This window comes from Arthrobacter sp. UNCCL28 (assembly GCF_900102805.1).
Taxonomy (GTDB): domain Bacteria; phylum Actinomycetota; class Actinomycetes; order Actinomycetales; family Micrococcaceae; genus Arthrobacter; species Arthrobacter nicotinovorans_A.
This window is the reverse complement of sequence record NZ_FMWE01000010.1, coordinates 1-112,493: the sequence shown is the minus strand read 5'-3', so window position 1 is coordinate 112,493 and position 112,493 is coordinate 1. Positions and strand designations below refer to the sequence as shown.

General features: G+C 62.1%; 108 protein-coding genes, 7 tRNA genes, 1 other RNA gene, 2 pseudogenes and 1 riboswitch (1 of these 119 running past the window's edge). Of the genes and pseudogenes, 80 read left to right on the top strand and 38 right to left on the bottom strand.

Features of this window, described 5'->3' with window-relative positions; genetic code table 11:
* From BLQ01_RS20300 to BLQ01_RS20280, 5 genes are all read left to right on the top strand, one after another.
* Positions 1-620, top strand: partial view of an NAD-dependent protein deacetylase gene (locus tag BLQ01_RS20300; RefSeq protein WP_091553990.1) — the 3' portion only. 337 nt of this gene lie to the left of the window's left edge; only the last 620 of its 957 coding nucleotides appear in the window; the start codon falls outside the window, past its left edge; the stop codon is at positions 618-620.
* Positions 621-675: 55 nt separating this feature from the next.
* Positions 676-751 (top strand) — tRNA-Val (locus tag BLQ01_RS20295).
* Between the two features lie 116 nt (positions 752-867).
* On the top strand, positions 868-1,158 hold the full coding sequence (locus tag BLQ01_RS20290) for a hypothetical protein (RefSeq protein WP_035761159.1): 291 nt from the start codon (positions 868-870) through the stop codon (positions 1,156-1,158).
* A 232-nt stretch (positions 1,159-1,390) separates the two neighbouring features.
* Positions 1,391-2,185: an IclR family transcriptional regulator gene (locus tag BLQ01_RS20285; RefSeq protein WP_091553987.1), complete on the top strand. Its 795-nt coding sequence runs from the start codon at positions 1,391-1,393 to the stop codon at positions 2,183-2,185.
* 175 nt (positions 2,186-2,360) lie between these two features.
* The gene (locus BLQ01_RS20280; RefSeq protein ID WP_035761160.1) at positions 2,361-3,719 is read left to right on the top strand and encodes an MFS transporter; all 1,359 of its coding nucleotides are present in this window, start codon (positions 2,361-2,363) and stop codon (positions 3,717-3,719) included.
* A gap of 109 nt (positions 3,720-3,828) precedes the next feature.
* Here the strand turns inward: BLQ01_RS20280 and BLQ01_RS20275 are convergent, their stop codons facing one another.
* Positions 3,829-4,332 (bottom strand): hypothetical protein, encoded by a 504-nt coding sequence (locus tag BLQ01_RS20275; protein WP_091553986.1) that lies wholly within the window; start codon positions 4,330-4,332, stop codon positions 3,829-3,831.
* A 99-nt stretch (positions 4,333-4,431) separates the two neighbouring features.
* Positions 4,432-5,499, bottom strand: a complete 1,068-nt coding sequence (locus tag BLQ01_RS20270) for a D-2-hydroxyacid dehydrogenase (RefSeq protein ID WP_091553982.1) — start codon at positions 5,497-5,499, stop codon at positions 4,432-4,434.
* Positions 5,500-5,569: 70 nt separating this feature from the next.
* Between BLQ01_RS20270 and BLQ01_RS20265 the strand changes: the two genes are divergently transcribed.
* The 3 genes from BLQ01_RS20265 to BLQ01_RS20255 are packed head-to-tail and all read left to right on the top strand — an operon-like array spanning position 5,570 to position 8,330.
* Positions 5,570-6,481, top strand: a complete 912-nt coding sequence (locus BLQ01_RS20265) for an NAD(P)-dependent oxidoreductase (RefSeq protein WP_091553980.1) — start codon at positions 5,570-5,572, stop codon at positions 6,479-6,481.
* A 32-nt stretch (positions 6,482-6,513) separates the two neighbouring features.
* The gene (locus tag BLQ01_RS20260) at positions 6,514-7,284 is read left to right on the top strand and encodes an SDR family oxidoreductase (RefSeq protein WP_026542356.1); all 771 of its coding nucleotides are present in this window, start codon (positions 6,514-6,516) and stop codon (positions 7,282-7,284) included.
* On the top strand, positions 7,284-8,330 hold the full coding sequence (locus BLQ01_RS20255) for an L-idonate 5-dehydrogenase (RefSeq protein ID WP_026542357.1): 1,047 nt from the start codon (positions 7,284-7,286) through the stop codon (positions 8,328-8,330). Before BLQ01_RS20260 ends, BLQ01_RS20255 begins: the two co-directional genes overlap by 1 nt.
* 3 nt (positions 8,331-8,333) lie before the next feature.
* Here the strand turns inward: BLQ01_RS20255 and BLQ01_RS20250 are convergent, their stop codons facing one another.
* On the bottom strand, positions 8,334-9,062 hold the full coding sequence (locus BLQ01_RS20250; protein ID WP_026548227.1) for a FadR/GntR family transcriptional regulator: 729 nt from the start codon (positions 9,060-9,062) through the stop codon (positions 8,334-8,336).
* Positions 9,063-9,316: 254 nt separating this feature from the next.
* On the opposite strand from BLQ01_RS20250, the gene gndA reads away from it, so the two are divergent.
* On the top strand, positions 9,317-10,753 hold the full coding sequence (gene gndA / locus BLQ01_RS20245) for an NADP-dependent phosphogluconate dehydrogenase (protein WP_014922062.1): 1,437 nt from the start codon (positions 9,317-9,319) through the stop codon (positions 10,751-10,753).
* A gap of 122 nt (positions 10,754-10,875) precedes the next feature.
* Positions 10,876-11,718, top strand: a complete 843-nt coding sequence (locus BLQ01_RS20240; protein WP_091553978.1) for an oxidoreductase — start codon at positions 10,876-10,878, stop codon at positions 11,716-11,718.
* Here BLQ01_RS20240 and epsC read toward each other — a convergent pair.
* The 3 genes from epsC to msrA form a co-directional block, all read right to left on the bottom strand.
* Positions 11,715-12,299, bottom strand: a complete 585-nt coding sequence (epsC, locus tag BLQ01_RS20235; RefSeq protein ID WP_026542360.1) for a serine O-acetyltransferase EpsC — start codon at positions 12,297-12,299, stop codon at positions 11,715-11,717. The two genes, BLQ01_RS20240 and epsC, sit on opposite strands and share 4 nt — an antisense overlap.
* A gap of 41 nt (positions 12,300-12,340) precedes the next feature.
* Positions 12,341-13,276: a cysteine synthase A gene (gene cysK, locus BLQ01_RS20230; RefSeq protein ID WP_024817121.1), complete on the bottom strand. Its 936-nt coding sequence runs from the start codon at positions 13,274-13,276 to the stop codon at positions 12,341-12,343.
* Between the two features lie 66 nt (positions 13,277-13,342).
* A complete protein-coding gene (gene msrA / locus BLQ01_RS20225) occupies positions 13,343-13,867 on the bottom strand; it encodes a peptide-methionine (S)-S-oxide reductase MsrA (RefSeq protein WP_026542361.1) in 525 nt (174 codons plus the stop codon).
* A 135-nt stretch (positions 13,868-14,002) separates the two neighbouring features.
* On the opposite strand from msrA, the gene BLQ01_RS20220 reads away from it, so the two are divergent.
* Complete coding sequence (locus tag BLQ01_RS20220; RefSeq protein ID WP_091553975.1) at positions 14,003-14,932, top strand: Nif3-like dinuclear metal center hexameric protein; 930 nt, start codon at positions 14,003-14,005, stop codon at positions 14,930-14,932.
* 90 nt (positions 14,933-15,022) lie between these two features.
* Positions 15,023-15,760 (top strand): zinc ribbon domain-containing protein, encoded by a 738-nt coding sequence (locus BLQ01_RS20215; RefSeq protein ID WP_091553973.1) that lies wholly within the window; start codon positions 15,023-15,025, stop codon positions 15,758-15,760.
* 31 nt (positions 15,761-15,791) lie between these two features.
* Here the strand turns inward: BLQ01_RS20215 and yaaA are convergent, their stop codons facing one another.
* Complete coding sequence (yaaA, locus tag BLQ01_RS20210; RefSeq protein ID WP_091553971.1) at positions 15,792-16,553, bottom strand: YaaA family protein; 762 nt, start codon at positions 16,551-16,553, stop codon at positions 15,792-15,794.
* 58 nt (positions 16,554-16,611) lie between these two features.
* Here yaaA and rnpB point away from each other — a divergent pair.
* The 4 genes from rnpB (at position 16,612) to BLQ01_RS20190 (ending at position 19,956) form a co-directional block, all read left to right on the top strand.
* Positions 16,612-17,003, top strand: an RNA gene (gene rnpB / locus BLQ01_RS20205) — RNase P RNA component class A.
* 263 nt (positions 17,004-17,266) lie between these two features.
* Entirely contained in the window at positions 17,267-18,754 is a 1,488-nt protein-coding gene (locus BLQ01_RS20200) for a glyceraldehyde-3-phosphate dehydrogenase (RefSeq protein ID WP_091553968.1), read from the top strand.
* 74 nt (positions 18,755-18,828) lie between these two features.
* Positions 18,829-19,038: a hypothetical protein gene (locus BLQ01_RS20195; RefSeq protein ID WP_026542367.1), complete on the top strand. Its 210-nt coding sequence runs from the start codon at positions 18,829-18,831 to the stop codon at positions 19,036-19,038.
* Positions 19,039-19,155: 117 nt separating this feature from the next.
* A complete protein-coding gene (locus BLQ01_RS20190) occupies positions 19,156-19,956 on the top strand; it encodes an HNH endonuclease family protein (protein WP_091553965.1) in 801 nt (266 codons plus the stop codon).
* Here BLQ01_RS20190 and BLQ01_RS20185 read toward each other — a convergent pair.
* From BLQ01_RS20185 to orn, 4 genes are all read right to left on the bottom strand, one after another.
* The gene (locus BLQ01_RS20185) at positions 19,941-20,780 is read right to left on the bottom strand and encodes an acyltransferase domain-containing protein (protein ID WP_091553962.1); all 840 of its coding nucleotides are present in this window, start codon (positions 20,778-20,780) and stop codon (positions 19,941-19,943) included. The genes BLQ01_RS20190 and BLQ01_RS20185 overlap by 16 nt on opposite strands.
* Before the next feature lie 3 nt (positions 20,781-20,783).
* Positions 20,784-21,356 (bottom strand): peptide deformylase, encoded by a 573-nt coding sequence (def, locus tag BLQ01_RS20180; RefSeq protein ID WP_091553960.1) that lies wholly within the window; start codon positions 21,354-21,356, stop codon positions 20,784-20,786.
* 124 nt (positions 21,357-21,480) lie between these two features.
* Positions 21,481-21,556 (bottom strand) — tRNA-His (locus BLQ01_RS20175).
* A gap of 132 nt (positions 21,557-21,688) precedes the next feature.
* A complete protein-coding gene (orn, locus tag BLQ01_RS20170) occupies positions 21,689-22,324 on the bottom strand; it encodes an oligoribonuclease (protein ID WP_091553958.1) in 636 nt (211 codons plus the stop codon).
* 147 nt (positions 22,325-22,471) lie between these two features.
* Between orn and mptB the strand changes: the two genes are divergently transcribed.
* A complete protein-coding gene (mptB, locus tag BLQ01_RS20165; RefSeq protein WP_026542372.1) occupies positions 22,472-24,025 on the top strand; it encodes a polyprenol phosphomannose-dependent alpha 1,6 mannosyltransferase MptB in 1,554 nt (517 codons plus the stop codon).
* A 25-nt stretch (positions 24,026-24,050) separates the two neighbouring features.
* On the opposite strand, the gene BLQ01_RS20160 is transcribed toward mptB, so the two are convergent.
* Complete coding sequence (locus BLQ01_RS20160; RefSeq protein WP_091553956.1) at positions 24,051-24,734, bottom strand: DNA alkylation repair protein; 684 nt, start codon at positions 24,732-24,734, stop codon at positions 24,051-24,053.
* A 150-nt stretch (positions 24,735-24,884) separates the two neighbouring features.
* Here BLQ01_RS20160 and map point away from each other — a divergent pair, with 150 nt between their 5' ends.
* Positions 24,885-25,652: a type I methionyl aminopeptidase gene (gene map / locus BLQ01_RS20155; protein ID WP_091553953.1), complete on the top strand. Its 768-nt coding sequence runs from the start codon at positions 24,885-24,887 to the stop codon at positions 25,650-25,652.
* Between the two features lie 144 nt (positions 25,653-25,796).
* Here the strand turns inward: map and BLQ01_RS20150 are convergent, their stop codons facing one another.
* Positions 25,797-26,396 carry a single-stranded DNA-binding protein gene (locus BLQ01_RS20150; RefSeq protein WP_091553951.1) on the bottom strand — a complete coding sequence of 200 codons (600 nt, stop codon included), beginning with the start codon at positions 26,394-26,396 and terminating at the stop codon, positions 25,797-25,799.
* Positions 26,397-26,616: 220 nt separating this feature from the next.
* Here BLQ01_RS20150 and BLQ01_RS20145 point away from each other — a divergent pair.
* A tRNA-Arg gene (locus BLQ01_RS20145) sits at positions 26,617-26,692 on the top strand.
* Between the two features lie 39 nt (positions 26,693-26,731).
* Here BLQ01_RS20145 and BLQ01_RS20140 read toward each other — a convergent pair.
* Both BLQ01_RS20140 and BLQ01_RS20135 read right to left on the bottom strand, forming a co-directional pair.
* Positions 26,732-27,169, bottom strand: a complete 438-nt coding sequence (locus BLQ01_RS20140) for an SRPBCC family protein (RefSeq protein ID WP_091553949.1) — start codon at positions 27,167-27,169, stop codon at positions 26,732-26,734.
* Positions 27,170-27,259: 90 nt separating this feature from the next.
* Complete coding sequence (locus BLQ01_RS20135) at positions 27,260-27,493, bottom strand: hypothetical protein (RefSeq protein ID WP_139183522.1); 234 nt, start codon at positions 27,491-27,493, stop codon at positions 27,260-27,262.
* On the opposite strand from BLQ01_RS20135, the gene BLQ01_RS20130 reads away from it, so the two are divergent.
* On the top strand, positions 27,483-27,752 hold the full coding sequence (locus tag BLQ01_RS20130) for a DUF6993 domain-containing protein (RefSeq protein ID WP_026542377.1): 270 nt from the start codon (positions 27,483-27,485) through the stop codon (positions 27,750-27,752). The genes BLQ01_RS20135 and BLQ01_RS20130 overlap by 11 nt on opposite strands.
* A 56-nt stretch (positions 27,753-27,808) precedes the next feature.
* A complete protein-coding gene (ettA, locus tag BLQ01_RS20125) occupies positions 27,809-29,491 on the top strand; it encodes an energy-dependent translational throttle protein EttA (protein WP_026542378.1) in 1,683 nt (560 codons plus the stop codon).
* A gap of 108 nt (positions 29,492-29,599) precedes the next feature.
* Here ettA and BLQ01_RS20120 read toward each other — a convergent pair whose 3' ends face one another.
* Positions 29,600-30,505 (bottom strand): acyl-CoA thioesterase, encoded by a 906-nt coding sequence (locus tag BLQ01_RS20120; RefSeq protein ID WP_026542379.1) that lies wholly within the window; start codon positions 30,503-30,505, stop codon positions 29,600-29,602.
* A 63-nt stretch (positions 30,506-30,568) separates the two neighbouring features.
* Between BLQ01_RS20120 and BLQ01_RS20115 the strand changes: the two genes are divergently transcribed.
* Entirely contained in the window at positions 30,569-31,240 is a 672-nt protein-coding gene (locus BLQ01_RS20115) for a DUF8185 domain-containing protein (protein ID WP_091553942.1), read from the top strand.
* A gap of 3 nt (positions 31,241-31,243) precedes the next feature.
* Here the strand turns inward: BLQ01_RS20115 and BLQ01_RS20110 are convergent, their stop codons facing one another.
* Together BLQ01_RS20110 and BLQ01_RS20105 are read right to left on the bottom strand one after the other, a co-directional pair.
* Complete coding sequence (locus BLQ01_RS20110) at positions 31,244-31,720, bottom strand: globin (protein WP_026542381.1); 477 nt, start codon at positions 31,718-31,720, stop codon at positions 31,244-31,246.
* Complete coding sequence (locus BLQ01_RS20105) at positions 31,713-32,411, bottom strand: mechanosensitive ion channel family protein (protein ID WP_026542382.1); 699 nt, start codon at positions 32,409-32,411, stop codon at positions 31,713-31,715. The genes BLQ01_RS20110 and BLQ01_RS20105 overlap by 8 nt, the downstream gene beginning before the upstream one ends.
* Before the next feature lie 87 nt (positions 32,412-32,498).
* Here BLQ01_RS20105 and BLQ01_RS20100 point away from each other — a divergent pair, with 87 nt between their 5' ends.
* Positions 32,499-33,539, top strand: a complete 1,041-nt coding sequence (locus tag BLQ01_RS20100; protein WP_091553939.1) for a Rossmann-fold NAD(P)-binding domain-containing protein — start codon at positions 32,499-32,501, stop codon at positions 33,537-33,539.
* On the opposite strand, the gene BLQ01_RS20095 is transcribed toward BLQ01_RS20100, so the two are convergent.
* Both BLQ01_RS20095 and pepN read right to left on the bottom strand, forming a co-directional pair.
* The gene (locus tag BLQ01_RS20095) at positions 33,536-34,015 is read right to left on the bottom strand and encodes an OsmC family protein (protein ID WP_026542384.1); all 480 of its coding nucleotides are present in this window, start codon (positions 34,013-34,015) and stop codon (positions 33,536-33,538) included. The two genes, BLQ01_RS20100 and BLQ01_RS20095, sit on opposite strands and share 4 nt — an antisense overlap.
* A gap of 57 nt (positions 34,016-34,072) precedes the next feature.
* Positions 34,073-36,634 (bottom strand): aminopeptidase N, encoded by a 2,562-nt coding sequence (pepN, locus tag BLQ01_RS20090; protein WP_091553938.1) that lies wholly within the window; start codon positions 36,632-36,634, stop codon positions 34,073-34,075.
* A 134-nt stretch (positions 36,635-36,768) separates the two neighbouring features.
* Here pepN and BLQ01_RS20085 point away from each other — a divergent pair, with 134 nt between their 5' ends.
* From BLQ01_RS20085 to BLQ01_RS20075, 3 genes are all read left to right on the top strand, one after another.
* On the top strand, positions 36,769-37,773 hold the full coding sequence (locus BLQ01_RS20085) for a hypothetical protein (RefSeq protein WP_091553936.1): 1,005 nt from the start codon (positions 36,769-36,771) through the stop codon (positions 37,771-37,773).
* Positions 37,774-37,852: 79 nt separating this feature from the next.
* Positions 37,853-38,335, top strand: coding sequence for a ribose-5-phosphate isomerase (locus tag BLQ01_RS20080; RefSeq protein WP_026542387.1), 483 nt, complete (start codon positions 37,853-37,855; stop codon positions 38,333-38,335).
* Positions 38,335-39,222 (top strand): Fpg/Nei family DNA glycosylase, encoded by an 888-nt coding sequence (locus BLQ01_RS20075; protein ID WP_091553934.1) that lies wholly within the window; start codon positions 38,335-38,337, stop codon positions 39,220-39,222. The genes BLQ01_RS20080 and BLQ01_RS20075 overlap by 1 nt, the downstream gene beginning before the upstream one ends.
* Positions 39,223-39,333: 111 nt before the next feature.
* On the opposite strand, the gene BLQ01_RS20070 is transcribed toward BLQ01_RS20075, so the two are convergent.
* A tRNA-Gly gene (locus BLQ01_RS20070) sits at positions 39,334-39,407 on the bottom strand.
* A gap of 128 nt (positions 39,408-39,535) precedes the next feature.
* Between BLQ01_RS20070 and BLQ01_RS20065 the strand changes: the two genes are divergently transcribed.
* From BLQ01_RS20065 to BLQ01_RS20040, 6 genes are all read left to right on the top strand, one after another.
* Positions 39,536-39,610 (top strand) — tRNA-Pro (locus BLQ01_RS20065).
* A 69-nt stretch (positions 39,611-39,679) separates the two neighbouring features.
* Complete coding sequence (gene tig, locus BLQ01_RS20060) at positions 39,680-41,062, top strand: trigger factor (RefSeq protein WP_091553931.1); 1,383 nt, start codon at positions 39,680-39,682, stop codon at positions 41,060-41,062.
* Positions 41,063-41,300: 238 nt separating this feature from the next.
* Positions 41,301-41,924 (top strand): ATP-dependent Clp protease proteolytic subunit, encoded by a 624-nt coding sequence (locus BLQ01_RS20055; RefSeq protein WP_026542390.1) that lies wholly within the window; start codon positions 41,301-41,303, stop codon positions 41,922-41,924.
* A 39-nt stretch (positions 41,925-41,963) separates the two neighbouring features.
* Entirely contained in the window at positions 41,964-42,623 is a 660-nt protein-coding gene (locus tag BLQ01_RS20050) for an ATP-dependent Clp protease proteolytic subunit (protein ID WP_026542391.1), read from the top strand.
* Positions 42,624-42,805: 182 nt separating this feature from the next.
* A complete protein-coding gene (gene clpX, locus BLQ01_RS20045) occupies positions 42,806-44,095 on the top strand; it encodes an ATP-dependent Clp protease ATP-binding subunit ClpX (protein WP_026542392.1) in 1,290 nt (429 codons plus the stop codon).
* 46 nt (positions 44,096-44,141) lie between these two features.
* Positions 44,142-44,801, top strand: a complete 660-nt coding sequence (locus tag BLQ01_RS20040; protein WP_091553928.1) for a mycothiol-dependent nitroreductase Rv2466c family protein — start codon at positions 44,142-44,144, stop codon at positions 44,799-44,801.
* 35 nt (positions 44,802-44,836) lie between these two features.
* Here BLQ01_RS20040 and BLQ01_RS20035 read toward each other — a convergent pair whose 3' ends face one another.
* On the bottom strand, positions 44,837-45,712 hold the full coding sequence (locus BLQ01_RS20035) for an Fpg/Nei family DNA glycosylase (RefSeq protein ID WP_091553926.1): 876 nt from the start codon (positions 45,710-45,712) through the stop codon (positions 44,837-44,839).
* A gap of 362 nt (positions 45,713-46,074) precedes the next feature.
* Positions 46,075-48,696 carry a valine--tRNA ligase gene (gene valS / locus BLQ01_RS20030; RefSeq protein ID WP_091553924.1) on the bottom strand — a complete coding sequence of 874 codons (2,622 nt, stop codon included), beginning with the start codon at positions 48,694-48,696 and terminating at the stop codon, positions 46,075-46,077.
* Between the two features lie 71 nt (positions 48,697-48,767).
* Here valS and BLQ01_RS20025 point away from each other — a divergent pair, with 71 nt between their 5' ends.
* The gene (locus BLQ01_RS20025) at positions 48,768-49,559 is read left to right on the top strand and encodes an SDR family oxidoreductase (RefSeq protein ID WP_026548206.1); all 792 of its coding nucleotides are present in this window, start codon (positions 48,768-48,770) and stop codon (positions 49,557-49,559) included.
* Here BLQ01_RS20025 and BLQ01_RS20020 read toward each other — a convergent pair.
* A complete protein-coding gene (locus BLQ01_RS20020) occupies positions 49,556-50,599 on the bottom strand; it encodes an endonuclease/exonuclease/phosphatase family protein (protein ID WP_091553921.1) in 1,044 nt (347 codons plus the stop codon). The two genes, BLQ01_RS20025 and BLQ01_RS20020, sit on opposite strands and share 4 nt — an antisense overlap.
* Positions 50,600-50,928: 329 nt before the next feature.
* Between BLQ01_RS20020 and ileS the strand changes: the two genes are divergently transcribed.
* The 4 genes from ileS to ndk are packed head-to-tail and all read left to right on the top strand — an operon-like array spanning position 50,929 to position 56,531.
* Positions 50,929-54,237, top strand: a complete 3,309-nt coding sequence (gene ileS, locus BLQ01_RS20015) for an isoleucine--tRNA ligase (RefSeq protein WP_091553919.1) — start codon at positions 50,929-50,931, stop codon at positions 54,235-54,237.
* Positions 54,238-54,240: 3 nt separating this feature from the next.
* Positions 54,241-55,602, top strand: a complete 1,362-nt coding sequence (locus BLQ01_RS20010; protein ID WP_091553916.1) for a bifunctional folylpolyglutamate synthase/dihydrofolate synthase — start codon at positions 54,241-54,243, stop codon at positions 55,600-55,602.
* Between the two features lie 2 nt (positions 55,603-55,604).
* Positions 55,605-56,057 carry a DUF4233 domain-containing protein gene (locus tag BLQ01_RS20005; protein ID WP_026542400.1) on the top strand — a complete coding sequence of 151 codons (453 nt, stop codon included), beginning with the start codon at positions 55,605-55,607 and terminating at the stop codon, positions 56,055-56,057.
* A 54-nt stretch (positions 56,058-56,111) separates the two neighbouring features.
* A complete protein-coding gene (gene ndk / locus BLQ01_RS20000) occupies positions 56,112-56,531 on the top strand; it encodes a nucleoside-diphosphate kinase (protein ID WP_026542401.1) in 420 nt (139 codons plus the stop codon).
* 80 nt (positions 56,532-56,611) lie between these two features.
* On the opposite strand, the gene BLQ01_RS19995 is transcribed toward ndk, so the two are convergent.
* Positions 56,612-57,292 carry a vitamin K epoxide reductase family protein gene (locus BLQ01_RS19995; RefSeq protein WP_091553914.1) on the bottom strand — a complete coding sequence of 227 codons (681 nt, stop codon included), beginning with the start codon at positions 57,290-57,292 and terminating at the stop codon, positions 56,612-56,614.
* A 485-nt stretch (positions 57,293-57,777) separates the two neighbouring features.
* Here BLQ01_RS19995 and BLQ01_RS19985 point away from each other — a divergent pair, with 485 nt between their 5' ends.
* The 12 genes from BLQ01_RS19985 (at position 57,778) to BLQ01_RS19930 (ending at position 71,354) form a co-directional block, all read left to right on the top strand.
* Positions 57,778-61,002, top strand: coding sequence for an Rne/Rng family ribonuclease (locus BLQ01_RS19985; RefSeq protein ID WP_254779549.1), 3,225 nt, complete (start codon positions 57,778-57,780; stop codon positions 61,000-61,002).
* 137 nt (positions 61,003-61,139) lie between these two features.
* Positions 61,140-61,238: riboswitch (TPP riboswitch) on the top strand.
* Positions 61,229-62,746, top strand: a complete 1,518-nt coding sequence (gene thiD, locus BLQ01_RS19980; protein WP_091553908.1) for a bifunctional hydroxymethylpyrimidine kinase/phosphomethylpyrimidine kinase — start codon at positions 61,229-61,231, stop codon at positions 62,744-62,746. (Overlaps the previous riboswitch by 10 nt.)
* A gap of 378 nt (positions 62,747-63,124) precedes the next feature.
* Positions 63,125-63,433, top strand: coding sequence for a 50S ribosomal protein L21 (gene rplU, locus BLQ01_RS19975; protein ID WP_018777818.1), 309 nt, complete (start codon positions 63,125-63,127; stop codon positions 63,431-63,433).
* A 62-nt stretch (positions 63,434-63,495) separates the two neighbouring features.
* The gene (rpmA, locus tag BLQ01_RS19970; RefSeq protein WP_003803426.1) at positions 63,496-63,759 is read left to right on the top strand and encodes a 50S ribosomal protein L27; all 264 of its coding nucleotides are present in this window, start codon (positions 63,496-63,498) and stop codon (positions 63,757-63,759) included.
* A 155-nt stretch (positions 63,760-63,914) separates the two neighbouring features.
* Positions 63,915-65,501 (top strand): GTPase ObgE, encoded by a 1,587-nt coding sequence (gene obgE, locus BLQ01_RS19965; RefSeq protein WP_026548199.1) that lies wholly within the window; start codon positions 63,915-63,917, stop codon positions 65,499-65,501.
* Positions 65,491-66,672, top strand: coding sequence for a glutamate 5-kinase (gene proB, locus BLQ01_RS19960; protein WP_026542407.1), 1,182 nt, complete (start codon positions 65,491-65,493; stop codon positions 66,670-66,672). The genes obgE and proB overlap by 11 nt, the downstream gene beginning before the upstream one ends.
* Positions 66,669-68,033 (top strand): glutamate-5-semialdehyde dehydrogenase, encoded by a 1,365-nt coding sequence (locus BLQ01_RS19955; protein WP_091553905.1) that lies wholly within the window; start codon positions 66,669-66,671, stop codon positions 68,031-68,033. The genes proB and BLQ01_RS19955 overlap by 4 nt, the downstream gene beginning before the upstream one ends.
* 82 nt (positions 68,034-68,115) lie before the next feature.
* The gene (locus BLQ01_RS19950) at positions 68,116-68,358 is read left to right on the top strand and encodes a hypothetical protein (RefSeq protein ID WP_026542409.1); all 243 of its coding nucleotides are present in this window, start codon (positions 68,116-68,118) and stop codon (positions 68,356-68,358) included.
* Positions 68,359-68,404: 46 nt separating this feature from the next.
* A complete protein-coding gene (gene nadD, locus BLQ01_RS19945; RefSeq protein WP_272944994.1) occupies positions 68,405-69,037 on the top strand; it encodes a nicotinate-nucleotide adenylyltransferase in 633 nt (210 codons plus the stop codon).
* A 340-nt stretch (positions 69,038-69,377) separates the two neighbouring features.
* Positions 69,378-70,700 (top strand): hypothetical protein, encoded by a 1,323-nt coding sequence (locus BLQ01_RS19940; protein ID WP_254779552.1) that lies wholly within the window; start codon positions 69,378-69,380, stop codon positions 70,698-70,700.
* A gap of 58 nt (positions 70,701-70,758) precedes the next feature.
* The gene (gene rsfS / locus BLQ01_RS19935) at positions 70,759-71,163 is read left to right on the top strand and encodes a ribosome silencing factor (protein ID WP_091553904.1); all 405 of its coding nucleotides are present in this window, start codon (positions 70,759-70,761) and stop codon (positions 71,161-71,163) included.
* Positions 71,164-71,278: 115 nt separating this feature from the next.
* A tRNA-Ala gene (locus BLQ01_RS19930) sits at positions 71,279-71,354 on the top strand.
* Positions 71,355-71,501: 147 nt separating this feature from the next.
* On the opposite strand, the gene BLQ01_RS19925 is transcribed toward BLQ01_RS19930, so the two are convergent.
* Complete coding sequence (locus BLQ01_RS19925; protein ID WP_091553901.1) at positions 71,502-72,092, bottom strand: ScbR family autoregulator-binding transcription factor; 591 nt, start codon at positions 72,090-72,092, stop codon at positions 71,502-71,504.
* Positions 72,093-72,481: 389 nt separating this feature from the next.
* Between BLQ01_RS19925 and BLQ01_RS19920 the strand changes: the two genes are divergently transcribed.
* Positions 72,482-72,554: transfer RNA gene (locus BLQ01_RS19920), tRNA-Ala, on the top strand.
* 62 nt (positions 72,555-72,616) lie between these two features.
* Here BLQ01_RS19920 and BLQ01_RS19915 read toward each other — a convergent pair.
* Positions 72,617-72,994, bottom strand: coding sequence for a cupin domain-containing protein (locus tag BLQ01_RS19915; RefSeq protein WP_026548197.1), 378 nt, complete (start codon positions 72,992-72,994; stop codon positions 72,617-72,619).
* Positions 72,995-73,181: 187 nt separating this feature from the next.
* On the opposite strand from BLQ01_RS19915, the gene BLQ01_RS19910 reads away from it, so the two are divergent.
* From BLQ01_RS19910 to BLQ01_RS19890, 5 genes are all read left to right on the top strand, one after another.
* Positions 73,182-74,327, top strand: coding sequence for a class I SAM-dependent methyltransferase (locus BLQ01_RS19910; protein WP_254779548.1), 1,146 nt, complete (start codon positions 73,182-73,184; stop codon positions 74,325-74,327).
* Between the two features lie 224 nt (positions 74,328-74,551).
* Positions 74,552-75,751, top strand: a complete 1,200-nt coding sequence (locus BLQ01_RS19905; RefSeq protein ID WP_254779547.1) for an ROK family protein — start codon at positions 74,552-74,554, stop codon at positions 75,749-75,751.
* 88 nt (positions 75,752-75,839) lie between these two features.
* The gene (locus BLQ01_RS19900; RefSeq protein WP_254779546.1) at positions 75,840-77,168 is read left to right on the top strand and encodes an extracellular solute-binding protein; all 1,329 of its coding nucleotides are present in this window, start codon (positions 75,840-75,842) and stop codon (positions 77,166-77,168) included.
* On the top strand, positions 77,165-78,034 hold the full coding sequence (locus BLQ01_RS19895) for a carbohydrate ABC transporter permease (RefSeq protein ID WP_091553897.1): 870 nt from the start codon (positions 77,165-77,167) through the stop codon (positions 78,032-78,034). The genes BLQ01_RS19900 and BLQ01_RS19895 overlap by 4 nt, the downstream gene beginning before the upstream one ends.
* Positions 78,031-78,909 (top strand): carbohydrate ABC transporter permease, encoded by an 879-nt coding sequence (locus BLQ01_RS19890; RefSeq protein ID WP_091553894.1) that lies wholly within the window; start codon positions 78,031-78,033, stop codon positions 78,907-78,909. Before BLQ01_RS19895 ends, BLQ01_RS19890 begins: the two co-directional genes overlap by 4 nt.
* A 38-nt stretch (positions 78,910-78,947) precedes the next feature.
* Here the strand turns inward: BLQ01_RS19890 and BLQ01_RS19885 are convergent, their stop codons facing one another.
* Positions 78,948-79,151 carry a hypothetical protein gene (locus BLQ01_RS19885; protein ID WP_223943218.1) on the bottom strand — a complete coding sequence of 68 codons (204 nt, stop codon included), beginning with the start codon at positions 79,149-79,151 and terminating at the stop codon, positions 78,948-78,950.
* 177 nt (positions 79,152-79,328) lie between these two features.
* On the opposite strand from BLQ01_RS19885, the gene BLQ01_RS19880 reads away from it, so the two are divergent.
* The 6 genes from BLQ01_RS19880 to BLQ01_RS19855 are packed head-to-tail and all read left to right on the top strand — an operon-like array spanning position 79,329 to position 84,399.
* Positions 79,329-80,336 carry an AAA family ATPase gene (locus tag BLQ01_RS19880; RefSeq protein ID WP_026542420.1) on the top strand — a complete coding sequence of 336 codons (1,008 nt, stop codon included), beginning with the start codon at positions 79,329-79,331 and terminating at the stop codon, positions 80,334-80,336.
* Between the two features lie 12 nt (positions 80,337-80,348).
* A complete protein-coding gene (locus BLQ01_RS19875) occupies positions 80,349-81,278 on the top strand; it encodes a DUF58 domain-containing protein (protein WP_091553892.1) in 930 nt (309 codons plus the stop codon).
* The gene (locus BLQ01_RS19870) at positions 81,268-81,729 is read left to right on the top strand and encodes a hypothetical protein (protein WP_091553994.1); all 462 of its coding nucleotides are present in this window, start codon (positions 81,268-81,270) and stop codon (positions 81,727-81,729) included. The genes BLQ01_RS19875 and BLQ01_RS19870 overlap by 11 nt, the downstream gene beginning before the upstream one ends.
* Complete coding sequence (locus tag BLQ01_RS19865; RefSeq protein WP_091553889.1) at positions 81,720-82,700, top strand: vWA domain-containing protein; 981 nt, start codon at positions 81,720-81,722, stop codon at positions 82,698-82,700. The genes BLQ01_RS19870 and BLQ01_RS19865 overlap by 10 nt, the downstream gene beginning before the upstream one ends.
* Positions 82,697-83,701: a vWA domain-containing protein gene (locus BLQ01_RS19860; protein ID WP_091553887.1), complete on the top strand. Its 1,005-nt coding sequence runs from the start codon at positions 82,697-82,699 to the stop codon at positions 83,699-83,701. Before BLQ01_RS19865 ends, BLQ01_RS19860 begins: the two co-directional genes overlap by 4 nt.
* Complete coding sequence (locus BLQ01_RS19855; RefSeq protein WP_091553884.1) at positions 83,698-84,399, top strand: hypothetical protein; 702 nt, start codon at positions 83,698-83,700, stop codon at positions 84,397-84,399. Before BLQ01_RS19860 ends, BLQ01_RS19855 begins: the two co-directional genes overlap by 4 nt.
* A gap of 98 nt (positions 84,400-84,497) precedes the next feature.
* Here BLQ01_RS19855 and BLQ01_RS19850 read toward each other — a convergent pair whose 3' ends face one another.
* Entirely contained in the window at positions 84,498-85,001 is a 504-nt protein-coding gene (locus tag BLQ01_RS19850; protein WP_026542426.1) for a DUF2004 domain-containing protein, read from the bottom strand.
* 50 nt (positions 85,002-85,051) lie between these two features.
* Positions 85,052-86,017 carry a LysR family transcriptional regulator gene (locus BLQ01_RS19845; RefSeq protein ID WP_026542427.1) on the bottom strand — a complete coding sequence of 322 codons (966 nt, stop codon included), beginning with the start codon at positions 86,015-86,017 and terminating at the stop codon, positions 85,052-85,054.
* 396 nt (positions 86,018-86,413) lie between these two features.
* Here BLQ01_RS19845 and nrdH point away from each other — a divergent pair, with 396 nt between their 5' ends.
* The 4 genes from nrdH to nrdF all read left to right on the top strand — a co-directional run bounded on the left by nrdH (position 86,414) and on the right by nrdF (position 90,441).
* Entirely contained in the window at positions 86,414-86,656 is a 243-nt protein-coding gene (nrdH, locus tag BLQ01_RS19840; RefSeq protein WP_011775022.1) for a glutaredoxin-like protein NrdH, read from the top strand.
* A 63-nt stretch (positions 86,657-86,719) separates the two neighbouring features.
* The gene (gene nrdI / locus BLQ01_RS19835) at positions 86,720-87,190 is read left to right on the top strand and encodes a class Ib ribonucleoside-diphosphate reductase assembly flavoprotein NrdI (RefSeq protein ID WP_091553881.1); all 471 of its coding nucleotides are present in this window, start codon (positions 86,720-86,722) and stop codon (positions 87,188-87,190) included.
* Positions 87,191-87,201: 11 nt separating this feature from the next.
* Complete coding sequence (gene nrdE / locus BLQ01_RS19830) at positions 87,202-89,343, top strand: class 1b ribonucleoside-diphosphate reductase subunit alpha (RefSeq protein ID WP_272944995.1); 2,142 nt, start codon at positions 87,202-87,204, stop codon at positions 89,341-89,343.
* 123 nt (positions 89,344-89,466) lie between these two features.
* Complete coding sequence (gene nrdF, locus BLQ01_RS19825) at positions 89,467-90,441, top strand: class 1b ribonucleoside-diphosphate reductase subunit beta (protein WP_011775019.1); 975 nt, start codon at positions 89,467-89,469, stop codon at positions 90,439-90,441.
* Positions 90,442-90,508: 67 nt separating this feature from the next.
* On the opposite strand, the pseudogene BLQ01_RS19820 reads toward nrdF, so the two are convergent.
* Positions 90,509-91,920 (bottom strand): annotated as a pseudogene (locus BLQ01_RS19820) (DUF222 domain-containing protein).
* Positions 91,921-92,302: 382 nt separating this feature from the next.
* On the opposite strand from BLQ01_RS19820, the gene BLQ01_RS19815 reads away from it, so the two are divergent.
* Together BLQ01_RS19815 and BLQ01_RS22740 are read left to right on the top strand one after the other, a co-directional pair.
* On the top strand, positions 92,303-92,767 hold the full coding sequence (locus BLQ01_RS19815; protein WP_254779545.1) for a dienelactone hydrolase family protein: 465 nt from the start codon (positions 92,303-92,305) through the stop codon (positions 92,765-92,767).
* The gene (locus BLQ01_RS22740) at positions 92,764-92,895 is read left to right on the top strand and encodes a dienelactone hydrolase family protein (RefSeq protein ID WP_254779544.1); all 132 of its coding nucleotides are present in this window, start codon (positions 92,764-92,766) and stop codon (positions 92,893-92,895) included. Before BLQ01_RS19815 ends, BLQ01_RS22740 begins: the two co-directional genes overlap by 4 nt.
* 18 nt (positions 92,896-92,913) lie before the next feature.
* Here the strand turns inward: BLQ01_RS22740 and BLQ01_RS19810 are convergent, their stop codons facing one another.
* Positions 92,914-94,002, bottom strand: a complete 1,089-nt coding sequence (locus BLQ01_RS19810; RefSeq protein WP_035761166.1) for a PDDEXK nuclease domain-containing protein — start codon at positions 94,000-94,002, stop codon at positions 92,914-92,916.
* A 60-nt stretch (positions 94,003-94,062) separates the two neighbouring features.
* Here BLQ01_RS19810 and BLQ01_RS19805 point away from each other — a divergent pair, with 60 nt between their 5' ends.
* Both BLQ01_RS19805 and BLQ01_RS19800 read left to right on the top strand, forming a co-directional pair.
* A complete protein-coding gene (locus BLQ01_RS19805) occupies positions 94,063-94,557 on the top strand; it encodes a DNA alkylation repair protein (protein ID WP_091553878.1) in 495 nt (164 codons plus the stop codon).
* 67 nt (positions 94,558-94,624) lie between these two features.
* Complete coding sequence (locus BLQ01_RS19800; protein ID WP_091553876.1) at positions 94,625-96,139, top strand: FAD-dependent oxidoreductase; 1,515 nt, start codon at positions 94,625-94,627, stop codon at positions 96,137-96,139.
* Here BLQ01_RS19800 and BLQ01_RS19795 read toward each other — a convergent pair.
* Positions 96,136-97,128, bottom strand: a complete 993-nt coding sequence (locus BLQ01_RS19795; protein ID WP_091553873.1) for a hypothetical protein — start codon at positions 97,126-97,128, stop codon at positions 96,136-96,138. The two genes, BLQ01_RS19800 and BLQ01_RS19795, sit on opposite strands and share 4 nt — an antisense overlap.
* Positions 97,129-97,263: 135 nt before the next feature.
* Between BLQ01_RS19795 and BLQ01_RS19790 the strand changes: the two genes are divergently transcribed.
* From BLQ01_RS19790 to BLQ01_RS19780, 3 genes are read left to right on the top strand one after another with little or no spacing between them, the layout of a single operon-like run.
* Positions 97,264-97,752, top strand: a complete 489-nt coding sequence (locus tag BLQ01_RS19790; protein WP_091553871.1) for a DedA family protein — start codon at positions 97,264-97,266, stop codon at positions 97,750-97,752.
* A gap of 31 nt (positions 97,753-97,783) precedes the next feature.
* Complete coding sequence (locus tag BLQ01_RS19785; protein ID WP_091553868.1) at positions 97,784-98,587, top strand: thioesterase family protein; 804 nt, start codon at positions 97,784-97,786, stop codon at positions 98,585-98,587.
* Positions 98,587-99,336: a lipoate--protein ligase family protein gene (locus BLQ01_RS19780; protein WP_026548180.1), complete on the top strand. Its 750-nt coding sequence runs from the start codon at positions 98,587-98,589 to the stop codon at positions 99,334-99,336. Before BLQ01_RS19785 ends, BLQ01_RS19780 begins: the two co-directional genes overlap by 1 nt.
* Positions 99,337-99,385: 49 nt before the next feature.
* Here BLQ01_RS19780 and BLQ01_RS19775 read toward each other — a convergent pair whose 3' ends face one another.
* The 3 genes from BLQ01_RS19775 to BLQ01_RS19765 form a co-directional block, all read right to left on the bottom strand.
* A complete protein-coding gene (locus tag BLQ01_RS19775) occupies positions 99,386-100,018 on the bottom strand; it encodes an MBL fold metallo-hydrolase (RefSeq protein WP_091553865.1) in 633 nt (210 codons plus the stop codon).
* A complete protein-coding gene (locus BLQ01_RS19770; protein WP_026542440.1) occupies positions 100,015-101,100 on the bottom strand; it encodes an S-(hydroxymethyl)mycothiol dehydrogenase in 1,086 nt (361 codons plus the stop codon). The genes BLQ01_RS19775 and BLQ01_RS19770 overlap by 4 nt, the downstream gene beginning before the upstream one ends.
* A gap of 149 nt (positions 101,101-101,249) precedes the next feature.
* Positions 101,250-101,510 (bottom strand): mycoredoxin, encoded by a 261-nt coding sequence (locus BLQ01_RS19765; protein ID WP_026542441.1) that lies wholly within the window; start codon positions 101,508-101,510, stop codon positions 101,250-101,252.
* Between the two features lie 150 nt (positions 101,511-101,660).
* Here BLQ01_RS19765 and BLQ01_RS19760 point away from each other — a divergent pair, with 150 nt between their 5' ends.
* Complete coding sequence (locus BLQ01_RS19760) at positions 101,661-102,425, top strand: SOS response-associated peptidase (protein ID WP_175493503.1); 765 nt, start codon at positions 101,661-101,663, stop codon at positions 102,423-102,425.
* Positions 102,426-102,427: 2 nt separating this feature from the next.
* Here BLQ01_RS19760 and BLQ01_RS19755 read toward each other — a convergent pair whose 3' ends face one another.
* Together BLQ01_RS19755 and BLQ01_RS19750 are read right to left on the bottom strand one after the other, a co-directional pair.
* Entirely contained in the window at positions 102,428-102,817 is a 390-nt protein-coding gene (locus tag BLQ01_RS19755) for a hypothetical protein (RefSeq protein ID WP_026548177.1), read from the bottom strand.
* Positions 102,818-102,863: 46 nt separating this feature from the next.
* Positions 102,864-103,400 (bottom strand): TetR/AcrR family transcriptional regulator, encoded by a 537-nt coding sequence (locus BLQ01_RS19750; protein WP_026548176.1) that lies wholly within the window; start codon positions 103,398-103,400, stop codon positions 102,864-102,866.
* 52 nt (positions 103,401-103,452) lie between these two features.
* On the opposite strand from BLQ01_RS19750, the gene BLQ01_RS19745 reads away from it, so the two are divergent.
* The 7 genes and pseudogenes from BLQ01_RS19745 to BLQ01_RS19715 form a co-directional block, all read left to right on the top strand.
* Positions 103,453-104,514, top strand: coding sequence for an FAD-dependent monooxygenase (locus BLQ01_RS19745; protein WP_091553858.1), 1,062 nt, complete (start codon positions 103,453-103,455; stop codon positions 104,512-104,514).
* An 82-nt stretch (positions 104,515-104,596) separates the two neighbouring features.
* Positions 104,597-104,941: a DUF6504 family protein gene (locus BLQ01_RS19740; protein WP_091553855.1), complete on the top strand. Its 345-nt coding sequence runs from the start codon at positions 104,597-104,599 to the stop codon at positions 104,939-104,941.
* Between the two features lie 4 nt (positions 104,942-104,945).
* Positions 104,946-108,446: a DNA polymerase III subunit alpha gene (locus BLQ01_RS19735; RefSeq protein WP_091553852.1), complete on the top strand. Its 3,501-nt coding sequence runs from the start codon at positions 104,946-104,948 to the stop codon at positions 108,444-108,446.
* A gap of 142 nt (positions 108,447-108,588) precedes the next feature.
* Complete coding sequence (thrS, locus tag BLQ01_RS19730; protein ID WP_026542448.1) at positions 108,589-110,598, top strand: threonine--tRNA ligase; 2,010 nt, start codon at positions 108,589-108,591, stop codon at positions 110,596-110,598.
* A gap of 19 nt (positions 110,599-110,617) precedes the next feature.
* Positions 110,618-111,211: an HIT family protein gene (locus tag BLQ01_RS19725; RefSeq protein WP_026542449.1), complete on the top strand. Its 594-nt coding sequence runs from the start codon at positions 110,618-110,620 to the stop codon at positions 111,209-111,211.
* Positions 111,201-111,836, top strand: a complete 636-nt coding sequence (pgsA, locus tag BLQ01_RS19720) for a phosphatidylinositol phosphate synthase (protein WP_026542450.1) — start codon at positions 111,201-111,203, stop codon at positions 111,834-111,836. The genes BLQ01_RS19725 and pgsA overlap by 11 nt, the downstream gene beginning before the upstream one ends.
* A gap of 325 nt (positions 111,837-112,161) precedes the next feature.
* Positions 112,162-112,493 (top strand): annotated as a pseudogene (locus BLQ01_RS19715) (pyridoxal 5'-phosphate synthase lyase subunit PdxS); the annotation flags it as partial.

The following is a 112,493-nucleotide window of genomic DNA, read 5'->3' as shown; positions in this document are numbered from 1 at the left end:
TGGAGCGCAGGGGTCTGATGACCGGCCTCATTACCCAAAACGTGGACAGGCTTCACGAGGACGCGGGCAGCGTCAACGTGGTGGATTTGCACGGCCGTTTTGATCAGGTGATTTGTTTGGAGAACGGGCACACCTTCAGCAGGGGGCTCATTGCAGCCATCCTGGAGGAGATTAATCCCGGGTTCCTTGAGGCCGCGATGGAGTCCGGGCTCGTGGAAATGGCCCCGGATGCTGATGCCACAGTTGAGGATCCGGAGCTGATCACGTCATTTGTCATGGCTGTCTGCCCCCGGTGCGGGGGGACGCTCAAGCCAGATTTCGTCTATTTTGGCGAAAACGTGCCCAAGGACCGGGTGGAGCGTGCCTATGCCATGGTGGATCAAGCTGAGGCGCTCCTCGTGGCGGGATCATCACTGACGGTCCAGAGCGGGTTGCGCTTTGTGCGCCATGCAGCAAAGGCCGGGAAACCTGTGCTCATCATCAACCGCGGAACCACCCGGGGCGATGACTTCGCCACGATGAAACTCGAGCTTGGAGTCAGCGGGGCCTTGGACTATCTGGCCCGGAACCTGCCTGACCTTCCCAGCGGGAATTCGCCGATTGGCATTTCTCCCAATTGATCATGTAGAGTCATTGTTCGTTGGTTGAAGCGCTAAGGCACTGAAGCCGCAAGATGGGTCTTTAGCTCAGCTGGTAGAGCGCCACGTTTACACCGTGGATGTCATCGGTTCGATCCCGGTAGGACCCACCAAGTAAAACCCCGTCAATCCAGGCCTTGCGGCTGGGATTGGCGGGGTTTTTGTATTCCCGGGCCACAGTGGCCCGTCCATGGACATAATGTCAGGGCCCGCTCTTAGTGTCCTCTCCATGGAGCACGTGTATATCCGCAGCAGCGCGCAAGGAACACCGGTTGTGGTCGTCAGGGGAAGCCGGGAGTGGCAGATCGTCGTGGAGCCCGTGCGTTGGTTTGAGCGCATTCCCTGGTGGGAGCAATCACGGCGGATGCCGAGGGGACAAGGCCGCGTGGATGTGGAGGTCTGGCAAGTCCAGGTCCGTTTGGGAAACAATGTGCGGTCCGGCATCGCTACATGGGAACTGGTGCGGGACGGTGCAGGTGGGGGCTGGAGCCTCCGGGGCGAAGAAGTGGCCGCGGCCTAGCTTTCCGCGGGGAAATGGATGAGCTCTCCACCACGACTATTGGGGGATGCCGCGGTGGAGAGCTCGAAAATGAATATACAGCGAACTTTTGGGTTTGAAAAGCCGGGCATGGCCATCTGCCCGGCCCCGCAGCTGATCGTACGTGAAGAGGCCGATTCTGCCACGGCCCTGCCACTATGATGGGAAGTGTTCAGCTGATTGAACGTAATGAGAGTTCTGACGAAGGAGAATCATGGCAGATTCCCGCACCACCCGTTCTGAAGGGCTGGGCGCTTCGTCGCCGGCGCCGGCCGTGACCCGCGCAGCCGCAGTGCTTGACGCTCTGGCGGGATCTTCATCAGGGCGGCTGACGCTGAGCGACCTTTCCCGTGAACTCGGCATCCCCAAATCATCCACGTCCAATCTCTTGCTGGCATTGGAGGAAGCCCGCCTGATCACCCGCCAGGGCGGAGACTTTGCCTTGGGGCGGAAGCTGGTGGAGCTCGGGGCGGCCTACCTTAGCCGCCTCGATGAAGTTCAGGAGTTCTACAAGTATTGTGAGCAGGCTCCGACGCTTTCCGGTGAGACGGTGCGCATCGCCATGCTCGACGGCGACCACGTGATCTACCTGGCCCGGTACGAGGGGCATCCGGCAGTGAGGCTGACGTCCAATATCGGGGACAAGATGCCTGTGTCCCTGTGCAGTGTAGGAAAAGCCCTCCTGGCACAACTGCATGACCACGATATTGAGTCCTTGTTCCCTGATGGCATGGAACTTCCGGTGATGACCCCAAATTCACTGCGCACCGCTGAAGAGCTCAAATCACAGATAGCCGACATCCGGAAGCAGGGATTCGCGTTCGAAGACGAAGAGTCCACAGTAGGCGTGGTTTGCCTGGCAGTGCCCGTACCAACGCACGGTGCCCACGGCCCAAGCCTGGGGTTGTCGGTAACTGCCCTGAAGGCGACCTATTCCCAGGAGCAAGGGGCATTGATGGTTAAAGAGCTCAAGGAGTTGGCCCGCTCGCTGGGCAATCCCATGGGGTAGCGGCTGGTCAATCAACTCACTCAACTCAAGCACTCAATCAACTCCATCAGATTAAATCTGATTACAACCTTGGCAGTTGGTTCAACAAGCTGTACGCTGTTCATCATAGTGATCTTGGCGGTGATGCCATCACTATCTCGCCGGGCCAACGGGGGCCTGGGGTGATTTTGAGGGAGTGCTTGTGATAACTCGTACTAATGCACAGATTGCAGCTGAGGCTGACGATGCTGTGGTTGCGCCGGAACAGCTGCGCCGGGCTACCTTGGCCAGTTCAGTTGGTTCAGCCTTGGAGTACTACGACTTCTACATTTATGGTCTGGCTTCCGCGCTGATTTTTGGCCCATTGTTCTTTTCGCCTCTCGGCCCGGACGGTGCTTTGATCGCCTCCTTCGCCACATATGGTGTCGGTTTCGCCGCCCGCCCCTTTGGTGGGTTGATCTTTGGCTACATCGGGGACCGGTTCGGCCGGAAGATGGTTCTGATCCTGACCATCGCTTTGATGGGTACAGCAAGCTTCGCCATTGGGTTGCTTCCCACCTTCGAGCAGGCCGGAATGCTCGGCGCTGTGCTGCTGGTGACGTTGCGGATCATCCAGGGACTCGGTGCCGGCGCCGAGCAGGCAGGCGCCACCACGCTGATCTCCGAGGTAGCTCCGCGTCGTCGTCGTGGGTTCTTCGCCTCGTTGCCATTCGTTGGCATCCAGTTGGGAACCCTTCTGGGCGCGGGGACGTTTGCCTTGATCGCCATGGCTGACAAGGAAGTCCTGCAGGGTTGGCTGTGGCGCGTACCGTTCCTGGCAAGCTTCATCCTGATTGCTGTGGCCATCTTCATCCGCCTCAAGCTCAAGGAGACTCCTGCCTTCCAGGAGTTGGAAAAGCACAAGAACGTGGTCAAGAACCCGATCGGTGCGCTGTGGAAGCACTCCAAGAAGAATGTGCTCCTGGGCATTGGGCTCCGTATGGGAGAAAACGGCAACTCGTCCATCTACTCGGCGTTGCTGGTGTCATTCATGAGCATGCCCGCCGGTGTCTTTGCCGGAAACAACTCGATTGGTCCTGTGGGCCTGTTGATCGCCGCAGGCTTTGCTGCAGTCCTGGTGGTGACGTTCGGTGCACTGTCCGATAAGTACGGCCGTGTCCCGGTGTACCGTTACGGCGCACTTTTCCAGGCAATCATTGCTGTTCCTGCCTTCTACTTGGTCACTTTGGGCAACGTCACACTCGTATGGGTTGTCATGGCTGTGGGCATCGCTATCGGTGTCCAGTCAATGCTGGGCCCCCAGTGTGCGCTGCTCCCGGAACTGTTCGGCTCCCAGTACCGCTTTACCGGTGTGGCAATGAGCCGCGAGATCTCAGCCGTGCTGGCTGGTGGCCTCGCACCACTGCTGGGTGCGCTGATGTTGGCAGCGACCAACCACTCATGGCTGGTGTTGGCTATCTACTCACTGGTCCTGGCGCTCATTTCCTTCGTCACCACGTTCTTCACCCCGGAGACGGCGGGCCGCGACCTCGTCAGCACGGAAGACGCCAAGTAGCGTCCCGGCACAACTGCGTCCGGCACAACTGCGTCCGGCACGACAAGCAGCGCGGCACCCTCCACTCGGAGAGTGCCGCGCTGTTGTCGTCGAGGATGCCTTCAACGTCCTATTCCGGTTCGGCCCGCGTCGGCCTGAACACCTTGCCCGAAAGGGGAGCGGTGGCAAACCATCCCGTACCCTCACCGGGCGGGCGGGCGGCAAGGGCCCGGAAGGCTCCCTCCTTCCCTGCCTGTGCCGCAGCTGCAAGGGCGTCGAAGGCAGCAACGGCGGTGGCGTTGGGCGCCTTCGTCCCATGGAATCGGCGTGCCTGCGCGTTTTCCCCGTAGGGCTTGAATTCAACTTCGTAGCCGTCGCCTAGTTCGTCCGCCACCCGCTGGGCCAGGCGCTGACCTTCTACGGGGTACTTGGCAGCTCTTTCCGTTGACTTCCAGTTGAAGTCCCGAGTCAAGGAATCGTAGTAGAACTGTTCCCAGTCCCGGAGTTCATGCACCAGTTCCTCCGATAACCCGGTGAGGGAGTACTCGATGGGAACATCAAGCCAGAGCACCGTATCCCCGTAGTCCGGAAAGAGGCGCACCACAGTGCGTTGCGGGATCTCCGAGGCGTTCATGTGGCGATGCTACGCCGTCCGATACAACAAAGGCACGGCCAAAACTGCTATGGCCGTGCCTTTGCACTGAATTTCTGTAAGCCCGCGGGCGGACCGGGATTAGTAGAAGTGGATGGGGTCCACCAGGTGGGGCAGTTCGCCGCCGGCCAGGAAGGTACGAAGGTTGTTGCAGAACCGTTCCGCGATGAGGCGGTTCTCGGCGGCGCTCAGGGCGGAAGTGTGCGGGGACACCAGGACCTTGGGGTGGCTCCACAGGGGACTGTCCTGGGGGAGTGGTTCGACGGCAAAGACGTCCAGGCAGGCATAGGAAACCTGTCCGTTGTCCAGTGCTTCAAGCAGGGCGTCCTCGTCCACCACCGTTCCGCGACCCACATTGACGAATACTGTTCCGGGCTTCATGGCGTTGAAGATGTCGTTATTGAACAGCTTCTCCGTGTAGGGGGTGCCGGGAAGGGTGTTCACCACAGCATCGGCGTCGGCGAGCAATCCGGGCAGGCCGTCGTTATCGGTGACCTCATCAATGCCCTCGATGGCCCCGACGTTGCGTTTGGTGCCGCTGACCTTCATCCCGAGGGCGCGCGCAATCCGTGCTGTTTCCATCCCGATTTCGCCCAGGCCGGCAATGACCAGTTTGGAGCCATTGGCCAACTTGGTGGGGGTGCGCAGCTCGGGCCAGGATTTGGCTGCCTGGTCCTGTGTCATCTCTGCGCTGCGCTTGAAACCGCTGAGGATGCCGAACGCGGAGAACTCGGCCAACGGAAGTGCATGGACTCCGGCTGAGGTGGTGACGTGGAACTTCTGCAGGGTTTCGGTATCCAGGCCTGAAGCCTTGACCGCTCCACCGGCTCCTGCGGCCATGGCGTGGATCCACGCCAGGTGCGGGTTCTCCACAGCGATGCGCGCCAGGCCGGCGGGGCTTTCGTTGGGGAAGCCGTAAAGAACCTGGGCCCGGTTCAGCATGGCCCAGTAGCGTTGATCCTGCTCGGGCGTCCGCTTGAAAGCGGGGTCGCCGGCATGATCGGCCGGGAAGCGCTCCGGGGGGAGCAGTTCGGGATCGTAGAGAACTGTTACGGAGGGATCTACAGCGCGGATCAGCTCTACGTGCTCTGCTTCGAGCGGCACAGCGATGGCGATGGTAAGTTCATCAGTCGTCATAGTGTTCATCATACTGAATGGCGGCTAGGATATTGAACAGTTTCCTGAAGATGAACCACAAAGAAGTGAGGTGTTACCTGCAGTGACCAGCAAACGTGTGGGCTTCGTGGGCCTGGGACTCATGGGAGCGCCCATGGCCGCCAACATCGCCCAAGCCGGATGGAACATCACCGCCTGGAACCGCTCTCCGGCCGCCTTTGACAACCTCCCCAACGTTGGGCGGGCGGAAAGCGTTGCTGCACTGCGCGATGAAGAGGCGATGATCTTCATGCTTCCCGACCTTCCCTTCATCGAAGAAGCCGCTGCGGACCTGCTTGAATCATGGCGGAACGAACCGCCCAAGCCGGGTACCGCCGTCGTCATCATGAGCAGCGTCTCGCCAACAGGGGTCCAGCAGTTCGGGGAGGCCGTACACCAGGCAAGCCACGGCAACGCGGCAGTGGTGGACGCCCCGGTCAGTGGCGGTACGGCTGGTGCGGAAAGCGGAACCCTGGCCATCATGGTGGGCGGCTCCGAACCCCAATTCCAGGACCTGTTGCCGCTGCTTCGTGCCATGGGAACCACTGTCCGGAGGATGGGCCCCCTCGGGGCGGGTTCGCTTGCCAAAGCCTGCAACCAACTGATTGTCGGAACCACGACGGCGGCACTTGCCGAAGCGGCCGAGCTCGCCGAACGCTCCGGCATGGATGTGCAGGCCCTCTTTGACGTCCTGTCCGGAGGGCTGGCCGGCAGCCGGGTGCTGGACAACGTTGGCCCCCGCCTGGCCGCCAAGGACTATGCGCCCACCGGCCCCGCCAAGTTCATGCATAAGGATCTTGGCTTTGTCCTGGGCAGCGCGGCAGCCGTTGGCTCGGCCGTTCCCTTGGCGAGCGCAGCCCTTGACCTCTACGCCGAACTCAAACGCCAGGGCCTGGGCGACCAGGACCTTTCAGTGGTACGTCAAACCATCGCAAACCTGAGCGGCGAAAACCAAGTTTCGTCCAACATCAACTAAACGGCGCAACGACAAAGGAATGAAGAGCAAACATGACTGGACCTTTTGATCTGACCGGGCGGGTTGCCTTGGTGACAGGCTCAAGCAGGGGAATAGGCAATGCCCTGGCCAGGGGATTGGCCGATGCCGGGGCCACGGTGGTGTTGAACGGCATCAACCCGGAACGGCTGGAAGCTGCCCACGCAGCCATGGCTGCCGACTATCCCGCCGCCCAGGTGCACAGCCGCGCCTTCGACGTTACGGACGCCACCTCCGCCGCTGAGGGCGTTGCCTGGATAGAACAGAACGTCGGCCCGTTGGAGATCCTGGTGAACAACGCAGGAATCCAGCACCGCGTCCCCATGCTGGATTTGGACGTCAAGGACTGGGACCGGGTCATCACCACGGACCTGACCAGCGCTTTCCTGGTAGGCAGGGAAGCTGCCAGGCATATGATTCCCCGGGGACGGGGAAAGATCATCAATATCTGTTCGGTCCAGACGGACCTGGCCCGTCCCACCATCGCCCCCTATGTTGCCGCCAAGGGCGGGCTGCGGAACCTGACCCGCGCCATGACGGCTGAATGGGCTGCCTCCGGCCTGCAGATCAACGGCATAGCACCGGGGTACATCCACACAGAAATGACGCAGAACCTGGTGGACGATCCCGACTTCAACTCCTGGATCCTTGGCCGCACCCCTGCCAACCGCTGGGGAACAGTGGCTGATCTCGCCGGACCAGTGGTGTGGCTCTCATCGCAGGCATCCAACTTTGTCAACGGCCAGACGATCTTCGTCGACGGCGGAATGACGGTGGTGGTCTGATGGGCATCACTCTTCCGGCCTCCGGCCCCGCGGTGGTAGCCCACGGCAAAGGCGATCTCCGCATCGAGGATATTCCGCTCACCGCCCCAGGACCCGCAGAGGCGATCGTTGAGATCGCGTACGGCGGCATCTGCGGCTCGGACCTCCACTACTGGTTGCATGGCGCAGCAGGAGAATCGATCCTCAAAGATCCCATGGTCCTTGGACACGAGATTGTGGGAACAGTGCTTCAGCAGGCAGCGGATGGTTCGGGCCCCGCCGCGGGTACTCCGGTGGCCGTCCACCCCGCGACTCCGGCGCCCGGTGATGCCAGGTATCCGGAGGACCGGCCCAACCTCTCGCCGGGCTGCACGTACCTGGGCAGTGCTGCCCGGCATCCGCATACCGACGGCGCATTCAGCCGCTACGCCAACCTGCCCTCCAGGATGCTCCGCCCGCTGCCGGCAAACCTGGACCTCCGTACTGCCGCGCTGGTGGAGCCCGCCAGCGTCGCCTGGCATGCCGTCTCCCGCGCCGGAGACGTCGCCGGAAAGTCGGCCCTGGTCATCGGCAGCGGCCCCATCGGTGCGCTCGCCGTCGCCGTCCTCAAGCGCGCCGGCGCGGCCAGGATCGTCGCCGTGGACATGCATGACAAACCATTGGAGATTGCCCGTGCTGTTGGCGCCGACGAGGTCCTCAAGGGCGACCAAGCCGAGGCCATTGCGGCGGTGGATGCCGACGTCGTCATCGAATCCTCGGGAAGCCACTTCGGTCTCGCCTCGGCCATCAAGGGTGCCACCCGTGGAGGAAAAGTGGTGATGGTAGGCCTCCTGCCCTCTGGCCCGCAGCCGGTTTTTATCTCCCTTGCCATTACCCGCGAGCTGGAACTCCTTGGCTCGTTCCGTTTCAACGACGAAATTGACCACGTTATTACAGCTTTGGCGGACGGCTCGTTGTTTGTGGACCCTGTTGTGACCCACGAATTTGACCTCGCCCACGGCCTGGAGGCCTTTGAGGTGGCCAGGAACTCCGCGGAGTCCGGAAAGGTCCTGTTGAACTTCGGCTAGCTGTCAGTTCCTGGAGACAGGGACGAACACGCGGGGCTGGTCATCCCAACTGGGTGCCAGCTCCGCAATGGTCTGCCGCATGATCCTGGCTGCGGCGTCGCGCGCTACCGGGCCGTCACCGGCGTCGATGGCGTGGGCGACGTCCATGTGCCATTGGAGTGCCTGCTTCTGGGGATGCTCGGGCATGAGGCCGTGCACCGTACGGCCGGTGAGCGTCTCGGTGACCTGGCCAATGAGGTTGGCGAACATCTCGTTGCCCGAACCCGACAACACCAGGGCGTGGAAACGGATATCGAGGTCCAGGAACGTTGCCATGTCGCCGGCATCGCCGGCTTCCTTCATGGCCAGGGATATCTCCACCAGCTCCTGACGGAGGCTCTCCGGTGCATTGCCTGCGGCCAGTTCGGCGGCTACAGGCTCGACGGCGGAACGCAGCTCCGCGAGCGATCGCAGCTGGGCGCCCCGCCCCTCGCCGGCCAGCCGCCAACGAATGACCAAGGGGTCGAACGGATTCCAGCGGTGGGCAGGAAGGACCCTGATGCCCACCCGCTTGATGGTCTCCACGAGGCCGAGCGATTGCAAAACGCGGACAGCTTCACGGACTACCGAGCGGGAGACCTTGAGTTCGTCTTCCAGGTGCTCCGCCAACATGACATGGCCGGCAGGCAAGGCGCCGCCGACAATCCGGGTTCCCAGGTGCTCGACGGCGCGGTGGTGGAGGCTGGTTGACATAGAGGTAAGCATAATGGCGCGGAGAGCGCGCGCGCGTGCAGGATCCGGCGTCACATGCCCGTCCTTGCCGGAGCCGGATCCGGCGCGCGTCATAGACTGTTTATGACGCGGGGAGCTTCCACAACGTGGGCACCGCTTTCCTGCCCACGGTTTTAATACGTATGGTTTATTACAGCCCCTGGTTTTGAAATCGCTTCCTGCATGCCCCCGGAGGGTGCGCGGAACTGTTTGCACACGAACGAATTGGAGTTTTGATGTCAGCACACATCGGTGTCACCGGCCTTGCGGTGATGGGCGCCAACCTGGCCCGCAACCTCGCCCGCAACGGCTTCACCGTGGCTCTTCACAACCGCTCCGTTGAAAAGACTGACGCCCTGCTCGAAAAGCACGGCACCGACGGCGACTTCATCCGCACCGAAACCCTGCAGGAACTCGTCGACTCGCTCGAAAAGCCCCGCCGCGTCCTCATCATGGTCAAGGCCGGCGCTCCGGTGGACAACGTGATCGAGCAACTCGAACCGCTGCTCGAAGCCGGTGACATCATCATTGATGCCGGTAACTCCCACTACGAAGACACCCGCCGTCGCGAAGCCGCGCTGGCCAAGAAGGACCTGCACTTCGTAGGCGTCGGTGTGTCCGGTGGCGAAGAAGGTGCCTTGAACGGCCCGTCCATCATGCCCGGCGGCTCGCGTGAGTCCTACGACGCCCTCGGTCCGCTGCTGGAAAAGATTTCGGCAAAGGTCGACGGCGAACCCTGCTGCGCATGGATCGGCACCGACGGCGCCGGCCACTTCGTCAAGATGGTCCACAACGGCATCGAATACGCCGACATGCAGGTCATCGGTGAAGCATTCGACCTCCTCCGCTCCGGCGCCGGCATCGAGCCCGCAGAGCAGTCCAAGATCTTCGCTGAATGGAACAAGGGCGATCTGTCCTCCTTCCTGATCGAAATCTCTGCAGAGGTCCTGGGCCACGTTGACGCCAAGACGGGCAAGCCTTTCGTGGACGTCGTGGTCGATGCTGCAGGCCAGAAGGGCACGGGCCGCTGGACGGTCATCTCCGCCCTGGAACTTGGTTCCCCGGTCTCCGGCATCGCCGAGTCCGTCTTCGCCCGCGCACTCTCGTCCCAGACCGAGCAGCGCAAGCTTGGCCAGGAACTGCTCGCCGGCGAAGAAGCCTCCGTGGAAATCCCCGAGACTTTCGTCGAGGACGTCCGCCAGGCACTCTACGCCTCCAAGCTGGTCTCCTACGCCCAGGGCCTGGACATGCTGACCTCCGCTGCCAAGGAGTACGGCTGGGACCTCAAGCTGGATGAAATCGCTTCGCTCTGGCGTGCCGGCTGCATCATCCGTGCAGAGCTGCTCAAGGACATCACCAAGGCCTACGCAGCCGAGGAGAAGCCCGCAAACCTGCTGTTCGCACCGGCCTTCACCAAGGCCATCGCCGAGGCACTCCCGGCGTGGCGCCGCGTGGTGGCCACGGCAGTTCAGCTGGGCATCCCCGTACCGGTGTTCTCCTCCTCGCTGGCCTACTATGACGGGCTGCGCCGCAAGCGCGTCGCCGCTGCCCTGATCCAGGGCCAGCGCGACCTCTTTGGTGCCCACACCTACGGCCGCGTGGACACCGAGGGCACGTTCCACACGCTCTGGGGCGAAGACAAGTCCGAAATCTCGGCAGTCGACACCCACTAGCATCGCGTTCACCGTCAAAGGCCGGCCCACCCCAGTTACGCTGGGGTGGGCCGGCCTTTGCCGTATCTGAACAGCCCAGCCGAACCTGAACAGCCCAGCCGAACCTGAACAGAAGGATAACCGTGACGGCATCACGCGTTGCGCTCGTCACTGGCGCATCCACAGGAATCGGTTTCGTCACCGCGATCGCCCTCCGGGCCGCAGGATTCACGGTCTACGCCGGCGCTCGACGGGTCGATAAAATGGAGCCGCTGGCCAGCCGCGGCATCACGGTGTTGTCCTTGGATGTCCAATCGGAAGAATCTATGGCGTCGGCAGTGGCATTCATCGAAGCGGCCCATGGGCACCTTGACGTGCTGGTCAACAATGCCGGTTACGGCTCCTATGGCTCACTTGAAGAAGTCCCATTGGCCGAGGGGAGGCGTCAGTTCGAGGTCAACGTCATGGGCCTGGCAAGAATGACCCAACTCGTGCTCCCTGCAATGCGCAAGGCACGTGCGGGCCGGATCATCAACGTGACGTCAATCGGCGGAAAAATATATGAACCGCTGGGGGCCTGGTATCACGCAACCAAGTTCGCCGTGGAGGGTATGAGTGATTCACTGCGCCTGGAACTGAAGCCGTTCGGCATCGACGTCGTGATCATCGAACCATCCGGGACCAAGAGTGAATGGGGCACCATTGCGGGGGAGGGGCTGCTGGCCACGTCCGGCGACGGGCCCTACCAACAGCAAGCCCATGTTGTTGCCGCTGCGCTGGCGTCGACCGCAGGTGAAGGCCACATCTTGTCCACACCGGTACGGGTTGTTGCAAATGTGATCGTCCGGGCCGCAACGGCAAAACGCCCCAGGACCCGCTACCCGGTGGGCAGGGGAGCCTGGAGCGTCCTGGCGCTGCGAAGGATCCTTCCGGATCGGGCCTTCGATGCCGTCTTCTGGAATTTCTACAGAAGGCTCGCTGGCTAGATCCGGTACTCGATGTAATACTCTGCCGGGTCCACGGCCGGCTTCGTTTCTGACCGGGCATCGCGGTGCCGCCATGTGGCCGGAATGCCGGTGATGATGGACTCCGGAGGCGCGTCCTTGACTACCACGGCATTGGCGCCGATCGCGCTGCCGGCTCCGATGGTAATAGGGCCAAGCACCTTCGCCCCGGCGCCGATGGTGACACGGTCCCCGATGGTGGGATGCCGCTTGACCTTGGCCAGTGATCGTCCGCCCAGCGTTACACCGTGGTAGATCATCACGTCTTCGCCGATTTCGGCGGTTTCCCCGATCACCACACCCATGCCGTGGTCGATGAAGAACCTGCGGCCAATGGTGGCACCAGGATGGATTTCGATACCCGTCATGAACCTGGCCAGCTGGGAGATCAAGCGCGCCGGAAAACGAAGCGCCGGGTTCTGCCACAGCCGGTGCGTTACCCGGTGGGCCCAGATGGCGTGCAGGCCGGAGTATGCGAAAAAGTTCTCAAAAGATCCTCGAGCCGCCGGGTCGTGTGACCGGGCGGCGTCGAGGTCTTCCTTAAGCCTTGCGAAGAAGCTCACAAAGACCTTTCTACAGGAAATGAAGGAATGCAGGCGTCGTGTCAGCCGCGGATGTCGTCGAAGAGCACAGTGGAGATGTAACGCTCTCCAAAGTCGCAGACGACGGCAACAATCAACTTGCCGGCGTTCTCAGGACGCTTGGCAAGCTCGAGGGCACCCCACACGATGGCACCGGAGGAAATGCCACCGAGGATGCCTTCACGGGCTCCGAGTTCACGGGCAACGCGGACGGAGTCTTCCAACGTGGCATCCAGGACTTCGTCGTAAACATTGGTGTCCAGGATTTCGGGAACAAAGTTGGCGCCAATGCCCTGGATCTTGTGGGGTCCCGGAGCGCCACCGTTGAGGATGGCGGAGTCCTTGGGCTCGATGGCCACAATCTGTACGCCCGGCTTGCGTTCCTTAAGGACCTGGCCGACGCCGGTGATGGTTCCGCCGGTGCCTACGCCCGCAACGAAGATGTCCACTTCACCGTCGGTGTCTTCCCAGACTTCCTCGGCGGTGGTGGCGCGGTGGATGGCCGGGTTGGCTTCATTGGCGAACTGCTGCGCCCAAATGGAGTTCTCGGTGTTGGCAACGATTTCCTGGGCCTTTTCGACGGCGCCGCGCATGCCTTCGGATCCGGGCGTCAGGACGATCTCGGCACCGTAAGCGCGCAACATGACGCGGCGCTCTGTGGACATGGTCTCCGGCATGGTCAGGATGACCTTGTAGCCACGTGCTGCGCCCACCAGTGCCAAGGCGATGCCGGTGTTGCCGGAGGTACCTTCGACGATGGTTCCGCCGGGCTTCAAGGCGCCGGACTTTTCGGCAGCGTCAATGATGGCCACACCGATGCGGTCCTTGACGCTGTTGGCCGGGTTGTAGAACTCGAGCTTGACCGCAACCGTGGCGTCGAGGCCTTCGGTGAGCCGGTTCAAACGGACCAGCGGAGTGCGGCCTACCAGCTGCGTGACGTCGTCGTAGATCCTTGCCATGAAAATTACGCCTATCTCTGAAGAGGGAATGCTGAGGTCAGCCTAACCAGCCGGATCGAAACACCGCTAAGCAGTAAGCCATGCAGAGTAATATTTCCGGGCCTTTGCCAGCTTCGGGTTAATAATCACCTGGCAATATCCCTGGTACGGGAATTTGGCGTAGTAATTCTGGTGGACTTCCTCGGCCTCATGGAATTCGGGGAGCCGGCTGACCTCGGTCACAATCGGATCGGACCACAGGGCCTGGGCCCGCTCGATGGCCTCCTCGAACAACACCTTTTCTTCCGTGGTGGTGTAGAACATCGAGGACCTGTACTGGGTTCCAACGTCATAACCCTGCCGGTTCAAGGTGGTGGGGTCATGCAGGGCAAAGAACATGTCCAGGATGACCTCTTGCGGAACTATGGTCTCGTCGAACGTTACTGCCACCACTTCGGCATGCCCCGTAGTTCCGGAACAGACCTGGTAGTAGTCGGGGTTGCGGACATGGCCGCCTGTGTAGCCCGAGACAACCGAGCTGACACCGCGGGTTTTCTGGTAAACGGCGTCCAGGCACCAGAAGCAGCCACCGCCAAGTACGAAAGTTTTCATGTTCTCTTCAATGGATGGGAGGGCTTGATGATTCCCGCTTCACCTTACGGGAGAATTACGGCACCTGGCAGGTACTTCGGGCGAGCGGACCACCTCATCCGCCGTCGGAGGTCCGAAGTAGGGAAGAATAAGAGCATGGAAGCAGTAAACACCGGCATTTCTGATGCGGATTCGGTCGACGATGACCAAACAGTTGAAGAGGACCAGACAGGTGCCGCCAGCGGTGATCCCACGCTAGGCCAGGTCTTACTGGCGGTTGAGGAACTCTGGCCTGAGTCATTGGCGGAGGACTGGGACGAAGTGGGCTTGGTGGTAGGGCGCCCCAACGTTCCCGTTACCAAGGTTCTTTTTTCGGTGGACCCCACGTTGGATGTTATTGATGAAGCCATTGAGTGGGGCGCCGGGTTGTTGATTACCCACCATCCGCTGCTCCTTAAAGGGGTGAATTCGGTAGCCGCCACCTCGGCAAAGGGCCTGGCGGTCCACCGGTTGATCGAGGCCGGGACCGGACTCCTGACCGTCCATACCAACGGGGATTCCGCCGTCGGAGGAGTTTCGGACGTCCTTGCCGACGCTTTTGGGCTTGAGAACGTGTCCCCGCTGACACCCGCTGCCAACGGGTTGCCTGAAGAAGGCATAGGCCGGGTGGGCGACCTGCCGGAACTCGCCACCCTCGGCGACTTTGCGGGAAGGGTCTTCGAAATGCTTCCGGCAGTGGCCGGTGGTGTCCGCGTTGCCGGGGACAAGGACGGACTGGTCCGGCGGGTCGCAGTGTGCGGTGGGGCCGGAGACAGCCTGTTCGACGCGGTGCGTGCCAGCAACGCCGACGTGTATGTCACCGCGGACATGCGCCACCATCCGGCCTCGGAAGCCCGTGAGGGAGCAAGCAACGGGCGCCCCTACCTGATTGACGTTTCGCATTTTGCCAGCGAATGGCTTTGGCTGCCCGCCGCAGCCGAAGCGCTGGGAAACGTCCTCGCTGACCAAGGCTACGACGTCGAAATCCGCGTCAGCAGCACCAACAGCGATCCTTGGGACTTCATACTCACTCCCGGCGGGGACTAGAGTCTAGAAGGATACGGGCAGCCCCAACAGAACGGGGTTGATCCGGCCGGAACTGATCCCCAGGCCCGGCAGCGACAAGCGGAGGTAAGCGTGGCGAAAGCAGCACCGGCAGAACAACTGAAATTGCTTGAACTGCAGGGGCTGGATGCCAAGCTTAAATCGCTGGCCGGTCGTCGGCGGGTCTTTGAAACCGATCCCCGGATCAAGGACCTCACGGATGCGCTGACCGTTGCCAATGGTGAACTCGGCGCGGCAAAGGTGGCTGTCCATGACGCCGAGGCTGAGCTTCGGCGTGCGGAGGCGGACGTGGAGCAGGTTGCCACCCGGATCGAACGCGACGAAACGCGGCTTAACAGTGGCACGGGACTGTCCAAGGACCTGGTGGCACTTCAAAATGACATCGCCTCGCTGAACAAGCGCCGCTCGGACCTTGAGGACGTTGAACTTGAGATCCTGGAGCGGCTGGACACGCTGCGTGAGCGTCAGGCCGCCCAGCAGGCGATTGTCGATGACATCCAGGGCTCCTTCGGCAGCATCCGCGCTGAGCTGGATGAAGCCATTGCCGAGATTGCAGCTGAAGAAACCGTGGTTCGGGGCCAGCGCGCAGCGTTCGCCGACACCCTCGATGCCGGACTGCTGGCAGTGTACGAGAAGACCATTGCCAAGCGTGGCGTCGGTGCTGCGCGCCTGTTCCACGGCAAGTCCGAGGGCTCGGGCATGATGCTCAGCCCCGGCGACCTTGCCGAGGTCAAGGCCGCAGCCGAGGACGAGATCGTTTTTTGCCCGGACTCAGGGGTCATCCTGGTCCGTTCGGCCGAGTGGAACTGACCGGGCCTCACCTTTCCCGGCCCATGCCCGGCTAGGTCAGGATGATGTTCAGCGCGTGGGGCTTGCGGGCCGTGCCCTCAACCAGTTCCGCAGTCCAGACTTCGCCGGCAGCTTTCAGGAGCTGACCTGGAGTTGACGGGGCTTTGCCGCGCCTGGTCAGCAGGTGACGTGCCAACTCACCGCGGGTGTGCTTGGCAAAGTGGCTGACCACGGTGCGCTTGCCGTTTGCCTCATTGAAGACAATGACATTGACGGTCTGCGCCGCCGGGGGAGCCCAGGCCGCAGCGTAGGTGCTGGAACGGCAATCGACCAGGAGTTCCCCTTCGCTGCGCGTGGCGAGTGCAGCGTTCAGTTGCGGCTTCCAAAATGAGGCGAGGCGTCCGACGTCGGGCAGAGCCGTTCCCATGGACAGCCGATAGGCGGGCACGTGGTCGCCAAAGCCGATGGCGCCCCACAGGGCTGAGACCACCAGGATGGATTCGGTGGCCTTGCGCCGCTGCGTGGGAGTCATGCTGTTATAGCCCAAGGCGTCGTAAAGAACACCCGAATAGACCTGGTGCGCCGGCGCTGCCGGTTCCGCGTTGAGCCGGGTATTACGTTCGACGTCGTCACGCAGCGAGGCGCCGACGCCCAGCAAAGCGAGTGCGTCCTCGTGCGCGCTGACTGTACCCAGGGCCTCAAGGACTTTTGCCCGGTAAGGATTCAGCTCCGGAAAACTGAGGGACTCCCACTCGATGGCGGGACCTTTGGCAGCGGGGGTCTTGCCTTCGGAAGGCGGAAGCAGAATCAGCACCAGCCGATATTACCGCCGGACTTCGGCCGGTCCCAACGCCGGTAGACTGGACGGCGGATGGGTCGACCAGGCGGTCGCGCGTCACGAAAGTGGCTCGAGGAACGTCCGGGCTCCGCAGGGCAGGGTGGTGGGTAACGCCCACTCGGGGTAACCCGCAGGCCAGTGCCACAGAGAACAGACCGCCTGCGCTGCGCGATGTTTTCATCGTGCGGCAGCAGGTAAGGGTGAAACGGTGGTGTAAGAGACCACCAGCTCCCTGGGTGACCGGGGAGGCTAGGTAAACCCCACCCGGAGCAAGGCCAGACAGGACACGTTTGAGGGCTGCCCGCCCGAGTGTCCGGGTAGGCTGCTGGAGGGCGTCGGCAACGGCGTTCGTAGATGGATGGCCGCCACTCCTTTTCCGGTAACGGAAAGGGATGACAGAACCCGGCGTATCGGTCGACCCATCCATTTATGACCGCCACAATAGCGGCGTGTGAGTGATTTCACGCCTCCGGGCGGCCTACGCTCCCGCCTTCAGCCCTAGAATGGTTACTGAACGTAGATGTTCTGCCGCCGGGACTGCGTTCGCAGCCGGCGGATTTTCTTTGCTCTCGTTCAAGGCGCTGTGGGTGGACCGAAGCCCGCCGGCGCATGTGCCGCAGGACTACTCCGGGCGGCCGCTGCCATCTGCATACGAGGACGTATGTGGTTGACCCAAGGAAGGTAGTTCTGTGAGCCAGACGTCAGATTCTTGTCTTGATAAGTGGATGGGCCGGGAGGCCCTCGCCGAGGCCATGATTCCGGTGATCGGCCGGTTGTACCGGGAAAACAACGTGGTCACCAGCATTCACGGCCGCAGCCTGATCAACAAGTCCACCATGAACATCCTTAAGGCGCACCGTTTCGCCCGCCGGATGAGCAACCACGAGCTCCTGCTCGAAGAGACCGCCCCCCTGCTGAACGCCCTCTCGGAGCTGGAACTCGGCGCGGCAGCCATTGATATTGCACGATTGACCGAGAAGTTCCGGGCCGAAGGCAATGGCGCCTCCCTGGATGAGTACCTGCGTGCAGAGCTTGCTGAGATCGTGGGCAAGCGCGGCGCTGACGACCGCACCAGCACCGACGTCGTCCTCTACGGCTTTGGCCGTATCGGCCGCCTGCTGGCCCGCATCCTTATTGAAAAGGCCGGTGGCGGACACGGCCTGCGGCTCCGCGCCATCGTTGTTCGCAAGGGTGCCGAGAATGACCTCGTCAAGCGCGCCAGCCTGCTGCGCCGCGACTCCGTCCACGGATCCTTCGAGGGCACCATCCGCGTTGACGAGGAAGCCAACACCATTACCGCCAACGGCGTGCAGGTCCAGGTCATCTACTCGGACAACCCCGCCACGGTTGACTACACGGCCTACGGCATCAAGGACGCCCTGGTGGTGGACAACACGGGCCGCTGGCGTGACGCTGAGGGCCTGTCCCAGCACCTGCAAAGCAAGGGTGCTGCCCGCGTCCTGCTCACCGCACCGGGCAAAGGCGAGCTGAAGAACATCGTCCATGGCATCAACCACCGGGACATTTCGGACGACGACAAGATCGTCACCGCTGCTTCCTGCACCACCAACGCCATCACCCCGGTGCTGAAGGCCATCAACGATAAGTTCGGCATCATCCACGGACACGTCGAAACCGTGCACTCGTTCACCAATGACCAGAACCTGATCGACAACTTCCACAAGGGCGATCGTCGTGGACGTTCCGCTGCGCTGAACATGGTCATCACCGAAACCGGTGCTGCCAAGGCCGTCGCCAAGGCTCTCCCGGAACTTCAGGGCAAGCTGACCGGCAATGCCATCCGCGTTCCCACGCCGGATGTCTCCATGGCCATCCTGAACCTGAACCTTGAAAAGGGCACCACGCGCGATGAGGTCAACGACTTCCTCCGCGAGATGTCCCTGCACTCGGATCTGCGTAAGCAGATCGACTACATCGATTCTCCCGATGTTGTCTCCACGGACTTCGTCGGATCACGCCGCGCCGGCATTGTCGACGGACTCGCCACGATCTCCAACGACAAGAACCTCGTTCTCTACGTTTGGTACGACAACGAGTTCGGGTACTCCTGCCAGGTAGTCCGCGTCATGGAGGAGATGGCAGGCGTCAACCCGCCGTCGTTCCCGGCACGCGACGTTGTGGCTCCGATCGCGGTTCTCGAAGCGGCCGGCGCCTAGGCACTCCGGAAGTATTCACGGGTTTCCCGGCTGTGTCACTGGCATCGGCCGGGAAACCTGACCAAAATGGGTTCATGGAAAACGAATCGACTTTGGAGCACGAAACCACACTGGAACATGCGCTTGATGTGGCCCGCGCCAATCACAAACAAGCCCAAAAACTCCTGGATCAGGCTGTCGCGGCCAATGCCTCCGGTGACGTCCCGGACCAACGGGTTGAGCAACTGCGCGGACTCCTCGCTGTAGCAACAGAGGATTTACAGCGCGTGATGCGCGAGCAATAAACCCGGAATTCAGCCCTCACGGTGTGACTTCTCCTACACACTGTGGATACCGGCTCTTTCTGTCGGGGCCTTGTCCTACGCTCGTAGGACCTGCCTGCCCCCACTGGATGGAGTCCCTTGAGTATCACCTGGTCCGCCTACAAGCGCGCCCGCCGCAGATCCCGGCAAGCATGGACAATCCTTGCGCTGTCTGCCGTCACCGTCGTGGGCGGACTCTCCTGGTTCTTCAGCACGGGCCAATTTGACGCCGCAAGTCCGTCGCTGGCGGGACCCAGTGAAGCTCCCGTCTACAACCCCCTCTGGATGAAGCCCGTGCAAGGAGCCGCACCGGTGGCTGCAGGGGACGCCGATGAGGCCTTGGATCGACTTCCGGTCAAGGGCCGGGCTCCCCAGTCCAACTACGATCGGGCAGCTTTCGGACAGGCCTGGGCCGATGCCGACAGGAATGGATGCGATACCAGGAACGACATCCTGCGGCGTGATCTCTCTGCGGTCGAGTTCACCGAGGGGTCTTCCTGCAAGGTGGCCGCCGGCACGTTCCACGAACCCTACACCGGCGCACAGGTTACCTTCCGACGAGGACAGGACACCAGTTCGTCCGTCCAAATAGACCATGTGGTTGCGCTGGCTGACGCCTGGCAAAAAGGTGCACAGCAGCTGACCCTGCAGCAACGCCGGATATTGGCCAATGATCCCTTGAACCTGATTGCGGCGGACGGGCCGGCGAACGTCAAGAAGGGCGCAGGCGATGCCGCGACCTGGCTGCCGGCGAACAAGAACTTCCGCTGCCACTATGTAGCCCGGCAAATTTCCGTGAAGACCGCTTATAAGCTCTGGGTGACCCAGGCTGAGAAGGACGCCATGAAAGGCGTTCTCTCCTCCTGCCCGGGTCAACAGACGATCTACAGCTCGAGGTGACCGTGCCCCAACTGCCAGGTGCCGCCGTCGTCGATTCTTTCAAGGACCACCCGCTGAAGTGAGGTGTCCCTGGGGAGCTTGTCCAAGTCCTGGAGTCCGCGCTGCCGGAAGGTGAAATAGACGGCGTCGGTGGGGGCATCAGAGCACCGGTCCACCGTGAAGCGCCGCGCGAAGGAGGCAATGTTGCTGCCCGGGAGTCGCTCGGCAAGGTAAGGATCCAGCATCCAGGAATCACACGTTGCTGCTGATGCAGGTTTATCAGGGAAGTACCTGGGGAAGAATAATTTTGCCTCGGCAAGGCTTGCATCCACCAGTGCGGGGGAGAGTCCGCCGTCCTCGGGAATGTGCACGCCGAGCACCCAGCCTTGATCCGCCGTAGGCGCGCCCGAGTGGTTTGGTTCCTCCGAACTGCGGACCAAATGGAACTGCAGTCGTCCAAGCCTGAACAGATTCCCGGCCATGTGCAGAGTCAGCCAGGCCCACGTGTCGAGGCCGAAATGGCCGTGGACGCGGCGGTTAATCCGCAGTTGCAGTCCTATGTCGGCCAATGACGCTGCCGATACCTCCGGACTGATACCCAGGCCCAGATGATAAGCGTGGACAGTGGGGGAGAAGCGGAGCAGGGCTTCGATCCAAACTGTCTCACTGGCGTTATCGGCCTTGATGCTGTCCAGCGGGAAGGTGCCAAGCCGTTCTTCCATGGCGGCCACGGCGAACAGCACCGCTTCACTGGGCTGGGTTGCCAACAGGGCAGTGCATTCTTCGGCGTCTTCGCCGGTAATGTCCAGGAGTTCGAACAGCTCAGCGTGCGTTGTTGAAGCCATGGCTTAGTGTCCGAATGGGTCGGGATCGACGCCAGGCATCCAGGTCAATCCCGGAACGCCCCAGCCGTGCTTCTTCGCTTGCTTGAGGGCCTTCTTTGAGTACCTGTCCACCAGCCGGTTGACGTACAGCTTGCCGTCCAGATGGTCGTACTCGTGCTGCAGGATCCTGGCGAACCAGCCGGTCGCTTCAAAGTCCACCGGGTTGCCATCACCATCGAAGCCCTGGACGCGCGTCCACTCAGCCCGCTGCAGCGGGTAGTACTCACCCGGGAAGGACAAGCAACCCTCCACGTGCTCATCAGGATCGGGAAGAGCCCCCGAGACCTTGGAGAGGGTAAGAACGGGGTTGACCACCACGCCCTGTTCGGGAACGTCGTCATCATTGGCGTACTTGTAGACGAACAGTCGCTTGCCTACGCCAATCTGAGGGGCTGCGAGACCCACGCCGTTGGCGGCGTCGTTGGTTTCGAGCATGTCCGCGATGAGCGCGCGGAGTTCGTCGTCGAAAACCTCCACTTCGCTGGCCCGGCGATGCAATACGGGTTCGCCCCAAATGGTGACTGGCAGGACGGTCATGTCAGGTCTTCCTTATCGATCACTGAGGTTCAGGGCGGTACAGGTGCGCCTGAAGTTAAAAGCAAAGGCCGCACCGGATAACCGGTGCGGCCTTTGTGGAAACCGGCTCTGCAGCCAATCTCGGTGGGGTGAGCTACGGGGGTTGAACCCGCGACCTCCTGGACCACAACCAGGCGCTCTGCCAACTGAGCTAAGCCCACCATGTGCCTTTTGGGGCTGAACCGTTTGACCGGCTTTCCTTCAAGGCAACGACAAATAGCTTACCTGCTGTTTTGGGGTGCAAAGTCCACTTTTGCTGGTTTTGGCGAAAAAACCTTGAAAAATGGTGCAGATCACACTGATTCGGTGGATCCCAAGGTCTCTGCGGTGGCTACGACGTCCTTGGAGATGCGCTGTGCCGTAGCAGTGTCCGGTCCGGGAGCGGGCACGAAGACGGCTTGCCGGTAGTAGCGGAGTTCGTCAATGGAGTCCTTGATGTCGCCAAGTGCCCGGTGTCCGCCATGCTTGGCAGGTGACTGGAAGTAGGCGCGCGGGAACCACCGCCGCGACAACTCCTTGATGGTGCTGACATCGATGACGCGGTAGTGGAGGTGTTCGACGATGTTTGGCATGTCCCTGGCCAGGAACATCCGGTCCGTTCCCACGGAGTTTCCGCCCAAGGGCGCCTTGCGGGGATCGGGAACCCACTTCTCGATGTACTCAAGAACCTCGGCTTCAGCCTCGGCCATGGTCTTCCCGAAGGGAAGTTCATCAAGAAGTTTGGAGCGGGTATGCATGTCCCGTACAAAATCATTCATTTGTTCCAGGGCGGCATCGTCGGGCTTGATAACGACGTCGACACCGTCGCCCAGGATATTGAGCTCGGAATCGGTCACCAGCGCCGCAACTTCGATCAGGGCGTCGTTCTTCAGGTCCAGGCCGGTCATTTCGCAGTCGATCCAGACGATGCGTTCATTAGTAATAGGCACGCGCCCAGCCTATCCTTCAGGCGCTTCGGAATGCTCTGATGGTACGATTTTTGAGCGCGGCAGTGTCTTTTTCTTCCTGTCGCTGAAAGCCCCAAAGACGCTGAATTTCTCCCGGATATACCGGGTGAACGATTGGATGACGACCACATGACGGTGCCAGTACCCGCCGCCCAGAAGGCAGGGACAGCAGCGCCGACGGCGAATGCTGCTGCCGAGGTTGATAATGCCCGGTCGCCACTGATCGCCGGTTTCATCGGCTCCATGTTCATGGTTTTCGGGTCCCTGGGTGTGGGCTGGTTAGCTCCGGTTTCGGAACTCCGGCGGTTGCCGCTCTTCATCTGGATGCGTACTGAAGGCGTGGGCGTCGCCCTCTCAATTGTCCTGCTGGCTGTGGGTGGAATGCTGCTCGTCCGGGCTTGGCTTCGACTCGGCCAGCGCGTCCGGGTGTGGGGACTGGAAGCCAGGAAAGCAACGCTCCAGGCCGTGGCTGCGTGGGGTTTGCCCATGATGTTCACAGTTCCCCTCTTCAGCAGGGATGTGTACGCGTACATCGGCCAAGGCCGCCTGATGGTCGAAGGCATCAATCCCTACGAGAATGGGATTTCCGCGCTGCCCAATTACTTCCAATTGGGCGCGGACAAGATGTGGACAGAAGCGCCTGTGCCCTACGGGCAGTTGTTCCTGTGGATCGAGCAGTTCGTGGTCTGGGTGACCAATGTCCAACCCGAAGCAAGCATCATGCTCTTCCGGCTGGTTGCCCTGGTGGGCATCGTTCTCTGCATCATTTATGTGCCCAAGCTTGCGGAGCTCCATGGAGTAAACCCGCACAGGGCGCTGTGGTTGACGGCCGCAAACCCGCTCTTCCTGACCAACTTCATAGCCAGCGTCCACAATGACGCGCTCATGATCGGCCTGGCTCTCGCGGGCCTGTACTACTGCGCAACACGCCGTGTGATCCTGGGGTTGGTGCTGGTGACCCTCTCCATCTCCGTGAAGCCGATTACGGTGGTGTTCCTTCCGTTCATTGGGCTCTTGTGGGCAGGCAAGGGGGCATCCTGGCCACGTAAGTTCCTTTTCTGGTTCTTGACTGCCGGGCTGAGCTTCGGACTGTTGTATGCCATGAGCATGGTCAATGGATTCGGATTCGGTTGGATCAACGGCCTGTCAGCCCCCGGCAGTGTCTGGATCTGGTACGCCCCCATCGGCCTGATCGGACTGGTGGTGGCTTCGATCTTCAACGTCTTCGGGCTGGACGGCTGGGGCATGGCCAAATGGGTCTACGATGCCGGCAAGATCTTGATGGTGGGCGCTATCGCCTGGCAGGTCTTCCGTGGTGACTACGACCGCCTCATGCGCCGGCTCACTTTGGCATTTGCCGCCATTGTGATTCTGGCGCCGATGATCCAGTCCTGGTACGTGGTGTGGTTGATTCCGCTGTTCGCAGTTACCGGTATCCGCAATGACTGGCAGGTCAAAGCCGTCTACTTCGTGGTGTCGTTCTTTATGGTCTACGCCATTTCGGACCAGTTGGATGTCTTCCCGTACCTCCAGAGTGAAGACCTCGGCCTCGCCCTGACGTTGGCCCGGAACGCGGCCGCCATCATTGCCTTGCTCTTCGCCGTGTACTTGATCTTCGTTGACCCGAAAACCAAGAGCTTGTTCCGCAAGCAGGATGAACCAGGCCTCCGTCCCATCATCTGAGCCGGGTTGACGTTGCTGCGCGGAATCAGCGGGACGACAGAAGCCGGGTACCCTCGCGCAGGGACAATGGGCTCAGCGATGTTGCGTTGTCCGCAGCGAACGCCCGTACCCATTCAGGATCTGACTTGCTGTATTCGCGCAGCGCCCAACCGATGGCCTTGCGGATGAAGAATTCCTTGTCGTCCATGTTGTGGTTGATAACTGCGGCCAGCAGGGCGTGATCGGTCCTGGTCTTTGCCCCCAACTGGGCAGTTATTGCGGCACGGCGGATCCACATATCCCGATCCCTGGCCCAGCCGAGGAGCAGGGGCGTCATGATTGGCCTATGGGCAAGCAACAGCGCGCAGATCCGGTGCGCCACTCCATCGACGAGGTCCCACCAGGCTCCCGTCCGGATGATTTCCTCGTAGACCGGCAGCATCTCCAGGTCCTCTTTCACCAGCTTCAGGCCCGTCAGGTCAATGGCTGCATACCGTTCCTCCCGTGCCTTCGCTTCGCGCCACAACTGCAGGACTGCACCCCGCAGTTCTGGTGGGGTTGAGAGAGGAAATTCCTTTGCTGCGGCTTTGACGACGCTTCGCACCTCCGGGACCCTGACACCGAGCGAGGGCATCTCCGACTTCATGTAGGCCTGGGCGCCAACGGCCCGTTCAGCGTCACCCGCGTCGCGGAGCGAGGAGCGGATTGATTCCACCAGTTCCTTGGTCATGCGTCAACTGTAGGACCGGTGGGGCATCGCTCCTCTTCCGGACAACGCTTGGGCACCGCCAAGGCCTTGCCGTGGGGCCGTAAAGTGGGCAGGGTGGAGCAGTCGGCCGCGCAAACCCCCTGAAGGATGCCCAGCAACGGAGGACCTTGGATGTCAATGCTGAAGACGCCCGAGCAGATAGAGCTGATGCGCGAGGCCGGCCGCGTGGTGGCCAACGCGCTGTCAGCGGTCAAGGAGCACGCTGCAGTGGGCGTCTCCCTCAAGGAACTCGACGACGTCGCGGCGGCAGTGATGTCCGACGCCGGGGCCAGGCCGGCATTCCTCGACTATCACCCCCGGTGGGCTGCCGTCCCATTCCCCGGCGTGATCTGTGCCAGTGCCAATGACGCCGTAGTCCACGGGATCCCGAACGGCTACGTGCTTGAAGACGGCGATCTCCTGAGTGTTGACTGCGGCGCCTTTCTCGACGGGTGGTGCGGAGACGCAGCCGTCAGCTTCATAGTGGGGGAGGGTAATCCCTTGGATCAGCAGCTCATTGATGCAACCGAAGCCGCCCTTGCAAGGGGTGTGGAAGCCGCCCGTGTGGGCAACAAAATGGGTGACCTCGCCTACGCCATTGGTGGTGAAGCCAAACGGGCAGGGTACGGGCTGCTGGCCGATCACGGCGGACACGGTATCGGCCGGACCATGCACGCAGAACCACCGGTGCCCAACATTGGAAGGCCGGGGCGGGGCATGAAGCTCGAGGAAGGGCTGGTTATTGCCATCGAGCCCATGCTGATTCTGGGTGGAAAGGACGATTACTACCACGATGAAGACGAGTGGACCCTGCGATCGGCGAACGGACAGAGGGCGGCCCACAGCGAGCATACGGTTGCCATCACCGCTGACGGTCCATTGATCCTGACACTGCCGTAAATCGGATACACCACTGTGGCGATTTCACGGTGCAGCCATGCAACAACTGACCGCCCTGACAGCGGCCCGGATGAGTGTCCCCGGCAAAGGGCGAACCACCGGCCCCAGCACCGGATGGTTCGCCCTTGCTCCGGAACAGTTCGTTCAAACGCCTGCGCCCACCAGCTCTCCTGTCGTGGTGTTCACCATCAAAGGGCCTGTTCCCTCGGGATCGTCCATCCCTGCCGGCACCGACTCGTCCTCCGGGGGAGCTTGTTCAGCGTCCTCTGCCTCCCACTCGCTGCTGCTCCCGGCGCTGACCGATGCCGGGTCGGCCAAGGCCTGGTCCGATGGCGAAATGCCGGCCGCAGCGGAGTCTGCAGCGGTGGAGTCCGCTGGGGCCGAGGTGCCGCTCATGCGGGTGAAGTTGGCAGAGCCCCACATGAGGTCGTGCCCCACGGACTCGGCATCGATCTCTGCCACATGGTAGACGCGGCCTTCATGTTCCCATTGCCTCAACCGCAGCCTTCCCGCGACCAAAACGCGCTGTCCCTTTTTGATGCTGCACCCCACATGCCCGGCGAGGAACCGGAACGATTGCACGGTGTACCAATTGGTATTGCCATCAACCCAAGTGTTGTTCGCCCGGTCATATCGTCGTTCGGTGGTTCCCAAACGGAAGGATGCTGTTGCCGTGCCCCGGGTAGTAGTGGAACTCTTAACCTCCGAGGCCACGAAACCCCGAACGGTGATCATGTCATTCATTGATGGTCCTTCTGGATGTAGGAAGTGCCTGTCCGGCTCCTTCAGCTTCGTCCAGCAAGGTCGTCCAAAGCAGTGCCCCGTTCGCCTATGTGCATAACCCCGGGCGAAGATGCCCCTGTGGAGGGCGGGACGACAACGGTGCGGACGTGGCTGGCCATACCGCGATCGCACTGTAAACTCTTTGTGGCGCCCGCCGCCCACAGCGGTGGGATGCCAGTGCGCCCCAGTAGCTCAGGGGATAGAGCAGCGGCCTTCTAATCCGCCGGTCGGGGGTTCGATTCCCTCCTGGGGCACCACCGCATCCCCCTGGACACGATTCCAGGGGGATGCTCTCTTTATTGCTTCGCCTCCAGGAACTCCTTGAGGTTCCCCAGTACCAGCGTCCATGTCTTGGTGGACTGTGCAACTTCTTCGGCGCTGGAATTGTTGCCCTGCGTGATGGTCACGGTTGTTCGGCCATCGGCGCCGGCAACGTCATATTCCACGGTGTGATGGTTCGCGGGAACGTCAGGAAGCCCCGAAGCGGGACTGTAGTGCGTGGTCTTCAGCAGCTTAGGGGGATCGAAGGCAAGGACTATGCCTTTGTCCTCATACGCGGTGCCGTTGTACTCGCCCGAGTACGTAATCGGCTCTCCCACCCGCCAGGATGTTGTGACGTTGGTTCCCAGGAAGTACTCCTTGATGAGGGAGGGGTCGGTAAGTGCCTCCCAGACTTTTTCAGGCGCGGCGTCGATGGTGGTTGATGCAACGGCATCAGGGGTTTGCTCACTCATGGTGGTGTTCTCTATTCCGCAATCGGGACAACTAAATCCTCTTCATCTGAACGCTACGCCGGTCATCGCGCCACGTGAATGGCACAATGGCTAAGTGATAAGCAGGGGAACGACGCCGTCGGACGGCAAGTCAGCAAGGGCCGGAAGAATCCGCGGATCGGCGTTGTCGCTGGCAGTAGCCGCAATGGTGGCGATGACCGGCTGCTCGGCAACTCCGCCGTCCCCCGCACAGGCGGGAACCAATCCGGCACCTTCCGCTTCCGTGCAGGGCACAGCGCCCGTCGACCCGGCCGTTGCCGCAACGACCACAACAATGGAAACCACGCTGAAAAGCCTCGTGGCCGCCAACCCCAAACCGGACCAGGAAGCTCTGCGTGCGGCGTTGGTCTCCGCCGGGATCCCGAAGGCCAATGTAGAAGTCTCTGTCAGCCGTACGCCCACTGGCCTGGACGTGGATGCGATGGAGGCTGCGGCCTTAACAGGCAAGAGCTGCGTCATGGGGCAGATCCGTGACGGCGGAGTCGTAGTGTCGGTCCTGCCCGTCCTGGCTACCGGCAAATGCTTCGTGGGAGACGCCCGCTAGCGACGCCGCGGGGCACGAATGTGAGTTAAGCAGGCCTAGCCATTAGATTTAAGGGCATGGCGGAATTCATTTACACGATGACCAAGGCTCGCAAAGCCGTTGGCGACAAACTTATTCTGGACGATGTCAGCATGTCGTTCTACCCTGGCGCGAAGATTGGCGTCGTCGGACCGAACGGTGCTGGCAAGTCCACCATCCTGAAGATCATGGCCGGACTGGACACCCCGTCAAACGGCGAGGCCCGCCTGAGCCCCGGCTACACCGTGGGTATCCTCCTGCAGGAGCCGCCGCTGAACGAGGAAAAGACTGTCCTGGGCAACGTCCAGGAAGGTGTAGGCGAGATCTACGGCAAGATCCAGCGTTTCAATGAGATCTCCGAGGAAATGGCCAACCCGGACGCGGATTACGAGACGCTGCTGGATGAAATGGGCAAGCTTCAGGAAGCCATTGACGCCGCTGACGCCTGGGACATTGACTCCCAGCTCGAACAGGCCATGGACGCTTTGCGTTGCCCTCCGGCCGATGCCGATGTCACTGTCCTGTCCGGTGGTGAGCGCCGCCGCGTTGCTCTGTGCAAGCTCCTTCTCCAGAAGCCTGACCTGTTGCTCCTCGATGAGCCCACCAACCACTTGGACGCCGAGAGCGTGCTGTGGCTGGAACAGCACCTTTCCCAGTACCCCGGTGCTGTCCTCGCCGTGACCCACGATCGCTACTTCCTTGATCACGTAGCTGAGTGGATCGCTGAAGTTGACCGCGGCCACCTGTACCCGTATGAGGGCAACTACTCCACGTACCTGGAGAAGAAGAAGGCCCGCCTGGAGGTCCAGGGCAAGAAGGACGCCAAGCTGTCCAAGCGCCTGACCGAGGAACTTGAGTGGGTGCGCTCCAACGCCAAGGGGCGCCAGACCAAGTCCAAGGCCCGTCTGGCCCGCTACGAGGAAATGGCTGCCGAAGCCGAGCGCACGCGCAAGCTGGACTTCGAAGAGATCCAGATTCCGCCGGGACCGCGCTTGGGTTCCTTGGTGATCGAAGCCAAGAACCTGAAGAAGGGCTTTGATGATCGCGTCCTGATCGAGGACCTGTCGTTCTCCTTGCCCCGCAACGGCATCGTGGGCGTTATTGGGCCCAACGGTGTTGGCAAGTCCACGCTCTTCAAGACCATCGTCGGCATGGAGCCGTTGGACGACGGCGAGCTCAAGATCGGCGAGTCCGTGAAGATCTCCTACGTCGACCAGTCCCGTGGCGGCATCGATCCCAACAAGTCCCTCTGGGAAGTTGTTTCGGAAGGCCTGGATTACATCCAGGTAGGCCAGGTGGAAATGCCCTCGCGCGCCTACGTTTCGGCCTTTGGTTTCAAGGGACCGGACCAGCAGAAGAAGGCCGGTGTCCTTTCCGGTGGTGAGCGTAACCGCTTGAACCTGGCGCTGACCCTCAAACAGGGTGGCAACCTGCTGCTGCTTGACGAACCTACAAACGACCTCGACGTCGAAACCCTGAGCAGCCTTGAGAACGCCCTTCTCGAATTCCCGGGCTGCGCTGTAGTGGTATCGCACGACCGTTGGTTCCTGGACAGGGTAGCTACCCATATCCTGGCCTACGAAGGCGACGAGGAGAACCCGTCCAGGTGGTACTGGTTCGAGGGTAACTTCGACTCTTATGAGGAAAACAAAGTGGAGCGACTCGGCCCCGATGCCGCCAAGCCGCACCGCGTCACGCACCGCCGCCTGACCCGCGACTAGAATCCCGTCGTGAAGGCACATACGTAGAAAGGCCGGCCCCTCAGGGGCCGGCCTTTCCGGTTTAACGCCCCGGCGTGGACTCCCGGCAGAACGCCGGAGCCCGAAAGCCTAGGGGATGCGGACCATGCCTTCCTGGGCGACAGTGGCAACATGCAGGCCGTCGCGGTTGAAGATGCGGCCCGTGGCCAGCCCGCGTGCACCTTGGGCGCTGGGTGATTCCTGGACGTAGAGCATCCATTCGTCCACCCGCACGGGACGGTGCCACCACATGGCGTGGTCGAGGCTGGCGACGCTCATTCCGGGCGTCATCCATGCAAGGCCGTGGGCGCGGAGGATGGGCTCGAGCAGCGTGTAGTCGCTGGCGTAGGCCAACGCTGCCCGGTGAAGGTTGGGGTCATCGGGCAGGGGACCCATGGTTTTCATCCACACGGCGTTGCGGGCTACGTGCTCGGTGGGAGCGGATACGTACAGTGCCGGATCAATGTGACGGACGTCGAAGGGGCGCTCGGATGACATATGCCGCGCCATGGGGTGGTCGAAGTGCGAGAGCAGTTCCGCGGTGCTGGGCAGTGATTCAGGGTCCGGGATGCCCTCGGGCATGGTGGCTTGATGGTCCAGTCCGGTGTCTTCAACCTGGAAGGAGGCAATCATGGACAGGATGGGCACGCCGTCCTGGTAGGCGTGAACGCGCCGGGCAGAGAAGGAACGCCCGTCCCGCAGACGTTCCACTCCGAAGGTGATCGGTTTGTTGGCATCACCGGGACGCAGGAAGTAGCCGTGCATGGAGTGCGCCACCCTGTCCGGTTCCACGGTGCGCATGCCGGCCATCATCGACTGCGCCAAAACCTGGCCCCCAAAAACCCGGTGCCGGGGCTGCTTCTGGGATGGGCCAAGGAAGATATCCTCATTGGTCCGGGCACCGTCAAAATCACCAAGGTCCAGCAGGCCGATCAGCACATCCATGGGGTCTTCTGCGGGTGCTTGAACTTCAAGGCCAGCGTTCGTCTCAGTCATGGTTCGACTTTAGACGCCGCCCCGACCCCTCTCAACCGGGGACATGCCGGTAGAGTCGATGATGTGACAGACGTCTTGACCCAGTCCTTCCGCTTCGCCGATCCCCGCGACCTCGCTGACTTGAAAACCTTCGTGACGCGCGCCAAGAGCATCGACGACGGAGCCATCCGCCTCCAGGCCGCGGGCAGTGTTCTGGCCGCCTACGTGTGCGTCCTTCGCCCTCGCATCCTGGGGGAGTCCACCCCGACGATCCTCGGCCTGCGGACCATGGCCCTGGCTGAGGATGCCCACGCCGATGTCACGGTGACGCTTTCTTCGGTCATGGACCGGTTGGCGCGCGCAAGTGCCGATGACGTCGAACTCCCCATCCCGCTGTCGACCGTTTCGGAGTCCTGGGCCGGCGTTGGCGCGCCCCGCTCAGGTTGGGAAGCCCAAGGATCAATGCTCGACGCCGACCTCAAGTCAGCGGCTGAGGCGGGCATTGCCGAGGTGGCCGGCGTTATTCCGGCTTTGGCAGGTGCCGCAGTGGTCAACAGTGCCAGGGCAGCGGTGTGGGGCCGCGAGCTTCCCGGAGGTGGAGGCCTCCCCGCAGGTGCAGCCTTCGCAGCTTTCGGCCTCGGATTTTTGGGCGACGCACAGCAGAAGGTCTTCCGGAACGGCCGCTGGTTCCGCCTGAGCGGCCCCCGCGGCCATGTGCTGGTCCGCACCGGCGCGGGCCTGGGAATCGGCTTCTAGGACTCAGGCGCCGGACGAAGGACTGTTGACCATGGTCAGGGCAGCCCGTTCCATGTAGTCCCACAAAGTGCCCTCATGCAGCGGGGAGAGCTCCAGTGAGTCCACCGCCGTCCGCATGTGGAACAGCCAGCGGTCCTTGGCTTCAGGGGTTACCTGGAAGGGCATGTGGCGCATGCGCAACCTCGGGTGGCCCCGTTCTTCGCCGTAGGTGGTGGGACCGCCCCAATACTGCTCCAGGAACATCAGGAAACGGCGTTTGGCCGGGCCCAGGTCTTCCTCGGGGTACATGGGCCGCAGCAGGGGATCCGTGGCAACTCCGTCGTAAAAGACGTCGATCAGCTTCACGAAAGTCTCGTGACCGCCCACTGCAGCGTAGAAGCTGTCCGTGTAAGCAGGCTGGCTGAAGGGGTCGTTCTGCATCAGCTGGCGACGAGGACCTGCCTGCGGCGCCGGGGCTTGCCCGTCCGGGGTATTACTCATTGGACTTCTCCTCGGCTTTGGCGACGCGCGGCGCGCCTGCTGTGACAGGGGCGGCTGATGCGCCGGGTTGATCGGTGGCGTCCGGGGTATCCAGCGGTACGTAGTCCCCTTGGGAGCGGTTGCCCACGCGGAGGATTTCGCCGTTGCGCAGATACCAGATGGCTCCGTCTTCGGCACGGACCCGGGTGATGCGCAGGCCCACCGACTCAACGGTACCAACCACTTCGCTGGTGACGATGACATCGCCGATTCCGTACTGGTCTTCGATAGTGATGAAGATTCCCGCGAGGAAATCGCGGATCAATTGCTGGGCGCCGAAGCCGATGGCGACACCCAGGATGCCAACGCTGGTGAGCAGTGGTGCCACGTCCACGTTCATGTATTTGAGGACATAGATGATGACGATGACCACCACAACGACGCTCACAAGGCTCGTCAACAGTGTGCCGATGGTTTCAGCGCGTTGCGAGCGCCGCTCATGGTCAAGGGCCCGGATGGCCGGTTGCACCCATTTGAAATGCGGTTTCTTGAAGAAGGAACTTCCGGCCGATACCCGCCGGGTGATGCGCAGAATAACGAACCGCGCAACGATCCAGACGCCCAGGCCAACGCCCAAGGTGATGAGGATGGAAACGAGATCGATCTTTTCGGGTTCCAAAGTGACAATTTCTGCCAGGGGGATGGAGGTCAAGGGTGAATTTCTCCTTGTCGTCGGCCCGTGTTCGCCGGGCGCGGAACACTCTGTCCACCTACAACCCTAGCGCCGTAGCGTGACGGTATGCGCATCCTGGTCCTGGGCGGTACTGCCTTCCTGTCCGCAGAAATCGCCCGGCAGGCTCTTGCTGCCGGGCACGACGTCACCTGCTTTGCCCGTGGTTCCTCAGCGCACCCGCCCGACGGCGCCACCTGGGTCAGGGGCGACCGCGCCATGGGTGCGGCGGCCTATGCAGGGCTCGGCGGCCGGTGGGACGCAGTGGTGGAGGTATCGAGGGAACCAGTGCAGGCAGGAGAGGCACTGGATGCCCTGGGCCCTGCTGCCGGGCACTGGACGTTTGTCTCCAGTTGCTCCGTCTATGCCGACCATTCGGTGCCCGGCGCCGATGAGGGCGCGCAGCTTCTGGAGCCGCTGCCCGCCGGAATCGCCGGCACCCCGGAGACCTACGGCGAATCCAAATCCGCGATCGAGCAGCTGACGCTGGCCAGGGTGGGGGAGAAAGCACACATCGTGCGGGCCGGACTCATCAGCGGCCCGGGGGACGGTACTGACAGATACGGTTATTGGCCTGCCCGCTTCGCGGCAAACAACCACCCGGTGCTGGTCCCGAACATTCCGGACGACTCCACGCAGATCATCGATGTCCGGGATCTGGCGGCGTGGATCCTGCAATCGGCAGTGGAAGGCCTGGTGGGGACTTTCAACGCATTGGGAGATGTGGTCCGGTTCGAGGACTACCTCGCGGAGTCGCAGCGGGCGGCAGCCGGCGCAGTCGGTGACGCCGTGGACAATGTTGTGCCCGTCGACGTTGTGCCCGTCGACGTTGTGCCCGTCGACGAACAGTGGCTCGTGGAGCAGGGGATCGAATACTGGGCAGGTCCGGATTCACTTCCCCTGTGGCTGCCGGCGGACCATGAAGGGTTCCAGTCCCGGACAAACCGTGCTGCCCGTGAGCGGGGAATGGTGCTGCGGCCATGGCAGGAAACCCTGGCAGCGACCCTCGAGGATGAAAGGCGCAAGGGGCTGAACAGGGAACGCAAAGCCGGCCTCAGCCGCGATGCCGAACAACGGCTCGTGGCACTATGGCGGGCCCGGCAGCGCTAGGCGGCGGCCGTCGTCGTGCTTGGTTCGTGCAGTACGGGGAAGTTGACGCTGCGGGCGATGAAGCAGACCTGGTTGGCCTCGTGATGCAACTGCTCCATCACGTCGGCGTGTGCGGGATCGGCAACAGCGACACGGGGTTTCAGCGTTACGCTCTCGAATTGGCCGCTGCCGTCTTTGTTGAGTTTCATCAGGCCCTCCGCTGCGTCCTCATAAGCGGTAACCACCACACCGTGTTTGACGGCGACATGGAGGAAGGAGAGCATGTGGCATTGCGAAAGGGCTGCCAGAAGCAATTGCTCGGGGTTGTAACGCGACCTGTCACCGTGGAAGGTGGGATCAGCAGACCCCTGCAAACTGGGCAGGCCCGGAATCTCGATCTCATGGTCCCGTGAATAGCTCCGGTAACCGGCCGTGCCCTCGCCGAGGTTTCCGGTCCAGCGGACGGTCAACGCATAGTGGTGTTCGTTCAGGCCCATGCGGACAGTCTAGCCAGATGGCATTCATTGTCCGCACGGGCCCCACAGGATCCCTGCCTAAACGTCAGCTGCCCGTGCCCGGAGTGCGCGCGCCACGCCGTCGCGGTTCTCCAGCATCATCCGGCGAAGGGCGGCGCTGTCCTCGGGCAAAGCCGCCAGGAACCTGTCCGTGCGGTCCACCGTGTCCTGGGTGGTGAGCTGGGCAGGGTAGAGCCCCACCACGATCTGCTGCGCCAGGGCATGCGTACGCTCTTTCACGATTGCCGGCACGGCGTCAAAGTACTTTTCGGCGTAGGGCTCCAGGAGGGAAGTGTCCGGGACGCGCATGAACCCGGCCACCGCGGACGCCTGCAGGGCATTGGAGAGTTCTCCGGTCACCACAATTGCCTCCCACGCAGCCGCCTTGGCTTCCGCGGTGGGGATCGCAGCTTTCGCCTGGGCGGCGGCATTCTGGCCGTTGGAGGTGTTGTCCCGGTCGAGTTCGGCGTCGATCCGTTCCTGGCCCTGGCGTCCGCCGGCCACCAGTGCGGTCAGCAGCTCCCACCGCATGTCCTGGTCCACTGTGAGACCTTCCAGCGTTTCGGTTCCGTCCAGCAGGGCCTGGATGCGGTCCAACTGTCCGCCGCTGCGGGCGAGCTGGGTGAAGGACTTGGCGAATTGGAGCTGGGCGTCCGAGCCTGCCTCCACTGAGGATGCGAGCTCCCAGAGCCTGTCAGCCGCTGCCGTGGTGGCCGCGGCCTTGTGTTCGGCGGCGACGTAGTAGGTCAACGTGGTGGCGAGTTGGCGAAGCTGGACCAGGATGACCGAGGAATCCGTTTCGTGGGCAATGTTGGCAAGGACCAGGTCCACGTAGCCGCGTGCTGGGGTTTCGCCGTCCCGGGCTGCATCCCAGGCTGAACCCCACACCAGCGTGCGTGGCAGGCTGGCTGCGAAGTCCTTCAGGTGTGCCTTTGCCGTGGCCAGGGAGTGCGGATCCAGGCGGACCTTTGCGTAGGCGAGGTCGTCATCATTGAGCAGGATCAGGTCAGGACGTGCCTTGCCCACCAAGGCAGGGACCTCCGTGCGCGGGCCATCGACGTCGAGCTCCTCACGGTGCGTACGTTCCAGCTTTCCTTCACCGGAGAGCGAGTAGAAGCCAACTGCGAGCCGGTGCGGACGAAGGGTGGGCTGTTCCTCGATCGCGGTCTGCAGGATCGAAAAACCGGTGATGGTTCCCTCAGCATCAACGCTCAACTCCGGAGCGAGGGTATTGACGCCGGCCGTCTCGAGCCAAAGTTTGCCCCACACGTCCAGATCGCGTCCGCTGGCGGCTTCAAGCTCCACCATGAGGTCGGAGAGTTCGGTGTTCTTCCAGGCGTGCTTGGCGAAATAGGTGCGGACTCCGGCCATGAACTGCTCCGGACCCACCCATGCCACCAATTGCCTGAGCACCGAAGCGCCCTTGGCATAGGTGATGCCATCGAAGTTCACTTCCACGTCTTCGAGGTTGTTGATCGCGGCAAAGATCGGGTGGGTGGTGGGCAGTTGGTCCTGTTTGTAGGCCCAGGACTTTTCCACGGATGCGAAAGTGGTCCACGCGCGGTCAAATTCGGTGTTCTCCACAGCGGCAAGGTGGGACATGTATTCGGCAAAGGATTCATTGAGCCAGAGATCGTTCCACCAGCGCATTGTCACCAGATCCCCGAACCACATGTGTGCGAGCTCGTGCAGGACCGTGATGGCACGGCGTTCGATCTGGGCTCCGGTGACCTTTCCGCGGAACACGTAGCCCTCAAGGATGGTCACGGCACCGGCGTTTTCCATGGCACCGGCGTTGAACTCCGGAACGAACAACTGATCGTACTTTTCAAACGGGTACGGGCAGCCGAATTGGGCTTCGAAGAACTCAAATCCTTGACGTGTCAGGGTGAAGATGTTCTCCGCGTCCAGGTACTGCATGAGGGACTTGCGGGCAAAGACTCCCAGCGGGATGACGCGCCCGTCTGAGCTGGTGACCTCGGACCGGACCGACTCGTAGGGCCCGGCGATCAATGCGGTGACGTAGGAGGACAGCCGGGGGGTAGGAGCGAATTTCCACACCGACCGGCCGCGGCCGTCTTCACCGGCGGGTGCCTCAAGGGGTACCGGGGTGGGGGAGTTGGAGATGACATCCCAATGCGAGGGCGCGGTAACGGTAAAGGTGAAGCTTGCTTTGAGGTCGGGCTGCTCAAAGACGGCGAACATACGCCGGGAGTCCGGAACTTCGAACTGGGTGTAGAGGTAGACCTCGCCGTCCACGGGGTCAACGAAGCGGTGGAGTCCTTCGCCCGTGTTCATGTACGGAGCGTCCGCCACAACTACGAGTTCGTTCCGGGCAGCAAGGTCCGGGAGCTGGATGCGTACTCCGTCCGAGACCTCCGCAGGGTCCAGTTCCGTCCCGTTCAAGGTCACGCTGTGCACCTTGGCTGTGATCGCGTCGATGAAAGTTGAGGATCCCGGCGTTGCGGAGAACTTGACCTCGGTGGTTGAACCGAAGACCTCCGGGCCCGTGGTCAGGTCCAAGGTGACGTTGTACGACTCGACAGTGAGCAGTTGGGCGCGGATCGCGGCTTCGTCGCGCGTGAGGTTCAGGCCTGGCAAGTGGTGCCTCCGGAAGTTTCTGGGGTGTCCCGGCCAATCGCGGCCGGACGATGGTGTGAAGTCATTCTTTCACTCCATGGCTGGAAGGCAAGGACGGTACACCACAGTGTCGTCCCGCGGAGTAGCGTTGGCTTATGGGATCGTTCCGGGACACTGTCGATTTCCGCGCCTTGAGGTTCGCGATTGCCTTTCCGTTGCTCCTCTCGGCCGGCTTCGTGGTGTGCGCCCAAATGCTCCGGAATGACCTTCCCAATCCGGTGGCCGTCATGTGGAACGCCGACGGCGGCACTTCGTTCGCGCCCTTCGGCGCCTATGTTGCCGGCGGCGCAGCCCTCATCGCCTTCTGCGGTTGGGCGGTCTTCCTGCAGGCGGTTTCGATTACCCGGCCCGTTGTCATGCGTCGCGTCATGATGGGCCTTGGCCTGACAGTGAGCCTTTTCATCACCACTGTGGTCGCGGCCGGGCTGGTGGGGCAGTCCGGGTTGTCCGAGGCACGCGAGTCCCATGTGGACCCGATCGTGCTGGCCATGGGCAGCGGCGCGGCGGTTGCGCTCGGTGTGGTGATGATGTTCGCCTTCAAACCTGACCCACGCTGGACCCGCGAGGACGACGTTGCCCTCCAGCAGGAGCTGACGCTCCTGGAAGATCCGGATCTGGCCCAGGACACGCTTCGTTTATGGGTCCACGCCCGGAGTTCGGTTTTCATCATGATCATTGTCTCCGCCGTGTTCCCCGCTGCCCTGATCGCGGTTGTTGTCCCTTGGCTCGGTGCCTTGGTGGCAGTGGCAGCCTTGGTCGGTGCGGGATTCCTCTTTGCCCGCGTGCGCGCCGACAGGGGAGGCCTGCAGGTCTTTGCCGGCGGCATCCTGCGTGTCCTGACCGTCCCCGCCGTCGAAATCGCCGCAGCAGCTCCGGCAGAGGTCAAAGCCGCTGACTATGGTGGATGGGGCTGGCGGCGCCATGATGACGCCACCGCAATGCTGGTCAGCAGTGGACCCGCCGTCGTCGTCAGGAAACTCAACGGAGGCAGGGTAGCGCTCAGCGCCGGTTCCCAGGCATCGGCGGACAAACTCGCCGGTATCCTCAACCGGGCAGCCCGCCGGGCCCGGGATGACGGACAGTCCAACCAAGCCCGGTAGCGGTACCCTAGGTAGCGCATCCCTCATCGCCGCGCCCCGGCCAGTTGCCGCACCGCGCCCCAGAAAGAATGGACTTCCTGTGACTACACCCCGCGTCCACATCGCTACCGACCACGCCGGCATGGAACTCAGTGCCCACCTGGTCAGCCACCTCACGGCCAAGGGCTATGAAGTGGTGGATCACGGACCCAAGGAGTACGACGCCCTGGATGACTACCCCTCCTTCTGCATTAATGCCGGACTTGCCGTCGTGGCAGACCAGGAAGCCGGTGTGCACGCCTTGGGAATCGTCCTGGGCGGCTCGGGAAATGGTGAGCAAATTGCCGCAAACAAGGTCAAGGGTGTCCGGGCTGCACTTGCCTGGAACCTTTCCACCGCCAAGCTGGCCCGGGAGCACAACGACGCCAACGTCGTCGCTGTTGGCGGCCGCCAGCACTCGGTTGAAGAAGCTACCGAACTCATTGAAGCCTTCCTGCAGGAACCGTTCAGCAATGATGAACGCCACGTACGCCGGATCGGAAAAATCGCGGTGTACGAAACCACCGGCGAAATCGTCGAGTAGTGCCCGAGGGGCATTCGGTCCATAGGCTGGCCCGCCAGTTCCAGGATGTTTTTGGCGGCCGGCGCCTGGACGTATCCAGCCCGCAGGGCCGGTTCGCTGCAGGTGCCCAGCTCCTGAGCGGGCACACCATGGTTGAAGCGAACGCCCATGGAAAGCAGCTCTTCCTGCGGTTCGACCACGGGCACTTCCTTCACGTGCACCTGGGTCTTTACGGCGCCTGGAGCTTTGGCGGAGACAGTTCGTTTACCGGCGCGTCCAGCATTGGCGCGCCCCGACGTATCGGCGAACGGGAAACGGGCCCTTCTTCCGCCGACGACACGTATACCGGGCCGCCTCCTCCCGTGGGAGCCGTGCGTGTACGCCTGGTCTCGGACCATGGCTGGGCGGACCTCCGCGGTGCCACCACCTGTGCTGCCATCACGCCGGCAGAAGCGGCCGTGGTCATGGAGCGGCTGGGCCCGGACCCGCTGCATAACCGGCCAGGCGACCGCGAAGAGTTCATCCGACGCCTGCGGCGTCGTAAAACGGCAGTGGCCCTGCTGCTGATGGATCAGTCCGTCCTTGCCGGGGTGGGCAACATCTATCGCGCGGAAGTGCTGTTCCGGCAGGAGGTGGATCCCTGGACGCCGGGTACCAGTATCGATGCTGAAACGGCCGGCCGTCTCTGGGATGACACCGTGGACACGATGTCCGACGGCGTCCGCGATGGACGGATTGTTACGACGCCCCCTGCGCTGTGGACGGGTGGGGCCGGAACAGCGCCCGACGCCGATGCCCACTTCGTCTACAAGCGGAACGGGCTGCCCTGCCGCGCCTGCGGGACGCTGGTGGGCGTGACGGAGATCGGGGCACGCAAGTTGTATTGGTGCCCCGGCTGCCAGTTGTAGCAGCAACGAGGTGTAGCAGCAGCGAGGTTTAGTAGCAGCCCTGTAGCAGCAGCAACCCGGTGCAGCAGAAACAAAAAACGCCCCGATCCTATGGATCGGGGCGTTTTCCCTTGGAGGGGACGACGGGAATCGAACCCGCGTAATCAGTTTGGAAGACTGAGGCTTTACCATTAAGCTACGTCCCCAGGACGGATATCCATGTTCAGGACATCTTCCCGGTGGCTGTTCAAGCCGGGTACAACTAAACCTAATTCCGGCGGCGGTGTCAAATGTGCATTCCTGGCCCGCTTGCCCGTAGACTGTCCTGTGCATTCGGGGTGTAGCTCAGCTTGGCTAGAGCGCCTGCTTTGGGAGCAGGAAGTCGCAGGTTCAAATCCTGTCACCCCGACTCTGTGTTTGTGTCCGCCTCAGGGACGCGACAGAACCCCATACCCACAAAATCAGGAGTACTTAGACTGTGAAGAGCGCTGTCGAGAACCTCACCGCAACGCGGGTCAAGCTCAACGTTGAGGTTCCCTTTGAGGAACTGAAGCCGAGCATCGATGCCGCGTACAAGACCGTTGCTTCGCAGATCCAGGTCCCCGGATTCCGCAAGGGCAAGGTTCCCACCAAGCTGATCGACCAGCGCGTTGGCCGCGGCTACGTCCTGGAGACGGCCATCAACGATGGCCTCAACGGCTGGTACCAGGCCGCAGTTCAGGAAACGGGCGTCCGCCCCCTGAGCCGTCCCGAGGTTGAGATCACCGAGGTACCGGACCCCACGTCAACCGATGGTGAGCTCAAGTTCCAGGTGGAGATCGATGTCCGCCCCGAGATCGAACTCCCGGACTACGCCGGCATCAAGGTCGAGGTCGCTGCAGCAGAGTCCTCCGACGCTGACGTTGAGAAGTCCCTCGACGAACTCCGTGGCCGTTTCGGCACCCTGAGGTCCGTCGAGCGCCCCGCCAAGAACGATGACTTCCTGACCATCGACATCACCGCCACCATTGATGGCGAAGAGATCGATTCCGCAGCAGGCCTGTCCTACCAGGTTGGCGCCGGCACCATGCTTGAAGGCCTGGACGAAGCCGTGACCGGCCTCTCTGCTGACGAGGAAGCAATCTTCGACACCACCCTGGTGGGTGGCGACCACGCCGGCGAGTCCGCCCAGGTGAAGGTTGTTGTCAAGGCTGTCAAGGAGCGCGAGCTCCCCGAGGCAAACGACGACTTTGCACAGCTGGCCTCCGAGTTCGACACCCTTGCCGAGCTCCGCGAGGACCTCGCCAAGCAAGCTGCCGACTCCAAGGTAGTCGAGCAGGGCGTAGAAGCCCGCGACAAGGTCCTGGACAAGCTCGTTGAGCTCGTAGAGGTACCGGTTCCGGATTCCGTGGTCGAAGAGCAGATCGAAGCTCACTTCAACCCGGAGAACGCCCACGGCGAAGGTGACCACGACACCGAGGAGCACCGCGCGGAGGTCAAGGCCAACACCGAGCGTGCGTTCCAGAACGAGATCATCCTTGATGCCATCGCGGACAAGGAAGAAGTAGATGTCAGCCAGAACGAGCTGATCGACTACATCGTCACCACCGCAAGCCAGTACGGCATGGATCCCAACCAGTTCGCCCAGATCATTGATCAGAGCGGCCAGGTTCCGATGATGGTTTCCGAGGTCCGCCGCCGCAAGGCTCTGGCCGTTGTGCTGGGCCAGGCAGAGGTTGTCGACTCCGAAGGCAACAAGGTTGACCTCACCGACTTCGTACGCCCTGCCGGCGAAGCAGCAGCCGAAGAGGCCGCCGCTGTCGAGGCTCCCGAGGAAGCCGACGCCCCCGCAAGCGACGACCCCGCAGCAGTGAAGTTCTAACAGCAGCAATGAAGTTCTAGCAGCTGCTCCACCGGCCCCGGATCTCCTGATCCGGGGCCGGTTTGCTTTAAGGCCGAACATGGGCACTCTTCGCAGACGTGCGCCGTCAGCGAACAGCGCGATTCCGGCGAACAAATCGCCCCCGAAAACGGTTAGTGTCCAAGTAGTGAAGTTCAGTGAGGTCACTGGCACCAGCGAGAGGTAAGTACTTATGTCACAGCAATCAGAGGCTCCCCGGATGGCAACTGTCGATCCCGCAGCCCAGGACAACTACATCTACAACCGCCTGCTGAAAGAGCGCATTATCTGGCTCGGCTCTGAAGTCCGTGACGAGAACGCCAATGCAATCTGCTCCCAGCTCCTCCTCCTCTCGGCCGAAGACCCGGAGAAGGACATCTACCTTTACATCAACTCCCCGGGTGGGTCCGTGACGGCCGGCATGGCCATCTACGACACCATGCAGTTCATCCCGAACGACGTCGTCACGGTCGCAACGGGCCTGGCAGCATCCATGGGCCAGTTCCTCCTGTCCTCCGGCACCAAGGGCAAGCGCTACGCCACCCCTAATGCCCGCATCCTGATGCACCAGCCCTCCGGCGGCATCGGCGGCACGGCCTCGGACATCAAGATCCAGGCTGAACTGATCCTGCACATGAAGAAGGTCATGGCGGAACTCACGGCTGAACAGACCGGTCAGTCCGTGGAGACCATCCTCAAGGACAACGACCGCGACAAGTGGTTCACGGCCGCCGAGGCCCTGGAGTACGGCTTCTTCGACAAGATCTCGGCACACGCCGGTTCTGTTGCCGGCGGCGGCGGAACGGCCAACCAGTCGGGCGCTGAGTCGAACTCCGAAAACTAACCGGCACAAAGAACCACTGAAACCCCAGGAGTAAAGAACATGAACTACAACTTCGGATGGTCTGCCGGTAATCTCCCGTCCAGCCGCTATGTCCTGCCCCAGTTCGAAGAGCGCACGCCTTATGGCTTCAAGCGCCAGGACCCGTACACCAAGTTGTTCGAGGACCGCATCATCTTCCTCGGCGTCCAGGTGGACGACGCTTCAGCTGATGACATCATGGCCCAGTTGCTGGTCCTCGAGTCGACGGACCCGGACCGTGACATCACCCTGTACATCAATTCCCCAGGTGGTTCGTTCACGGCCATGACAGCCATCTACGACACCATGCAGTACATCCGTCCGGAGATCCAGACCGTATGCCTGGGCCAGGCTGCCAGTGCAGCTGCCGTCCTGCTCGCAGCCGGCACTCCGGGCAAGCGGCTGGCACTGCCGAACGCACGGGTCCTGATCCACCAGCCGGCTCTGTCCGGCGGCCAAGGTGGGCAGGCTTCGGACCTCGAGATCCAGGCTGCGGAAGTCATGCGCATGCGCACCTGGCTGGAGGACACGCTGGCACACCACTCCGGCCGCACGTCCGAGCAAGTCAACAACGACATCGAGCGGGACAAGATCCTCACGGCGGCTGACGCCCTGAGCTACGGCCTGATCGATCAGGTTCTTGACTCACGGAAGATCAAGCCCCAGGCAATCTCCCGGTAGCACACGGAATTCGACGCCGGTGCGGTTCGCGAAATATGGACCGCACCGGCGTTCTGTTTCCACCCAAGCTGCCCATTGTGACCTAGAGTGGATGTTGTCACGGTGGTGCCAGCCGCGGCTTGGCCGCACACTTGAGTACGGCGCGGAGCCGCATCACCCGCATGCAACGAAGGGATTCCCACATGGCTCGGATTGGCGAGAGCACGGATCTGCTGAAGTGTTCTTTCTGCGGAAAGAGCCAGAAGCAGGTACGGAAGCTGATTGCCGGGCCCGGTGTCTACATCTGCGATGAATGCATCGAGCTGTGCAACGAGATCATCGAAGAGGAACTCGCTGAAGTTTCCGATCTCGGCAGTTTCGAGCTGCCCAAGCCCCGTGAGATCTTCGATTTCCTCCAGGAATACGTCATCGGCCAGGAACCTGCCAAGCGGTCGCTGGCGGTTGCTGTCTACAACCACTACAAGCGCATCCAGGCAGGCCACGCGCCCAAGACCGGCAGCCTTGGTGAGGGTTCGCATCACGAGGATGTAGAGATCGCCAAATCCAACATCCTGCTCATCGGTCCCACTGGTTGTGGCAAGACCTATCTGGCCCAGACCTTGGCCCGACGACTGAATGTGCCCTTTGCTGTAGCCGATGCCACCGCCCTGACTGAAGCCGGCTATGTCGGTGAGGACGTCGAGAACATCCTGCTCAAGCTCATCCAGGCTGCGGATTATGACGTCAAAAAGGCCGAGCAGGGCATTATCTACATTGATGAGATCGACAAGATCTCCCGCAAGAGCGAGAACCCGTCCATCACCCGGGACGTTTCCGGTGAAGGCGTACAGCAGGCGCTCCTGAAGATCCTTGAGGGGACGGTGGCATCGGTACCCCCTCAGGGCGGCCGCAAGCACCCCCACCAGGAATTCATCCAGATCGATACCACCAATGTGCTGTTCATCGTGGCCGGCGCCTTTGCAGGCCTTGAAGACATCATTGGTTCACGGTCCGGCAGGAAGGGCATTGGCTTTGGTGCTCCGCTGAACGAGGCACGGGACAACGTTGATAGTTACGGTGAGGTCATGCCGGAGGACCTGCTGAAGTTCGGTCTGATCCCGGAATTCATCGGCCGCCTCCCTGTGATTACCACCGTTTCCAATCTGGACCGGCCGGCGCTGATCCAGATCCTGTCCACCCCGAAGAACGCGCTGGTGAAGCAGTACCAGAAGATGTTCCAGTTGGATGGGGTGGAACTGCAGTTTGATGATGACGCCTTGGACTCCATCGCGGACCAGGCGTTGGAACGTGGCACGGGTGCCCGCGGACTGCGGGCCATCATGGAAGAAGTGCTCCTGCCGGTCATGTTCGATCTGCCCAGCAGGGACGACATCGCCACTGTGGTCATCACAGCTGACGTTGTGCTGAAGAAGGCGCAGCCCACCATGATTGCCCATGATGTGGTGGCCAAACGGCGGAATAAGTCGGCATAGCCTCCTGTTGCCCATAACAAGACCTGGTTCCATAGGGGCCGTCGCCATGCCACCCATACACCTTTTAGAGGAGTTCCCTGTGTCCGAACAGACTGCCGAAGAGACCGTCAACAAGGCTGATTTCTGGTTTGACCCCGTTTGCCCGTTCGCGTGGATCACTTCGCGCTGGATCGGCGAGGTGGAGCAGGTTCGGGGCATCGAAACCCAGTGGCATGTCATGAGCCTGTCGGTACTCAACGAGGGCCGCGACCTCCCCGAGAGCTACCGGGCCATGATGGACGACAGCTGGGGACCGGTCCGCGTGATCATCGCCGCCCAGGAACTTCACGGCAGCAGCTACGTCAAGCCTTTGTACGACGCCATGGGTGAGCAGATCCACCACGAGGGAAACAAGGACCGCGCATCGGTCATCCAGAAGGCCCTCGCCGACGTAGGCCTCCCCGCAGACCTGGCGCGCTTCGCCACTTCAGATGAATACGATGCCCGGCTGAGGGAAAGCCACGAAGCCGGAATCTCGCTGGTGGGCCAGGACGTCGGTACCCCCGTAGTAGCGGTGAACGGCACAGCGTTCTTCGGCCCGGTCCTTACCCGGATCCCCCGGGGAGAAGAAGCAGGGAAGCTCTGGGATGCCACGGTTGCTTTGGCTGCATACCCCCACTTCTTTGAGTTGAAGCGCAGCCGCACTGAAAGCCCTGAATTCAACTAGCCCTGAATTTAACTAAGCAAGCCCAAGGGCCAAAACTACTTTAAGAACCGGGACGTCCGTCGGTCAGCCAGCACCTTTCCATTGGTCTGGCAGGTAGCACAATATTGCAGGGAGGTGTCCGCGAAGGACACCTCCCTCACTGTATCCCCGCACACGGGGCAAGGAAGACCGGTGCGTGCATGGACCCGGAAGTTGCTGCGCTTGGTGTCTTTGAGCTCGCTGGATGGTTTGCCTGCTGCTGCGTTGACGGCTCCCACCAGAATCTCCTGCATGGATTCGTAAAGCCGTGCCACCGTTGCCTGGTCCAGTGACTTGGCGATGGCAAAGGGAGATATCTTCGCCGCATGGAGGATTTCGTCGCTGTAGGCGTTTCCGATGCCGGCGATGACACTTTGGCTTCGAAGCAATCCCTTGACCTGTTGTGAACTGGCCCCAAGGATTGCAGCCAGCGCTTCCTGGTCGAAGTCCGGGCTGAGTGGCTCTGGCCCCAGTGAAGCTATTCCCGGCACATCCTGGGGATCGCGCACCACGTAGATGGCCAGGCTCTTTTTGGTTCCTGCTTCCGTCAGGTCCACCCCGATGTGTGCCTCATCCTCAGGTCCGTGCAGCAAAAGCCTTGCAGAGATGTTGCTCTTGCCCATCCGCAGTCCAGCAGAGGATGGATGTTCGGTGTAGCGGACCCATCCGGCTTTAGCCAGGTGGAAGATAAAGAACAGGCCATCGACGTCTACGCAGACGAACTTGCCAAGGCGCCGCACACCTTTGACGGTACGGCCCTCCAACAGGCTGTAAGGCGGGTCCGCAGTCTTTAGCGCAGAGAAGGAATTGATGCGGACCTCGTTGAGCACGGCGCCGCTGAGTTGGGTGTCCAGATACATGCACAGGCCGTGCACTTCGGGGAGTTCCGGCATGGTCAATACTCTGCCACACGAAGCCTTGGACGTGCAGGAAAACTACAGGTTTGTAGTTCTGCGGAAGGTCTTGTGCATGGCTGCCAGCAGGACAACAATGGTTCTTACCCACTTCGAAAGAAGCGGGATACGGAAACCAAAGATTCAGTGATTGCAACCGACGCAGCCTTCGGCAAAGTTGGAAGCAGGCTACCAGTGATGAGGTAGGAAGACCTGAAATTCCAAGGATTCCGCCAGACTGTCAGGACATCACCAGACAGCCGAAAAGTCGAAGCCCCACCAACGGCAAAACGCTGATGGGGCTTCCCCTTTGCCCTGGAACGGGCGGTTGCTGATCTCGCCGCTAGCGAGGACGCCGCTCGCTAGGACGCGGTGGTCTCCTCAGCCGGCGCCAGCACGACGTCGGCCACGGTGAGGTCGCCTTCGCCTGACTGGAGGGTGATCTCCTGGGCGTTGGCGGCCGCTTTCAGGTCGCCCAAGCCGGCCTTCAACTGCGCTACAAGGACCTCTGATGCGGTGATGGATGCCGAAAGCACCTCGGTGCGCTGCTTGACCTTGGCCTCGGACTTTGCCTTTCGGATGCCGCCGAGCGCGATGCCCACGGTACCCAGCATGGTGGTGTCGCCGTCGGTGATTTCCAGGGCGGCGGGCCATTCTGCACGGTGGACTGATCCTGCTCGCCACCAGCCCCAGACCTCTTCGGTAGCGAAGGGCAGGAACGGGGCAAAGAGCCGCAGGAGCGAGTCCAGGGTTGTCGCCAGCGCGGCCAGGACGGAGGCTTGCTCGGTCTCACCGGCGGCACCGTAGGCGCGGTCCTTGATGAGCTCGACGTAGTCGTCCGTGAACTGCCAGAAGAATGACTCAGTGATCTGGAGCGCACGGGCGTAGTCGTAGTTTTCGAACGCCTTGGTGGACTGGGCAACGACGTCGGAGAGCTGTGCGAGCAACGCACGGTCCAGCGGGTTGGTCAGTACAGAGAGGTCATTGGACACCACGGAGTTTTCCGTGGCGCCGAGGTTCAGCACAAACTTCGAGGCGTTCAGCAGCTTGATGGCCAGGCGGCGGCCGATCTTCATCTGCGCGATTTCGTACGCAGTGTCGGCGCCGAGCTTGGCTGAGGCTGCCCAGTAGCGGACCGCGTCCGAACCGAATTCCTTCAGCACGTCGGTGGGCACCACAACGTTGCCCTTGGACTTGGACATCTTCTTCCGGTCAGGGTCAAGGATCCAGCCCGAAATGGCCGCGTGCTTCCATGGGGCATTCTTCTGCAGGGCGTCAGCCCGGACGGCAGAGGAGAACAGCCAGGTGCGGATGATGTCGTGGCCCTGCGGACGGAGGTCGAAGGGGTAGACCTTGGCGAACAGGTCCTCGTCCCGGCTCCAGCCACCCACAATCTGGGGGGTGAGGGAGGACGTGGCCCAGGTGTCCAGGACGTCGGCGTCACCGGTGAAGCCGTTGGGCTGGTCACGCTGTGCTTCTTCGAAACCGGGTGCAGCGTCCGCGGCAGGGTCTACCGGCAGCATCTCATCCGAAGGCAGGATGGGGTGGTCGTAGTCCGGGTTGCCCTGGGCATCCAGGGGGTACCAGACGGGGATGGGCACGCCGAAGAAGCGCTGGCGGGATACGAGCCAGTCACCGTTCAGGCCGGCAATCCAGTTCTCGTAGCGGGAACGCATGAAGGCCGGGTGGAAGGTAATTTCCTGTCCACGGCCGATCAGTCGTTCGCGGCGTTCTTCGTCCCGGCCACCGTTGCGGATGTACCACTGTCGGGAGGTGACAACCTCAAGGGGCTTGTCACCCTTCTCGAAGAAGTTCACGGGGTGGGTGATCTTCTTCGGCTCACCGTCCAGGAGATCGGCTGCCTTGAGCAGCTCAACAACGGCTTCCTTGGCGGAGAAAGCAGTCTTGCCGGCGATAGCGGCGTACGCTTCCTTGCCGGCGTCGGTGGTGATCCACTCAGGCGTCTCGGCAATGATACGGCCGTCGCGGCCCATGATGGCGCGGGTGGGCAGCTGCAACTCGCGCCACCAGGTGACGTCGGTCAGGTCGCCGAAGGTACACACCATGGCGATGCCGGAGCCCTTGTCTGCCTTGGCCAGCGGGTGGGCCTTGACTTCAAGCTCTACGTCGAAAAGTGGCGACTTCACGGTCTTGCCGAACAGCGGCTGGTACCGTTCGTCGTCGGGATTTGCCACCAGGGCCGCGCAGGCAGCCAGCAGTTCCGGACGGGTGGTCTCGATGAAGATTTTTTCGCCGTCTTCGGTGAAGAAGGGGTAGCGGTAGTAGGCACCGGCGACTTCGCGGTCCTCAAGCTCTGCCTGGGCTACGGCCGTCCGGAAAGTGACGTCCCACAGCGTGGGCGCCTCGGCCATGTAGGCATCACCGGCAGAGAGGTTGGCCAGGAAGGCGCGCTGGGATACGGCGCGGGAAGTGTCATCGATGGTGCGGTACGTCAGGTCCCAGTCCACGGAGAGGCCAAGGGTCTGGAACAGGTTTTCGAAGACTTTCTCGTCCTCAACGGCGAGTTCTTCACACAGTTCGATGAAGTTCTGGCGCGAAACGACGTCGAAGTCGCGCTGGTTCTTTGCCGGCTGTGCGGGGGGCGTGTAGTCGGCCTTGTAGGGGATGGCGGGATCGCAACGCACACCGTAGTAGTTCTGGACGCGGCGCTCGGTAGGCAATCCGTTGTCATCCCAGCCCATGGGGTAGAAGACGTTCTTTCCGGTCATCCGCATGTAGCGGGCCTGGACGTCGGTCTGGGTGAAGGAGAACATGTGGCCCACGTGGAGCGAGCCGGATGCCGTGGGCGGGGGAGTGTCGATCGAGTAGACCTGCTCCCGGGTGGTGTCCGGATTGAACTTGTAGGTTCCTTCATTCAGCCAGCGCTGCGTCAAAGCAGCCTCGAGGCCCTCCAGGGCCGGCTTATCGGGAACGTTGATGGGGGCGGTGGCGGGCGTGTCTGTACCCTGCGTTGATTCAGCCATGGGTCAATTGTTTCATGGCCCGGCGTTACAACCCGCCGCGGAACGATGCGGCCCCCGGATAAGGTGGTGGCATGACTTTGGCAGCGCACAACACTCCTTCAGGGCAGAACGCAGAAAACAACACGACAGCCGTCGTCACTGGTGCCAGCACCGGCATCGGAGAGGCCACGGTGAGGGCGCTGGCTGACGCCGGATGGACCGTCTTCGCAGTGGCGCGGCGTGCCGACAGGCTCGAGGCCCTTGCTGCCCAAACAGGTGCGGTGCCCTTCCCTGCCGACATCACCGAGGACGACGACGTCGCTGCCTTGCTCGCGGCCGTTACCGAAGCCGGGGGTGCCGGCACGCTGATCAACATCGCCGGCGGTGCACGGGGCGCCGATACCATCGCCAACGCCGACACCGATGACTGGGACTGGATGTATCAAGTAAATGTCCTGGGAACCATGAAGATCACCCGTGCCTTCCTGCCCATGCTGCGGGACAACGGCGAAGGGACGGTCCTGAACCTGACCTCAACGGCAGGGCTCTCTGCCTATGAGGGCGGGGCCGGGTACAACGCCGCCAAGTTCGCCCAGCACGCCATGACCAACGCCCTGCGGCTGGAAGAAGTGGGCAATAACATCCGTGTCATCGAGGTAGCGCCAGGGCTGGTCCACACCGAGGAGTTTGCCCTGAACCGGCTGGGCGACAAGGACGCAGCAGCCAAGGTCTACGCCGGGGTGGACAAGCCCCTGACCGCCGAGGACGTGGCGGGCGTGGTGGCGTACTCAGTGTCGTTGCCCCACCACATCAACCTCGACCAGATAGTGATCCGGCCCGTGGCGCAGGCCGCAAACCACAAGTTGATCCGCAAGGAAAGCTAGCCTGCCGGGATGGCCAGCGTGGCCATGATGGCGGCGTGATCGGTGCCAGGAACCTTATGGACTGCGTAACCGCTGCTGCTGATCCGGGGTGAGGTCACCAAGTGGTCGATGACAATGCCCGGCAGCGGTGGCCCTTCCATGGGCCAGGTGGGGGAGAACCGCGCACCTGAGGCTATGCCGGCGTCGACCAGCTTCCTGCCGTCCTGGCCCGCCGGGGCGGTATCGAGCACTGCCCTGAACTCATGGTGATCGAAGGTGGCGTTGTAATCGCCCACCAGCACGTGGTTCCCCGGCCGGGCCGCCTGCCTGGCCACCTTCTCCAAGTCACTGCGCCACTGGTCAATCCGTTCATCGACAGGTGGAAGGGCATGGACATTCGTGAGGTTCAGAGCCGCCGGGGACGCCGCGCCGGAACCGGATACCAGTACCCGGGTGACATCCATCCGGAAAGGTGTATCCGGCAGTTGACCTATGGCCTCAAGAGGGAACACCGAATACACGGCACCCCCGGAAGCGTCATCGTTGGGATGGCTGAGGCGGTTCGGCAGAACCTCATCCATGCCTGCGGCACTGAGTGCGTCTTCGAGCCGCTGCGTATGCTCCTGAAGTGTCAGCAATTGGACGCCGTTATCGCGGACCAATTGCACTACGGTTTCCGCGTCCGCCTCACCGTACTCAGAGTTGAGGCTCATCACCTTCAACGAAACTGTGCCTATGCCAGCAGGCAACGTTTCCGCTTTACCCGCATCCAGTGGAAACAGCCACAGCAATTGCAGAGCCAGCAAAGCCGCCGTCATGATGATCACCCACAGGCGACGTCCCACCACAGCAAGCACCAAGGCCAGGGCCGCCGGCAACACCACCCACGGTGTGAAAGACAGCAATTGCACCACCAACAAGGGCCACTCGATCGGGACCGCCCGGAATATCGACACTCCCGCCACGGGCAGCAACATCACCAGGGCCAGAACCGACCAGGCGATGGATGCGGTCCGCCGGCGCGGCCGGGTTGCCTGAACGGCGGGAGCGGAAGGCGTCATGGGGTCGAGTCTATGTACCAGCCCGGGAAATGGGCTCCATCCAAGGGATGAACTCCCGGGTAGAGCAAGGCGGTGCGCTGCGGCTAGACTTGAAGGACCAGCTTTGACCCGGCCATCACCGGTGAGCTTCCGGAAGAACAGTACTGACCACCTTCGCCGGTGGACAGGGCCCAGTAGAACCGGACGGGTAAGCCCGTCACAGCAGTAATGAGAGGCCGGAATCCAGTATTCCGGTAAGTGAGGTGGTACCGCGGTACCTGCGCAGCCGACAGGCAGCACAGAAGCCGTCCTCGCATCCTGACAGTCAACCAGCTATCACAGGATATGAGATGACCCACTACCCCAAGGCCTCAGCGTCTTCGTCCGGCACGCACGGCGTGTCCGCTTCCGTGAAGTTCCCGGAAATCGAAGAACGCATCCTCAAATACTGGGAAGAAGACGGCACCTTCCAAGCCAGCATCGACCAACGGGATGCCGGCAAAGACGGCAGCAACGAGTTCGTCTTCTACGATGGCCCTCCCTTCGCCAACGGACTCCCGCACTACGGCCACCTGCTGACCGGCTACGCCAAAGACCTCGTGGGCCGGTACCAGACCCAGCGCGGCAAGCGCGTGGAGCGCCGCTTCGGTTGGGACACCCACGGACTCCCGGCCGAACTCGAAGCCATGAAGCAGCTGGGCATGACGGACAAGACCCAGATTGAAGCCATGGGCATCGACAAATTCAACGACGCCTGCCGCGCCTCGGTCATGAAGTACGCCAACGAGTGGAAGGCCTACGTCACCCGCCAGGCCCGCTGGGTGGACTTCGAAAACGACTACAAGACGCTCAACGTCGAGTACATGGAGTCGGTGCTCTGGGCCTTCAAGCAGCTGCACGAGAAGGGCCTCACCTACAACGGCTACCGTGTCCTCCCATACTGCTGGAAGGACGAGACGCCGCTGTCCAACCACGAGCTCCGCATGGACGACGACGTCTACAAGAACCGCCAGGACCAGACAGTCACAGTCACGTTCCCCATCAAGGCCGGGGACACCGAACTCTCCAAGTCGCTCGCAGGCGTCCAGGCGCTCGCCTGGACCACCACGCCCTGGACGCTGCCCACCAACCTGGCGCTCGCCGTCGGGCCTGGGATCTCCTACGCGGTCCTGCCTGCAGGACCCAACGGTGTGAAGGCGGCATCCGCCGAGGCTCCGGTGACGGGCAGCTTCCTCCTTGCCGCTGACCTGCTGGGGTCCTATGCCAAGGACCTGGGGTACGACGACGCTGCTGCCGCGACTGCCGCCGTCGTCTCGACCCATACGGGCACCGAGCTGGCAGGCCTTGAGTACGAGCCCCTGTGGAACGACTTTGCCGACACCGAGAAGTACGGCACCCAGAACGCCTGGCGTTTCCTGGTGGCAGAGTACGTCACCACCACTGACGGTACGGGCATCGTCCACCAGGCTCCGGCCTACGGCGAGGATGACCAGAAGGTCTGTGAAGACGCCGGTATCCCCGTGGTCCTGTCCGTGGACGAGGGCGCCAAGTTCCTGCCGCTGTTTGCTCACGGTGAGCTTGCCTCGATCGTCGGCCTCCAGGTCTTTGACGCCAACAAGCCCATCACCCAGGTTCTCCGTGCCGACGGCCGCCTCGTCCGCCAGGCCAGCTACGAGCACAGCTACCCGCACTGCTGGCGCTGCCGGAACCCCTTGATCTACCGTGCCGTGTCTTCCTGGTACGTAGAAGTCACCAAGTTCAAGGACCGCATGTCCGAGCTGAACCAGGAAATCAACTGGATCCCCGGAAACGTCAAGGACGGTCAGTTCGGCAAATGGCTGGACAACGCCCGCGACTGGTCCATCAGCCGCAACCGTTATTGGGGCTCGCCCATTCCGGTGTGGCAGTCCGATGATCCCGAGTATCCCCGGACCGACGTCTACGGTTCGCTGGCCGATCTTGAAGCGGACTTCGGCCGGCTCCCCATGAACAACGAGGGTCAGGTTGACCTGCACCGGCCGTTCATCGACGAACTGACCCGTCCCAACCCGGACGACCCCACAGGTCGATCCACCATGCGCCGCGTCGAAGACGTTCTTGACGTGTGGTTCGACTCCGGGTCCATGCCGTACGGCCAGGTTCACTACCCGTTCCAGAATGAGGAATGGTTCGACACCCACAACCCTGCTGACTTCATCGTGGAGTACATCGGCCAGACCCGTGGTTGGTTCTATATGCTGCACATCCTTTCCACGGCCCTGTTTGACCGTCCGGCTTTCCGCAACGTGATCAGCCACGGCATCGTGCTCGGCTCAGACGGCCAGAAGATGTCCAAGAGCCTGCGCAACTACCCGGACGTCTCCGAGGTCCTGGACCGCGACGGTTCCGACGCCATGCGATGGTTCCTCATGTCCAGCCCCATCCTCCGTGGTGGCAACCTTGTTGTCACCGAGCAGGGCATCCGCGACGGCGTTCGCCAGGTCATCCTGCCGCTGTGGAATGTGTACAGCTTCTTCACGCTGTACACCAATGCTTCGAACGTAGTGGATGGGAAAGCGGCCGGTTACGAGGCAAAACTCCGCTACGACGGCTACACCGACACCCTTGACCAGTACCTCCTGGCCAACACCGGGGACCTGGTCCGGAACATCACCGCCAGCCTGGACAGCTACGACATCTCCGGTGCCTGCGATGAACTGCGCAGCTACCTGGACATGCTCACCAACTGGTACGTCCGCCGCAGCCGGCAGCGCTTCTTTGATGAAAACGTTGACGCCTTTGATGCGCTCTTCACCGCACTGGAAGCAGTATGCCGCGTATCTGCATCCTTGCTGCCGTTGGTTTCCGAGGAGATCTGGCGCGGGCTGACCGGTGGCCGTTCCGTGCACCTGGCTGACTGGCCCGATGCTTCGCTGTTCCCGGCAAACACCGAACTGGTTGAAGCCATGGACCGCGTCCAGCAGATCTGCTCCACCGGCTCCAGCCTGCGAAAGGCCGCGAACCTGCGCGTCCGCCTGCCGTTGCAGGAACTGACGGTAGTGGCACCTGGTGCAGACGCGCTGGAAGGCTTTGCCGCCGTCGTCGCTGATGAATTGAACCTGCGTTCGGTCCGCCTGCTGGACGCTGCAACCGCGTCGCCGGAAGAATTCGGCATCGAGCAGAAGCTCGTGGTGAACGCCCGGGCTGCCGGACCCCGCCTGGGAAAGAACGTGCAGCAGGCCATCAAGGGATCCAAGTCCGGTGACTGGTCCGTCAGCGAGGCAGGTGTGGTGGTGGCAGGTGGCCTTGAGCTTGAGCCGCACGAATACACGCTGGAGACTGTGGTGGCTGAAGGGGCCGGGGACGGCAGCGCTGCCAAGAAGGCAGTAGCCGTACTGCCCGGCGGAGGTTTTGTGGTCCTGAACACGGAGGTTACTCCGGAACTTGCAGCTGAGGGGCTGGCGCGCGACATGGTCCGTGCCATCCAGCAGGCACGCAAGGACGCCGGCCTCAACGTGAGCGACCGCATCCGCACGTCCGTGGAGGCTGCACAGGATGTGGTGGATGCACTCGAAGCCAACGCGGAACTGGTCAAGACCGAGACCCTGACCTTGGAACTTGAGGTTTTGTTGGCCAGTGTCGACGAGCCGCAGGTCACCGTCGTGAAGGCAGGGGCTTGATCCATGACAGACGAATTCTCGGTCGAAAGCGTCTACGCCGAACTTCTGGGCCGCGCGCCGGAAAACAAGATGGAGCCGCGCCTTGCTCCGTTGTTCCGTGCCATGGACGTGCTGGGGGAGCCGAACAAGGCCTACCCGATCATCCACATCACCGGTACCAACGGCAAGACGTCCACTGCCCGCATGATTGAGGCCGGGCTGCGTGCCCACGGCCTGAGCACCGGCCGCTATACCAGCCCGCACCTGTCCAAGGTCACCGAGCGAATCAGCATTGACGGCGAGCCGGTGCCGGACGCAACGTTCGTGCGTATCTGGGATGAGATCCGCCCGTACTTGGAAATCGTGGACAGTGAGCTGGTAGCCGATAACCAGCCGCGGCTGACCTACTTCGAATGCCTGACCATTCTTGGCTTCGCGGTGTTCGCCGATCAGCCCGTTGATGTAGCAGTCATCGAAGTTGGCTTGGGTGGCATCACCGATGCCACCAACGTCGGCGACGGCCAAGTCTCGGTCATCACACCGATTTCGCTGGACCACACGGATCTCCTGGGCGACACCACCGAGGACATTGCCTACGAAAAGTCAGGCATCATCAAGCCCGGAGGGTTCCTGGTCAGCGCCGCTCAACCGGTGGGTGCAGCACAGGTCCTGTTGGAAAAAGCCCGTGAAGTGGATGTGCCGTTCCGCTTCGAAGGTGTTGAGTTCGGTGTCGAATCCCGCAGTGTCGCCGTGGGCGGACAGGTCCTGACCATTCAGGGACTGGCCGGACGCTACGAAGACCTCCTGCTGCCGTTGCATGGCGCCCACCAGGCCGAAAACGCAGCAGTCGCAATAGCAGCGTTGGAAGCGTTCTTCGGCGGGGGAGAGAAGGAACTCGACGCCGACGTCCTCAAGGAAGCCTTTGGGACAGTAACCTCGCCGGGCCGCCTCGAAGTTGTCCGTACTGCACCCACTGTGGTGGTGGATGCTGCGCACAACCCGGACGGGATCCGTGTTTCCGCCGAAGCCATTCAGGAGGCCTTCAGCTTCAGCAAGCTGGTGGTGGTGGTTGGCGTTCTTCGGGAGAAAGATGCGGAGGAAATCCTGAAGACGCTCAAGGAATCCCTGGGCGGACTGGCCGGCGAATTCTGCTTCACCCAGTCCAACTCTGCGCGTGCCGTTCCGGCAGCGGAACTGGCCGAACTCGCCGTCGACCTCGGTTTTGGCGAGGACAACGTCCACATCGCCGAGAAGCTCGACGACGCCCTCGAATGGGCAGTGGAACGCGCCGAATCCAACGATGACCTGGCAGGCGGCGTCCTGGTGACCGGCTCCATCACGGTGGTGGCCGAGGCCAGGATCCTGCTCGGAAAGGCCGGTGCTTGAGCATGGCAAAAATGACCAAGGCGCAGCGTGAGTGGCGGCCCGGCATGCCCAAGAAGCGCCGCTCCACCAAAGTGATGTTCGCATCCACCGTGCTGCTTCTGGAAGCCTTCGTCGCGTTCTTCGGCACCCTCGCTGTCTTCGGATTGCGGCGCGGTGAGGTGGCTCCGGGCATCATCCTGGGCGTGGGCATTGCCCTGAGCGTGGTGCTGGTGCTTGCCTGCGCCGTGTTGTCCAAACCTTGGGGAATCGCAGTGGGCTGGGGCCTGCAGCTGGTGCTGATCCTCACGGGCTTTGCCGAACCCATGATGTTCATTGTGGGAATCCTGTTCGCCATCTGCTGGTGGTACGGGATCCGGGCAGGTATGAGGATCGACCGTGAGGTAGCCCAGCGGGACCGTGAGCAGGCGGAATGGAATGCCGCCCACGGTGACAAAGCAGACCCGCAAACCCCGTAAACTGGCTGGGAAACCACCGAACACAAGCCACTGAACAATTACATTGGAGCAACTGTGAGCATTGAACGGACCCTTGTCCTGGTCAAGCCCGACGGCGTCGCCCGCAACCTGGGCGGAACCATCCTCGCCCGGATCGAAGCCAAGGGGTACACCCTGGCTGAGCTGAAGAAGGTCAACGCCACCCGCGAGCTGCTGGAGCAGCACTACGAGGAGCACGTAGGCAAGCCGTTCTACGAGCCACTGGTTGAGTTCATGCTCAGCGGACCGGTCATCGCCGCAGTCTTCGAAGGGCACCGCGTGATTGAAGGCTTCCGCTCCCTGGCCGGGACCACAGATCCCACGACGGCAGCACCGGGCACCATCCGTGGCGACTTCGGACGCGACTGGGGCCTGGCAGTCCAGCAGAACCTTGTTCACGGCTCGGATTCCGTAGATTCGGCAGAGCGCGAGATCAAGATCTGGTTCCAGGACTGATATCGCCCCGCGGTATTACAGATAAGGCCAATGTTCTTCGCGAACATTGGCCTTATCTGTCACTTCGGGAAAGATTCTCCCTAGGCGTTTGAACCCACGAAGATGTGGATGAAGGAGAAAAAGATGGTGGCGATGACGGCAACGTACAGGAGCGCCACGATGATCCAGCCCGAGTCGCCCAGCAGCTTTGCCAGGGCAGGCGGGGCCTTGATGACTCCGTGGGTGATGTTACGTATGGTCACCCAGACAAACAACGGAATCATGGCTGCCCACACCACCATGCAGAACGGGCAGAGTACGTGGATGGCATAAAGGGCCTGTGACCACAGCCAAACAACGAAGGCAAAGCCGAGGGTAACTCCGGCCTGAAGGCCCAGCCAGTAACCCCGTGAGAACTTCGCGCCCGCCAGAATGCCCATTGCCGTGGTGATGATGACGGCAAAGGCGACAATGCCGATGAACATGTTGGGGAACCCGAACACCGAACTTTGCGGTGTCTGCATGACGGCGCCACAGGAAACCCACGGGTTCACGTCGCACACCGTGACGTGGTTGGGGTCCTTGAGGACCTCGAGTTTCTCCAGAACCAAGGCTCCCGAGGCCAGCCACCCGATCACCCCGGTAATGAGAAGCAGCAGGGCAAAGGGCCTGTCCCGGGCAGTCCGGGGGATCGGGGACTGCTGCGGCCCTGCCGGCGTGGACAAATCATCCGCGGAGTTGGTGGACTGGTGTGCCAGGTTTCCCCTGGCTGTGCTCGGCATCGCGGATCTGGTCCTTTTCAACGTATGGTCCGGCCTTGCCGGTATGGGCTCTTGGGAGGATTGTAACTCCGGAGGCTGGACAGTACCCCCAGCTTCCGGCTGCGGCGGCTCCGTTGAACCGCACGACACAGCGCCCTACCGTGGGAAGGTGAACGGGTGTGAGACAATGAGCATGGCCGGAACCCGATCCACATTCGGAATCCGGTCCGGTGACTTTGTTCCCAAGACCGCCAGTATGAGCTGGGCATGCCTGGATCCAGTGATCCTTGGAAGGCCCGCCATGACAATGGACGGCACCTGGTTGTGGCAGCAGAACAACGGGTTTCAGAACATTGGCGCCGGCCTTCCAGGGCTGCCGCACCCCAATGATGGTGCGAACCGGAAGGCATACTACCGACTTCTGTCAACGCCTGCGGGTTTTGACAATATTTGCCCCACTGGGCACCGGATGTGGCGGTGTCGCTGGGGCAGGAGTGTTGCCACATATGGATAATGACCAAGTTGTAGCCGTTAATGACGAGGCAGCTCCCGCGGAAACTGCGGAAGCGCCAAAGAAAGCCACCCGGACCCGGCGCAAGGCTGCGCCCAAAGTCGCAGCCGGGGTAGAAGCGCAGGCCGCCGAAGCACCTGTGGTTGAAGCCGGCCAGGCCGCCACAGCACCGGAAGCCGCCGAAGCTCCCGCTGCGCCCGTTCGGCGTACCCGCTCACGTAAGAAGGCCGAACCTGCCGAGCCACTGCCGGGCTTGGGCGAGGAAGTTGCTGCCGCGCCGGAAGCCGCTGCAGGGAACCCGCCCGAAGCCGTTGCCGAACCCGCCCCCGAAAAGCCGGTCCGCCGTCGTCGTACTGCCAAACCCAAGGCCGAGGCAGAAGCGCCGGTGGTTGGGGAAGCACCAACCGTTGTGGAGGCCGCGGCGGAAACCGCCGTTGAACCCACGACGCCGGACGCCGGCTCCCAGCCAGCCGCGCCTGCCGCTGAAGCAGCCGGGACGGCAGCAACCCCTGAGACGGCTCCCCTTGAGGAAACCCCGGAGGAAGCTGCCGCTGCAGGTTCGTCCTCGCTCTTCCTGGAGCCTGTTTCCATCACGTCAATGATTTTCCAGGCCCCTGATCTCACCACTGTTCCCCGTGTAGCAGCCGTGGAGGAGAAGGAAGAAGAACCGGAGGAAGAAACCGGATCCGGCGCAGAGGATGAGCTGGAGGATGCCGGCAGTCGTCGTCGCCGCCGGAGCCGTGGCCGCCGTGGCCGGCGCGGAACCGAGCGCGAGGAAAACGAGACCGAAGAGGGTGCCGAGTCCGAGGACGAAGAAGCTCCGGTTGCTGAAACCTCGGACGAAGGTGTCACTTCCCGTCGTCGTCGCCGCCGCCGCCGTGGTGACCAGGACCTTGAACTGACCGGTGGAACGGATGACGACCCGCCCAACACAGTGACGCGCGTCCGTGCCCCGCGGCCCATCACGGAGACTGCACCATCGAACCGTGTTGCCAGTGTCAAGGGCTCCACCAGGCTTGAAGCGAAGAAGCAGCGTCGTCGTGAGTCGCGTGAGACCGGACGCCGCCGCCAGGTGATCACCGAGGCCGAGTTCCTGGCTCGTCGCGAATCAGTGGACCGCCAGATGATCGTCCGGCAGCGGGACGACAGAATTCAGATCGGCGTCCTGGAAGACGGGGTTCTTGCTGAGCACTTCGTCTCGAAGACCCAGCAGGACTCCTTGATCGGCAACGTTTACCTGGGCAAGGTCCAGAACGTCCTACCGTCCATGGAAGCTGCCTTCGTGGATATCGGACGCGGCCGCAATGCGGTCCTGTACGCCGGTGAAGTGAACTGGGATGCTGTGAACCTTGAGGGACAGCCCCGCCGGATCGAAAATGCCCTGAAGTCCGGCGACTCGGTCCTGGTCCAGGTCACCAAGGACCCCGTAGGCCACAAGGGTGCCCGGCTGACCAGCCAGATCTCCTTGCCCGGCCGGTATCTTGTGTACGTTCCCGGTGGATCCATGACCGGCATCTCGCGCAAACTGCCCGACGTCGAACGCAACCGCCTCAAGCGCATCCTGAAGGACCGCCTGCCGGAAAACGCCGGCGTCATTGTCCGCACGGCTGCCGAGGGCGCATCCGAAGAGGAACTGACGCACGACATCAACCGCCTTCGCGCACAGTGGGAAGGCATTGAGGGACAGGCCTCGTCCACCAAGGTCCTGGCTCCGGAATTGCTTTACGGCGAGCCGGACCTGACCATCAAGGTGGTACGTGATGTCTTCAATGAGGACTTCTCCAAACTGATCGTTTCCGGCGACGACGCCTGGGACACCATTGAGGCGTACGTTACCTACGTTGCCCCTGACCTGGTGGGCCGCCTTGAGAAGTGGACCAAGGACCAGGACATCTTTGCTGCCTGGCGTATCGACGAGCAGATCCACAAGGCACTGGAACGCAAGGTGTTCCTCCCCTCGGGCGGTTCGCTGGTCATCGACCGCACCGAAGCCATGACAGTGGTAGACGTCAACACCGGTAAATTCACCGGCAGTGGCGGCAACCTTGAGGAAACGGTCACCAAGAACAACCTCGAAGCCGCTGAGGAAGTTGTCCGCCAGCTTCGCCTCCGTGACATTGGCGGCATCATCGTCATCGACTTCATCGACATGGTCCTTGAGTCCAACCGCGACCTCGTCCTCCGCCGCATGGTTGAGTGCCTTGGCCGCGACCGCACCAAGCACCAAGTAGCCGAAGTGACGTCCTTGGGCTTGGTCCAGATGACCCGCAAGCGCATGGGCACAGGCCTCCTGGAGGTCTTTGGTGAGCAGTGCGAGCATTGCGCAGGCCGCGGCGTCGTCACCCACGACGAACCCGTGGAGCACCGCCGCGCCAACGTTGTGGCAGCTGAGCAGCACCGTCCCCACACTGAGGCCCAGCAACCCGCAGCCCGCACGGAGCGCAAGCGTCGCCGCGGCAAGGGCGGCGGACAACCCGTCGCCGAGGTCCCCGCGCAGGTCCACACCGCACCACCCGCTCCGGCTGCAGCTCCTGTTTCGACTGAGCCGCAGGACCCGGCCAAGCAGGCCAAAGCCGAGGCCACCCGGGCGGCACTGGCCACCATCGCTGCCGCCGCGCACGCAGCCCACCTGCACGACGACGAAGTTCACCGCGCGGAGGAGCAGGCACGGGCAACCGGTCAGCAGCAGGCAAGCGCCGGGCAGGCAGCCCGGAGCGAGGCTGGAGAGCCGGCCGCTCGTGAATCAGAGCGGGAAGCAGCTGTCCGTGAAGCACGGTCCACTCCGGTCCTGCGTTTCGGCGGCGAAGAAGTAGCGCTGCCGATCGGGGAACACCACGAGGAACCGCCGGCAGCCAAGCCGGCCATGAGCCTGGACCTCCTGGCAGAGGCCTTCTCACACCTTGGTGCGGCTCCTGCCGAAAAGCCGGAAGAAGTAGTCCCTCCCAAGGCGGCTGCCGCACCCGCGGTCGCCGTAGCCAGGCCTGCGGATGCAGGCCATGATGCTGCGCCGACGTCGGGCTCCCGCCGTGGGCGTCGTAACCGCAGTGCCAGCCGGGCGCAGGGCGCGGCCAACGAAACCAGCGTCGAGCACCACGAGGCTACTGCTTCAGCTGCCGGCGGAACATCGCACGAGGCCAAAGCACCTTCAGAGCCAGCCACGAAGGCCGCGTCCGCGGAGCCCATCATCCTCGGGGTGGGCGTACCGGCCTCCGAGCTCTAGTATTTCGACAACAAAGGGCCCTGCAGTAGACCGTCGCCGACGGGTACTGCGGGGCCCTTTGCCGTCCGCCCCAGCGGTCATATCCGGTCTTCAGCGTGGCGAAGTTCCCCGGCCGCTGTGCATCCCGGCTACGCTGGTGGACTGACACGGGGTGCCGGGCATTGGGCCAGGCTGAGATCCAGACCCGTTGAACCTGTCCGGTTAGCACCGGCGAAGGGATGTCCCCATGACGTTATCGTCGTACTCTCCTGTGTACCCTCTGGCCGTTTCCGGACGGGAAACCCCCCGGGTGCTGAGCATCGCGGGCTCGGACCCCTCCGGTGGTGCGGGTATCCAGGCTGATCTGAAGAGCATTGCAGCCCACGGCGGCTATGGCATGGCGGCATTGACCGCGTTGACGGCGCAGAACACCAAAGGAGTCAGCGCGGTCCATGTACCCCCGGTGGAATTCCTGCGGCTGCAGTTGGAGGCCATCAGCACGGACATCGCCATCGATGCCGTCAAAATCGGGATGCTCGGTGACGCAGCGGTCATCGATGAGGTCCGCCGCTGGCTCGAGCAGGTGCGTCCCGCCGTCGTGGTCCTTGACCCGGTGATGGTGGCTACCAGTGGTGACAGGCTCCTGCAGGGATCGGCCGAGTCGGCTTTGCGTGCCCTGCTTCCCTTGGCTGACCTCATCACGCCCAACCTGCCCGAACTTGCCATGCTGTTGGGGGAGGCTGAGGCGGCCGACTGGGCTTCGGCATTGGATCAGGGAAAACGACTCGCCGCTGAGTGCGGCAATACAGTCCTGGTGAAGGGCGGCCATTTGGCGGGGTCCGAATGCCCGGACGCGCTGGTGAACACCAGCGGACTCCTGAGCCAGGACGTCATTGAGGTAGCCGGCCCCCGGGTGGATACACAGAACAGCCATGGCACAGGATGCTCGTTGTCCTCGGCGCTGGCCACTGTCCAGGCCCGTACCGGCGACTGGGAAGTGTCCTTGCGCGAGGTCAAGCCGTGGTTGCTTGGGGCCTTGCTCAAGGCTGACAGCCTCGAGGTGGGGCTCGGAAACGGTCCGGTCCACCATTTTCATCACCAGAGGGTCCTGAGGCGAGGGGATTTTGCCGCGACGCTATGGAAGGAAGCCACTGTGGAGCTGGAGGCAATCTACAAGCTCGGGTTCATTGAGGGCCTGAAATCGGGCAAACTCCCGGAAGCTGCGTTCAACTACTACCTCGCCCAGGACGCCATCTACCTCAACGGGTACTCCAGGGTGCTGGCGCGTGCGGGCGCTCTGGCCCCCACGGAAGAAGAGCAACTGTTCTGGGCGAAAGCCTCGCAGCAATGCCTTGAGGTGGAATCGGAACTGCACAGGAACTGGCTCAGCACCCGCGAGGCATCCTCGGGGACCGGGCCGGTCACCAAGTCCTACGTGGATCATCTGCTGGCGGCCTCGGCCAGCGGCAGCTACTCCTTGGTTCTCGCAGCCATCCTGCCCTGCTATTGGCTGTACGCGGAGGTTGGCCAGCAGCTCAATGCGGCTTTTGTAGAGGCAGGGTCCCCGGCAGGGCATCCCTATGCGGACTGGCTCCGGACCTATGCCGACGAGGACTTTGCCGCAGCCACCAGGAATGCGATCAACTTCACTGACGCGGCTGCAGCTGCAGCGTCGGAGGGGGAGCGGGCGGCCATGGTGGAGGCTTTTGCCTTGTCCTGCCGCTACGAGACGGCGTTCTTCGATGCCCCGGGAGCTTTTGCCTGAGGGCTGTGGGAGAGGGCTTTTGGACTGGATCCGCAACTCGCCCACAGCGCGTCGCGGACCCAATCACGCTAATCGGCCTCAAACCCTGTAGGCTGTATGGGCACGGTGCCGGGAGAGTCCGTTTCATCTGGTGACGCAAGTCACGTGGTAGCCTCCGGACCCGGCCTCATTTGCAGCTGAAGGTCAAACTAGCGTAATCTTGATCTTCGGTGCTTACGCCAACACTTGGGTTATGCCCCTTGGAATTGTTCATGGGATGACTCGCGGACTTCGATCAGAAGTCCACGGCGTTGAGGCACAGCGCGAACCAAGCCTGATTCCGGTTCAAGGTTCCGCACGCAAATTTAGTTATAAACGTCGAGAGAAGTGAGTACCCAAGTGGTGTACGCGATTGTCCGCGCAGGCGGCCGCCAAGAAAAAGTTTCCGTTGGAGACTACGTAACGCTTAACCGCGTCCCCGGTGGAGCCGGCAGCACGCTTGAGCTGCCCGCCTTGCTCCTGGTTGACGGCGACAAGGTCACCTCCGCAGCTGCGGAACTGGCCAACGTCAAGGTTACGGCTGAGATCCTCGAAGACCTTCGTGGTCCGAAGATCGTCATCCAGAAGTTCAAGAACAAGACCGGCTACCGGAAGCGTCAGGGTCACCGTCAGGAACTGACCAAGATCAAGATCACCAGCATCGCGTAACTTTCGTTACCCGCTGTTCAGGTTTTTCAGTTTCCCCAGAAATTTAGAGGCAGGCATTTCACATGGCACACAAAAAAGGCGCGAGTTCCACTCGCAACGGTCGTGACTCCAACGCACAGTACCTGGGCGTCAAGCGCTTCGGTGGTCAGGTAGTTTCCGCAGGCGAAATCATCGTTCGCCAGCGTGGCACCCACTTCCACCCCGGTGCAGGCGTTGGCCGCGGTGGCGACGACACCCTGTTCGCCCTGCAGGCCGGTGCGGTTGAGTTTGGTACTCGCCGCGGCCGTCGCGTAGTGAACATCGTTGCTGCTGCAGCTGCAGAGTAACAACAAGTTCTGAACCGGTGGAGCGGGCCAAACGGCCCGCTCCACCGTTCTTTTAACCGCATTACAATCGACTAGGGCGCTTTGGGCGCGCTGGTTTTTGCAACAACGCTGGCAACAGCAACAAACGCTGTAGGACAGCAAATGAGGAGATCCACGTGGCTAGCTTTGTAGACCGGGTAGTACTGCACGTATCCGGCGGAACCGGCGGCCACGGCTGTGTCTCTGTCAAGCGGGAGAAGTTCAAGCCCCTCGGTGGCCCTGATGGCGGCAACGGCGGCAACGGCGGCGATGTCATCCTCCGGGTATCCGCCCAGACCACCACCCTGCTTGACTACCACCACGCACCCCACCGCCACGCCACCAATGGTGGCCCGGGCATGGGTGACTGGCGCGGCGGCAAGAACGGCGAGACCCTGATCCTTCCGGTTCCTGATGGCACCGTGGTCAAGACCAAGGACGGCGAAGTCCTGGCTGACCTCGTGGGCGAGGGTACTGAATTCATTGCTGCTGCAGGCGGCCAAGGCGGCCTTGGCAATGCCTCCCTTTCGTCCCAGAAGCGCAGGGCTCCCGGATTTGCGCTGCTCGGTATCGAAGGCGAATCCAGCGATATCGTCCTGGAACTGAAGTCCATCGCCGATATCGCGCTGGTCGGCTTCCCCTCCGCCGGCAAGTCCAGCCTCATCGCTGCGATGTCTGCTGCCCGGCCGAAGATCGCCGATTACCCCTTCACCACCCTCATTCCCAACCTTGGTGTGGTCCAGGCCGGAGATATCCGCTTCACTATCGCCGATGTTCCCGGGTTGATTGAGGGCGCCAGCGAAGGCAAGGGCCTTGGCCACAACTTCCTCCGCCACGTTGAGCGCTGCGCCGCACTGGTGCACGTTCTGGACTGCGGAACCCTTGAATCGGACCGCGATCCTTTGTCCGACCTCGCCATTATCGAGGCGGAATTGGAGAAGTACGCGGTTGACATGAGCTACGCGGGAGTTGACGGCGAAGTCGTACCGCTCAACGAGCGCCCCAAGCTTGTGGTCCTCAATAAGGTTGACCTTCCTGATGGCAAGGATATGGCCGAGTTCGTCCGTCCGGACCTGGAAGCACGCGGCTACCGTGTCTTCGAAGTCTCAGCTACCAGCCATGAGGGCCTGCGCCAGCTCGGATTTGCGATGGCCGAGATCGTCAAGGCTGCCCGGGATGCTGTGGCAGTCGCACCTCCCAAGGTGGCCCCGCCCGTCCTCAGGCCGCGCGCAGTCAACGAATCCGGCTTCAAGATCCGCCGCGAGGAAAAGAACCTCGAGCCGCTGTTCCGCGTCCTGGGCGAAAAGCCCGTGCGGTGGGTCAAGCAGACCGACTTCACCAACGAAGAGGCCATCGGCTACCTTGCAGACCGACTGGCCAAGCTGGGTGTTGAAACGGAGCTCTTCAAAGTTGGCGCCAAGCCGGGCGATACCGTGGTCATCGGTGAGGACGACGGCGTCGTGTTCGACTGGGAGCCCACCATGATGGCCGGTGCCGAACTCCTGGCCACCCCCCGTGGTACCGACATCCGCGTTGCCGACATTGGCGATCGCCCCACGCGTTCGCAGAAGCGTGATGAGCAGATCGAGCGCCGCGAAGCAAAAGCAGCCGCGCGTGCAGAACTTGAAGCCGAGCGCAAGGCAGGCATCTGGACCGAATCCGTCAGTGGCCGCCGCGCCCAGACTGTGAGGGAGAGCACACTGGACTCCGGTGATGACGACTAGGACCATCGACGCTCCTGGCACGGCCGAGGGCCTTGAACGCCAGGCCCTCGCCACCGCCAAGCGAATTGTAGTCAAGGTCGGTTCCTCTTCCCTGACGAGCATCAAGGGCGGTATTTCGGAAAAATCCCTGGCAGGCCTGGTGGATGCCTTGGCAGAGAAGCGCAATGCCGGCACCGAAATTATCCTGGTTTCCTCCGGGGCAATCGCCGCTGGCCTTGCTCCCTTGGGGTTGGCCAAACGGCCAAAGGACCTGGCAACGCAGCAAGCTGCTGCCAGTGTGGGCCAAGGACTGCTGATGGCCCGCTACACGCAGGCCTTCAGTGCCCATGGCGTGACGGTCAGCCAAGTGTTGTTGACCGCGGACGACCTGATGCGCCGCACCCAGCACACCAACGCCTTCAGGGCCCTGGACCGGCTGCTGAACCTCGGCGTAGTGCCGGTGGTTAACGAAAACGACACTGTGGCTACCCACGAGATCCGGTTCGGCGACAACGATCGCCTGGCCGCCCTGGTGGCACACCTGGTCCGCGCCGATGCCTTGGTGCTGCTGTCCGACGTCGACGCCCTCTACGACGGTCCGCCGTCCCAGGGTGCCAAGCGTATTCCGCTGGTCCAAGGTCCCCAGGACCTCGCCGATGTGACCATCGGCAAGGCCGGCAAGGCCGGCGTCGGAACCGGTGGAATGATGACCAAGGTTGAGGCGGCCTCGATCGCGGCCGGCTCCGGCATCCATGCCCTGGTAACGTCCACCGCCAATGCCGCAGCCGCCTTGGCGGGGGAGGACGTGGGGACCTGGTTCTCGGTCAACGGCAACCGCAAGCCCGTCCGGCTTTTGTGGTTGGCGCACCTGGCTACGGTTCAAGGACGGTTAATGCTCGACGACGGTGCGGTCAAAGCCGTACGCGAACGGCATAGGTCACTCCTTCCTGCGGGCATTTCGGAGGTAAGCGGTGACTTCGAAGCAGGCGACCCCGTGGAGATGGTGGCACACGACGGAACCGTGGTGGCACGTGGGCTGGTGAACTACTCCTCGGACGAACTTCCACGCATGCTGGGGCGCACTACCCAGGAGCTCGGGCAGTCGATGGGCCGGGGCTACGACCGCGAAGTTGTTCATGTTGATGATTTGGTGCTCCTCCGGACGTCCCGCTCATCTAAACTTGGAGCATGACTGAAGCGCTGACCCCTGATGCCCCTGTGATCTCCGACGTTTCCGGTGCTGCCGGTATCACGCCGGAGAACCCTGTGGCAGGAGGCGCTCCGCTCTCCCCGGAGGATGTCCAAGCCGCAGTCCACGCCATTGCCGACCGTTCCCGTAAGGCCGCCCGCCGCATGGGCCAGGCAAACCGCGCCTGGAAGGACCGTGCGCTGCGCGCCATTGGAACTGCCTTGGTGGAGAACCGGCAGCATGTTTTGGAGGCCAACGCCAAGGACATCGCCGTGGGCCGCGCCAATGGGACCTCGGCAGCACTCCTGGACCGATTGACCCTGACGCCTGCCCGGATTGACGGCCTCGTTGCCGCGCTGGAAAACCTTGCCGGTTTGCCCGATCCCGTGGGAAACGTGGTTCGCGGACAGACGCTCCCCAACGGCCTCCGGCTGCGGCAGGTCAACGTGCCCATGGGCGTGGTGGCCGCAATCTACGAGGCACGCCCCAACGTCACAGTCGACATCGCTGGCCTGGCCCTGAAAAGCGGCAACGCCGTGATCCTCCGTGGCGGCTCCGCTGCTGCGAACACCAATGAAGCGCTGGTGCGGATCCTTCGGGAAGCACTGGACTCCGTGGGCTTGCCGGCCGATGCTGTCCAGACCGTGGACCAGTACGGCCGCGAAGGCGCCAACGTGCTCATGCGTGCCCGCGGCCGCGTGGATGTCCTCATACCCCGTGGTGGGCGCGACCTCATCCAGACGGTTGTGACCAACTCTGCCGTGCCCGTCATTGAAACAGGCGAAGGCAACGTCCACATCTTCATCGATGAGTCGGCAAGTGAAGAAATGGCCGTGGAGATCCTCCTTAACGCCAAAACGCAGCGCCCCAGTGTCTGCAACACGGTGGAGACCCTTCTGGTGCACTCCCGTGCAACGGTGCTTCCTGCTGTCGCCAAGGCCCTGCGCGCACACGGGGTGACGCTCCATGTGGACGAGAGGGTTGCCGCTGCGTTGGGTGCGGACGTTGAAACCGTTCCCGCGGACGACGACGACTGGGCCACCGAGTACATGGACCTTGACTTGGCGGTAGCCATGGTGGACAACCTGGATGAGGCACTCCACCACATCCGCACGTGGACAACGGGGCACACCGAGGCGATCCTCACCAACAACCTCGCGAACGCCGAGAAATTCATCGCGGAAATCGATTCTGCAGCGGTGATCGTGAACGCTTCCACGCGGTTTACCGACGGCGGTGAACTGGGACTCGGTGCCGAGGTCGGCATTTCGACGCAGAAGCTGCACGCGCGCGGTCCCATGGGACTCACTGAGCTGACTACCACCAAGTGGATCGTCCAAGGCGAAGGCCAAGTCCGCAGCTAGCAACGCGGTAACATAGAACAGAAGTCCGGAACGTCGGGAAGCCCCGCCGTGCAAAACCTTTGAGAACCAACTAGGGGAGAAGATGCTGTTTCAGCAGATCGCCACGTCCATTGCCGCCGAAACTGAAGGCGGCGGCCACGAGGAACTCGCACCCCTGTGGGCAGAGCCTTGGGTCTTTGGCATCGTGATGTTCGCGTTCCTGCTTGTCCTCATGTTCGTCACTCTCTCCTACACCAACCTGGGCAACCGCCACGAGGCTGTTGAAGAGCACGCTGACCCGCACCGCCAGCACCCGAACAAGCACACCCACGGGCAGGGCCACTAACATTATTGCCGCAACACCACGTGGGGAGTCGGGGCGCAGGCTCCGGCTGGGCGTGATGGGTGGAACGTTCGATCCCATTCATCACGGCCACCTTGTGGCTGCCAGTGAAGTAGCAGCCAAGTTCGGACTCGACGAAGTGGTTTTCGTGCCCACGGGACAGCCTTGGCAGAAATCGCACAAGCTCGTCAGCGAGCCGGAGCACCGGTACCTGATGACAGTGATCGCCACGGCTTCCAACCCGAGGTTCACGGTGAGCCGGGTGGACGTTGACCGTCCCGGGCCCACGTTTACCATTGACACCCTTCGTGATCTTCGGGCCCAGCGTCCAGATGCAGACCTGTTCTTCATCACCGGAGCTGATGCCCTGGCCCAGATCCTGTCCTGGAAAGATGTGGACGAGTTGTGGTCCCTGGCGCACTTTGTCGGGGTCACCCGTCCCGGACATGAACTGAACGACCTCGGGCGAACTGATGACGTCAGCTTGCTCGAAGTCCCTGCCATGGCGATCTCTTCCACGGATTGCCGCATCCGCGTAGGCGCAGGCAACCCTGTCTGGTACCTCGTGCCTGACGGCGTGGTGCAATACATCGCAAAGTATGGACTGTACGCACCCCAGCCTCCAGCCGGGGAGCTGACGCCAGCACTATCCGGATCAGACGACCAAGCACGTACTGAATGAGTTTTTAATGAGCAGCCAGGAACAGCGACCCATCCGCAGCAGGCGTGAGCTTCGCCGCGCCCGGGAAGAGCAGGCTGAGGGCACGGCACAGCCAGAGGCATCAGCGCAGCAAGAGGCAACAGCGAAACAAGATGCAGCTGCCCAGTCAGCCCAGGCGAGCGGCGCTGCCCAGCCGAGCGGCGCTGCCCAGCCGAAGACGCCGGCTCAGCCGAGCGGCGCTGCCCAGCCGAAGACGCCGGCTCAGCCAAGCGGCCCAGCCCAGCCGAAGACGCCGGCAACGGCCGCCGGGGACCCGGTGTCGCCCGCCAAAACCAACACTGGTGACAGCACAGACCGTCCCGTGGCCCGCAATCGCCGGGCCGCTGATGGTCCCGTGGATGCAGTAGGAACCGCAGCGCAGGAGCGATCCTCGCAGGTCCGGGCACGTGACCGTGCAGCTCTGCGGACCATCAAGGAACTTGCGGACAAGGAAGAACAACTTTCCGGCGGCGGGCCTCCCACCCGGCGTCAGCTCCGACTTCAGCAGCTTCAGGCCGAGGTTGCTACGTCGATGAATCCAATCGTTCCAGCAGCGGGTTCAACGCAGGAAGCGGCCAAACCTGGTTCCCCGACGCCCGAGGCCGGAAAAGCTGACGCGCAGGCGGCCGGCAACCCCACGACAGCCAATGCCCAGCCTGGTTCAGTCCAGCCGGGTTTGTCCAAGCCCGACGCCGCCAAGCCCGACGCAGCCAAGCCCGACGCCGCCAAGACCTCGGCTCACCAGCCCGGTTCTGCCAAGCCCGACACCATCAGGGCGGAGGGTGCAAAGCCCGGTGCGGTACAGCAGGATTCTGCACAGCCCGGTCCGACCAAACCCGGTTCTGCACAGCCCGGTCCGTCCCAGCCTGAGGCCGTCAACGCCGGAGCCGCCCAGGGGCCACTCCAAGACAAAGCCCCTGAGGCCGCTGCGGAATCCGGGATGTCCGTCGAGCAGGCGCTGGCTGTCCGTGAATTGATTGCCGCGCAGGTCCAGAACCAGACGGCCAAGTTGGAGCACATTGCCGAGCAGGATCCGTTGGCTGTTGATCCAACGGTACTGGCGGAGCAGATTGCCTTGGCCGAGCGTGCGGCGGTCCTGAACAAACGTGCTGCAGCCAAGCAAAAGCTCGCCGATCAGAACCAGGCCGAGCAACAAAGGGCCGGGCAACAAAAGGCCGAGCACACCAAGTCTGGCCAGGCCAAGTCGCAGGCGGCCACTTCCGGTCCGTCCACCGCCAACAACCTTGCCATGGTGACTCCTTTGGAGTTCGTCAAGGTTCCTGGTGTTGAGCGCCCGGTCATGAAGCGTCCCAGCACCACCTTTGTGCCCCTGATTACCTCAGCAGGTCCAGCAGTGGACCAGCCGCAGGTCAAGAAGCCGGCTTCCCGGGGCCGTGCAGGAGTTCTTGCCCGTGCTGAAGCTGTTGCCAGGTCGGCCAGGAAAAAGCCTGTTGCCTCAGTAGAGCCCAGCGAAGACACGCAGCGACCACCAATTTCCGCCAGCACCGCTTACGGGCTGGATCCATTGGACGCCAATACGGCGGGACTGGCCAGGGCGCAGCGCAACAGGCTCCTGCAGTACGGTGTTTTGGCTTTGGGCCTGGTTGCGCTCATCGTCGGCATCATCATGATCACCAGCGGCTAGTTCCGCTTTATCCCGGCATACGCCACATCAAGGCCACAGGCCACAACAAGGAGTCCCCGTGTCTGCACATGAACAATCCATCACTCTCGCCCGCCACGCCGCGCGTGCCGCTGCCGATAAGCTTGCCGAGGACATCGTAGCCCTGGATGTCAGCGAGCGGTTGGCTCTTACCGACATCTTCCTGATTGCTTCTGCTCCTACGGAGCGCCAGGTCAATGCAATCGTGGATGGCATTGAGGAAGAACTTCTCAAGCAGGATCTTCGTCCCGTACGCCGCGAGGGTCGCTCGGAGGGCCGCTGGGTTCTGCTCGATTACGCAGACATCGTGATCCACGTCCAGCACGCTGAGGATCGGGTGTTCTACGCCTTGGAACGCCTCTGGAAGGACTGCCCTGTAGTTGACCTGGAGCTCGGTGACGACGCCTCGGCAAAGGCTGTTTCTGCGGAGGACTCCGAGCACTAGGGAATGACGGCAACCGAATATTCCCGATTTGGAATTTTCGGAAATGCTGTTCTAAGATATTTGAGTTGCTTCGGCGCGGATGGCTGAAATGTTGACCGCGAAGCAGCAAGAATATGGGGCTGTGGCGCAGCTGGTAGCGCACCTGCATGGCATGCAGGGGGTCAGGGGTTCGAGTCCCCTCAGCTCCACCATCAAGGGTCCTGCTTTCCTCAAGGAAGGCAGGACCCTTTTGCTGTCCCCGGAAGGTAGCTTTACGAACTGCCCCCGCGGCGCGAACTGCCCCGGCGGCGCGAACTGCCCCGGCGGACGAAGCAAGGCTCCGCCTTGGGCGCGGGTGATTACTTGTCGGCGCCTGACGCCAATGCCGGCAGCATGAAGCCCCACATCTGCTCGATTCTTGCCATGACATCGTCCCGCCCGGTGAGGACCTCGGAGACCATCTGGACTCCTGTAAAGGAGGAAACCAGGTAGCGGGAAAAGGCTGCAGCGTCCAGGTCGGCCCGGACATCGCCCTCCGCCTGGGCTTGGACCAGCAACTGCTCGGCCGTGGTGATCCAATCCTGGTAAGGGCCGGATACGTCAGCTTGGAAGGCGGAGGCCTCGAAGGTGAGTCGGATACCACCTTGCACAATGGGGACATCCAAAAGTTGCTGCCCGAACATTCTGCAGAGTCCGATGAGTTTTTCCAGGGCCGGGTTGTCGGAGGATGCAATGTCGGCGCCGGCAGCCTGTACCAAGGCGTGTTGCTCGTCGATCACGGCCAGGGCAAGGTCCCGTTTGGAAGTGAAGTGAAAGTAGAGTGCGCCTTTGGTCACGCCCGCACGTCTGGTGATGTCGGCCAGGCTGGCGTTTCCGTACCCGATGTCCGCAAACACCCGTGCCGCACCTTCGATGACTGCCAGGCGGGTGTCCTGTGCACGTTGCTGCATCGGCGGTGAGTGACCTTTCCAGTAATTGCGCGGGACGCGATGATCCGCGGGCATTGCCCGGGCGAAGTGCTGCGGGAACCCCATAACGCTATCATCGGCCCTACTTCCGTTCCCTCAATTAAACCGACTGAACGGTTTGGTTTCTGGAGGCATGGATCTTAGACTTCTTAGGGAGCGGGCTGTTTACAGCGCGCCCGACGGCAGCCCGTTTGGGGGAGGCGCGGTGGTTTCGTCCAGCGCGCCTTGGCTGCCGGACGCCACAATCAAGGGCCGTCATCAGTGTGAGGCGGTTCACTCGCAGGCGATTTCTCTTCTCGGGGGATTGTGGTTAGTATTGACGAGTTGCTTCGACGGGAAGAGAAAAACTTCGCCAAGGAGTGAACAAATCCGGGGCTGTGGCGCAGCTGGTAGCGCACCTGCATGGCATGCAGGGGGTCAGGGGTTCGAGTCCCCTCAGCTCCACTTCGGAAAAAGACCCCGCTCAATTGAGCGGGGTCTTTTTGCTTTGCCTGGAAGCAGCAGGTCTATTCAGGCCGCTTGGCGAATTCGGCACCGCTGACGAACTCGACACCCTGGAACGGCTGGTCGCCAACTACGTGGGCGTTGTGTCCCGGTGGGATCGAGTAGGAATCGCCGGCGGTGATACTGACCCGGCCGCCGTCGTCGGTTTCAACGTCCAGCGTGCCGGAAACGCAGAATCCCACATGGCTCAATTGGCAGGAATCGGTACCAACTATTGGTTTGATGCAGTCGGCCCAGTTCCAACCCGGTTCAAAGGTCATACGGCCGATTGTGTAGTCTCCCACCGTGACAAGATCCAGCACCGTCTTTTCCGGGCGCCGGGCTTCATCGGGAGAGTTGTGGGACTTTACTTCAAGGTTCGTGACAACATTGACACTCATGGCTTCTCGCAGGGGAGGGGGAGCCGGAATGGGGAATGGTCCCGGTGCCTGGCTCCTTGGCCACCGCGACGCGTGCCTGCCGCCGGTGTGATGGGTTCACCACGTGTGGGGACAACCAGGTGTTTGAGTGCTGCACTCTCAGGGTCCTCCCAAGCACTGGCAAAGTCGAGTCAAAAAGGCAACGAAAGTGAGAACCTGCATCGTGACGGCATTGGAATTGGACGCTGTTTTTGGCTCGTTGAGCAGGCTCCCTGACGTTGCGGCGGAGAACTTGCTTGCCTACGACGCCACGGATCGCCTTCTGTTGGAAACTGCGGCCGGAATGCTCGAGGACGGCTCGGAATTGGTAGTGGTGGGGGACCGTTACGGAGCCCTGACGCTGGGAGCCCTGGCCGGGCTCGGTGTCGGGCATGTCCGTGTCCACCAGGATCTGGCCACCGGAAGGCTCGCCTTGGAGCGCAACGCAGCCGCAACAGGTTTGGAAGGCCGCTTCACGCAGGACGGGTTGGATTCGGACTTGCTGGCCAACGCCGGACTGATCCTCGTCCAACTGCCGAAGTCACTGGCTGAACTGGAGGAAATTGCCGATGCCGTGGCACGCTTCGCAGCCAAGGATGCGGTGGTCTTGGCAGGTGGCCGGGTCAAGCACATGTCGATGGGTATGAACGCGGTCCTTGAGAAGTACTTCTCCTCCGTCCAACCCCAACTGGCCCGGCAGAAATCCAGGGTGCTCATTGCCCGGGACCCCAAAGATGCTCCGGACACGCCCCCTTTCCCCGTGGTGGAACCGCTGCCGGAGCTGGGAATCACGGTGTGCGCGCATGGTGCAGTCTTCTCCGGCGCGCGCCTTGACATCGGGACACGCTTCCTTCTGACGTACCTGGAGATGATGCCCTCAGCACGCCGCGTGGTGGACCTGGGGTGTGGCACCGGAATACTGGCCACCATGTATGCCCTGCGGCATGAAGAGGCCAACGTGCTGGCCACGGATCAATCCGCTGCTGCTGTTGCCTCGGCCCGCGGTACCGCCGATGCCAATGGGGTGGGGGAGCGGGTCGCTGTCCTGCACGATGACGCCATCTCCACGCTGGCGCCCGGCAGTGCGGACCTCATCCTGCTGAACCCGCCATTCCATGTCGGGGCCAGCGTCCATGCGGGAGCAGCCCTGAAGATGTTCGAGGCAGCCTCGCGGGTCCTGGCGCCGGGTGGCGAACTGTGGACCGTTTACAACAGCCACTTGCAGTACCGCGGCCAGTTGGAAAGGCTGATCGGGCCGACGTCGGAGGTTGGCCGCAACCCGAAGTTCACGGTGACGCGCAGCCTCAAATCCTGAGGCCACCGTCATCAAGCCACGGTCCGGGGAGCTGTCACATACAATTCAGGGGCATTGTTATCAAGCCCTGACCCGGGCGCCAGCGTGTGCTCGTATCCGCGGGGGCACGGGTATCGTACGATGCAGACACAGACTAAATTCGACGAAGTTTTTCCGAATGACGAGGGGCATCAGTGACTGAGATCCGGCAGCCGACACCGAGGCGCGGAACGAATCTACCCCGCATGGGGGACTTCAATCTGACCGTCATTCTGGAGGCGATCCGGCGCTCGGCGCAGGGACTCAGCCGCGTGGAGCTGGCGCAGATTGTTGGACTTTCCCCCCAAACCATTTCCAATATTTCCCGGCGCCTGCTGGATCAGCAGCTGATTGTCGAGGCAGGCAAGGAAGGTTCGGGCCCGGGCAAGCCGCGGACCATCCTGCGGTTGAACCCTGCCGGGATGTATGCCGTGGGCGTACATCTGGACCCTGCCGTGATCACTTTCGTAGTCCTTGACTTGTTGGGCAACGTTGTCCGGCATTCCCGGATGTCCACCCCTGGCGGGGACCCCGCCGACGTCATCACCAGTATCGCGGCGCAAATAAAGGTTCTGGTGGAAGAGTCGGGCGTAGATGCGTCCAAGATCGCCGGACTTGGCGTTGCCGTCCCCGGCCCCATAGATCTGGATGAAGGTTCCGTGGTGGAGCCGCCCCTGTTGACCAGGTGGAACCGGGTGCGTATCCGTGAAGCCCTGAGCGAGGCCACCGGTCTTGAGACCTTGGTGGACAAGGACGTCACCAGCGCGGCTGTGGCCGAGACCTGGGCAGGCGGCGCGAGCGGTGCCGGCAGCTTTGTCTTTATGTACATGGGTACGGGCATCGGTTGCGGAATTGTGCTCAACGACGAAGTGGTCCGTGGAACCTCCGGCAATGCCGGAGAGATCGGGCACATCGTGGTTGACCCTTCCGGCCCGTTGTGCGATTGCGGATTGCACGGTTGCGTCAAGTCATCCTGCATCCCCCAGGTCCTGGTGGCCGAGGCCGAAGCAGCCGGTGTCCTGGATGGTCGCCGCGAGGGCAGGGACGGACCCGAAGTCCAGGAGCGTTTCGCCGAGCTGTGTGACGAGGCTGACGCCGGGAACAAGAAAGCAATTGCCATCCTGGACAAGTCGGCCACCCTGGTGGCCCGTGCTGTGTCGGTGGTGACCAATACCTTGGATGTTGAGCGCGTGGTCTTTGGTGGTCCCTTCTGGGGCCGGATGGCGCCCTACTTCCTGGAGCGGGTGCCGGAATTGCTGGACAGGAACAATGCTGCCCGGATGATTCATGACCTCGAAGTTGTAGGAACCGGAGTGGGCGAGGATGTGGGCGCAATCGGCGCCGCGTGCCTCGTCCTGGAGCACATGCTGGCACCGCGTGCCCAGCGGCTCCTTCTGGAAGGCTGATTCAGTACTGCGTTTGACGGATTGGAGCACCATGGGCCGCCCGATGAAGTTAGCCGGTTTGAGGCATGTGGCGGGAAGGCTTGCCGCCATGGTTTCAATCGCCGCCGTGGTTGTTGCTGCAAGTTCCTGTTCACCCACGCCTGACGCGGCAGGGAATAAGACGCTGAAGATCGTCTATCAGAAGACGGATGCCTTTACTGCCCTCGACGCCGTCATGCAGGACGCCAAGAAGGAGTTTGAGGCCGCCAACTCCGGTGTGACGGTGGAGCTTCAGCCCATCCAGGCAAACGATGACGACTACGGTACCAAGCTCGCCTTGGCGCAGCGTTCAGCGGACACCGCGCCGGATGTCTTCTACGAGGACACCTTCAAGGTCCGTTCGGATGTCGACGCCGGATACCTCCTTAAGCTTGATCCCTACCTTGAAAAGTGGGATGACTGGTCCCTGTTCAACGATGCTGCCAAGGCCGCCGGCCGTGCAGATGACGGCAGTATTTACGCTGTGCCTCTGGGTACGGATACCAGAGCCATTTGGTACAACAAGAAAGTCCTCCAAAAGGCGGGTATTTCCTTGCCCTGGCAACCTAAGTCCTGGGAGGACGTCCTGACCATGGCCCGTGCGGTGAAGGCATCGGATCCGAACGCGATCGCCTTCAATATGTATGCGGGCAAAGGCACCGGCGAAGGTTCTGTCATGCAGGGGTTCTATGAGCTTCTGTATGGGACCGACAGCACTTTGTATGACGTGGATGCAAAGAAGTGGGTGGTCGGCTCGCAGGGATTTACGGACTCGCTGGCTTTCCTGAAGACCCTGTACGACGAGAAACTCGCAGTGAGTCCTGCCGAGGCCCTGGATGCCAACATCTGGAAGAAGGTCTTTGGCGAGTGGTTCCCCCAGGGCAAACTGGCAGCCACCGTGGAAGGTTCCTACGCGCCGTCGTTCTGGCAGAAGGGCGGCACCTACGAATGGGCCGGATATGAGCAGGACATGGGCGTCGCCATGTTCCCCACCCGTGATGGTCAGGAGCCCGGAGGCGTCAGTATGTCCGGTGGCTGGACGCTGGCAGTAGGTGCGAACAGCAAAAGCCCTGACCTCGCCTTCCAGTTCCTCACCACGGCGTTGAACAAGAAGAACGCCCTGGCCTATGACGTCAATAATTCACAGATTGCTGTCCGGACCGATGTTGCCGCAGAAGCTGATTATCTGGCTGCCAACCCCTTTGTGAAAGATGTTTCGGACCTGGTGGCAGTGACCCACTACCGGCCGGCCACTGCCGATTACCCGAAGATCTCCACTGCCGTCCAGGTGGCCACAGAGTCAGTGATCACTGGCAAGCAAAGCCCCGAGGACGCTGCGGCGGAATACGATGCCACAGTTCGCCGGCTTGTTGGTGAGGACAAGGTCCTGGAGAAATGAGCATGCGCCGCATCCTGCGGCTTCTGCCGGTGGTTCCCGCCATTTTGCTGCTGGTGGTCTTCCTGCTGGCTCCGGTGCTGTGGTCCTTTTACGCGTCCCTTACTGACGCCGCGTTGACGGGCAAAGCGGCGAGGGATCCCCAGTGGGTGGGCGCCGGGAATTATCTCCGGATGTTCGGCGACGACTCGTTTCCGCTTGCGACGTGGCTGACAGTGGTGTTCGTCGCCGCATCTGCGGTGCTGGGCCAGAACGTCCTGGGTTTGCTGATAGCGCTGCTGATGACGCGATCACACAGGTTGGTCTCTTCCTTGGTGGGTACAGCGGTGGTTTCAGCGTGGGTGCTCCCGGAAATCGTGGCGGCGTTTGCTGCTTATGCCTACTTCAACCGGGACGGAACATTGAACCAGATGATGGGCGTGGTGGGCATCGAGGGGCCGGATTGGCTGTATTCCTTTCCCCTGGTGGCGATCGTCCTGGCCAACACCTGGCGCGGCACGGCCTTCTCCATGCTGGTGTATCGGGCTGCGCTGGCCGATGTACCCAGGGACATTTCCGAAGCAGCCCTGATGGACGGCGCCCGTGGATGGCAAAGGCTCACCTTCATCACCCTGCCGTTGATCCGGAACAGCATCACCACCAACCTGATGTTGATCACGCTCCAAACGCTGGCAGTGTTCACGCTTATTTGGGTGATGACGGCGGGCGGCCCGGCCAATGCCAGTACTACGCTGCCTGTTCTGGCCTACCAGGAGGCGTTCAAGTTCGGCGACATCGGATATGGCACCGCCGTGGCCTCCGTGCTGATCCTGTTGGGTATGGTCTTCGGCGCCATTTACGTTCATCTGTTGCGGGAGCGGCGCCCATGACCACCCAAGGACTGCGAGCGCGCAGAACCAGTACAGGCACGACGACGGGTGGCGGCTCCCGTTCCCGGGCACGGCTTGGGGCGAATATCGCCTTGGTGCTGATCGGGGTGTGCTTCGTGGCGCCCCTTCTGTGGTTGCTGTTGGCTGCCGTCGATCCCCAGGCCGGCTACCGGACGAAGGTGCCGTCGTCGCCGTCGGGCGCCAATTTCAGCGCCGTGCTGACTCCGGAGCTGCTGTTCCAGCCGTTGGCCAACAGTTTTTGGTTGTCTGCCGGGACAGCTGCGGTGAACCTCGTGGCCGCGGTGCTTGCTGCGTATCCCTTGTCCAGGTACCAATCCCGGTTCAACAAGCCGTTCATGTATACGGTGCTGTTCGGTACCTCGTTGCCGGTGACAGCAATCATGGTTCCGGTGTACGGGCTATTTGTCCAACTTCATCTCTTGGATTCGATGCCGGCAACCATATTCTTCATGGCCACCACCACGCTGCCCATGGCGATCTGGATGACCAAGAACTTCATGGACTCGGTCCCTTTGGAGCTGGAGGAAGCGGCGTGGATGGACGGGGCATCGCCCATGACCGCGCTGCGCACCGTTGTCCTGCCACTGATGGGGCAAGGGCTCGGAGTGGTGTTCATTTTCGTCTTCATCCAGGCGTGGGGGAACTTCTTTGTTCCGTTCATCCTGTTGTTGTCGCCGGGCAAGCAGCCGGCGGCGGTATCCATCTTCAGCTTCTTTGGCCAGCATGGGGCGATCGCCTACGGCCAGTTGGCGGCGTTTTCGATCCTGTATTCGGTCCCGGTGCTGGTGCTCTACGCCCTTGTGTCACGGGGACTGGGTAACTCCTTTGCCCTGTCCGGGGCCATGAAGGGGTAGCGGGGCCATGAAGGGGTAGCTGGAGCCAAAGGGGTTAGTCAGTCGATGTCCTCCACGATCACACCGTAGGGGATGGATTCGTCCAGGTGTGCCTGGTGGCCGGTGGAGCCGGTGTTGTAGACGATCCTTACGCCGTGGCGTTCATCGGCGGCGGACTGGAGGAGGACGGGCCGTACTGCGTCAATGACGTGTTGGTCCTGGGCGGCGAGGTAGTTCTGGTAGGCGGCTGGTAGCTGATGCATGGCAAAAGGATAGACCTCGAAAGGCTGCATGGGGAGGGGTCCCCATTGCGGCCCTGAACAGGGAGGGCTTGGATAGAGTGGCCCATGCAGGGTCGCGCATCACGTACCAGGTACCGCGTACCAGGTACCGCGTGCCGGAACTGCCCGGGGATCAGAGAAGCCAGCGAGGGGACCAGAGTGCAACAGACCACAGCCACGGCCGGAATCGATGCACCGGACATGGCCCGTGCCCAGCAGCTGGTGGGGAGCATCGTGCGGAGTTTCGAGAACAAGGTGGTTGGCCAGTCCAGGCTTCGTGAGACCCTGGTCATCGGGTTGTTGACCGGCGGCCACGTCTTACTGGAAAGTGTTCCAGGCCTTGCCAAGACCACTGCCGCGCAGGCCATTGCGGAGTCCGTCAGTGCAGAGTTCCGCCGCATCCAGTGCACACCGGACCTGCTGCCCAGTGACATTGCGGGCACCCAGATTTTTGATGCGGCCAAGGGCACGTTCGTCACCCAGCTGGGCCCGGTCCATGCCAACATCGTCCTGCTGGATGAAATCAACAGGTCCAGTGCCAAGACGCAGAGCGCCATGCTGGAGGCCATGCAGGAACGGCAGACCTCCATCGGTGGTGAGTCCTATCCTTTGCCGCAGCCGTTCCTGGTGTTGGCAACACAGAACCCGATCGAGCAGGAGGGGACGTACAGGCTGCCCGAAGCCCAGATGGACCGCTTCATGCTTAAGGACGTCCTGGACTATCCAAGCCCGGCCGAGGAAGCCGAGGTCATCCGACGGATCGACGCCGGGGTGTTCGATGCCGGGCAGAAACCGCCGGCTGCTGCTTCCCTGGACGCCGTGGTCCAGGTCCAGGAACTCGTGAAGCGGGTTTACATCGACCCTGCCATCGTCAGGTACATCGTCGGCCTTGCCTATGTCACCCGCCATGCCTCCCAGTACCTGGAGCCCCGGCTGGCCAACCTGGTGGAGTTCGGCGCCAGCCCCAGGGCCAGCATTGCCTTCAGCCAGGCGGCACGGGCGCTGGCCCTGCTCAACGGCCGGGACCACGTGATTCCCGAGGACGTCAAGAGCCTTGCCCACCGCATTTTGCGTCACCGCATCATTCTGGGATTCGATGCCGTGGTGGAAGGTGTCCCGGTGGAGGCCGTCATTGATGCCGTCGTGGCGTCCGTCCAGACACCGTAGCGGGGACAACGAGTGCCCAGCCTGCTTCGCCGGGTCAAGTCGAAGATGTTCATCTTCGCCCACCGGCGGACCCTTACCCTGCTTGATGGCGAGTACGGCTCTGTCTTCAAAGGCCGCAGCCTGGACTTTGACGAGCTTCGGGCCTACGTGCCCGGAGATGAAGTCAGGGACATTGATTGGAAGGCCACCGCACGGCACGGCTCGCCCCTGGTCAAGCGGTATGTTGCGGTCCGCCGGCATTCAGTGCTGTTGCTGGTGGATACCGGCAGGACCATGGCCGCCCAGGCGTTGTCCGGTGAATCGAAGAAGGACCTCGCCGTTCATGCTGCCGGGGTCCTGGGCTATTTGGCGTGCCGTCACGGTGACGACGTCGGCCTGCTGCACGGCAATGGAACCACAAGCCGGTATGTCCCGCCGCGCAGCGGTGAGGAGAACCTGGAACGACTCCTGCGGGAGGTGGACTCGAGCATTTCGGACCAGGGGCCGGCCAGTTCCCTCGCGGAGCAACTGGACTACGTCCTGCGGTACCTCAAGGGACGCCTTCTCATTGTTGCCATCGCGGACGAGTTCATGCCAAACGCCCGCACTGAGAGCCTGATGCGCAGGCTTCGAGCCAGGCACGAAGTCCTCTGGCTCACCATCCGGGACGCGGACCTTGCGCCGGTGGCCGGCCACGAATCCCCGAACAGTACCGATGTGGGGACGGGACAGGTCATTCCAGCGCCCTTGGCCGGGGACCGCAAAATCCAGGCAGCCTACGAAGCTGCCATGGCCGAACGCGCAGAACGCCGCAGCTCCATCTTCCGCCGATTAGGCATAGCCGAGGAACAAGCCTCAGGCAGTGCCGACGTCCTGCCCGCTGTCTTCGCCCTCCTGGAAAAGCACCGCTCGGGTGCAGTGCCGTCCAAGCGAGCCGCCGGGGGTGTCGGCCGTGCAGGATGACGCCGGTTTCTACGCGCCACTTCAGTACCAGCCGCTCTGGTTCTGGGCCGGGTTGCTGATAGTGCTGTTGGTGGTTGCCTGGTACGGCTGGATCTTCCGCCCAGCCCGCCGTAAACCACCTGCAGGTGCGGAAATGCCACAGCCGGACCTGGACGCCTTGCGATCGGCGTGCCTCACGGCGATCGACGCCACCACGGAGGATGCCGACGCCGGACGCGTGCCACTGCGCGACGCCCACCAAAGACTCAGCTTCCTCGTGCGGGAGTTCGCCGGCGCGGCCACAGGCCTGCCCGTCACCTCCATGACGTTGGAGGAGCTGCGCCACCAAGGGCTTGATCGACTGGCCGAAGGGATAGCAGGAATCTATCCCAACGAATTCGCCCGTGTCCCGGTCCACCCCGTACAGCACTCAGCAGCGGTTGCACGGCAGGTGGTGTCCGGATGGAATTGAGCTACTGGTGGATGCTTCCCCTTGCCGCCGCAGCGGTGGTTATCAGCGCCTGGCTGTACCATCGTCGTCGTACTCCACAAACCCGGCCCATCGCACACGGTGACCGGCTGACGGCCCTCCCTGAGTATCAGGACGCGCTCCGCAGGCACAGGAGGCGGCTGCTGTGTGCAGTCATACTCGGAGCGGTATTCCTCGGCGCCACGGCTACAGCGGCCGCGAGACCCCTCACGCGCACCACCGAGGTTCCGGAAATCCGGAACAGGGACATCGTGCTCTGCCTGGACGTGTCCGGATCCATGACCAGCACCGACGCCGCAATCGCCAAGGTCTTCCAGGAACTCGCCAAGGAATTCGACGGCGAGAGGATCGGCATGGTGATCTTCGACAGCAGCAGCGTCCAACTCTTTCCCCTCACGGACGACTACGACTACGCAGCCCAGCAACTTTCCGAAGCGCGGGAAGCCCTGGACAGCGGGGCAGGATCCTTCTTCGACGGCACCTGGAACGGCGCCGGTTCTTCCTTGATCGGAGACGGCCTCGCCTCCTGTGTGCAGAGCTTCCCCGAGGACACAGCCTCCGCCGACCCCCAGCGCTCACGCTCAGTAGTGCTCGCCACTGACAACTTCCTCTCCGGCGAACCGATCTTCACCCTGGACGAAGCGGCAGCCCTGGCCGTCGCCAAAAACGTGAAGGTCTACGCGATGAACCCGAACGACCTCGACTACGGCAAGCAAGCCGACGAACCCGGGACCCAACTGCGGGCCGCAGCCGAGCGAACAGAGGGCGCCTACTACACCGTAGACAGCGCTGATGCCGTGGCCGGCATTGTCGGCAAAGTCCAGGAATCCGAGGCCACAAGCTACCTTGCAGCTCCGGAGGCAGTAGTGGCCGACGCTCCCGCCTGGCCCCTCGGCATTGCACTGCTCGCAGGAACAGGCATGCTGGTGCTCGGCAGGCGGATGGAACAATGACCTTTTCACCGATCATCCCGTGGCCACTGCTGGTACTGGCGCTCGCCGTCGTATCGGTGTTCACACTGCTGCCCTTGGTGCGGGGGCGCCGGGGACCGAAGCAAGCAGCGCGGAACCTGAAACCGGCCGCCTTGCAGGGTGCCGCCGTCGTCCTCCTGCTCCTTGCCCTGCTCCGACCGGGCTGGCCCGGGGGACAGGCCAACACTGCCACAGCGGAGATGGACGTGTTCTTCGTGGTGGACACCAGCACCAGCATGGCCGCCGAAGACTACAACGGCTCCGCTACCCGTCTCAGCGGTGCCCAGCGCGACGTCATGGCAATCGCCACAGAGCTCGCCGGCGCCAAATTCTCGCTCATCACCTTCGACAACACAGCCACTGTCCGCATGCCCCTCACCCGTGACGCCACGGCGCTCCGGACCGCCATGACCACGCTCCAACCCCAAAACGCCCGCTACGCAAAAGGCAGCAGCGTCACCGGTGCAGCACAACTGCTCAAGGAGCGGCTCGCTGCCGCAAAGGAGCAACACTCCGGACGGCCCGCCCTGGTCTTCTACGCCGGCGACGGCGAAAACACCAGCACCGAACGGCCACCGGCCATGGACGCAGCCAACGTAGCAGGGGGAGCAGTGCTCGGGTACGGCACCCCCCAAGGCGGCCGCATGAAGGAAAGCCCGGACGCCGACGCCGGCTATCTCAAGGACCGCAGCTCCGACACCGCACAGGATGCCGTTTCCCGCATCGACGAAGAGCAGCTTCACTCCATTGCCGAACAGCTCCACGTCCCCTATGCACACCGAACCGGCACTGAGCCTGCATCCGACATGCTCGGCAAAGCCCAGCCAAGTGCCCTGACCGTGACTGAGGCAGACACTCCCGGACGCGTGGAGCTCTACTGGCTGCTCGCCCTGGCGGCCTTCCTGCTGGCACTGCATGAACCGCTGCGCCATCTGGCCGCCCTCCTGAACCTCCGCCCCGCACCAAAGGAGCGAACCCGGTGAACAACAATCGACGACGCCGCCGCCGGCTTGCGCTGTGGTCCGCCCCACCGGCCCTCTTGGCGCTCGCAGTTTCGGCGAAATTGCTGAGCCTGGGCGCCTTGGGCGATGCAGCGGCCGAGTCCTATGCCGCCGGCCAGGGGAGCAGCGTGGAGAAAGCGGCAGAATGGCTCCAGGTCGCGAACCTCGTGGAGCCGCATAAGGCGTTGTTCGCTTCGGGGGACGCCCAGGTGCTGGCAGGTGACTTCGCTGCTGCACGGGCTGATTTTGAGGCTGCGTTGCGCGCGGGGCCGGGTGACGACGAATGCAAAGTCCGGGTCAACCTGGTGCTCAGCATCGAGAAATTGGGAGACGCTGCCGGCGAGGGCGATGCTGCAGCCCGGCAGTTTGCCGAAGGGCTTGCAGCTGCGAACGCATCGCCGCCGCAATGCCATGCTGATGGTCCCGCGAACGCCGCAGGGGAGGGCGCCGCCCTTGATGCGGCTGGGGAGCGGCTCAGTGCGAAAATCGCCGAGGGCCAGTCGCGCAATGGCGGACCCCAGCAGCCCTCCGGCGAATCGCCGTCCGCTCCTGCACAGGAACAACTCAAACAGCTGGAGCAGAGTTCGCAGCAGGCCCAACGCGAGCGCTCTGAAGGGCAGGAACGCGGAGAATATCTGAGAAGCCCTGACGACGGTCCGCGCGTTGACAGGCCCTGGTGAACGTTTCAGCGACTTCATTCCGTGCGGCCACCTGCGGCGCGGCGGCCGGTTACCAACAAGGTGACCGGCCGCCGTCGTACGTTTTTAATCGCTGCTTGCTACTCCCAGAGGATTTCGTCGTCCACCACGCCGTCCTCGTCCGCTGCGACCACCAGGAGTTCGTCGGTGAAGCGTGATCCGAGCGTGAAGTCCAGGACGAAATAGCGTTCCGGCTGTCCGGGGTAGATGGCGACGTGGCCGAGCTTGAGTGCTTTCAAGAACACATCGTTGGTGAGCTGGCCCTTGTCCCGGACGCCGAAGACCGATTCCAGCTGCTCGTCCTTTAGCTGTGAGCTGTGGAAATGCAGGAACTGTTGGGGGTTGGTGCCGTCTTGGTCGAGCTCGTCGGCGATCATTTCCCTGACTTGGTCCACCAACTCGGGCAGGAAGCGCAAGCGGTAGTCCACCTTGCGCATGGCGGCCTCGTCAAAGTGGTCGTGCGCAGTGACATTGAGGTCCAGCTCCAGTTGGTTGCCGGCGAGCTCGTGCCTCGCGACGAAGCAATGTTCACTCCCGTGGTTGAGCTCAATCTCCCCAAAATGCTTGCTCGCTACCTTGCCCATGTGATCAATCTAACCCCATCAACCTACTGGTTCCAGCACTTGGGGATATTTCACCTACGCCGTTGCGGACCCTTGACAGGCGCGGTTTTCAGGGGGTGAAGTCCGCTCTTGCCGGAGGTGTCCCTGAGGGTGTCGGCCAGCAGCTGTGTGAACAACTGCACTTGGGCGGTCCGCTTTTCGTTGATGAGCAGGGCAAAGACGTTTCGTGCCAATCGGATGTCCGGAACATCGAGGACCACGACGCCGGATGGCCGGTTCCGGAGCGCCAGCTCTGGTACCAGCGAGGCACCCAGCCCGGCGGCCGTCATTTCCAAACTGGCATGGAAGTCGTCACTGTAGGCCACCACGCGGGGGTGGAGGTTGCAGCTGGCGAACAGGCGCTCGATCACCAGCGCGTCACTGGTGCCTGGGTGGTGGACGATCCACGGCATATCGGACAAGTGTGCTGCCTCGATTTCGGCGTCCTCCCGGATTTTCCATGAGGCCGGCAGCACCACCCGGAAGTCGTCGTCGCCGATCCATTGCCGTTCCAGGGAGTGCGGCCACGCCAGGCCGGACTGTCCTACTTGGTACACCAGTGCTACATCCAGTTCGCCGCCGCTGCGCAGTCCCTGGATGGTTTGGGCCGGCTCAGCAACGGAGACGCGCAATTCAATGCCCAACCCGTTCCACCGTTCGTTCCGCAGGATCTCCGGCAGTACGTAGGTGGCAAGGCTCGGGAAGATGCCCAGCCTCAGTTCCTGGGCGGGGGAGTCGTTGGTTCGCGAGGCCGCTGCCATAAGGGCTTCGACGTCGGTCAGTACCTTCGAGGCGTGCCGGGTCATGGTCACGGCCGCCTCCGTAGGGACAACGCTGCGGGCCGAGCGTTGGAAGAGTTCGACGCCGGTATCGCGTTCCAGCGCGGCCATCTGTTGGGAGACTGCCGAGGCTGTGTAGCCAAGCTGGGCGGCGGCGGCAGCGAACGAACCCAAACGGGTTACTTCCATCAGCGTCCGGAGGTGGTGGAGATTGACCATCAGCAGATTTTAGCTGTTCGCCACGCCACATTTTCAAAGTGTCACGACACGCCGTATCCCGGCGACACGCTGGAGATTAAATGTGACTAAGTAGTCCACAGGGTGTGGATGACATCTCTCAATTTGGCGTAATCACGGACATTTTGAGGGCCCTTGCCTGTGGACGAGCGGTGGATTGAATGACATACTTGTAATACATCATCTTGGGGTTCCAGTTCTGCTCTTGCACTACATGTAGTATCGATTTACGGATTGAGCGGGAAAGCAGCCCAAGCCAAAATCAGAGCGTGTTGGCTGTCACGGCAGCCCGCGGGCCGGTATCGGATTCAGTAGTTAGTTCCGGTTGAGCCCGCCAGATACGAAGAGCGACAGACTTCAACTAAGGGGACAGGGATCATGACCGTAACGGTTTACACGAAGCCGGCCTGTGTTCAGTGCAACGCAACCTACCGGGCACTCGACAAGAAGGGCATTGCCTACCAGAGTGTCGACATTTCCCAGGATGCCGAGGCACTTGAGCGCCTCAAGGCACTGGGCTACATGCAGGCTCCGGTTGTCGTGACCGAGCAGGACCACTGGTCTGGTTTCCGCCCGGACAAGATCGAGGAACTGGCCCAGGCCGTTTCCTCCGTGGCCTAAGTTTCCATTCAAACTTCGCCACCACAGCACACTAAGAATTCCTCTGTAGACGAGGTGACTCCCATGGCAACGCTGACAGCGGCAACCGTACGCAATGCGACGGAAGCTGTCACTACGAGGAGTCACCTCATCTACTTTTCCTCGACCTCCGAGAACACCAAACGATTCGTCCGGAAGCTGGGCAGGGATGCGGCTCGTATCCCCTTGTACGCCCAGGACGCTCCTCTTCTGGCACTTGAACCTTTCGTTCTTGTCCTGCCCACTTACGGCGGAACGAACGGGGAGGGTTCCGTGCCGAAGCAGGTCATCAGATTCCTGAACGATCCCAGGAACAGGAAACTGATCCGCGGTGTTATCGGAGCAGGGAACACGAACTTCGCGGACAACTACTGCGCGGCCGGGGACATCATCTCCGTCAAGTGCAAGGTGCCGCATCTTTATCGGTTCGAACTTATGGGAACACCCGAAGACGTAGACCGAGTGAATCAAGGATTGGAAGAGTTTTGGACACAACTGTCGCAGAAACAGAAGTAACCGGGAGCGCTGTGGACACGGCCAAGAAGCCCCTGCCTGAGGCTTATAAGGGCTTGGGTTATCACGAGCTCAACGCCATGCTGAATCTGTACGGACCGAACGGCGAAATCCAGTTCGAAGCCGACCGTGAAGCAGCGCACCAGTACTTCCTGCAGCACGTGAACAACAACACGGTGTTCTTCCATGACCTGGAAGAGAAGCTCGACTACCTGGTGAAGAACCAGTACTACGAGCGCGAAACGCTCGACCAGTACACCATGAACTTCATCCGCGACCTCTTCAACCGCGCCTACAAGAAGAAGTTCCGCTTCGAGACCTTCCTTGGTGCCTTCAAGTTCTACACGTCCTACACACTGAAGACGTTTGACGGCAAGCGCTTCCTGGAGCGCTACGAAGACCGTGTCTGCATGGTTGCCCTGCACCTGGCCCGCGGCAACGAGGACCTGGCCAACCGCCTCGTCGATGAAATCATTGACGGCCGCTTCCAGCCGGCAACCCCCACGTTCCTCAATGCCGGCAAGGCCCAGCGCGGCGAGCTCGTCTCCTGCTTCCTGCTCCGCATCGAAGACAACATGGAGTCGATCGCCCGCGCCATCAACTCCGCCCTTCAGCTCTCCAAGCGTGGCGGCGGTGTAGCCCTCTCGCTCACCAACATCCGCGAGCACGGTGCCCCGATCAAGCAGATCGAAAACCAGTCCTCCGGCGTGATCCCCGTGATGAAGCTCCTCGAAGACAGCTTCTCCTACGCCAACCAGCTCGGTGCCCGCCAGGGTGCAGGTGCCGTCTACCTGCACGCCCACCACCCGGACATCCACCGCTTCCTGGACACCAAGCGCGAGAACGCTGATGAGAAGATCCGCATTAAGACCCTCTCCTTGGGTGTTGTGGTTCCCGACATCACGTTCGAGCTCGCCAAGAAGAACGAGGACATGTACCTCTTCTCGCCGTACGACGTCGAGAAGGTCTACGGTGTTCCGTTCTCCGATATTTCGGTGACCGAGAAGTACTACGAGATGGTTGATGATTCCCGGATCAAGAAGACCAAGATCAGCGCCCGTGAGTTCTTCCAGACCCTCGCGGAGATCCAGTTCGAGTCCGGCTACCCGTACATCATGTTCGAGGACACCGTGAACCGGGCCAACCCGATCGACGGCAAGATCACCATGAGCAACCTGTGCTCGGAGATCCTGCAGGTTTCCTCGCCGTCCATCTACGCCGAGGACCTCAGCTACGAGACCGTCGGCAAGGACATTTCCTGCAACCTCGGTTCCATGAACATCGCCAAGACCATGGATTCGCCGGACTTCGGACTCTCTATCGAGACGTCCATCCGCGCCCTCAGCGCTGTGTCCGACATGTCCTACATCAACTCAGTTCCGTCCATCGCGCAGGGCAACGCCCAGAGCCACGCGATCGGCCTGGGCCAGATGAACCTCCACGGCTACCTTGCCCGCGAGCACGTCCACTACGGTTCCGAAGAGGGCCTGGACTTCACCAACATCTACTTCTACACGGTGCTGTTCCACGCCCTGCGTGCTTCAAACCGCCTGGCCATCGAGACCGGCCAGAAGTTCGGCGGCTTCGAGAAGTCCACCTACGCATCCGGTGAGTTCTTCGACAAGTACACAGAGCAGGAATGGGCTCCGGAGACGGACCGCGTCAAGGAACTCTTTGCCGGCCACCACATCCCCACCCAGGATGACTGGCGCGAGCTGAAGGCCTCTGTCATGGAGCACGGTATCTACAACCAGAACCTCCAGGCCGTTCCGCCTACCGGTTCCATCAGCTACATCAACAACTCCACGTCCTCCATCCACCCGGTGGCCGCCAAGATCGAAATCCGCAAGGAAGGCAAGATCGGCCGCGTCTACTACCCGGCTCCGTACCTGACCAACGACAACCTGGAGTATTACCAGGATGCCTACGAAATCGGCTACGAGAAGATCATCGACACCTACGCCGCTGCTACGCAGCACGTGGACCAGGGCCTGTCCCTGACGCTGTTCTTCAAGGACACCGCCACCACGCGCGATATCAACAAGGCGCAGATCTACGCATGGCGCAAGGGCATCAAGACCCTCTACTACATCCGTCTCCGCCAGCTCGCGCTGGAAGGGACTGAGGTTGAGGGCTGCGTTTCCTGCATGCTCTAGTCAACCGTTATCGGCTGACTCTCGGCGGCCTCGGCTGCACCCAAAACTAAAGATTACGACGGCGGGCCACCACCCGCCGTCGTAGGCTTATCTCAAGAAAAACCATCGCTTAAAGGGGATGAAATGACCGAAAAGGTCAAGCTGCTGACACACGTCGAGGCCATCAACTGGAACAAGATCCAGGACGACAAGGACGTGGAAGTCTGGAACCGGCTGGTCAACAACTTCTGGCTCCCGGAGAAGGTGCCGCTGTCCAACGACGTCCAGTCGTGGCATACCCTGACGCCGGATGAGCAGCAGCTCACCATGCGCGTTTTCACCGGCCTGACGCTCCTGGACACGATCCAGGGCACGGTCGGCGCTGTCTCGCTGATCCCGGATGCGATCACGCCGCACGAAGAAGCTGTGTACACCAACATCGCCTTCATGGAGTCGGTGCACGCCAAGTCGTACTCGTCCATTTTCTCCACCTTGTGCTCCACCAAGGAGATTGACGACGCTTTCCGCTGGTCCCTCGAGAACGAGAACTTGCAGAAGAAGGCCCAGATCGTCATGGACTACTACCAGGGCGACGATCCCCTGAAGCGCAAGGTGGCCTCCACCCTGCTGGAGAGCTTCCTGTTCTACTCGGGCTTCTACCTGCCCATGTACTGGTCCTCGCGCGCCAAGCTTACGAACACGGCTGACCTCATTCGCCTCATCATCCGCGACGAGGCCGTGCACGGTTACTACATCGGTTACAAATTCCAGAAGGGCTTGGAGAAGGTTTCCGAGGCCCGCAAGCAGGAAATCAAGGACTACACCTTCGAGCTCCTCTTCGAGCTCTACGAAAACGAAGTCCAGTACACGCACGATCTCTATGACGGAGTCGGCCTGGCCGAGGACGTCAAAAAGTTCCTGCACTACAACGCCAACAAGGCCCTCATGAACCTCGGCTACGAGGCCATGTTCCCGGCTTCCGTCACCGACGTGAACCCGGCCATCCTGTCGGCCCTGTCCCCGAACGCCGACGAGAACCACGACTTCTTCTCGGGCTCGGGCTCCTCCTACGTGATTGGCAAGGCTGTCAACACGGAGGATGAGGACTGGGAGTTCTAAGTCGTCTATTAGTCGACCACCAAGAGGCGGGCAGCGAGCAATCGCTGCCCGCCTTTTTCCTGTCTGGTCATGTTCTGGAGGGTCGGTGTCCGGGTAGTGGTGGGGCTTTGGATTGGTAGGTGTGTCCGGTGGGGGTGCTGATGCTCAGGGTGTGGGTGTCTTCGGGTAGGGGTGTGGCGGCCCAGCCGGGGTTTTCTTTGGTGTGGTTGCATGCTTCGCAGAGCCCTGCTGCGTTGTCCAGGGTGGTGGCCCCGCCGGAGTGCCACGGTACGACGTGATCGATGTGCCGGATGGGCGCGTCGCAGTACGGTGTCCTGCAGGTATGGTCGCGGGCTTCGATGAATCGCCGGTGCCGGTGCGGGAAGAGCCTGGCTTTGGAGTCCATGGCCAGCAGCTCACCGCTTTCGGGCGCGGTGTAGAGCCGTCGGAGCCAGACCTTGAATTCCTGGTCTTGTTCGGGTGCCGGCTGTAGGTCCTGTGCTGGGGCACCTCGTGCTGGTTGCCGGTCCTGACCGGATGTTGACCGGATGCCCGGCGGTGATCCGTGGCCTGTCGGGCTGTCTGGGGCTGGTGTTGGTGTCTCCGCCCACCGTGATCGGTAGCTTGTCGGCTGAACCGGCTGTTCGGGGTGGGTTGCTGCGGCACCTCGTGCTGGTTGCCGGCCCTGTTCGGGTGGTTGTTTTCCTCGTGCTGGCGTCTCTTCTGCTGCGCCGATCAGGGTTCTTGCCCAGGGTGCGGGGACGATGCCGTAGCCGTGGAGCCGGGCGGGTTCGGAATCGCTTTGGAACAGGGTGCGGTCGGTCATGACGACTTGGAGTTCAACCCCGGAGATCCCGCCGGGGGTGCCGGTGGTCCGTTCAACGAGGGTGTCGGCCATGACTTGGCCGCGGGTCCTGGGGTCACCGCTGGACCGGGCAGAGTCAGCGGTCCGGGTCAGTGCCGCGTACACGGCCACGCCCTGGCCGACCGGAAGCAGCGCGGTCAGGTACGTCATGGTGTCCGGTGCCGGGCGCAGGCTGACGGTTCGTTCCGTCGCGGCGTGGCTGGCGCGTTGGGCCACGGACCGTGGGTCACGGCGGTACGCGGCAGCTTTCGCGGCGGCGATGATGGCTTTGTCTCCGGCGCCGTCGAAGGTTCCGGTGTCGGGGCGAGTTCGGCGTCCACCGCGGCCCGGTCTTCCACGGACAGGCAGGCTGTTTCCTTGACCAGCAGCGTGGCCCGCCACTCGTTGAGCAGGCCTTTGTTCAACGCCGCCAGGGTTCGAGGCATCTCCGTGACCAGGGCTTTGGCGAGGCCCAGCAACCGTGAGCCGCGGTTCGGTGATTCCCGACGCGCCAGCGCTACCTGCGCACCGACACCCTTGCCGCGTTCGGCCGCAGGTACTCCTGCTTCGGCCTGTTCAGCGCGTTGGGCCAGATCAAAGGCCACGGCAATCTGGGCCTGCAGACCGGAGATGGCCGACTTCATCTCCTCCAGCATCCGCAATTGAGCAATCAGGTCACCGCTGATGGTCCCGGCCTGCGCCACACCCCGGGACAAGGGCTGCGCTACACCACGGGACAAAGAAACAGCAGGCACAGCAGACACCGTTGCTTGTGCTTGCCTTTCCCCGATCTGCTTCATGCTCCAACTCTCGCAGGAGGCACTGACATTATTAGACCGCCTGACTGGCCGGGTGAGTTCGGTTCCCACGTTGATTTCCCGCAACCAGCATTGAACTACCTCAAGCACCCTCCAGCAACGAGACGCACCCTAAAAGCAGGACTACGGGACCTCGCCTCCAGTTGTCGAGCCAGCTGTCCCGCCCTTGTCCGCATCTCCATATCAGAGGAAGATCTTCGTCACAGCCGGGAGGTTTGCCATGGTGCAGCTGGAGAAGTTTGAAAAGTACTTGATTGAAGAGTTCTACGATGACTTTCGCACCGGTGAGATGTCCCACAAGACGTTCACCAGACGGGTCGCGTTCATAATAGGGGAGTATGACCGCGTCTGCGGCGGCCATGACCCTGGTGGGCTGTACACCGGACGAGGCGCCCGGCGGCATGTGGACGATTTCAAGGGCGCCTTCGAGTACCTCAATGGTCAGGACTTTGTCGAAGAGGGCCGCGTCGCCATGATCGGGTTCTGCTTCGGGGGCGGCATCACCTGGCAGGCAAGCACCGAGATCCAAGGACTCAAAGCAACATCCGCCTTCTACGGTCCCGCACCAGATCCGGCGGACGTCCCCACCATCAAGCCGGCGGTATTCGGCGTCTACGCGGAGAACGACGCACGAATCACCGGGGCCATGCCGCAATTCCAGGAAGCGCTGGAAAGACCAGCGTGAAGCACCAGCTCAAGGTGTACCCCGGAGCGGACCACGCATTCCACAACGACACCAGTGAGCGCTACGTGGAGGCGCAAGCGACGGCAGCCTGGAATGACACCCTGGCGTGGTTCAAGGACAACGTTTAAGCGGACCTGCCGAAGAACTCACCCCTGCAACCGCGCAGCCTCGCTGGCCAACTCGGCCTCCAACGTTTCGATGCTCGGCAGGCTGGCCACCAGTTCGTCCGGCAAGGAGTCAGCGAGGGAGGTTTTCCACTCCGCAATGCCCACGGGAGCGTTGAACCCACGGAGTGCGTACTCGGCCACCACGCTGTTCTTCTCCTTGCACAAGAGGAGGCCGATGGTCGGTTTGTCGTCTGGATGCGCCATGAGGTCATCTACGGCGGCCATGTACATCCCTAGCTGGCCCAGGAATCCGGGCTCGAACTTCACGGCCTTCAGCTCGATCACCATGTAGCACCGCAATTTCAGGTGGTAGAAGAGCAGGTCAGCGAAGAACTCGTCACCGGCAATCTCCAACCGGACCTGCTCGCCCACGAAGGCGAAGCCCTGTCCCAGCTCCAACAGGAATTTCTCCACGTGTTTCACCAACTGCAGCTCCAGGTCCCTTTCGGTGTGCCGATCACTCATGGACAGAAAGTCGAAGACGTAGGGATCCTTGGTTGCCTGCTGGGCCAAGTCGGAATCTGCAGGGACCATGGTGGAGGCAAAGTTGGTGATGGCTTGCCCCGAACGCTCATGCAAGCGGGTTGAAATCTGGTGCGTCAGCACGTTGCGGGACCATCCGTGTTGGGCAGCTGCCGCGGCGTACCAAAGGCGCGTGGCGGCGTCGTCGAGCTTTTCCAGCAGTGCGATCTGGTGGTACCAGGGCAATGTTGCAAGCGGCGCTTGCAACAGTGGGAAGTCCGGCCAGGCCTGCGCGAAGCTCTTCATGTACCTCAGGTTCCTGGGGGAGAAGCCTTTGGCTTCCGGGAACCGGGTACGGATGTCGGCAGACAAACGGGTGACCACCTTGGCGCCCCAGCCTTGCTCGGATTCGCGTTCGGCGAGCTGCCGGCCAATGCTCCAGTAGGAATTCAACAACTCACTGTTGGCCGCAGCCATCGCCCGGGTCCTGCCAACGCGGACCTCTTGGGCCACAGTGTGAAGCAAAGTGGGATACCAGTCGGGCATTGACGAAGCAGCCGGGACACCCGGAAATGATGCTTCGGTGGCGAGCTCTTGGGACGGCACGGTGCTCCTGTCGGTTGCTGGTGTGACCACGCTAAACGGAGGCACTGACAAAATAGACGTGTGAGCGAAGCCGGTGAATTCATGGACTACACCCTGCAAATGGAGTCCACGTGGGAGAAAGCTGATGAGATCAGTGAACGTCTGGGCGGCCGCCTCAAGGTGTATGGCGCATCCGTGGGCGCCATACGGGGAACCGTGAGGGATGCGCTCAAGCGTTACAAGAACTTAGAGCATGACGACATCACTGCCTTGAGTTCCGAACTCTGGGCCGAACCTGTGTTTGAACGGCGGCTTGCAGCAGTAGTTCTGCTGCAGACCAAATCAGGCATCCTGGTCAACACCGATCTCACCCGCATTGAAGGTTTTATCAGGCAGGCCGGGACCCGCGAACTGGTGGATCCTCTGGCCGTTGACGTCGTCAAACCATTGATGGCACGCCTGGAGGGCCAGGCGAAGGAACGCGCCGAACGCGTACTGGAACGGTGGGCGGCAGACCCGGATCCGGAGCTGCGGCACGCCGCGGCCCTGGCGACGGGGACCACCCCTACCCCTTGATATGCACCAGCGACCCGCCTAGCGTTTCACTCACCACATGCCAGTGAATTGAGAGGCAGGCTAATCGATGAAATCGCTGTGGTTGGACCGGGAATCCCGCTTCATGTCCGACTCAATCCCCGAGGAAAAGCATTTTGACACCATCGTGGTGGGCGCCGGGCTTACGGGCATGGTGGCCGCCCTGCTGTTGTCCAGGTCCGGGCAACGCGTGGCCGTGTTCGAAGCCCGAACACTTGGTGCGGTGACCACTGGCAACACCACCGGCAAGCTGAGTCTCCTCCAAGGTGGAGCGCTGTCGGCCTTGCGCAGCCAGTACTCCCTGAAGGTAGTGCAGGCTTACGTGGAAGCCAACAAGTCCGGTCAGGCCTGGCTGACGCAGTACATGGAGCAGCAGGGCATCCCGTTCCAGCGCCGGACGGCGGTTACTTTCGCAACCACGGACGACGGCGGCCAACGGCTCCGGAAGGAAGCTGCGGTTTCGCGGGACGCAGGTTTGGACGTGCACTTCAGCCGTGATGCTGGCCTGCCGTTTCCCGTGGTGGAGGCCTTGGAACTTGATGGCCAGGCCCAGATTCACCCCATGGAAGTGCTGGAGACCCTCGCCCGGGACATCCGGGACCACGGCGGCATGATCGTCGAGGACATGCAGGTGCAGAACGTCGGCTCGGAGCAACCCATGGAGGTCTCCACCCGCAAAGGAACTTTCACGGCGGACACTGTGGTGATTGCTACGGGCATCCCCATCCTGGACCGCGGCCTGTACTTTGCCAAACTGGAGCCCAACCGGTCTTACGCGGCGGCGTTGAAGGTGCCCGGCGACATTCCGAAGGGAATGTACTTGTCCATCGATTCACCCACCCGCTCCCAGCGCACGCAACCAACACCTGAGGGCGAGCTGCTCCTGGTGGGCGGATACGGGCATACGGCGGGCCGGGCCACGTCTCCGCAGTCCCACCTGGATGACTTGCTCGGGTGGGCAACGCAGCATTACCCGGGAGCAGAGGTCACCCACACGTGGTCAGCCCAGGATTACCAGGCCACCAACCTGATGCCCTTCTTTGGCAAGCTTCCCCGCGGCCGCGGCCGGATCTTCTTCGGTACGGGTTACAACAAATGGGGGATGAGCAACGGTGTGGCGGCCGCACTTTCCATAACTTCGGACATCCTGGGCGGCCAGTCCGACTGGGCAACCGTCATCCATCATCGCGTTACTTCACCCCAGGGCGCGCTCCAGGCTGTCCGCCTCAACGCCTCCACCACCAAACGGATGGTGGAGGACAGGGCAAGGATCAAGGCAAATCCTGAAATCACCGATCAAACCCTCCCCGCGGAAGGAACGGGCGTGGTGGGCCTCTACAAGGGTGAGCCGGCTGCTGTTTCCACGGTGGATGGCAAGGTGTGCATGGTTTCGGCGAGCTGTTCCCACCTGGGCGGCATTGTGAGCTGGAACGACGCCGAAAAGTCCTGGGACTGCCCGCTCCACGGTTCCCGGTTCACGCCGGAGGGTAAGTACCTTGAGGGCCCGGCCACGCATCACTTGCAGAAGTCGCCGGTCAAGCCTCCTGCCAAGAAAAAGGACTAGCTCAGCCGTTCGACGCGCCGCCGCGCTTGGTCGGCGGCGCGTCGTTGCTGCGTGGCGGTCCTGACGGCACGTTTCTTGTTCAATTCCGCGGTTTCGGCATCACGGGTGATGCCAATGAGTTCGGCCTCAAGGGCGGCCAGACGCTTCTTGGCCTCTTCGATCCCTGACTTGATGCCCGTACGACGCTCGGCCAGTTCGTTGACGGTGTCCCACGCTTCGGACGCTGACGATTCTGCCTCCTTGGCTGCTTTGTCGGCAGCCTCGAACTCTTTGCGGGCATCCTCCAGTGCAGCTTGCTGCTTGGCGGCACGCCGATCGGCCAGGGATGTCGCTTCGTCCTTGGCGGATTTGCGGTTGGGTTCCTTCTCCTTGGGCAGCACGTCTTTGGAGGGCGGAGAGCTCTTGGAACGTGCTGCTGTTTTCTTCCCGGCCGGGCCCTTCGCAGTTGTTCCTTCGGCGGAGAGCTGTCCAGCCTCGTCGTCGGGGCCTGCTGCTGCGATCGCCCCCGTCAGATCCACTGCCTCGAAGCCGCTGCCGCTAAGACCGCGGATCAGTCTGCCTGTCCGGACCGCGGCGCCGGCTCCGGGATCGGCCATTGCCGCCCTGAACGTCTGCTCTACATCTGCTGCTGCAGCAGCGCTGAGTGGAGCGCCCAGCTCCGAAGCCAGGTCCTTCGCCGCATGGACTGCTGTTGTCAGGTGGCCTTGGCGTTGCTGCCCGAGTTCGCGGAATGCTTCGGCGTCGCCCTCCTCTTGGGCGGTTCGCAGCGAAACGCCAAAGCGTATGACGCCGTCAATCACCTCGGGCTTGTGAATGGCCAGCATGTTGATGGCCCAGGCGCCTGCAGCCGGTTTGGGCAGGCTGCCGATTTCCTTGGCCAGGTCCTTGGCGCCGGTATCCTTGGCTTTGCGGACCAGTGCTGTTCTCCCGGCCGTGAAATCGCGGGGCGGCACGGCGTAAAGCTCCTGGGCGGCGTCACGGAGGTCCATGCACTCATCCTAGGGTCAGCAATGGCCCATCCCAGGGGCAACGCTGATCCGGGGGATGCGCTGGTGCCGCCGGTTGAGCGTCAGGGGCCGAAGCCGGGTCTTCACTGGGTCGTTGCTTAGGGTAGCCTAATTCGAGTGGATCAGATCATGAGTTTGCCTTTCGGCGTCGCCCTCGCGGCGCTCTTTGCGATTGTCATGATCCGGGTCAATGTCACGTATTGGATCGGGCGGGGAGCTGTTGCCGGGCTCGCGCATACCCGCTTCGGCAGTTCCTTGGAGCGCCCCAAAGCAGCCCGTGCCCAAGCCCTCATCCAGCGGTGGGGACCATACGCCGTCGTGCTTTCCTTCCTGACCATTGGGCTGCAGACTGCCATCAACCTCGCTGCGGGGGCAGCGCGCATGCCCTTGCGAAGGTACCTTCCCGCAGCAATTGCCGGTTCTGTGATGTGGGCGTTGCTCTATGCAACCATTGGGCTTGCCGCCTTGGAAGCCTGGCTTGCGGTTGCGGCGGCGTCTCCCGTTGGCGCCGGGCTGGGAGTGGCTGCGGTGGCTGCAATTGTTGTCTGGGTCGTGCTGGTCCGTCGACGTCGGGAAAGGGCCAAATCAGCGGATACAGTGGTCTGAGTTCTACTGCTGGATCGGCGAAAGGCTCGGGTTGACTACTGCATTACCGGAACTGGCGGACGGCGATTTCTACTACCAATCGTTGGGCCAGGGGCGCTACAGGTCCACGATCCATGCCCAGGGTGCGTGGAATCCCCACGAGCAACACATGGCCCCGGCCTCGGGCATCATTGCCGATGCCCTGGTCCGCCATGAGCCCAGGGACGATGTCCGCATGGCGCGGATCAGTTACGAAATCCTCGGGCTGATTCCCGGCGGCGAGTTCCAGGTCACCACCTCAACCCTGAGGCCGGGAAGGACCATCGAGCTCATCCAGGCCGAACTCTCCGCCGGCGGCCGTGTTGCCATCCGTGCCTCGGCGTGGCGGATGGTCACCAGCGATACCAGTGCCGTAGCGGCAATTGAGGACCAGCCCATGCCGGCGCCCGATGAATGCAAGCCGTGGGAGGGTGCGAGTGTGTGGCCCGGCGGCTACATCCGTTCCTTGGAAATGCGTTTGGCCGAGGGCCACCGACCCGGATCAGGCAAGGTTTGGATCCGAACTTCGCACCCTCTGACCGACCAGGACGACACCACGGACCTGGCGCGGCTGATGGGTTTGGTGGATACCGCCAACGGCATCGCGGCCCGGGTTCCCCCGGGCGAAAACAGCTACATTTTTCCCAACGTCGATCTTCAGATCCACATGTACCGGGCTCCGTCCGGTGAATGGCTGGGGCTGGACAACAAAGTCTCCTTCGGTGCTGACGGCATCGGGCTGACCTCTACGGTCCTTCACGATGCCAGCGGGCCGTTTGGCAGGGCCGAACAGATCCTGACATTGAGGAAGAGCTGATGGCGGACTCTCCTGCAGGGGCCCGCCGGCTCACGGTCTATCGGCAAGGCGAATCGATGGGAGCGGCAGAAGACCTCGACTTTGCCCTGGCGCTGTTGCAGCGTGCCCGCAGCGGCCAGTTGGGTCCTTCGCTTCGCCTGTACCGTCCGCAGCCCACCGTTGCGTTCGGGCAACGGGATGCGAACCTTCCTGGATTCCCGGCTGCCGCCGAAGCCTGCCGGGAGCTTGGATTCGAGCCATTGGTTCGGAAGGCCGGTGGTCGCGCTGCCGCCTACCACCAAGGAACGCTGGTGATTGACCACATCGAGCCTCATCCGGATGCGATCGTGAGGGCCAAGGCCAGATTTTCGGAGTTTGGTGAATTATTGGCCGGCGCGCTTCGCAGCGTTGGTGTCCATGCCGCCGTCGGCGAAATACCGGGGGAGTATTGCCCGGGCGAGTTCAGCGTCCACGGCGAGGACCCGGATTTTCCTGCGCACCGCATCAAGCTCATCGGCACGGCCCAACGCGTGGTGTCCGGTGGTTGGCTTTTCAGCTCGGTGATTGTGGTGGAGAACTCCAAGCCCATCCGTGAGGTGCTCTCTGCCAGCTATGCCGCATTGGGGCTTGAATGGGATCCGGCAACCGCCGGTGCAGCCAACGACCTCCTGCCGCATTTGGATGTCCAGACCGTGGAGGACGCGGTGGTTGAGGCCTATCGTGGGTACGCGGAAATCCTCGACGGCGACTTCCGGACCCTGGCGGGTTAGGGACGCGAGTCCCCTTCCCGCCAGGCCACGGGATTCAGTAACGTCCGGGTCAGTGACCGCGGGCGATCCATTCGTCCAGGTGCGGCTTTTCCCCTCCGATGGTGGTGGAGTCGCCGTGACCGGTGCAGACCACTGTCTCTTCGGGCAGGGTGAGCAACTTGGTCCTGATGGACTCAATGATGGTGGGGAAGTCGCTGTACGAGCGTCCCGTTGCGCCGGGGCCGCCCTGGAAGAGCGTATCTCCGCTGAAAAGCGTCCCTTCGCTGGGAACGTGGAAGGAAACAGATCCCGGGGAGTGCCCGGGGGTGTGGATTGCCTTCACTGTTGCACCGGCGATTGTGAACTCGTCGCCGTCCACGATTGCTGCATCGGGATCAGTTTCGGGGAACACGGCATTCCAGAGCATCCAGTCGTCCTGGTGCAAATGAATGGGAGCTTTGGCCAGCTCCGCGAATTCACCGGCTGAACGGATGTGGTCGTCATGGCCATGTGTCAGCAAGATGCCTTTGACGCTGCGGCCGCCCACGGCCTGGTGAATTGCTTCGGGGTTGTGGGCAGGGTCGATGACGATGCATTCGGAGTCGTCCCCGATGATCCAGACGTTGTTCTCAACGTCCCAGGTGCCGCCGTCGAGGGAGAACGTCCCTGAGGTAACGACGTGATCGATGGTCAGCGCGCTCACAGTTCAACCACCGATCGCAGGACGGCACCGTGGTGCATCTTGTCGAATGCTTCTTCGACTTGGTCGATGGTGATGCGCTCGGTCACGAACGCGTCCAAATCCAGCTTGCCCTGCTTGTAGAGGTCAACCAGCATGGGGAAGTCCCTGGAGGGCAGGCAGTCGCCGTACCAGGAAGATTTCAGCGATCCGCCACGGCCGAAGACGTCCAGCAGCGGCAGCTCCAGGGTCATCTCGGGTGTGGGGACACCTACCAGGACAACCGTGCCGGCCAGGTCCCGGGCGTAGAACGCCTGCTTGTAGGTTTCAGGACGTCCGACGGCGTCGATCACCACGTCAGCGCCGAAACCGCCGGTGAGGGCCCGGATTTCCTCGATGGGGTCGCCCTTGGAGGAGTCCACGGTGTGCGTTGCACCGAGGTCCTTGGCGCGCTCGAGCTTTTTGGCGTCGATGTCCACGGCGATGATGGTGGTGGCGCCGGCAAGCGCGGCACCGGCGATGGCTGCTACACCGACGCCGCCGCAGCCAATTACGGCAACCGAGTCGCCCCGTTTGACCCCGCCGGTGTTGAGCGCTGCGCCCAAACCTGCCATGACGCCGCAGCCGAGCAGCCCGACTGCGGCGGCATCGGCGTCGGGGTCTACTTTGGTGCACTGCCCGGCGGCGACGAGGGTCTTTTCGATGAAAGCGCCGATGCCCAAGGCTGGTGAGAGCTCCGTGCCGTCTTCGAGGGTCATCTTCTGGGTGGCATTGTGGGTGTTGAAGCAGTACTGCGCCTGGCCGCGGTTGCAGGCCCGGCAGTTGCCGCAGACGGCACGCCAGTTCAGGACCACGCGGTCTCCGGGGGCGACGTCGGTGACGTCGGGCCCTACTGCGCTGACGACTCCGGTGGCTTCGTGTCCGAGCAGGAAGGGAAAGTCGTCGCTGATGCCGCCAAGCTTGTAGTGGAGGTCGGTGTGGCAAACACCGCTGGTGAGGATGTCCACCAGTGCTTCGCCGGGGCCGGGTTCGGGAACCAGGATTGTTTCGAGGGTTGCGGGTGCGCCTTTGGAGCGGACGACGACACCTTTGACTGCGTGGACCATGGAGATGTTCCCTTCGGGGCTCGCGGAGAGCGGGCCCTGTTAAAGGCAGCAAGGCCCGCTGCGGATTCCCAATCTGTCTATCACAGGTGGCAGACAGTGTGTGGATTGTTCCGTTGCGGGCCTTGGCGCGGTTAAGCCGGGAGCTTGCGTTATACGGTGACCAGGCGCTTCTCAACCTCTGAGGCTGAGGGGTTGGTTGCCGCGGTGCCGTCCGGGAAGAGAACGGTGGGGACGGTGCGGTTGCCTCCGTTGAGCTGCTCGACGAGTTCGGCCGTGCCGTCCACTTCTTCGATGTTGATCTCGGTGTAGCCGATTCCCTTGGCGTCCAGTTGCTTCTTCAGGCGGTTGCAGTACCCGCACCAGGTGGTCGAGAACATGGTGATGGTGCCGGAGTCGGGAGTGAAGTCCACAGAGCTCTCCTCAGTATTTGGTCGTTTGCGCGGAATGGTTCGTTGTTATCAACCGTAACCCGCGCCCAAATAATTCCCCGTTGCCCGCGAAGCCGGGTTACGTCGGATCTTGCGCTGGTGCGTTCTGCCAGGAGAAGGCAGACTGTTGGCATGTGTGGACGTTATGTAATGGCCCGTGCGGTGGGGGACCTGCTCGCCGATTTCGATGCCGAACTTGAAAACGAAGTTGCCCTCGAAAAGTCCTGGAATGTAGCACCCACAGATGCTGTTCCGATCGTCCTGGAGCGGCTGGTGGACGAGCACCTGAAGCGCCAGCTCCATGTTGCCAAGTGGGGGCTGGTGCCATCGTGGGCCAAGGATCCCAAGGCCGGTGCCCGGTTGATCAACGCCCGCAGCGAGACCCTCCTGGAGAAGCCCTCCTTCAAAAAGGCAGCCGTAGCCCGCCGATGCGCTGTTCCGGCTGATGGGTATTACGAGTGGAAGAAGGGCGAGGGCAAGAACAAGCAGCCCTACTATGTGCACCCGGGTGATGGCCAGGGCCTGGTGTTTGCCGGGTTGTATGAGTGGTGGCGGGACCAGTCGGCGCCGGCTGACGATCCCGGGCGTTGGTTGTTGTCCATGTCCATCCTGACGGCGGATACTCCTACTGCTGAATCTGCCCGGACCAGGCAGAGTGCTTCAGTGTTTGATGAGCTCACGGCCCTGCACGACCGCGTGCCGTTGCCGATGGACAAGGACACCATGGAGGCCTGGTTGGATCCCCGGGAGAAGGACGCTGCGGGATTGGTGGAGATGGTCCGCTCAAAGGCGCACGATGCCGCCGCCGGTTGGACGTTGGATCCTGTGGGCAGTGCCGTGGGAAACGTCCGCAACAACTCCCCGGAGCTCATTGAGCCGGTGGAAGGCCTCTTCTAACCTCAGAGAGCCTCGGTCACCGGGACGCCGGACTGGAATTCGCGTCCGTCTGCTTCGCTGAAGCCCGTCATGACGTGGCCTTTGCTGAGCCCGTGGATGGCTGACATGGGGAAGTTTCCGGTGATGACATTCCCGGAATGCTCCACGCCTTTGATGTCGTAGTTTTCCTCGGCGCTCAGGGAGTGGTTGAAGGAGTAGAACGAGATCGCCTCTCCGTTCATGAACTCAATGCCCAGCCTGCGTTGGGAGGAATAGTCCTCACTGGCAGCAACCAGGCCCACGACGTAAGCGCCGGAGCCTGGTATGTTCCCATCGATTTCGAACCGTGCCACCAGGTTCTCGTCCGATGCCGTGATGTTGACCTGCTTCAGGAGTGCGTCATTGGTACTCATGGCACAATCCTGCTCTGTGGACCCGCTGCCGTCCACCCCTTGACTTTCATCCTTCCAGCAGGCGCCGGATGTTCCCCACGATGGACAGCCTGTCAACGTCCTGGCCTTGGCGTGCGGTCAGCAGATGCATGGCGAGGCCATCACCGTAGTCGGCTACCGACTCGGCGCGGGCCCTGGCATCGGGCACGTTGAGGTGCTCCAGGATGTAGGCCAGTCCGGAGATCATTCGTTCGTGGCCGGCTGCAACCACGCCGGGCTGGTCCAGGGCAAAGGCGAACCTGGCCCGGGTGAGGTCTGCATTTTCCAGCGCGAGTCCCATGAGGGCGCTGGTGAGTTGTTCGGCGAGGTCCGCTACCGACGTCGGCCTCTCCCGCCCGCGGTGCTGAAGCAGGAGGTTGTCACGTTCCTCGACGCGGTCGACGGCGGCACTGACCAGCGCTGCGCGGTTGCGGAAATAGTTCGAGGTGGTTCCAACGGCCACGCCGGCATGGGCGTCGACGGCCCGGTGCGTGAGGCCTTTGAGGCCTTTGGCCGCGACGACCGCAAGGGCGGCGTCGGCAAGTTCTGTTCGTCGGTCCGGCATGGCGAAAGTCTAGCTTCAAGACCTATCTCTACTACAAATGTAGTAGTACAGTGTGGCCATGGAAAAAGTGGACATCATTGGCGGCGGAATTGCCGGACTGGCGCTCGCGGGAAGGCTTGACCCCGGCAGGTTCGCAGTCACGGTTTACGAGCAGCGACCTGAACTGCCCACGGTCGGAACAACCCTGGCCATGTGGACCGAAGCACAGCAAGCGCTGGCCGAGCTGGGGATCCTGGGAGCCGCGCGAAGCCGGGGAGCCATCATCAAAACAGGAGCACTCCGCAGCCCGGCCGGAGAACCCCTGCTTTCCATGGAGGGGGAGGGGCTCATGGGAATTTCCCGCCCTGAACTGCTGACACTGCTTGATTCCGCCGTGCCGAAAACCGTACGCAGGGTGAACGGACGCGTGGAGGACCTCCCGAAAGATGCGGCACTGACCGTGGGTGCGGACGGGGTCAACAGTGTTGTAAGGCGTGACTATTGGGGTAAGCGAAGTGGGGCCAGGCCGACGCCGTTCCTCGCCGTCCGCGGAGTCATACCGGAACCTCCCGCCACCGGTGACATCGGCGAGTATTGGGGGCGGGGGGAAATCTTTGGCCTGGCGCCGGCCGGAAACGGAACCAACTGGTATGCCTCCTTCCGCTCAGATGACAGCCTGGACAAAGTGGACGTCGCTGCTGCCCTTGAACTGACCCGCCGCCGGTATGCCCACTACTCGCCGGCAGTGCTTAGGGTTTTGTCCCTGGCGTCGCCGGAAAACTCACTGGCCCAACGCATCTGGACCACGCCGCCCATGAGGCGCTATTCACGGGGCAAAGTGGTGTTGCTCGGGGATGCCGCACACGCCATGACCCCCAACCTTGGCAGGGGCGCCTGCGAAGCACTTATCGACGCCGTGACCCTGGCCGGGCTCCTCAATGAAAAGCCCTTGGACGCGGCGCTCGCCGCCTATGGCAGGAAGCGGGTCCCAAGGACGCAGCAACTTCGCCTCGCATCCTCGCTCATGGGAAACATCGCCCTCGCCCAGGGAATGCAACCATGGCGTGATGCCCTCCTGAAGCAAGTGGGCAAGCAGGTGGCACGGTCCAGGAAGAAGGCCGAAACTTCGAAGTAGGTTTTGCATCAGGCCCGGCGTAAACTGGATTTATTCGAACATACTTTCGAATGAAGGAAACCAGTGCAAACGGGGTGAGGATATGGGGCTGTTCAGCGAGTCCGTGGAAGTCGACTGCACGGAAACGGGCCAGCCAAGCACCGTCCAATGGAAAGGAGCGCACTACTCAGTGTGCAACCCCCCGGAGCGCTGGTACGAACGACGCCAATGGTGGCTTGAAGAAAGCCGCGCCCCCTTGGGAACCGGAGCAGGCTTGGTGGACCACGAAATATGGCGCGTCCAACTCCACCCCCTCCACGCAGACGCCACAGCTGCAGAACCCATCACCCTTGACCTTGTACGCCACGTCAACAGCGGGCGATGGCGGCTCCTTCGCATCCACGCTGCTGCGCCCGCACGTGCAGTAGAGCCCGACGAAGCAGCGTGAACCCTTGAGCTTTACCCACCTGCACGTCTCCACGGCCTTCAGCGCACACTATGGCGTCTCCTGGCCCGAGGAACTCGCCCAAGCAGCCGCAGCAGACGGAGCCACCGCACTGGCATGTACAGACCGTGACGGCTTGTACGGCACCATCAAACACCTCAAAGCATGCATGGACGCCGGCATCGATCCCATCGTCGGGGTGGACCTGGCAGTCTTCGACGACGACGGCGACCACCGCACCCAAGTCGCGGGCCGCGTCGTCGTCCTCGCCCACGGCAACAACAACGGCGCCGGCTACCGCGCACTCTGCAGGCTCATCTCCGACGCCCACGCCCGAACCTCAGGCAAAGCCGGAGGAACAATCCCCACGGCCATCACCCGCAGCGAACTGGCATCAAGGACACTGGACCCCCAAACCCTCAAACCCGTGCTGACAGTCCTGATCGGACCCGACTCAGATGTTGGACAGGCCATGGGAGGCCGAAAATACCTCAGGCCCAGAACACTCTTCAAACAGTGGATTGACGCCATGCCTCCCGGAACCGTCGTAGCTGAAGTCGTCACCCACCTCAGCGCCCCCGGAGAACCACTCAGCACCGCCCACGCCGTACGGATGCTCAAACTGGCCCTCGAATACAACATCCCTGCAGTCCTCACCAACGCCGTACGCTATTGCGCCCAAGACGGCGCCGCCACAGCAGATGTCCTGGACTCCGCACGCACCCTCAAATCCCTGCCCGAACTCTCAGCAGCCCCCATGCTCCAACCAACAGGACAAGGATGGCTGAAAACCGCAGGCCACATGCTCCAACTCGGCAAAGAAATCATGACAGCAGCCGGACAGGGAAAAGCGGACCTCCAAAAACTGCTGGCCAACACCGAAGCGCTCGCCGACAAATGCCGCATCAACCCCATCCTGGACATGGGTTGGAAGAAACCCGTGGTTCCGGAAGCCTCCATCATCGGCATCGACACCGACCCCATGGTGGAACTCACCCAGCGTTGCCACGCCGGAATCACCAGGAGGTTCCCCGGCATCACAGGAGAAGCCGAAAGGCAGGTGCGCTCGCGGTTGGAACATGAATTGGGCATCATCGCGCGGCTGGGTTTCGCTTCCTACTTCCTCACCGTTGCAGAGGTATCCAGGATGATCCTCGACATGGGCGTCAGGGTAGCGGCCAGGGGGTCCGGCGCCTCCAGCCTGGTCAACTACCTGATCGATATCAGCCAGGTGGATCCAATCCGCCACGACCTCATTTTTGAACGATTCCTGTCTGGTCGCCGATCCACCCTTCCGGACATTGATATAGACGTCGAAAGCGCCGAAAGGCACAACGTCTATCGAAAGATTTTTGACCGCTTCGGCTCTGAACGCGTCACCCTCATGAGCATGCAGAACGGATACAGGGCGAGGGGGGCTGTTCGGGACGCGGGCCTCGCCTTGGGTATGGACGATGGTGAAGTCGGCGAAATTGCCAAGCAATTGTGGAGGTTCTCAGCCCGCAAGTTCCGTGAGGCATTGGTTGAAAAGCCGGAACTGCGCTCCTTTGCCGGCCGGGTGGAACAAAGGGGCCTGGAGGAAAACCAACAACTCGATCTCCTGGTGGACCTTACCGAAAGGTTGGACCGGCTGCCCCGGCACATCTCCATGCATCCATGCGGAGTGATTTTGGGTGATGCGACCCTCCTTGACCGCACTCCGGTCCAGCCCAGTGGATTGGGACTGCCCATGAGCCAGTTCGACAAGCACGACATGGATCCCATGGGAATGCTTAAGCTCGATGTCCTGGGCGTACGCATGCAAAGTGCCATGGCGTTTGCTGTCCGGGAAGTCATTCGCCTTCATCCTTCCAAAGCTGAGGTTGTGGCCGCGGGGCGGCATCCTGTGGAACCGGGAGGGACAGGTCCGGACTTTATCGCCGAGGACGGCAGGATCGACCTCAACGCAGTTCCTTTCGACGACGAACCCACTTTCGAGCTGATCCGGAGCACCCACACACTGGGTTGCTTCCAGATCGAGTCCCCTGGTCAGCGGGAGCTCATTGGAAAGATGGCGCCCCGGGAATTCAATGACCTCATCATTGATATCTCGCTCTTCAGGCCCGGGCCCATGAAATCGGACATGGTGCGGCCCTTCCTGGAACACCGGCACGGGTTCGCTCCGGAAAAATATCCCCACCCGGACCTCAAGCCGGCATTGCAGGAAACGCATGGAGTGACGGTCTTCCATGAACAGATCCTCAAGACCTTCCATGTCATGACCGGGTGCGGGTTGGACAGGGCTGACGAGTTCCGCCGGGCCTTGGGCGACGAAGTCCTTGAGCCGGGAGTTGAGAGCTACTTCCGGCGCGAAGCCATCAAGAAGTATTCACCCGAGGTGGTGGATGCAGTGTGGGGAACCTTGAAGGCCTTCGGCAGCTTTGGTTTCTGCAAAGCCCATGGAGCAGCCTTTGCTGTGCCCACCTATCAATCTGCTTGGCTGAAAGCCCACCATCCGGAAGCCTTTCTGGCCGGACTATGGGAACACGATCCTGGAATGTACCCAAAGCGCCTCCTGGTGGCAGAAGCACGCAGGTTGGGCATCCCCATCCTGCCCTTGGACATCAACCACAGCCAGGCCGAATACCGGGTGGAAAAAATCCAGGACGGTCCCCATCACGGCAAACTCGGGATCCGGTTGAGCCTTACGGGAATCTACGGCCTGTCGGGAGCTGAGCTCAAAAGAATCGTGGCAGGCCAGCCCTTTGATTCCCTGGCCGACCTCCGGGCGCGCGCCAGGGTAAGCAAGCCCAACATCAAGAGGCTTGCCCAGCTTGGGGCTTTTGATGCCCTTCATCATGACTCCGGGGGTAAAGCCAACAGGGCTGACCTTGTGCAACACCTCCAGGCCCTCCAAAGCAGCCCGTCCAAAAAGGCTGCCGACGTCATTGAAGGGCAATTGTCATTTGCCTTTGGTGATGTTGAGCTCCGGAACCTGGCTCCGGAACTTCCCGAGCCTTCCATGGTGGACAACGTCAGGGCAGAGCTTGACCTGATGGCCGTCGATGTCAGCGAACACCTCATGGACAGTCACCGTCCATTGCTGGACAAGCTGGGAGTCACCACTGCAGATAAGCTCCTTGGTCTTCGCAACGGGACCGAAGTGCTGGTGGCGGGAGTGAGGGTCGCCACCCAGACCCCGCCCATGCGTGGTGGCAGGCGTGTGGTCTTCATCAGCATCGATGACGGTACTGGTTGCGTGGATTCCGTCTTTTTCCATGAAGCGCAGGAAGAATCCGGACCCCTGCTGTTTGGTACCCGTTTGCTGCTGATCCGCGGAACCACCAGGCGGACAGGTCCCAAAGGCATCAGCATCAGCGCCACCAAAGCCTGGGATTTGAGCCGGCCCGAAACGTTGCCCTATGCCGAACCCGTTCCATCCGGAGGTGCCCTGCCGGATGAATACACCCACAGGGGAGCATTGCATGGCATCTCCAGGAACCTCGCCATCACTGGCCTGGGCAGCTGAACGGGCGGCTGCTTGCGCTGCTGCTTGGGCGTCGGCGCGCTGCTTTGGCCGCCCCCGCTGAAGCAGATACGATTGGCGGTGGCTGGCTGTGGTCCCCGTACGCCACAAGCTATGAAGCCTTAACCATGAATAGGAGACACCCGTGTCAGATGCCCAACAGATCACCCTCATCGTCGATGGCGAAGAGACCAAGGTGACGGAAGGGACTACCGGCGCGGAACTCTTCTTCGAGCGCCGCGACGTCGTTGTAGCCCGTGTCAACGGAGTGTTGAAGGACCTTGACCAGGTCCTCACCGAGGGCGCGGACGTCGAAGGCGTCACCATCGATTCCCCTGATGGACTCAACGTCCTCCGCCACTCCACAGCCCACGTCATGGCGCAGGCTGTGCAGCAGTTGCGCCCCGACGCCAAGCTTGGCATCGGCCCTTACATCACTGACGGCTTCTACTTCGACTTCGACGTCGCTGAGCCGTTCACCCCTGAGGACCTGCGCACCCTGGAAAAGATGATGCAGAAGATCATCAACCAGAACCAGAAGTTCGTCCGCCGTGTGGTTACTGAAGAAGAAGCCCGCGAAGCAATGTCCAACGAGCCCTACAAGCTGGAGCTGTTGGGCAAGAAGAACGACTCAACCGACGCCGCGGAAGGTGTCAATGTCGAGGTCGGCGCCGGCGACATCACTATCTACGACAATGTGGATCGCAAGAGTGGCGAAAGCATCTGGTGCGACCTTTGCCGCGGTCCCCACCTGCAGAACACCAAGATCATCTCCAACGCCTTCGCATTGACGCGTTCCTCCGCTGCCTACTGGCTGGGCAACCAGAACAACCAGCAGCTCCAGCGCATCTACGGAACCGCCTGGCCAACCAAGGAAGCACTCAAGGCCTACCAGGAGCGGATTGCCGAAGCTGAGCGCCGCGACCACCGCAAGCTTGGCGTGGAGCTTGACCTGTTCTCCTTCCCTGACGAGCTTGGCTCGGGCCTTCCGGTCTTCCACCCCAAGGGCGGCATCATCCGCAAGGCCATGGAGGACTATTCCCGCCAGCGCCATGTGGATGCCGGCTACGAGTTCGTCTACACCCCGCACATCACCAAGGGGCACCTGTACGAGGTTTCCGGACACCTTGATTGGTACAAGGACGGTATGTTCCCCGCGATGCAGGTGGACGCCGAATTCAACGAAGACGGTACCGTACGCAAGCCGGCCCAGGACTACTACCTGAAGCCAATGAACTGCCCCATGCACAACCTGATCTTCCGCTCCCGCGGCCGCTCCTACCGCGAACTTCCGCTGCGCCTGTTCGAGTTCGGTTCGGTCTACCGCTACGAAAAGTCCGGCGTCGTGCACGGGCTGACACGTGTCCGGGGCATGACACAAGACGACGCCCACATCTACTGCACCCGCGAGCAGATGAAGGACGAGCTCACCACCACGTTGAACTTTGTCCTGGGCCTCCTCAAGGATTACGGCCTGGACGACTTCTATCTGGAGCTCTCCACCAAGAACGAAGAAAAATTCGTTGGTGACGATGCCGCATGGGAGGAAGCCACCCGCACGTTGTCCGAGGTTGCCGCCGCTTCCGGCCTGGAACTTGTGCCGGATCCGGGTGGAGCTGCCTTCTACGGTCCGAAGATCTCGGTGCAGGCCAAGGACGCCCTGGGCAGGACCTGGCAGATGTCCACCATCCAGCTGGACTTCAATTTGCCGGAGCGCTTTGAGCTTGAGTACCAGGCTGCGGACGGGACCCGGCAACGCCCGGTCATGATCCACCGGGCACTCTTCGGATCCGTGGAACGCTTCATGGGCGTCCTCACGGAGCACTACGCAGGTGCGTTCCCGGCATGGCTGGCCCCCGTCCAGGTCGTGGGTATCCCGGTGGCCGAGACCTTCAACGACTACATGTTCGACGTCGTTGGGCAGCTTAAGGCAGCAGGCATACGCGCCGAAGTGGATATCTCCTCTGACCGCTTCCCCAAGAAGATCCGCACGGCCAGCAAGGACAAGATTCCCTTCGTCCTGATCGCCGGTGGCGAGGATGCAGAAGCCGGCGCTGTTTCGTTCCGCTTCCGCGACGGCAGCCAGGACAACGGCGTGCCCGTGGCGGAGGCGGTCCGCAGGATTGTGGACGCCGTCAAGAACCGCGAGAGCTGACGGAACGGACAAAGAGACGGTGCAGGAGAACACAGACGCGACAACCGGGATTCCGGGCGACGCCGAGGTAACCGATGACTTCGGACTTGCGGGCGTGCCGGACGCGTTTCAGCGCCTGTGGACTCCGCACCGCATGGCCTACATCAAGGGCGGGCAGGATCAGTTCAAGAACAAGGACGACTGCCCGTTCTGTGTAGGACCCACACGATCGGACGAGGAATCGCTGATCGTGCACCGGGGAAGGACCTGCTATGTGGTCCTGAACCTTTTCCCGTACAACCCGGGGCACTTGCTGATATGCCCCTACCGCCATGTCCCTGACTACACGGACATCACGGTGGAGGAGACGGCAGAGTTCGCCGACCTCACCCAAACCGCCATGCGGGTACTGCGGAAAGTGTCAAACCCCAGCGGTTTCAACCTTGGGATGAACCAAGGCGTCACCGGTGGCGCGGGAATCGCAGCGCATCTCCACCAGCACGTGGTTCCGCGCTGGGGTGGGGACGGAAACTTCTTCCCCATCATCGCCCAGACCAAGGCCATCACGCAGACGCTGGACGAAGTCCGCAAGCTCGTGGCCGAAGCCTGGCCGGGGGAGTCGAATGCTCAATAGGCATGCGCGCGGCTTCTTCACTTCACTTTTCACACCACTTGCGCGCTGGCTCCTCAAGATCGGCGTGTCCCCGGATGCGGTGACCATGGCCGGCACCGCCGGGGTCATCCTGGGTGGCTTGGTGCTGTATCCCCTCGGGCACCTGTGGTGGGGCTCCGTAGTGGTGGCCTTCTTCGCTTTCTCCGACGTCGTTGATGGAATCATGGCGCGGCTTCAAGGCCGAAGCGGCGGTTGGGGCAACTTCCTGGATTCCACCCTCGACCGCTTGGCCGACGGTGCAATCTTCGCCGGTATCACCATCTGGTTCTTCACCCGGGGTGAGGATCCGGCGATCGGAACAGCCGCCGTCGTCTGCCTCGTTCTTGGCATGGTGGTCTCCTATGCCAGGGCCAAAGCCGAGTCCTTGGGCTACCAGGCCAGCGTGGGGATCGCAGAGCGGGCCGAACGGTTGGCGTCCGTTCTGCTCATCACCGGCCTGACCGGGCTTGGGCTCCCTCCAGTGGTGCTGTTCGGCACCTTGATCCTGCTGGCACTGGCAAGCGTGGTGACCATCATCCAGAGGATGTCCACCGTGCACCGCCAGGCGATGGCCGAGACCGGCGGGACCCCCGCCGGCCAGGGCTAACCGCAGGCCAGCGGACAGGGAACTGGCAAACGGCCAAACCCGTCCCTTGGCTGTTGTGCACCTGTCCTACCACAGCCCCGTTTGTTGCCCTCCGGGCAGGTAATGAATGTACTGCCACCACGGAACGTGCGACTACTATTACTAGTACTTGGTCACCCTGACCTGAAACCCGGTGTGCGCTGATTGCGGTCGTGTGGCTGCGCGCGCCTCCGGCAAGAAGGTCGTTTATCTACCCATAGGGGTTTTTGTGTCTACACCAGATGTAAGCAACGAAGCCGGTTCGTCCGCGAACAGCGTCACGGGCAGCAGCCGCGTCAAGCGGGGCATGGCGGAGATGCTCAAGGGCGGCGTCATCATGGACGTCGTTAACGTCGAGCAGGCCCGCATCGCCGAGGATGCCGGTGCCGTGGCTGTCATGGCGCTCGAGCGAGTGCCTGCCGATATCCGCGCCCAGGGCGGCGTGTCCCGCATGTCGGACCCGGACATGATCGATGCGATCATCGCCGCGGTGTCCATCCCGGTCATTGCGAAGGCCCGCATTGGCCACTTCGTTGAAGCCCAGGTCCTGCAGTCCCTCGGTGTTGACTACATCGACGAGTCCGAGGTCCTGACCCCGGCCGACTACATCAACCACATCGACAAGTGGAACTTCACCGT

Excerpts from the sequence above, each read along its gene's own strand:
- ileS (WP_091553919.1), top strand. The coding sequence starts at position 50,929 with ATGACCCACTACCCCAAGGCCTCAGCGTCTTCGTCCGGCACGCACGGC.
- BLQ01_RS19985 (WP_254779549.1), top strand. The coding sequence starts at position 57,778 with ATGGATAATGACCAAGTTGTAGCCGTTAATGACGAGGCAGCTCCCGCG.
- BLQ01_RS20025 (WP_026548206.1), top strand. The coding sequence starts at position 48,768 with ATGACTTTGGCAGCGCACAACACTCCTTCAGGGCAGAACGCAGAAAAC.
- BLQ01_RS20040 (WP_091553928.1), top strand. The coding sequence starts at position 44,142 with ATGCCACCCATACACCTTTTAGAGGAGTTCCCTGTGTCCGAACAGACT.
- BLQ01_RS19995 (WP_091553914.1), bottom strand. The coding sequence starts at position 57,292 with ATGCCGAGCACAGCCAGGGGAAACCTGGCACACCAGTCCACCAACTCC.
- nrdF (WP_011775019.1), top strand. The coding sequence starts at position 89,467 with ATGACCGAAAAGGTCAAGCTGCTGACACACGTCGAGGCCATCAACTGG.
- BLQ01_RS20010 (WP_091553916.1), top strand. The coding sequence starts at position 54,241 with ATGACAGACGAATTCTCGGTCGAAAGCGTCTACGCCGAACTTCTGGGC.
- BLQ01_RS20275 (WP_091553986.1), bottom strand. The coding sequence starts at position 4,332 with ATGAACGCCTCGGAGATCCCGCAACGCACTGTGGTGCGCCTCTTTCCG.
- BLQ01_RS20285 (WP_091553987.1), top strand. The coding sequence starts at position 1,391 with ATGGCAGATTCCCGCACCACCCGTTCTGAAGGGCTGGGCGCTTCGTCG.
- BLQ01_RS20100 (WP_091553939.1), top strand. The coding sequence starts at position 32,499 with ATGCGCATCCTGGTCCTGGGCGGTACTGCCTTCCTGTCCGCAGAAATC.
- BLQ01_RS20055 (WP_026542390.1), top strand. The coding sequence starts at position 41,301 with ATGGCAACTGTCGATCCCGCAGCCCAGGACAACTACATCTACAACCGC.
- BLQ01_RS19740 (WP_091553855.1), top strand. The coding sequence starts at position 104,597 with ATGGGGCTGTTCAGCGAGTCCGTGGAAGTCGACTGCACGGAAACGGGC.
- gndA (WP_014922062.1), top strand. The coding sequence starts at position 9,317 with ATGTCAGCACACATCGGTGTCACCGGCCTTGCGGTGATGGGCGCCAAC.
- BLQ01_RS19915 (WP_026548197.1), bottom strand. The coding sequence starts at position 72,994 with ATGAGTGTCAATGTTGTCACGAACCTTGAAGTAAAGTCCCACAACTCT.
- rpmA (WP_003803426.1), top strand. The coding sequence starts at position 63,496 with ATGGCACACAAAAAAGGCGCGAGTTCCACTCGCAACGGTCGTGACTCC.
- BLQ01_RS20035 (WP_091553926.1), bottom strand. The coding sequence starts at position 45,712 with ATGCCGGAACTCCCCGAAGTGCACGGCCTGTGCATGTATCTGGACACC.
- BLQ01_RS19795 (WP_091553873.1), bottom strand. The coding sequence starts at position 97,128 with ATGGACCTCCGTGACGCCGCCCAGGAGCTTTACGCCGTGCCGCCCCGC.
- BLQ01_RS20020 (WP_091553921.1), bottom strand. The coding sequence starts at position 50,599 with ATGACGCCTTCCGCTCCCGCCGTTCAGGCAACCCGGCCGCGCCGGCGG.
- BLQ01_RS19750 (WP_026548176.1), bottom strand. The coding sequence starts at position 103,400 with ATGCCGGACCGACGAACAGAACTTGCCGACGCCGCCCTTGCGGTCGTC.
- BLQ01_RS20160 (WP_091553956.1), bottom strand. The coding sequence starts at position 24,734 with ATGACCAAGGAACTGGTGGAATCAATCCGCTCCTCGCTCCGCGACGCG.
- BLQ01_RS20255 (WP_026542357.1), top strand. The coding sequence starts at position 7,284 with ATGGGCATCACTCTTCCGGCCTCCGGCCCCGCGGTGGTAGCCCACGGC.
- map (WP_091553953.1), top strand. The coding sequence starts at position 24,885 with ATGTCAATGCTGAAGACGCCCGAGCAGATAGAGCTGATGCGCGAGGCC.
- thiD (WP_091553908.1), top strand. The coding sequence starts at position 61,229 with ATGACGTTATCGTCGTACTCTCCTGTGTACCCTCTGGCCGTTTCCGGA.
- BLQ01_RS20195 (WP_026542367.1), top strand. The coding sequence starts at position 18,829 with ATGGAAAACGAATCGACTTTGGAGCACGAAACCACACTGGAACATGCG.
- BLQ01_RS20220 (WP_091553975.1), top strand. The coding sequence starts at position 14,003 with ATGGAAGCAGTAAACACCGGCATTTCTGATGCGGATTCGGTCGACGAT.
- ettA (WP_026542378.1), top strand. The coding sequence starts at position 27,809 with ATGGCGGAATTCATTTACACGATGACCAAGGCTCGCAAAGCCGTTGGC.
- BLQ01_RS20005 (WP_026542400.1), top strand. The coding sequence starts at position 55,605 with ATGGCAAAAATGACCAAGGCGCAGCGTGAGTGGCGGCCCGGCATGCCC.
- BLQ01_RS20120 (WP_026542379.1), bottom strand. The coding sequence starts at position 30,505 with ATGACTGAGACGAACGCTGGCCTTGAAGTTCAAGCACCCGCAGAAGAC.
- BLQ01_RS19815 (WP_254779545.1), top strand. The coding sequence starts at position 92,303 with ATGGTGCAGCTGGAGAAGTTTGAAAAGTACTTGATTGAAGAGTTCTAC.
- def (WP_091553960.1), bottom strand. The coding sequence starts at position 21,356 with ATGACCGTCCTGCCAGTCACCATTTGGGGCGAACCCGTATTGCATCGC.
- BLQ01_RS19755 (WP_026548177.1), bottom strand. The coding sequence starts at position 102,817 with ATGAGTACCAATGACGCACTCCTGAAGCAGGTCAACATCACGGCATCG.
- BLQ01_RS19905 (WP_254779547.1), top strand. The coding sequence starts at position 74,552 with ATGGGGGACTTCAATCTGACCGTCATTCTGGAGGCGATCCGGCGCTCG.
- nrdI (WP_091553881.1), top strand. The coding sequence starts at position 86,720 with ATGGCAACGCTGACAGCGGCAACCGTACGCAATGCGACGGAAGCTGTC.
- BLQ01_RS19800 (WP_091553876.1), top strand. The coding sequence starts at position 94,625 with ATGAAATCGCTGTGGTTGGACCGGGAATCCCGCTTCATGTCCGACTCA.
- BLQ01_RS20270 (WP_091553982.1), bottom strand. The coding sequence starts at position 5,499 with ATGATGAACACTATGACGACTGATGAACTTACCATCGCCATCGCTGTG.
- mptB (WP_026542372.1), top strand. The coding sequence starts at position 22,472 with ATGACGGTGCCAGTACCCGCCGCCCAGAAGGCAGGGACAGCAGCGCCG.
- BLQ01_RS20150 (WP_091553951.1), bottom strand. The coding sequence starts at position 26,396 with ATGAATGACATGATCACCGTTCGGGGTTTCGTGGCCTCGGAGGTTAAG.
- BLQ01_RS20185 (WP_091553962.1), bottom strand. The coding sequence starts at position 20,780 with ATGGCTTCAACAACGCACGCTGAGCTGTTCGAACTCCTGGACATTACC.
- nrdH (WP_011775022.1), top strand. The coding sequence starts at position 86,414 with ATGACCGTAACGGTTTACACGAAGCCGGCCTGTGTTCAGTGCAACGCA.
- BLQ01_RS19860 (WP_091553887.1), top strand. The coding sequence starts at position 82,697 with ATGACCTTTTCACCGATCATCCCGTGGCCACTGCTGGTACTGGCGCTC.
- BLQ01_RS20260 (WP_026542356.1), top strand. The coding sequence starts at position 6,514 with ATGACTGGACCTTTTGATCTGACCGGGCGGGTTGCCTTGGTGACAGGC.
- BLQ01_RS19780 (WP_026548180.1), top strand. The coding sequence starts at position 98,587 with ATGGCGGACTCTCCTGCAGGGGCCCGCCGGCTCACGGTCTATCGGCAA.
- clpX (WP_026542392.1), top strand. The coding sequence starts at position 42,806 with ATGGCTCGGATTGGCGAGAGCACGGATCTGCTGAAGTGTTCTTTCTGC.
- BLQ01_RS20130 (WP_026542377.1), top strand. The coding sequence starts at position 27,483 with ATGGAAACCACGCTGAAAAGCCTCGTGGCCGCCAACCCCAAACCGGAC.
- BLQ01_RS19925 (WP_091553901.1), bottom strand. The coding sequence starts at position 72,092 with ATGCAGCAACGTGCACAGGACACCCGCCTGGCAGTCATCGAAGGTGCG.
- valS (WP_091553924.1), bottom strand. The coding sequence starts at position 48,696 with ATGGCTGAATCAACGCAGGGTACAGACACGCCCGCCACCGCCCCCATC.
- BLQ01_RS20110 (WP_026542381.1), bottom strand. The coding sequence starts at position 31,720 with ATGAGTAATACCCCGGACGGGCAAGCCCCGGCGCCGCAGGCAGGTCCT.
- BLQ01_RS19850 (WP_026542426.1), bottom strand. The coding sequence starts at position 85,001 with ATGGGCAAGGTAGCGAGCAAGCATTTTGGGGAGATTGAGCTCAACCAC.
- BLQ01_RS19845 (WP_026542427.1), bottom strand. The coding sequence starts at position 86,017 with ATGGTCAATCTCCACCACCTCCGGACGCTGATGGAAGTAACCCGTTTG.
- BLQ01_RS19950 (WP_026542409.1), top strand. The coding sequence starts at position 68,116 with ATGCTGTTTCAGCAGATCGCCACGTCCATTGCCGCCGAAACTGAAGGC.
- msrA (WP_026542361.1), bottom strand. The coding sequence starts at position 13,867 with ATGAAAACTTTCGTACTTGGCGGTGGCTGCTTCTGGTGCCTGGACGCC.
- BLQ01_RS19955 (WP_091553905.1), top strand. The coding sequence starts at position 66,669 with ATGACTGAAGCGCTGACCCCTGATGCCCCTGTGATCTCCGACGTTTCC.
- BLQ01_RS19885 (WP_223943218.1), bottom strand. The coding sequence starts at position 79,151 with ATGCATCAGCTACCAGCCGCCTACCAGAACTACCTCGCCGCCCAGGAC.
- BLQ01_RS19895 (WP_091553897.1), top strand. The coding sequence starts at position 77,165 with ATGAGCATGCGCCGCATCCTGCGGCTTCTGCCGGTGGTTCCCGCCATT.
- BLQ01_RS19890 (WP_091553894.1), top strand. The coding sequence starts at position 78,031 with ATGACCACCCAAGGACTGCGAGCGCGCAGAACCAGTACAGGCACGACG.
- BLQ01_RS20050 (WP_026542391.1), top strand. The coding sequence starts at position 41,964 with ATGAACTACAACTTCGGATGGTCTGCCGGTAATCTCCCGTCCAGCCGC.
- BLQ01_RS20140 (WP_091553949.1), bottom strand. The coding sequence starts at position 27,169 with ATGAGTGAGCAAACCCCTGATGCCGTTGCATCAACCACCATCGACGCC.
- BLQ01_RS19900 (WP_254779546.1), top strand. The coding sequence starts at position 75,840 with ATGGTTTCAATCGCCGCCGTGGTTGTTGCTGCAAGTTCCTGTTCACCC.
- BLQ01_RS20095 (WP_026542384.1), bottom strand. The coding sequence starts at position 34,015 with ATGGGCCTGAACGAACACCACTATGCGTTGACCGTCCGCTGGACCGGA.
- BLQ01_RS20290 (WP_035761159.1), top strand. The coding sequence starts at position 868 with ATGGAGCACGTGTATATCCGCAGCAGCGCGCAAGGAACACCGGTTGTG.
- BLQ01_RS20085 (WP_091553936.1), top strand. The coding sequence starts at position 36,769 with ATGGGATCGTTCCGGGACACTGTCGATTTCCGCGCCTTGAGGTTCGCG.
- BLQ01_RS19760 (WP_175493503.1), top strand. The coding sequence starts at position 101,661 with ATGTGTGGACGTTATGTAATGGCCCGTGCGGTGGGGGACCTGCTCGCC.
- pgsA (WP_026542450.1), top strand. The coding sequence starts at position 111,201 with ATGCTCAATAGGCATGCGCGCGGCTTCTTCACTTCACTTTTCACACCA.
- BLQ01_RS19770 (WP_026542440.1), bottom strand. The coding sequence starts at position 101,100 with ATGGTCCACGCAGTCAAAGGTGTCGTCGTCCGCTCCAAAGGCGCACCC.
- cysK (WP_024817121.1), bottom strand. The coding sequence starts at position 13,276 with ATGGCAAGGATCTACGACGACGTCACGCAGCTGGTAGGCCGCACTCCG.
- BLQ01_RS19865 (WP_091553889.1), top strand. The coding sequence starts at position 81,720 with ATGGAATTGAGCTACTGGTGGATGCTTCCCCTTGCCGCCGCAGCGGTG.
- BLQ01_RS20250 (WP_026548227.1), bottom strand. The coding sequence starts at position 9,062 with ATGTCAACCAGCCTCCACCACCGCGCCGTCGAGCACCTGGGAACCCGG.
- proB (WP_026542407.1), top strand. The coding sequence starts at position 65,491 with ATGACGACTAGGACCATCGACGCTCCTGGCACGGCCGAGGGCCTTGAA.